This is a genomic window from Aureimonas ureilytica (assembly GCF_001475935.1).
Lineage (GTDB): Bacteria > Pseudomonadota > Alphaproteobacteria > Rhizobiales > Rhizobiaceae > Aureimonas > Aureimonas ureilytica_A.
On record NZ_LDQA01000028.1, the window covers coordinates 1 to 113,976 of the forward strand.

General features: G+C 64.7%; 101 protein-coding genes, 2 tRNA genes and 1 other RNA gene (1 of these 104 only partly in view). 54 read left to right on the forward strand and 50 right to left on the reverse strand.

The genetic code is table 11. The features are described 5' to 3' along the window. The 13 genes from NS365_RS12470 to NS365_RS12530 form a co-directional block, all read left to right on the forward strand. Positions 1-459 (forward strand): hypothetical protein (locus NS365_RS12470; protein WP_058600624.1); only part of this gene is annotated, 459 nt, incomplete at its 5' end. Beyond that, a complete protein-coding gene (locus NS365_RS12475) occupies positions 459-656 on the forward strand; it encodes a hypothetical protein (protein ID WP_058600625.1) in 198 nt (65 codons plus the stop codon). The genes NS365_RS12470 and NS365_RS12475, both read left to right, overlap by 1 nt. Beyond that, the gene (locus tag NS365_RS12480; protein WP_058600626.1) at positions 653-919 is read left to right on the forward strand and encodes a hypothetical protein; all 267 of its coding nucleotides are present in this window, start codon (positions 653-655) and stop codon (positions 917-919) included. The genes NS365_RS12475 and NS365_RS12480 overlap by 4 nt, the downstream gene beginning before the upstream one ends. Next, positions 919-1,107, forward strand: a complete 189-nt coding sequence (locus NS365_RS12485) for a hypothetical protein (protein ID WP_058600627.1) — start codon at positions 919-921, stop codon at positions 1,105-1,107. The genes NS365_RS12480 and NS365_RS12485 overlap by 1 nt, the downstream gene beginning before the upstream one ends. Positions 1,108-1,112: 5 nt before the next feature. Further along, on the forward strand, positions 1,113-1,394 hold the full coding sequence (locus tag NS365_RS12490) for a hypothetical protein (RefSeq protein WP_058600628.1): 282 nt from the start codon (positions 1,113-1,115) through the stop codon (positions 1,392-1,394). Next, positions 1,394-1,942, forward strand: coding sequence for a hypothetical protein (locus NS365_RS12495; RefSeq protein ID WP_058600629.1), 549 nt, complete (start codon positions 1,394-1,396; stop codon positions 1,940-1,942). The genes NS365_RS12490 and NS365_RS12495 overlap by 1 nt, the downstream gene beginning before the upstream one ends. Next, entirely contained in the window at positions 1,942-2,379 is a 438-nt protein-coding gene (locus NS365_RS12500) for a hypothetical protein (RefSeq protein WP_058600630.1), read from the forward strand. The genes NS365_RS12495 and NS365_RS12500 overlap by 1 nt, the downstream gene beginning before the upstream one ends. Beyond that, the gene (locus tag NS365_RS24775) at positions 2,376-3,053 is read left to right on the forward strand and encodes a hypothetical protein (RefSeq protein WP_058600631.1); all 678 of its coding nucleotides are present in this window, start codon (positions 2,376-2,378) and stop codon (positions 3,051-3,053) included. The genes NS365_RS12500 and NS365_RS24775 overlap by 4 nt, the downstream gene beginning before the upstream one ends. 12 nt (positions 3,054-3,065) lie before the next feature. After that, positions 3,066-3,755, forward strand: a complete 690-nt coding sequence (locus NS365_RS23580; protein ID WP_082684582.1) for a DUF2312 domain-containing protein — start codon at positions 3,066-3,068, stop codon at positions 3,753-3,755. Then, on the forward strand, positions 3,755-4,648 hold the full coding sequence (locus NS365_RS12515; RefSeq protein ID WP_058600632.1) for an AAA family ATPase: 894 nt from the start codon (positions 3,755-3,757) through the stop codon (positions 4,646-4,648). The genes NS365_RS23580 and NS365_RS12515 overlap by 1 nt, the downstream gene beginning before the upstream one ends. A 280-nt stretch (positions 4,649-4,928) precedes the next feature. After that, the gene (locus tag NS365_RS12520) at positions 4,929-5,201 is read left to right on the forward strand and encodes a pyocin activator PrtN family protein (RefSeq protein ID WP_058600925.1); all 273 of its coding nucleotides are present in this window, start codon (positions 4,929-4,931) and stop codon (positions 5,199-5,201) included. Positions 5,202-5,317: 116 nt separating this feature from the next. Continuing rightward, the gene (locus NS365_RS12525) at positions 5,318-5,998 is read left to right on the forward strand and encodes a 3'-5' exoribonuclease domain-containing protein (protein ID WP_153003752.1); all 681 of its coding nucleotides are present in this window, start codon (positions 5,318-5,320) and stop codon (positions 5,996-5,998) included. After that, positions 5,973-6,977, forward strand: coding sequence for a nucleotidyltransferase domain-containing protein (locus NS365_RS12530; protein WP_058600633.1), 1,005 nt, complete (start codon positions 5,973-5,975; stop codon positions 6,975-6,977). Before NS365_RS12525 ends, NS365_RS12530 begins: the two co-directional genes overlap by 26 nt. Positions 6,978-7,086: 109 nt before the next feature. Here the strand turns inward: NS365_RS12530 and NS365_RS12535 are convergent, their stop codons facing one another. Then, positions 7,087-7,890: a hypothetical protein gene (locus tag NS365_RS12535; RefSeq protein WP_153003754.1), complete on the reverse strand. Its 804-nt coding sequence runs from the start codon at positions 7,888-7,890 to the stop codon at positions 7,087-7,089. A gap of 133 nt (positions 7,891-8,023) precedes the next feature. Then, positions 8,024-8,803 carry a hypothetical protein gene (locus NS365_RS24105; RefSeq protein ID WP_153003755.1) on the reverse strand — a complete coding sequence of 260 codons (780 nt, stop codon included), beginning with the start codon at positions 8,801-8,803 and terminating at the stop codon, positions 8,024-8,026. A 546-nt stretch (positions 8,804-9,349) separates the two neighbouring features. Here NS365_RS24105 and NS365_RS12540 point away from each other — a divergent pair. From NS365_RS12540 to NS365_RS12570, 7 genes are all read left to right on the forward strand, one after another. Continuing rightward, a complete protein-coding gene (locus NS365_RS12540; RefSeq protein WP_193753432.1) occupies positions 9,350-9,664 on the forward strand; it encodes an acyl carrier protein in 315 nt (104 codons plus the stop codon). 130 nt (positions 9,665-9,794) lie between these two features. Then, entirely contained in the window at positions 9,795-10,991 is a 1,197-nt protein-coding gene (locus NS365_RS12545; protein ID WP_058600635.1) for a beta-ketoacyl-ACP synthase, read from the forward strand. Between the two features lie 65 nt (positions 10,992-11,056). Then, on the forward strand, positions 11,057-12,343 hold the full coding sequence (locus NS365_RS12550; protein WP_058600636.1) for a beta-ketoacyl-ACP synthase: 1,287 nt from the start codon (positions 11,057-11,059) through the stop codon (positions 12,341-12,343). An 18-nt stretch (positions 12,344-12,361) separates the two neighbouring features. Then, on the forward strand, positions 12,362-13,411 hold the full coding sequence (locus NS365_RS12555) for a zinc-binding dehydrogenase (RefSeq protein ID WP_058600637.1): 1,050 nt from the start codon (positions 12,362-12,364) through the stop codon (positions 13,409-13,411). Next, positions 13,408-14,328 (forward strand): lipid A biosynthesis lauroyl acyltransferase, encoded by a 921-nt coding sequence (locus NS365_RS12560; RefSeq protein ID WP_058600638.1) that lies wholly within the window; start codon positions 13,408-13,410, stop codon positions 14,326-14,328. Before NS365_RS12555 ends, NS365_RS12560 begins: the two co-directional genes overlap by 4 nt. 101 nt (positions 14,329-14,429) lie before the next feature. Then, positions 14,430-16,385: a putative bifunctional diguanylate cyclase/phosphodiesterase gene (locus NS365_RS12565; protein ID WP_082684583.1), complete on the forward strand. Its 1,956-nt coding sequence runs from the start codon at positions 14,430-14,432 to the stop codon at positions 16,383-16,385. A gap of 251 nt (positions 16,386-16,636) precedes the next feature. Continuing rightward, on the forward strand, positions 16,637-16,966 hold the full coding sequence (locus tag NS365_RS12570; protein ID WP_058600639.1) for a response regulator: 330 nt from the start codon (positions 16,637-16,639) through the stop codon (positions 16,964-16,966). A 229-nt stretch (positions 16,967-17,195) separates the two neighbouring features. On the opposite strand, the gene NS365_RS24505 is transcribed toward NS365_RS12570, so the two are convergent. Further along, positions 17,196-17,342: a hypothetical protein gene (locus NS365_RS24505; protein WP_192843391.1), complete on the reverse strand. Its 147-nt coding sequence runs from the start codon at positions 17,340-17,342 to the stop codon at positions 17,196-17,198. Positions 17,343-17,666: 324 nt separating this feature from the next. Here NS365_RS24505 and NS365_RS12575 point away from each other — a divergent pair, with 324 nt between their 5' ends. Beyond that, complete coding sequence (locus NS365_RS12575) at positions 17,667-18,617, forward strand: lysylphosphatidylglycerol synthase transmembrane domain-containing protein (RefSeq protein WP_058600640.1); 951 nt, start codon at positions 17,667-17,669, stop codon at positions 18,615-18,617. Positions 18,618-19,144: 527 nt separating this feature from the next. Then, positions 19,145-20,818, forward strand: a complete 1,674-nt coding sequence (locus tag NS365_RS12580; RefSeq protein WP_058600641.1) for a hypothetical protein — start codon at positions 19,145-19,147, stop codon at positions 20,816-20,818. A gap of 81 nt (positions 20,819-20,899) precedes the next feature. On the opposite strand, the gene NS365_RS12585 is transcribed toward NS365_RS12580, so the two are convergent. The 12 genes from NS365_RS12585 to NS365_RS12640 form a co-directional block, all read right to left on the reverse strand. Next, positions 20,900-22,348 carry an aspartate aminotransferase family protein gene (locus NS365_RS12585; protein WP_058600642.1) on the reverse strand — a complete coding sequence of 483 codons (1,449 nt, stop codon included), beginning with the start codon at positions 22,346-22,348 and terminating at the stop codon, positions 20,900-20,902. 29 nt (positions 22,349-22,377) lie between these two features. Then, a complete protein-coding gene (locus NS365_RS12590) occupies positions 22,378-23,391 on the reverse strand; it encodes an NAD-dependent epimerase/dehydratase family protein (protein WP_058600643.1) in 1,014 nt (337 codons plus the stop codon). Beyond that, positions 23,388-23,831 carry a transporter gene (locus tag NS365_RS12595; RefSeq protein WP_058600644.1) on the reverse strand — a complete coding sequence of 148 codons (444 nt, stop codon included), beginning with the start codon at positions 23,829-23,831 and terminating at the stop codon, positions 23,388-23,390. Before NS365_RS12595 ends, NS365_RS12590 begins: the two co-directional genes overlap by 4 nt. Positions 23,832-23,917: 86 nt before the next feature. Next, the gene (locus tag NS365_RS12600; RefSeq protein ID WP_058600645.1) at positions 23,918-25,273 is read right to left on the reverse strand and encodes an FAD-binding oxidoreductase; all 1,356 of its coding nucleotides are present in this window, start codon (positions 25,271-25,273) and stop codon (positions 23,918-23,920) included. Further along, positions 25,266-26,708 (reverse strand): UbiA family prenyltransferase, encoded by a 1,443-nt coding sequence (locus NS365_RS12605; protein ID WP_058600646.1) that lies wholly within the window; start codon positions 26,706-26,708, stop codon positions 25,266-25,268. The genes NS365_RS12600 and NS365_RS12605 overlap by 8 nt, the downstream gene beginning before the upstream one ends. Positions 26,709-26,944: 236 nt before the next feature. Further along, entirely contained in the window at positions 26,945-27,247 is a 303-nt protein-coding gene (locus tag NS365_RS12610) for a YkgJ family cysteine cluster protein (protein ID WP_153003756.1), read from the reverse strand. A 180-nt stretch (positions 27,248-27,427) separates the two neighbouring features. Beyond that, positions 27,428-27,503, reverse strand: a tRNA-Lys gene (locus tag NS365_RS12615). A gap of 139 nt (positions 27,504-27,642) precedes the next feature. Then, a tRNA-Lys gene (locus NS365_RS12620) sits at positions 27,643-27,718 on the reverse strand. Positions 27,719-27,845: 127 nt separating this feature from the next. After that, on the reverse strand, positions 27,846-28,265 hold the full coding sequence (locus NS365_RS12625) for a PilZ domain-containing protein (protein WP_058600648.1): 420 nt from the start codon (positions 28,263-28,265) through the stop codon (positions 27,846-27,848). Positions 28,266-28,455: 190 nt separating this feature from the next. After that, entirely contained in the window at positions 28,456-29,475 is a 1,020-nt protein-coding gene (gene ilvC / locus NS365_RS12630; RefSeq protein WP_019996385.1) for a ketol-acid reductoisomerase, read from the reverse strand. Further along, positions 29,459-30,154 carry a TetR/AcrR family transcriptional regulator gene (locus tag NS365_RS12635; protein ID WP_058600649.1) on the reverse strand — a complete coding sequence of 232 codons (696 nt, stop codon included), beginning with the start codon at positions 30,152-30,154 and terminating at the stop codon, positions 29,459-29,461. Before NS365_RS12635 ends, ilvC begins: the two co-directional genes overlap by 17 nt. Before the next feature lie 102 nt (positions 30,155-30,256). Then, positions 30,257-31,384, reverse strand: a complete 1,128-nt coding sequence (locus NS365_RS12640) for an ATP-dependent DNA helicase (RefSeq protein WP_058600650.1) — start codon at positions 31,382-31,384, stop codon at positions 30,257-30,259. 191 nt (positions 31,385-31,575) lie between these two features. Here NS365_RS12640 and NS365_RS12645 point away from each other — a divergent pair, with 191 nt between their 5' ends. After that, the gene (locus NS365_RS12645) at positions 31,576-32,493 is read left to right on the forward strand and encodes a TIM barrel protein (protein WP_058600651.1); all 918 of its coding nucleotides are present in this window, start codon (positions 31,576-31,578) and stop codon (positions 32,491-32,493) included. Between the two features lie 43 nt (positions 32,494-32,536). Here NS365_RS12645 and NS365_RS12650 read toward each other — a convergent pair whose 3' ends face one another. From NS365_RS12650 to miaA, 5 genes are all read right to left on the reverse strand, one after another. Next, complete coding sequence (locus NS365_RS12650; protein WP_058600652.1) at positions 32,537-33,130, reverse strand: LysE family translocator; 594 nt, start codon at positions 33,128-33,130, stop codon at positions 32,537-32,539. A gap of 78 nt (positions 33,131-33,208) precedes the next feature. After that, entirely contained in the window at positions 33,209-33,790 is a 582-nt protein-coding gene (gene ilvN, locus NS365_RS12655; protein WP_019996390.1) for an acetolactate synthase small subunit, read from the reverse strand. A 61-nt stretch (positions 33,791-33,851) separates the two neighbouring features. Next, positions 33,852-35,645, reverse strand: a complete 1,794-nt coding sequence (locus tag NS365_RS12660) for an acetolactate synthase 3 large subunit (protein WP_058600653.1) — start codon at positions 35,643-35,645, stop codon at positions 33,852-33,854. A gap of 204 nt (positions 35,646-35,849) precedes the next feature. Then, entirely contained in the window at positions 35,850-36,698 is an 849-nt protein-coding gene (locus NS365_RS12665; protein WP_058600654.1) for a DUF1206 domain-containing protein, read from the reverse strand. 71 nt (positions 36,699-36,769) lie between these two features. Next, a complete protein-coding gene (miaA, locus tag NS365_RS12670) occupies positions 36,770-37,699 on the reverse strand; it encodes a tRNA (adenosine(37)-N6)-dimethylallyltransferase MiaA (protein WP_058600655.1) in 930 nt (309 codons plus the stop codon). An 18-nt stretch (positions 37,700-37,717) separates the two neighbouring features. Between miaA and serB the strand changes: the two genes are divergently transcribed. Both serB and NS365_RS12680 read left to right on the forward strand, forming a co-directional pair. Continuing rightward, complete coding sequence (gene serB / locus NS365_RS12675; RefSeq protein WP_058600656.1) at positions 37,718-38,599, forward strand: phosphoserine phosphatase SerB; 882 nt, start codon at positions 37,718-37,720, stop codon at positions 38,597-38,599. Next, entirely contained in the window at positions 38,599-39,159 is a 561-nt protein-coding gene (locus tag NS365_RS12680) for a GNAT family N-acetyltransferase (RefSeq protein WP_058600657.1), read from the forward strand. The genes serB and NS365_RS12680 overlap by 1 nt, the downstream gene beginning before the upstream one ends. On the opposite strand, the gene NS365_RS12685 is transcribed toward NS365_RS12680, so the two are convergent. From NS365_RS12685 to NS365_RS12700, 4 genes are all read right to left on the reverse strand, one after another. Further along, entirely contained in the window at positions 39,160-40,833 is a 1,674-nt protein-coding gene (locus NS365_RS12685; protein WP_058600658.1) for a Do family serine endopeptidase, read from the reverse strand. 226 nt (positions 40,834-41,059) lie between these two features. Continuing rightward, positions 41,060-42,067 carry a protease modulator HflC gene (gene hflC / locus NS365_RS12690; RefSeq protein WP_058600659.1) on the reverse strand — a complete coding sequence of 336 codons (1,008 nt, stop codon included), beginning with the start codon at positions 42,065-42,067 and terminating at the stop codon, positions 41,060-41,062. Then, a complete protein-coding gene (gene hflK / locus NS365_RS12695; protein ID WP_058600660.1) occupies positions 42,064-43,263 on the reverse strand; it encodes an FtsH protease activity modulator HflK in 1,200 nt (399 codons plus the stop codon). Before hflK ends, hflC begins: the two co-directional genes overlap by 4 nt. A gap of 184 nt (positions 43,264-43,447) precedes the next feature. Continuing rightward, positions 43,448-43,987: a dihydrofolate reductase gene (locus NS365_RS12700; RefSeq protein ID WP_058600661.1), complete on the reverse strand. Its 540-nt coding sequence runs from the start codon at positions 43,985-43,987 to the stop codon at positions 43,448-43,450. Positions 43,988-44,199: 212 nt separating this feature from the next. Here NS365_RS12700 and thyX point away from each other — a divergent pair, with 212 nt between their 5' ends. From thyX to NS365_RS23590, 5 genes are all read left to right on the forward strand, one after another. Beyond that, complete coding sequence (thyX, locus tag NS365_RS12705) at positions 44,200-45,141, forward strand: FAD-dependent thymidylate synthase (protein WP_058600928.1); 942 nt, start codon at positions 44,200-44,202, stop codon at positions 45,139-45,141. Positions 45,142-45,410: 269 nt separating this feature from the next. Continuing rightward, positions 45,411-45,778: a transfer-messenger RNA gene (gene ssrA / locus NS365_RS23585) on the forward strand. A gap of 52 nt (positions 45,779-45,830) precedes the next feature. Further along, on the forward strand, positions 45,831-46,427 hold the full coding sequence (locus tag NS365_RS12710; protein WP_058600662.1) for an SspB family protein: 597 nt from the start codon (positions 45,831-45,833) through the stop codon (positions 46,425-46,427). A gap of 5 nt (positions 46,428-46,432) precedes the next feature. After that, entirely contained in the window at positions 46,433-46,618 is a 186-nt protein-coding gene (locus NS365_RS12715) for a DUF4169 family protein (protein WP_058600663.1), read from the forward strand. Beyond that, positions 46,615-47,268 (forward strand): ribbon-helix-helix domain-containing protein, encoded by a 654-nt coding sequence (locus tag NS365_RS23590; RefSeq protein ID WP_082655386.1) that lies wholly within the window; start codon positions 46,615-46,617, stop codon positions 47,266-47,268. The genes NS365_RS12715 and NS365_RS23590 overlap by 4 nt, the downstream gene beginning before the upstream one ends. Before the next feature lie 127 nt (positions 47,269-47,395). Here the strand turns inward: NS365_RS23590 and NS365_RS12725 are convergent, their stop codons facing one another. Further along, on the reverse strand, positions 47,396-51,088 hold the full coding sequence (locus NS365_RS12725) for an AsmA family protein (RefSeq protein WP_058600664.1): 3,693 nt from the start codon (positions 51,086-51,088) through the stop codon (positions 47,396-47,398). Positions 51,089-51,325: 237 nt separating this feature from the next. Here NS365_RS12725 and NS365_RS12730 point away from each other — a divergent pair, with 237 nt between their 5' ends. Beyond that, positions 51,326-53,950: an ATP-dependent helicase gene (locus NS365_RS12730; protein WP_058600665.1), complete on the forward strand. Its 2,625-nt coding sequence runs from the start codon at positions 51,326-51,328 to the stop codon at positions 53,948-53,950. A gap of 119 nt (positions 53,951-54,069) precedes the next feature. Here the strand turns inward: NS365_RS12730 and NS365_RS12735 are convergent, their stop codons facing one another. The 3 genes from NS365_RS12735 to NS365_RS12745 are packed head-to-tail and all read right to left on the reverse strand — an operon-like array spanning position 54,070 to position 56,572. Then, positions 54,070-54,666 (reverse strand): hypothetical protein, encoded by a 597-nt coding sequence (locus NS365_RS12735; RefSeq protein ID WP_058600666.1) that lies wholly within the window; start codon positions 54,664-54,666, stop codon positions 54,070-54,072. Next, on the reverse strand, positions 54,663-55,136 hold the full coding sequence (locus tag NS365_RS12740) for a hypothetical protein (protein ID WP_058600667.1): 474 nt from the start codon (positions 55,134-55,136) through the stop codon (positions 54,663-54,665). The genes NS365_RS12735 and NS365_RS12740 overlap by 4 nt, the downstream gene beginning before the upstream one ends. Before the next feature lie 50 nt (positions 55,137-55,186). After that, positions 55,187-56,572, reverse strand: a complete 1,386-nt coding sequence (locus tag NS365_RS12745; protein ID WP_153003757.1) for a chromosome partitioning protein ParA — start codon at positions 56,570-56,572, stop codon at positions 55,187-55,189. A gap of 422 nt (positions 56,573-56,994) precedes the next feature. Between NS365_RS12745 and NS365_RS12750 the strand changes: the two genes are divergently transcribed. Both NS365_RS12750 and NS365_RS12755 read left to right on the forward strand, forming a co-directional pair. Continuing rightward, complete coding sequence (locus tag NS365_RS12750; protein WP_153003758.1) at positions 56,995-57,501, forward strand: BA14K family protein; 507 nt, start codon at positions 56,995-56,997, stop codon at positions 57,499-57,501. Between the two features lie 132 nt (positions 57,502-57,633). Next, complete coding sequence (locus tag NS365_RS12755) at positions 57,634-58,113, forward strand: BA14K family protein (protein WP_058600670.1); 480 nt, start codon at positions 57,634-57,636, stop codon at positions 58,111-58,113. A 59-nt stretch (positions 58,114-58,172) separates the two neighbouring features. Here NS365_RS12755 and NS365_RS12760 read toward each other — a convergent pair whose 3' ends face one another. Beyond that, positions 58,173-59,999, reverse strand: coding sequence for an aminopeptidase P family protein (locus tag NS365_RS12760; protein ID WP_058600671.1), 1,827 nt, complete (start codon positions 59,997-59,999; stop codon positions 58,173-58,175). Between the two features lie 266 nt (positions 60,000-60,265). On the opposite strand from NS365_RS12760, the gene NS365_RS12765 reads away from it, so the two are divergent. Both NS365_RS12765 and NS365_RS12770 read left to right on the forward strand, forming a co-directional pair. Beyond that, positions 60,266-62,062: an acyl-CoA dehydrogenase C-terminal domain-containing protein gene (locus NS365_RS12765; protein ID WP_058600672.1), complete on the forward strand. Its 1,797-nt coding sequence runs from the start codon at positions 60,266-60,268 to the stop codon at positions 62,060-62,062. 30 nt (positions 62,063-62,092) lie between these two features. Further along, positions 62,093-63,301 carry an acetyl-CoA C-acetyltransferase gene (locus NS365_RS12770; protein WP_058600673.1) on the forward strand — a complete coding sequence of 403 codons (1,209 nt, stop codon included), beginning with the start codon at positions 62,093-62,095 and terminating at the stop codon, positions 63,299-63,301. Between the two features lie 48 nt (positions 63,302-63,349). Here the strand turns inward: NS365_RS12770 and NS365_RS12775 are convergent, their stop codons facing one another. Further along, positions 63,350-64,138 (reverse strand): EAL domain-containing protein, encoded by a 789-nt coding sequence (locus tag NS365_RS12775; RefSeq protein WP_058600674.1) that lies wholly within the window; start codon positions 64,136-64,138, stop codon positions 63,350-63,352. Between the two features lie 144 nt (positions 64,139-64,282). Between NS365_RS12775 and NS365_RS12780 the strand changes: the two genes are divergently transcribed. After that, positions 64,283-66,484, forward strand: a complete 2,202-nt coding sequence (locus NS365_RS12780; RefSeq protein WP_058600675.1) for an FAD-dependent oxidoreductase — start codon at positions 64,283-64,285, stop codon at positions 66,482-66,484. A gap of 61 nt (positions 66,485-66,545) precedes the next feature. On the opposite strand, the gene NS365_RS12785 is transcribed toward NS365_RS12780, so the two are convergent. Continuing rightward, the gene (locus NS365_RS12785) at positions 66,546-67,574 is read right to left on the reverse strand and encodes a YihY/virulence factor BrkB family protein (protein ID WP_058600676.1); all 1,029 of its coding nucleotides are present in this window, start codon (positions 67,572-67,574) and stop codon (positions 66,546-66,548) included. Positions 67,575-67,837: 263 nt separating this feature from the next. Between NS365_RS12785 and NS365_RS12790 the strand changes: the two genes are divergently transcribed. Both NS365_RS12790 and NS365_RS12795 read left to right on the forward strand, forming a co-directional pair. Continuing rightward, positions 67,838-68,482 (forward strand): S24 family peptidase, encoded by a 645-nt coding sequence (locus NS365_RS12790; protein WP_058600677.1) that lies wholly within the window; start codon positions 67,838-67,840, stop codon positions 68,480-68,482. Between the two features lie 70 nt (positions 68,483-68,552). Then, positions 68,553-69,341: a thermonuclease family protein gene (locus NS365_RS12795; RefSeq protein WP_153003759.1), complete on the forward strand. Its 789-nt coding sequence runs from the start codon at positions 68,553-68,555 to the stop codon at positions 69,339-69,341. Between the two features lie 37 nt (positions 69,342-69,378). On the opposite strand, the gene NS365_RS12800 is transcribed toward NS365_RS12795, so the two are convergent. After that, entirely contained in the window at positions 69,379-71,040 is a 1,662-nt protein-coding gene (locus NS365_RS12800; RefSeq protein ID WP_244498441.1) for a lysine--tRNA ligase, read from the reverse strand. A gap of 103 nt (positions 71,041-71,143) precedes the next feature. Then, complete coding sequence (locus NS365_RS12805) at positions 71,144-71,911, reverse strand: transporter substrate-binding domain-containing protein (RefSeq protein ID WP_244493406.1); 768 nt, start codon at positions 71,909-71,911, stop codon at positions 71,144-71,146. Between the two features lie 134 nt (positions 71,912-72,045). On the opposite strand from NS365_RS12805, the gene NS365_RS12810 reads away from it, so the two are divergent. Further along, entirely contained in the window at positions 72,046-74,106 is a 2,061-nt protein-coding gene (locus NS365_RS12810) for a glycosyltransferase family 2 protein (protein ID WP_193753433.1), read from the forward strand. Here NS365_RS12810 and NS365_RS12815 read toward each other — a convergent pair. Continuing rightward, a complete protein-coding gene (locus NS365_RS12815; RefSeq protein ID WP_058600681.1) occupies positions 74,079-74,324 on the reverse strand; it encodes a DUF2188 domain-containing protein in 246 nt (81 codons plus the stop codon). The two genes, NS365_RS12810 and NS365_RS12815, sit on opposite strands and share 28 nt — an antisense overlap. 486 nt (positions 74,325-74,810) lie before the next feature. Between NS365_RS12815 and NS365_RS12820 the strand changes: the two genes are divergently transcribed. Continuing rightward, on the forward strand, positions 74,811-75,266 hold the full coding sequence (locus NS365_RS12820; RefSeq protein WP_058600682.1) for an NUDIX hydrolase: 456 nt from the start codon (positions 74,811-74,813) through the stop codon (positions 75,264-75,266). Here the strand turns inward: NS365_RS12820 and fdhD are convergent. After that, positions 75,261-76,010, reverse strand: coding sequence for a formate dehydrogenase accessory sulfurtransferase FdhD (fdhD, locus tag NS365_RS12825; RefSeq protein ID WP_058600931.1), 750 nt, complete (start codon positions 76,008-76,010; stop codon positions 75,261-75,263). The two genes, NS365_RS12820 and fdhD, sit on opposite strands and share 6 nt — an antisense overlap. A 303-nt stretch (positions 76,011-76,313) precedes the next feature. On the opposite strand from fdhD, the gene NS365_RS12830 reads away from it, so the two are divergent. The 3 genes from NS365_RS12830 (at position 76,314) to ribB (ending at position 78,653) form a co-directional block, all read left to right on the forward strand. Further along, positions 76,314-76,976: a TerC family protein gene (locus NS365_RS12830; protein WP_058600683.1), complete on the forward strand. Its 663-nt coding sequence runs from the start codon at positions 76,314-76,316 to the stop codon at positions 76,974-76,976. Then, positions 76,973-77,428: a preQ(1) synthase gene (queF, locus tag NS365_RS12835; protein WP_058600684.1), complete on the forward strand. Its 456-nt coding sequence runs from the start codon at positions 76,973-76,975 to the stop codon at positions 77,426-77,428. The genes NS365_RS12830 and queF overlap by 4 nt, the downstream gene beginning before the upstream one ends. A 94-nt stretch (positions 77,429-77,522) precedes the next feature. Then, entirely contained in the window at positions 77,523-78,653 is a 1,131-nt protein-coding gene (ribB, locus tag NS365_RS12840; protein WP_058600685.1) for a 3,4-dihydroxy-2-butanone-4-phosphate synthase, read from the forward strand. A gap of 412 nt (positions 78,654-79,065) precedes the next feature. On the opposite strand, the gene NS365_RS12845 is transcribed toward ribB, so the two are convergent. Further along, positions 79,066-80,304, reverse strand: coding sequence for a porin (locus NS365_RS12845; RefSeq protein WP_058600686.1), 1,239 nt, complete (start codon positions 80,302-80,304; stop codon positions 79,066-79,068). 622 nt (positions 80,305-80,926) lie between these two features. Here NS365_RS12845 and NS365_RS12850 point away from each other — a divergent pair. Next, positions 80,927-82,021 (forward strand): pyridoxal phosphate-dependent aminotransferase, encoded by a 1,095-nt coding sequence (locus NS365_RS12850; protein ID WP_058600687.1) that lies wholly within the window; start codon positions 80,927-80,929, stop codon positions 82,019-82,021. 49 nt (positions 82,022-82,070) lie between these two features. Here NS365_RS12850 and NS365_RS12855 read toward each other — a convergent pair whose 3' ends face one another. After that, positions 82,071-82,334 (reverse strand): hypothetical protein, encoded by a 264-nt coding sequence (locus NS365_RS12855; protein ID WP_058600688.1) that lies wholly within the window; start codon positions 82,332-82,334, stop codon positions 82,071-82,073. A 776-nt stretch (positions 82,335-83,110) separates the two neighbouring features. On the opposite strand from NS365_RS12855, the gene NS365_RS12860 reads away from it, so the two are divergent. Both NS365_RS12860 and NS365_RS12865 read left to right on the forward strand, forming a co-directional pair. Beyond that, positions 83,111-84,358, forward strand: a complete 1,248-nt coding sequence (locus tag NS365_RS12860; RefSeq protein ID WP_058600689.1) for a porin — start codon at positions 83,111-83,113, stop codon at positions 84,356-84,358. Between the two features lie 293 nt (positions 84,359-84,651). After that, positions 84,652-84,999 (forward strand): DUF2147 domain-containing protein, encoded by a 348-nt coding sequence (locus tag NS365_RS12865; protein ID WP_058600690.1) that lies wholly within the window; start codon positions 84,652-84,654, stop codon positions 84,997-84,999. 367 nt (positions 85,000-85,366) lie between these two features. On the opposite strand, the gene NS365_RS12870 is transcribed toward NS365_RS12865, so the two are convergent. Beyond that, positions 85,367-86,074, reverse strand: coding sequence for a glutathione S-transferase family protein (locus tag NS365_RS12870; RefSeq protein WP_058600691.1), 708 nt, complete (start codon positions 86,072-86,074; stop codon positions 85,367-85,369). Between the two features lie 185 nt (positions 86,075-86,259). Between NS365_RS12870 and NS365_RS24510 the strand changes: the two genes are divergently transcribed. From NS365_RS24510 to sbmA, 4 genes are all read left to right on the forward strand, one after another. After that, on the forward strand, positions 86,260-86,418 hold the full coding sequence (locus NS365_RS24510) for a hypothetical protein (protein WP_193753434.1): 159 nt from the start codon (positions 86,260-86,262) through the stop codon (positions 86,416-86,418). Between the two features lie 76 nt (positions 86,419-86,494). Continuing rightward, entirely contained in the window at positions 86,495-87,997 is a 1,503-nt protein-coding gene (locus NS365_RS12875) for an AMP nucleosidase (RefSeq protein WP_058600692.1), read from the forward strand. 4 nt (positions 87,998-88,001) lie between these two features. Continuing rightward, complete coding sequence (locus NS365_RS12880; RefSeq protein ID WP_058600693.1) at positions 88,002-89,018, forward strand: endonuclease/exonuclease/phosphatase family protein; 1,017 nt, start codon at positions 88,002-88,004, stop codon at positions 89,016-89,018. A 106-nt stretch (positions 89,019-89,124) separates the two neighbouring features. Further along, complete coding sequence (gene sbmA / locus NS365_RS12885; protein ID WP_058600932.1) at positions 89,125-90,357, forward strand: peptide antibiotic transporter SbmA; 1,233 nt, start codon at positions 89,125-89,127, stop codon at positions 90,355-90,357. A gap of 18 nt (positions 90,358-90,375) precedes the next feature. On the opposite strand, the gene NS365_RS12890 is transcribed toward sbmA, so the two are convergent. Next, positions 90,376-92,040, reverse strand: a complete 1,665-nt coding sequence (locus NS365_RS12890) for an electron transfer flavoprotein-ubiquinone oxidoreductase (protein WP_058600694.1) — start codon at positions 92,038-92,040, stop codon at positions 90,376-90,378. A gap of 194 nt (positions 92,041-92,234) precedes the next feature. Between NS365_RS12890 and NS365_RS12895 the strand changes: the two genes are divergently transcribed. Further along, entirely contained in the window at positions 92,235-93,092 is an 858-nt protein-coding gene (locus NS365_RS12895) for a uracil-DNA glycosylase (protein WP_058600695.1), read from the forward strand. Positions 93,093-93,196: 104 nt separating this feature from the next. Next, positions 93,197-94,447 carry an MFS transporter gene (locus NS365_RS12900; protein ID WP_058600696.1) on the forward strand — a complete coding sequence of 417 codons (1,251 nt, stop codon included), beginning with the start codon at positions 93,197-93,199 and terminating at the stop codon, positions 94,445-94,447. A 61-nt stretch (positions 94,448-94,508) separates the two neighbouring features. Here NS365_RS12900 and NS365_RS12905 read toward each other — a convergent pair whose 3' ends face one another. Further along, a complete protein-coding gene (locus NS365_RS12905) occupies positions 94,509-95,456 on the reverse strand; it encodes a DMT family transporter (protein ID WP_058600697.1) in 948 nt (315 codons plus the stop codon). 313 nt (positions 95,457-95,769) lie between these two features. Here NS365_RS12905 and pepN point away from each other — a divergent pair, with 313 nt between their 5' ends. Beyond that, positions 95,770-98,418 (forward strand): aminopeptidase N, encoded by a 2,649-nt coding sequence (gene pepN / locus NS365_RS12910; RefSeq protein WP_058600698.1) that lies wholly within the window; start codon positions 95,770-95,772, stop codon positions 98,416-98,418. A gap of 370 nt (positions 98,419-98,788) precedes the next feature. Further along, positions 98,789-101,065, forward strand: a complete 2,277-nt coding sequence (locus NS365_RS12915) for a PAS domain-containing sensor histidine kinase (protein ID WP_058600699.1) — start codon at positions 98,789-98,791, stop codon at positions 101,063-101,065. Between the two features lie 181 nt (positions 101,066-101,246). Here NS365_RS12915 and NS365_RS12920 read toward each other — a convergent pair whose 3' ends face one another. The 10 genes from NS365_RS12920 to NS365_RS12965 all read right to left on the reverse strand — a co-directional run. Beyond that, complete coding sequence (locus NS365_RS12920) at positions 101,247-104,228, reverse strand: bifunctional [glutamine synthetase] adenylyltransferase/[glutamine synthetase]-adenylyl-L-tyrosine phosphorylase (protein ID WP_058600700.1); 2,982 nt, start codon at positions 104,226-104,228, stop codon at positions 101,247-101,249. Next, complete coding sequence (locus NS365_RS12925; protein WP_058600701.1) at positions 104,212-105,630, reverse strand: sensor histidine kinase; 1,419 nt, start codon at positions 105,628-105,630, stop codon at positions 104,212-104,214. The genes NS365_RS12920 and NS365_RS12925 overlap by 17 nt, the downstream gene beginning before the upstream one ends. A gap of 38 nt (positions 105,631-105,668) precedes the next feature. Continuing rightward, the gene (locus tag NS365_RS12930) at positions 105,669-106,385 is read right to left on the reverse strand and encodes a response regulator transcription factor (protein ID WP_058600702.1); all 717 of its coding nucleotides are present in this window, start codon (positions 106,383-106,385) and stop codon (positions 105,669-105,671) included. A 108-nt stretch (positions 106,386-106,493) separates the two neighbouring features. Further along, positions 106,494-108,017 (reverse strand): Do family serine endopeptidase, encoded by a 1,524-nt coding sequence (locus NS365_RS12935; RefSeq protein ID WP_058600703.1) that lies wholly within the window; start codon positions 108,015-108,017, stop codon positions 106,494-106,496. Between the two features lie 113 nt (positions 108,018-108,130). Further along, the gene (locus NS365_RS12940) at positions 108,131-108,649 is read right to left on the reverse strand and encodes a cytochrome c-type biogenesis protein (RefSeq protein WP_058600704.1); all 519 of its coding nucleotides are present in this window, start codon (positions 108,647-108,649) and stop codon (positions 108,131-108,133) included. A 2-nt stretch (positions 108,650-108,651) separates the two neighbouring features. Beyond that, positions 108,652-110,631: a heme lyase CcmF/NrfE family subunit gene (locus NS365_RS12945; protein ID WP_058600705.1), complete on the reverse strand. Its 1,980-nt coding sequence runs from the start codon at positions 110,629-110,631 to the stop codon at positions 108,652-108,654. Further along, positions 110,628-111,131 carry a cytochrome c maturation protein CcmE gene (gene ccmE / locus NS365_RS12950; protein WP_058600706.1) on the reverse strand — a complete coding sequence of 168 codons (504 nt, stop codon included), beginning with the start codon at positions 111,129-111,131 and terminating at the stop codon, positions 110,628-110,630. Before ccmE ends, NS365_RS12945 begins: the two co-directional genes overlap by 4 nt. Next, the gene (gene ccmI, locus NS365_RS12955) at positions 111,128-112,273 is read right to left on the reverse strand and encodes a c-type cytochrome biogenesis protein CcmI (protein ID WP_058600707.1); all 1,146 of its coding nucleotides are present in this window, start codon (positions 112,271-112,273) and stop codon (positions 111,128-111,130) included. Before ccmI ends, ccmE begins: the two co-directional genes overlap by 4 nt. A gap of 114 nt (positions 112,274-112,387) precedes the next feature. Then, a complete protein-coding gene (locus NS365_RS12960; RefSeq protein WP_058636485.1) occupies positions 112,388-112,795 on the reverse strand; it encodes a hypothetical protein in 408 nt (135 codons plus the stop codon). Between the two features lie 61 nt (positions 112,796-112,856). Continuing rightward, positions 112,857-113,976: the 3' portion of an ATP-binding protein gene (locus tag NS365_RS12965; protein WP_244498442.1), read on the reverse strand. The gene runs 284 nt beyond the window's last position; the window shows 1,120 of its 1,404 coding nt (coding positions 285-1,404); its start codon lies off the right edge, out of view — the gene reads right to left on this strand; its stop codon occupies positions 112,857-112,859.

The window sequence follows — 113,976 nt, forward strand, 5'->3', positions numbered from 1 at the left end:
GATGATGGCGATCGTCGGCGCTGCCGCGATCGTCTTCACCGCCCTGTTCGCCGCGCTGATCAAGGCCGCCCTCTGATGCGCGCCCCGGCCAACTCCAACACGAGCCCCGAGCCGACGCGCGAAGAGACGCGCGCCGAGATCGTCGCCACCTTCGCGCCGAGCCCCGAGGCGGTCGCGGTCGCGGTCGCCATGGCGCGCCGCGCCGCCGAGGCGCGCCGCGAGTACGAAGAGCACGGCAGGGCGGCCGACGACTTCAAAGCCCGGACGGACGCCTTCGTGCGGGACTTCCCCGACTTCGCTCCGGTCTACGCCGAACCCGGCGAGATGGAGCGCCGCGAGAAGGCCGAGACCGACGAGGCGGGCTTTCGCACCATCGCTGTCGCCATCGCCATCGGCTGTCTCGCCGCCTCCCCGATCCTCGCGATCCTGATCGCCACCTATATGCGGGGTGGCCTCTGATGCGCGACGCCCTCACCGCCGAGCTGCGCGAGACCGCGCGCATTATCAGTCACTTTCTGCCCCTCGCCCGCGTCCTGCGCACCACGGCCGAGTTCGCCGCCGTCGCCGGCATGGTCGGCGCGATCGGCGTCTATGCTATCGGCACCACGACGCCCGCCCCGCGCGGCGTCCTGATGATCGCGGAGGCGGGCGGATGAACGCCGAACAACGCGCCCTCGCGCGCCGCGCCCTTGGCCTGCCCAACAGCCTCGCCCGCTCCAGCCGCAACTATACAGCCGTCCATCCCGACGCGCTGGCCTTCGTGCCTTGGATGGAGATGGTCGAAGCCGGACTGGCGACCGTCGAGAAGGTCGGCCTGTCCGGCCGCGTCTGCCTCCTCACCCGCGCCGGCGCGGAAGCCGCGCTGGAGCCGCACGAGCGGCTGGACCCGGAAGACTTCCCGCCGATTCACGCCGACTGATGCCCGACTTCCGCGTCTTTTTCGCGGGAGCCGCCGACGCCCTCCTGTTCAACGCGCGCTCGCCCGGCGAGGCGCGAGCCAAGGCCCAAGGCGTCGGCCGCCCCATCCGCAAGATCAAACTGGACCGCGAAACGGTCGATCCCTGCCATCGCGCGCCCCGCCTCACGCGGCGCGAACTCAACGGATAGTCCCCATGCTGAACGCCGCCGACATCATCGCCCGTGCCGCCGCCTTCAAGGCCGCGCACGAAACCCCGCGCCTCACCCAGCCCGGCCGCCTGTCGCTGTCCGGTCCGACCGACACGCCCGAGGCCGTGCGCCGCAAAATGGCGGACGACATGCGCGATATCGCCGCCCTGAAAGAGAGCGTCGAGGCCGAAGACCTGATCGCGCGCGGCTGGACCCGCGAAGCCCTCACTCTCTACGGCGAAGACGCCCGCGCCCTCGCCAACGCCGCACGGGAGCGTCGGGTCTGATGCGCGCGGATTGGCCCTTTGCGCAACCCACCGGCTGGCTCCCCTCCGACATGCTGGACGAGGTTTCGCCCCCGCCGCGTCAGACGCCGGACGACTGGATCGCCGTGCGCCTCCTGACCGGCGTGGCCCTGTCGGGGCCGAACGAAGACGAGGGCGACGAGACGGGACGCCGCCGCGTCCTGCCCGGCACCATCGTTCCCTTCCGCGCCTATTTCGACCTCGGAAAAATCGAGATCGCGGTTCAACCGGACGGCTCCTGGCGGCCGTCCGACCCGCTCGTGATCGACGGCTCGATCGGCAAGGCCACGCTCTTCTGCGAGGAAGACGACGGCGACACCACCACGCACTCGCTGGACGAGATCGCCCGCCATTTCGTCACGAACTACGGCCCGTTGACGGACTCGCACATCGTCCCGGTGCTGGCATGGCACTGGACCAAGCCCATCCCCTTCGCCCTCACCCGACGCGACGATCAGTCCTACACCTTCCGCCAGCTCGCGGACGAGGCATCGACCCAGCCAGCGACTTCGCAGGGAGAACTGGTCTAATGGCGCGCATCTATCTCGCGTCCTCCTGGCGCAACCCTCATCAACCTTGGATGGTCGATCTTCTCCGGTACGCCGGTCACGAGGTTTACGACTTCCGAAATCCGTTTAACGGCGTCCCCGGCTTTCAATGGTCGGAGATCGATCCCGACTGGCAGTCGTGGAAGGCCAAGGACTATCGCCGCCTTCTCACGACACACCCGATCGCGGCGCGCGGCTTTGTCAGCGATCTTCGCGCGATGCAGTGGGCGGACACGTGCCTCTTGCTCCTGCCCTGCGGACGATCGGCGCATCTGGAGGCCGGCTGGTTCTGCGGTCAGGGTAAACGCTGCATCATCCTGACGCAGGACGGCGAAGAGCCCGAGCTGATGGCGCTGCTCGCGACAGATATTTGCGTGTCGCCCGAAGAGGTCATCGCGACCCTGCGAGGTGCAGCATGAAGCCCCCCGAACCTTGGATGCAGACGCTTCCAGGCGCGCCCTTCACCTTGCGCGCGCCCCACGTCACGCCCGCCATGCTCACCGGCGAGATCGCGACGGCCCTCGCGCGCATCCCGCGCTTTGCCGGCCACACGATCGAATTCTATTCGGTCGCCCAGCACAGCGTCTTGTGCGCCGAGGCGGCCGAGGCTGAGACGGACGATCGGGAGTTGGCCGCCTATTGCCTTCTCGACAGCGCCCATGTCGCCTACACGGGCGACACCCCGCGCCCGATGGTCGCCGCCGTGGCGCGCCAGATCGCCGACGACATCGATCCCTACACGGCTCACGTCATCGGCCCCCGGCGCGCCCGGAATTTCCTCGCTTCCCGCGAGCGCATCAAAGGCGGGATCGACACGGAAATCTTCCGCGCCGCCGGGCTGTCGCTCGAAAGGCATATCGAGCACCGCGAGGCCGTCAAGGCGATCGGCCTGCGCGCCCTGCGCACCGAGCGCGACGACCTCATGCACCCCGGCGCACGCTCATGGGACGCCGACATTGAAGCGGCCGAGCGCCTACCCGTCAGCACCGGCATCATTCGCCCGCTTCCCGAGCGCGAAGCCCGCGCCCTCTTCATCGCCACCCTCCGCCGCCTCTGCCCCGCCATCGCCGCCGCCGATCCCGCGCAGCTCTAACCCGAGGAACCTATGGCCCGAAAGAAGAAGACCGCCGGCACCGGGCACAACAGCGCCCCCGGCCCGAAGCTCTTGAGCCTGATCGAGCGCATCGAGCGGACGCGCGAGGAAAAGAAGTCCTATGCCGAGGACGAGGCGGCCATTTTCGCCGAGGCGAAGGCGGAAGGCTTCGACACGAAGGCCATGCGCCGCACACTGACCAAGCGTGCGATGAAGCCGCAAGACCTCCAGGAGATGGAGGCGATCGATGATGTCTACAGCCACGCGGTCGGCATGGCGAAGGAGCTGCCGCTGTTCAAGGCGGTCGGCACCATGAACGTGGACATTGCCGCGCGTGAAAGCGTGATCGCCGCCCTTCTCCAATTGGTTCCGACCAATGGCGAAATCCACCTGATCGGCGGCGGGCTCACGTTCCGCATGTGGCGCGACAAGGACGGCGAAGCGCAGTCCGAAGAGCTTCTGTTTCAGCCGGAAGGCCCGAAGCGGCCCGAGCGGAATGATCCCGCCCCGCCGCGCCGCCCGGCCGAACCCGCGCCGGAGGTTGATCAGGACGGGGCTCGCAAGCTCGGCCAGGAGGCCGCGCGCGAGAACACGCCCATCGTCAAGAACCCCTTCCCTTGGGACGACGATCGCCGCCGCGCCTGGGATGAAGGGTGGCGCGATGTCGCCGGCTCGGACGGCATGGGACCGGCGGAAGACTGATGCGCCAGCTCGAACGCCACCACCGAAACGCCTTGTCCGATATGGCCGAAATCCTCTACCCCGAGGACGCGGCCGAGCCGATCCTCAGTCGTCCCGTGCGCGGCGCGCTCACGGAATGGCTGACCGAGATTTGGGCCGCGAAGGAGCTGGAGGAAGTCAACCTCAAGCCCCGGAGCCGCGCCCTGTTCTACGGCCCGCCAGGCACCGGCAAGACCACGCTCGCCCATCATCTGGCGGCCCGCCTCGGCCTGCCGCTCGTGGTGGCCCGCGCCGATCAGCTCGTGGCCTCATACCTTGGCGAGACCGCCGCGAACATCGCAAGGCTCTTCGAAGCGGTGCGCGCAGGCGGCCAGCCCGTAGTACTCTTTCTGGACGAGTTCGATAGCTTGGGCTCGAAACGCGGCTCCACCGCGAGCGCGGCCGGGGCCGATCGCAACCACTCCATCAACACGATCCTTCAGCGCTTGGAGGCGCATGATGGAACGGTGATCGCCGCGACCAACCTTGCGGACGACATCGATCAAGCGATCTGGCGGCGGTTCGAAATCCAAATCGAGATTGCCCTACCCGGCCCCGGAGAGCGCAAGCGTATTCTGGAACGATACCTCGCGCCCTTCATCTTCGAAGCGGAAACGCTGTCATCCCTAGCGGAAGCGCTTCACGGCGCATCGCCCGCGCTGATTCGGCAATGGTGCGAGGGCATCAAGCGCAACCTAATCATCGGCCCGAAGGCCGGCTGGAACATGGAGCGAGACGCCGTGATCGAGCGCCAGCTCGCATCCGTCGCCCCGCATCCCGACTTGCAGCGCCCGCGCCTTTGGGAGCGCGGCGCGCGCGATCCCGCGATCCGCAATCTCGCGTGGCCTCCCCAGCGCGGCAAGGCGGGCGGCTGATGGCGGACCTCTTCGGCAACGGCCGACACGGCGGCCGACCCGGTCGCTCCCCGGCCCCCGCGCCCAGCTCGGCACCACCGGCCGAGCCGGAGCCCCCGGAGCCGCCCGCCGTCTTTGGCACCCCCTCTTGGGATCGCTGCCGCTGCGGGAAATCCGCCACCCTTCACTTCCCGAGAGCCGGCGGCATCCGGCTTTGCCTCAGATGCGCCGAGGCCCAAGGCCGCTGGACGCCATCCCCACTTACCTGGAACCGCTCCAAGACTTCGAGAAAGCTAGAAAAATGAACACTGTCTTTCTGCTCATGGCACAGTACGGCGGGAAGCCAGTGATCCCTGTCGAAGAAGTGTGCCGCGACTTTTTCACCCATCTAACCGCTGAAAAGCTCGTGAGAAAAATTAGCGCGGGAGAAATCTCGATGCCACTTGTGCGGATGGAGACGTCACAGAAGTGCGCTAAAGGCGTACATCTAGCCGATCTCGCAGCATACCTCGATGCACGACGTGAAGTCGCACTGAAGGAGTGCCGCCAGCTTCACAGAGGATTTCGTGCGTAGGCTGGACCACCGCGCGCACCAGTGCAGCCCAACGGCGAGGATTCGTGTAAACCGGCTATCGAGAGATAGCCCAGGCTTGGCTCCGACTCAGTTTGGGCTATCTGAGGAACTAGGACATGACCGTTATGAACAGCATTCTCACGCCAGACCGTCGCATCATAGCGACTGCAAACGGCGCGGATCAGAAACGGAAACCGTCTATGGACGTCTACTTTTCGGCCGACGTTGAAACCGATGGTCCCATTCCTGGACCCTTTTCAATGCTGTCATTCGCAATCGTCTTCGCAGGCACCTACGACGGACGGGAATTCAAGCGTGCCGACACACATGAGAAGCGTGTGTATCATGAGCTTAAGCCAATCTCTTCGCAGTACGAACAGGAAGCCCTAGACGTCAATGGCTTGGATCGCCAGCGCCTGCTCCTGGAAGGTGAAGACCCGAAGGAAGCGCTAACAAAGGCTGCGAATTGGATAAGAGAGATTGCGGGCGAAGGCTCGCCAGTTCTGGTGGCTTATCCACTTAGCTTTGATTGGACTTGGCTGTACTGGTACTTCGTGAATTACTGCGAGCAAGGCTCTCCGTTCGACTACTCAAAATGCTACGACATCAAGACTGCTTTGTCCGTTAAAACTGGAATGCCGATTGCCCAATCAGGTCGGTCGAGCGTTCCAAGCCACCTCCGTTCCCATCGACTCCACACGCATCACGCGATAGATGATGCAATCGAACAGGCGGAAATCTTCGCCAATCTGTTCGAATGGGAGCCGCCACATGGAAGAGATAAGCCGCAGACGTGAACACACGAACAGGACGGTCGAAGCCCTTTTAGCCAACATCGACCCGACAAAACCCTATTTCGCGAATGAAAAGGTGTGCGTTTATGCGACCGGCTCGACGGGTCGCGGGGAAGCATCAGAATTCAGCGATCTTGATCTGATCATGCTGACCCCGTCCAAACTGGACAGTGAGGGGAAAGAACTGACAGCCAGTGAGCTGACCAAGCTCGATGAAATCTGCGTCAAAGCAGATTTCATCAAAGCTCTCAGGTCGTGCGGCCTAAAAGACCTCGACGGCCACGGAAAGTATTTCGAGAATTTCACCGCAAAGGCACTGATTCAAGCGATCGGCTCGCCCAACGACGACGTGACCGGTGCATTCACAGCTCGCCTTCTTCTTTTGCTAGAAAGCCGTCCGCTGATTGGAAGCCGCATCCACACGTCCGCCATAGACGATATCTTGTCAGCGTACTGGACTGACTTTCCACCTCACAGCGACCATTTTATTCCCGCCTATTTCACAAATGATGTTCTTCGTCTTTGGCGCACATTCTGCGTGAACTATGAAGCGCGCACCAGATCGCTTACAGGCGACGATAAATTCAAAAAGCGCGTGAAAAACTTGAAGCTGAAATATAGTCGCATGCTTACATGCTACAGCGCCGTCCTTTATCTTCTCAATGAATTTTCTGTCCGGGGCACGGTTACACCCGAAGCAGCAAACGCGATGTGCATGCAAACACCAATCGAACGGCTGCAATCGATCTCATCAGCCACACAAATTGGCGTGTTACGCCAACATATCAGCGACATCTTAGAGCGTTACGATGGCTTCTTACAGACATCCAATTGCAGCGATGATGAGCTTGTTTCACATATGCGCAAATCGGATACATTTGAAAAACAGCGAATTGCGGCTTACGAGTTTGGACACGGGTTTTATAAGGCATTAGATGTTGTCGGAAATGACAACGATTTCCATCGGCTGATCGTAGTCTAAGCATCACGCCGAGCGCTTTACTCGCGTTCAGAGCAGCTTAGTGCGCGAGGCGAATAATACTTAGCGCTCGCCTCGCTTGCACAAGACGCGAGCGATACAATACTTTGAATTAAATATGCAATCTTTTCACTAGAGATACACTATTTGCATCCGCCCTTTTGTAAGAGCGAGACCCTCCGTAGATAGCTTGGAGATCATCATCGCTTAATCCTCGCCTCATGAGTTCGAGCACGGAGTCAAAACTTTGCGAGTCAATGTACCTTTTCAGGTCGACTGCAATGGAATACGCCATCTTGCGCGACTTGTAAGGTATGCTTTTAATTACTCTCTCAATATCATTGTAACTGTCAACGTAAAAAAACAATATGATTAAATTGACGTATCGTTGCCCAGACGGGAGCGCATTCAGCGCTGCTTCGGCCGCGTCGATACATTGCTTCATCTCTCCTGTCTCAAAAAGTAATCGAACGAGTCGATCAATTTTCGAAGCATCAGACGATTTAAATTTGATATTAATTGCGAGAAGATCGCGTGCTCGCTGGAAATCACCGAAGTCCAGCAAATGATCTACGAATAGCATCAAAAGCTGCGTATCTGTATCATACATGGATACCAAACGGTCGAACAAGTTTATGAGCTCATGATCTCTATGTATACCTCGCCTTATACTACTGAGGGCTCGCAACTTGCTGTAAATTGACTTAGGCAGTATGAACGAACCCTTTGTGCGATAGGCCTTATCAAAAGCTTCCGTGTAGATTTCGTTAAATATTATATCCCACATTGACTCCGCTTGCTGCAATTCCTGCAGGTCAACCATATTGCAATGCATTACAGGATCGAACTTTGTAGTTATATCAAAGATAATATTTGGTACATCAAAACCAAATATCTCGATACCGGTCAAATCCATTCCACGAATGTCTATGCTTGACAATGTAACGTGTTTGTAAAACGTTGTCGGATCTTCACCTACGATCTCGGCCAGCTGTCGAAGATCATCTGTTGACGCGGCATAGATTAACTCAATCTCTCGAGAGAACAAATCAGCTCTCCGCCAAGACACTAGCAACAATCAAAGTCGCAAAATCGTTGTCGATAGAGGTTACAGGCAGCAATTCTTCACCTAACCTTTTTCTAATAAGCGCTTCGGCAGCAGCAGTTTTTGCGCCGCCTTTAAGAGAGAATATATCTTTCCATTCTCCACCAGTTTCAATATGTATGTCAGAAATTATAAGGTCTTCTCGAACGCAGTGCACTTCCAGGACAACCGCACCTGTAGATGATCGTTTATTTTTCCGTTGGTCGATTAGCGTTAGCCGTGGATTTTTCACCGCATCCCAAGGGCGGCCGTGAAGCGGACCTCGGTTGAAGGCTTCCAAGTCCCACTGATAAGAGCCCTGATTGAAATGCCCAGTAGACACGATCAAAGATACAGCTCGCTGCAGCTCTACAGACGTTTTATCTTGCACACTTCCCGACGCTTCAGCTCCAAGATTTATCTTCGGCCGGAGTGCTGCAGTTGTAAAATCTAACACTGCCGCTCCCCTAGCTTTCCTTTCTCGAACTATTGTCCTTGTAACGGTGCCCGAGACCGGCTCGGAGTCCCGGGCAACAGTTTCTCGGTCAACGCCAATCGTATTATCCTCAGGCAAACGTAAAACGAGACTTGCTTTGCGGACGCTCATTCGGAATCTAACGTTCGAGTCCGCCTCCCCACCCATGCGGGCTTCACGGAAAAACAAATCTGCGTGGAGTGCGGCCGTATCCCCAGCCTCCTTCAGTTGCCCGTGCCACACATCTAAAGACACGAGTTCACCGAGCATTCTGTGTCGATTGCTGCGAGAAGGGATCATCTATCGCTTTCGGGATTTCTGAGGCAATTCTGGATTGTACCTTAACTCCTACCAGTTCCAAACTTTGAAGTGAAATCCATTGAGCCGAATAGTGGCTGCTACAAGGTACAAATTTAGCACCCTATCTATTTGTTATTGTTATATATATTTGAAGTACGGGTCCAATCGATCATCGGCGCGACGGCAAAGAGCGGGCCGGAGGCGTAGTGCGAAGGACGGGCGGATGCGGGCATGGCGGCGTTCGGCTCTTGGGTTCGTCGGCGGCCATCCGGCAGAAACGGGCATTCCGTCTCTCCCTATTATCGGGATCGCAGCACGGCTTTGTCTTTTGGCGTCTTTTCTATATGCGCAACAAGACACGCTTGCGCTACCCGTGCACCGCATTCAAACTTGGCATGGCTGTCGCAGAGGCGATGAACGGTCCGTGCGCAGCGCGAACGGGGTGCCCGCGCTTTGCAAAATCCTCCCGATTGCCTATAGGGTCGCGACTCGATCAGCTAGAGACCGCGCTTGACCATGGACTCTCAGCCCCTCTCGAAGGAAACCGTTTTGACTTCAACGTTTGACCGGGTTGCCGACATCATCGCCGAAACCAGCGAGATCGATCGGGACAGCATCACCCCGGAAAGCCACACGATCGACGATCTGGGCATCGATTCGCTCGACTTCCTCGACATCGTTTTCGCGATCGACAAGGAATTCGGCATCAAGATCCCGCTCGAGAAGTGGACGCAGCGCGTCAACGAGGGCGAGGCCAACACGGAGGAATACTTCGTCATGAAGAACCTCTGCGCCAAGATCGACGAGCTGCGCGCCGCCAAGGGCGCCTGAAACTCCGATACGAGGCGGGGCGCCCTCCAGCGGCGCATCCGCCCCGAAGACAGGACAAGACGACGGGCGCGGCCCTTCCGCGCTTCAGGTCCGGCGGCGCCCTGCCCCGGCTCGCGCTGAAAGACGACCCATGACACAAGCCGCCCGCGACGTACTGATCACCGGACTGGGACTGGTTTCCTCCCTCGGAGAAGGCGTCGAAGCTCATGTGTCCCGCCTGTCGGCGCCCGGCCCGCTCCAGCCGACTATCGAGGCCGAGCGCTTCGCGCCCTCCTTCGTCCATCCGCTGCCGCAGATCGACTGGAGCCGCCAGATCCCCAAAAAGGGCGACCAGCGGCAGATGGAGACCTGGCAGAAGATCGGCGTCTATGCCGCCGGTCTGGCGCTCGAAGACGCCGCCATTCCCGCTGACGAGGCGACCCGCGCCGGGATCGACATGATCGTGTCGGCTGGCGGCGGCGAGCGCGACCCGGAGGTGGATGCGCTGGTCATGTCGCGCGCGCGCGGGCTCGATGATCCGCAGCCGCTCCTGAACGAGCTTCTGTCGAGCGAGCTTCGCCCGACGCTCTTCTTGGCGCAGCTGTCCAATCTCCTGGCCGGCAATATCTCCATCGTCCATAAGGTGACGGGTTCGTCGCGCACCTTCATGGGCGAGGAAAGCGCCGGCATGTCGGCGGTTCAGATCGCGAGCGCGCGTATTCGCTCGGGCCAGAGCCGCGTCTGCCTCGTGGGTGGCGCCTTTTCTGCCGAACGTCTGGACCTTCTCACCAATTACGAGCTCGGCGGTTTCCTCCTGCGCGATCACTGGTTGCCGGTGTCCGGCCGCTCGGGCGAGACGGCGGGCCTCGCGCCGGGCAGCATGGGCGCGTTCCTGGTGCTGGAAGACGCAGAACACGCCGCCGAGCGCCACGCGACGGCCTATGCCAAACTTCGCTTCGTGGCAGGCGATCGCGGCTCGCGCGAGGATGGGGCCTTCCGCAAGCGTCTGTCGCGGCTTCTGGATGAGGCCGGCGCGCGCGACGAGGAGCTTCTGGTTCTGTCCGGCGCGACGGGCCTCGACGGTGTAACGCAATCCGAAGCCGAGCTTCTGCGACAGACCTATCCGCAGGCCGCGCACCGCGCCTATGGCACGGCAATCGGCCATGGATTTGAAGCGCACTTCCCCGCCGGCGTGGCGCTCGCCGCCGCGCTTCTGGCAGGCCGCAAGATTCCGGCCGAAGCGGGCGGGGGCGAGGAACGCCCGGCTGATTTCGAGCCCAAGCGCGCGCTGGTGACCGGCGTCGGCCATGTGCGCGGCGAAGGCGTCTGCCTGATGGAAGCGGTCTGAGGCGGTCTGCCGCCTTTTCTCGAACGATCGGCGCGCATGAGCCGCGCCTGAGACGGAAGACGATCATGGCTTCAATCGATCTGGATTTCCTCGGCCGCCCGGTGGTCGCCGTCACCGGCATCGGCGTCGTATCCTCGCTCGGCCGGGGCGTTGCCGACAATTGGTCGGCGCTGGTCTCCGGCCGCTCGGGCATCCACACGATCACACGTTTTGCGACCGACAATCTGCGCACGACCATCGCCGGCACGGTGGATTTCATGGGCGTCGAGCCCTGGAGCGGGATCGATCTGTCCTATGCGCTGGCGGAAGCGGCCGGCACCGAAGCCATCGCCATGGCCGGACTCGACACCTCCGCCTTCGACGCGCCGCTGTTTCTGGCCGCGCCCCCGATCGAACTCGAATGGTCGCAGCGTCTGGCGCTCGACAAGCTGACGGGCGAGGCGCGCGAGGACGCCGGTTATCTTCGGCTCATCGAGCTGGCGCGCACGCACCGCTCTCGCAGCATCTACGACCTGACGCTGTTTGGCGGCATTTCGGAGCGGCTCGCCGACAAGCTCGGCACGCGCGGCCTCCCAGTCACGCTCTCGACCGCCTGTGCGTCGGGGGCGAGCGCCATCCAGCTTGGCGTCGAAGCCATCCGTCGGGGCGACGCGGATCGCTGCATCGCCATCGGCACGGACGGGTCGGTCGGCGCGGAAGCGCTGATCCGCTTCTCGCTCCTTTCGGCGCTCTCCACGCAGAACGATCGCCCCGAAAAGGCCTCCAAGCCTTTCTCAAAGGATCGCGACGGCTTCGTCATGGCCGAGGGTGCAGGCGCGCTTGTCTTGGAATCCTTGAGCGCCGCGAAGGCGCGCGGAGCAACCGTACTCGGCGTCCTGCTCGGCGTCGGCGAAAAGGCGGATGATTTCCATCGCACCCGCTCCAAGCCCGATGGATCGCCCATCATCGCGACCATCCGCGCGGGGCTGGACGATGCGGGCCTTCAGCCCGGCGATATCGGCTATATCAACGCGCACGGTACCTCGACGCCCGAAAACGACCGGATGGAATATACCGGCCTGTCGGCCGTGTTCGGCGACGCGATCGGGAGGACGCCGATCTCCTCCAACAAGTCGATGATCGGACACACGCTGACGGCAGCCGGCGCGATCGAGGCGGTGTTCTCGGTGCTTGCCATGCGCGAGGGCACGCTGCCGCCCACCATCAATTACGACCAGCCCGACCCGGCCATTCCGCTGGACATGATCCCGAACGTCGCACGCCCGGCCGATGTGTCGGCGGTGCTTTCCAATTCCTTCGGCTTCGGCGGCCAGAACGTCTCGCTCGTCATCGGGCGCGAGCCGCGCGGCTAACCAGAAAAGTCATTTCCCATGCAGGCATTGCAGCTGGTCGGCGATAAGGATCTTCGCCGCGTCGAGATCGAGGAGCCGGGCGCGCCGGGTCCGGGCGAAGTCACCGTGCGCATCAAGGTCGTGGCGCTGAACCATATCGACGTCTGGGGCTGGCGCGGCATGGCCTTCGCCAAGCGCAAGATGCCGCTGACGATCGGCGCGGAAGCCTCCGGCGTGGTCGAGGCTCTGGGCGCGGGCACGTCCGGTCTCATTCCGGGCCAGCTCGTTTCGATCTACGGCGCGCGCACCTGCGGCCTCTGCAAGGCCTGCCGCGAGGGACGCGACAATCTCTGCGAGCATGTCTCGGGCGTCCACGGCTTCCATCTCGACGGCTTCGCTCAGGAGCGCGTCAACCTGCCGGCGCGGCTGCTCGTCCCCGCCCCTCCGGGCTGCGATGCGGTCGGTGCGGCGCTCGCCCCCGTCACTTTCGGCACGGTCGAACATATGCTCTTCGACAATGCCAAGCTTCAGCCGGGCGAGACGATCCTCGTCCATGCCGGCGGTTCGGGCATCGGCACGGCAGCGATCCAGCTCGCCAAGCGCCACGGCGCGACCGTCATCACGACGGTCGGCTCCGACGACAAGATCGAGCCGGCCAAGGCGCTGGGCGCTGATCACGTCATCAACTATCGCACCGATCGCTTCGAAGGCGTGGTGCGCAAGCTGACCAAGAAAAAGGGCGTCGATGTCGTGTTCGAGCATGTCGGCAAGGACACGTTCGCCGGCTCCATGCTCTGCATGAAGCGCGGGGGCCGGCTCGTCACCTGCGGCTCCACTTCGGGCGTCTCCACCGAGGTCAACCTGATGATGCTGTTCCAGCAACAGCTGAAGCTTCTCGGCTCCTTCGGCTGCCGCATGGAGAACATGGCGGATGCCATGCAGAAAATGGCGCGCGGCCTCGTGAAGCCCGTGATCGACACCGAAGTCGGACTGGACGACATCGCGGTGGCGCTCGACCGGATGGAAGGACGCCGCGTCTTCGGCAAGATCATCCTCCATATGGATCGCGGGACGCTTCCGACCGGATGAACCCGACGCTCGCCAAGGTCTGGAAAATCCAGAAGAAGACGCGCGACTATGTCGCCGCGAAGCTTCTCTTCGCCATTCTGCGTGTCCTGCGCCTCTTTCCCGCTCACAAGGGTCTGAAGGCGGCGGACAGGCTGGCCCGCCTGATCGGCCCCCTCACCTCGCGCCACAAGCTCGCCCTCGACAACCTGACTCTTGCCTATCCCGAGAAGGACAGAACCTGGATCGAGGCGACCGCGCGCGCCAATTGGGGCCAGATGGGGCGGATCGCAGCGGAATACGTCTTCCTCGACGAGATCTTCGATTTCGATCCCGCCCGGCCGCCGGGTGAGGGCCTGATCGAGGTCGAGGGCATCGATCTCTTTCTGGAACTGCGCGACAGCGACAAGCCGATCGTTTTTTTCACGGGGCATCTGGGTTGTTTCGAACTGCTGCCGATCTGCGCGGCAACCTTCGGCCTCGAAGTCACCGCCCTCTTCCGGCAGCCCAATAACCGCTATATCGCCCGCGAGGTGCAGACCGCTCGCAAGACACGCGGCGGCCACCTCGTGCCGTCCAAGGCAGGTGCCGCGTGGGCGTTGGCCAGCATCCTCGACCGCCGCGGCAATGTCGGCATGTTGGTGGATCAGAAATTCGCCAAGGGCGCACCGACGACCTTCTTCGGCCGCCCCTGCCGTACCAACCCGCTGCTGCCCAAGCTGGTGCGTCAGTTCAACTGCGACGTCTATCCCGCGCGCTCCATCCGTCTGCCCAATGGGCGCTACCGGCTCGAACTCGAGCCGCGCCTCGAACTGCCGAGAACCGAAACGGGCGAGATCGACATTCCCGCCAGCTGCCAGACGCTCAACGACGTCGTGGAAGGGTGGGTGCGCGAGCACCCGGAACAGTGGATGTGGTTCCACCGACGCTGGCAGCTATAGGGCAGACCCGAGCGCCCAAGTTCCCATACGTCAGCTCCGCATGAGGCGTTAGAGAATATTAAGCGTTCTCTGGCTAGAGCTTATGTCAGAGGGAACTGCGGATGCTTCTGAAACTTGGGCGCAGATATGCTTCGACCGTCGCAGGGGCTATCGGCCTCCTGACGGTGGTTGGCTGCGCGAGTTATTACGCAAGCCAGATCGCGCTTCGACATCTCGTGGAAGGCGAAGTCGGAGCGCGCGGGCAAGCCTTCGCACAGGTTCTTCTTCAGAACGAAACCGAACTCAACGCCTTGCTGACCGGTCTGTCGCGCACCGCCGATGCCGAGGTCAATGCGCGCATTGCCGGCAACGCAGCCAATCTCCTGAATTTCTCCATTTTCAACCGCGATGGCCAGGAAGTCTTCACGCCGCGCTCGACGCAGAACGAATGGCTGCTGCGGGAGCGGCCGGGGGGTACGGCGACCGGCGTCACGCTTTCGCAAAGCACTGTCGGCCGGCCCAGCCCATGGATTGCGACGGAAGGGCTGGACGGCCCGCAGCCGACGGCCATCGTCCCGCTCGACCGAGGGAATGAAAGGATCGGCTTCCTCTCCGTCAGCCCCGATATGGCGCAGTCGCGCCAGAACCTTTCGGACATGCTTCGCTGGATGGCCTGGATCGTCGCGAGCGCGGCGGTCGGGGCAGTGGGCGTTCCCGCCGGTCTCATCTGGGCGCGTCGGCATCGCACGCAACTCGCCAATGAGCGTATTCGGTTTCTGGCCGATTTCGATCCGCTGACGCAGCTTCTCAATCGGCAGCGGATGCAGAAGGACGTCGATCGCATCCTCGCGACCTCGCGCGCCACCCGCGAGCGCATGGCTCTGTGGGCGATCAATCTGGAAGGCCTGTCAGGCATCAACAGCAGCTTGGGCCAAGAGGTCGGCGACGAATTGCTGCGAGTGGTGGCCGACCGGATCGGTCAGGTCATGGCCAAGACCGATCTGTTCGGGCGCATGGGGGCGGGTGATTTCCGCCTCCTTCATCGCAGCATGACGGGGCCCAACGCGACGCTCGACCTCGTGCGCGCGATTCGCCAGCAGATGGAGCAGCCGGTGGAGATCGGTGGACACTCCATCGTTCCGCGCGTCTTCATCGGCATCGCACTGGCTCCTGAGCACGGCCGCAGCTTTTTCGAACTCGCGCGTCACAGCGATCTGGCGTTGACCGTCTGCAAGGACACCAAGACGGCCTTCCACACGATCTTCGAGCCTTGGATGGACACCGAGGCCACGCGCCGCCGCCAGATCGAGCAGGACATGCGCACGGCCTTGAAGACGGGCCGGTTCGAACTGTTCTACCAGCCCATCGTGGCGGCCTCCTCCGGCACGCCCAAGGGCTTCGAAGCGCTGATCCGCCTACCCGACAGCCAAGGCGGATATATCTCGCCGGCAGAGTTCCTGCCCATTGCCGAGGCGCGCGATCTCATCAAACCGATCAGCGACTGGGTGATCGACGAAAGCATTCGGCAGGTTGCGCTCTGGCCGGAGCATCTCTACGTCTCCATCAATCTCTCTCCGGCCCAGTTCCGCGACGACGATCTCTTCGAGATCGTGAAGGCGGCGCTCGATCGACATGGGGTCGACGGACATCGGCTTCAGATCGAAGTCGTGGAAACGCTGCTTCTGGAGCGCTCCGACGCGGTGCTGGGACAGTTGCGCCAGTTGAAGCAGCTCGGCGTGTCCATCGCGATGGACGATTTCGGCACGGGCTATTCCTCGCTGGGCTATCTCTGGCGCTTTCCCTTCGACACGGTGAAGATCGATCAATCCTTCATGGTCGCCTTCGACGCGGGCGAAGCGAATGTCCGGCAGATTCTGGAAACCATCGTCGCGCTCGCTCACAATCTGGGAATGCGCGTAACAACCGAAGGCGTCGAGACGCAGGAGCAGGCGCGCCTGCTGGCCGAACTAGACTGCGACACGTTGCAGGGCTTCTACTTCTCGCGCCCCAAACCGGCGCAGGCGATCGATTTCGGATCTCACTCCCCATCTGCGACGCCAGCGATTCGCGCGGCCTGAGGCTTTCGGGCCGACACCCCGAAGGGAGCCGCCCTCTCGAAGATTGCCGTCGTCTCACGCCGTCGATCAGGGCCTGTCGATAAAGCACATGCGGATCATTGGTCGCCCGCAAAACAATACCAACACTTGGATTATTGACGACTATTCATTCTGGTTAATACAGATTTACGATCGACTTGCATTATTTCTACATCCGGGCTGAACCAGATGGCCTATCGCGCATTCTTCTCTCGAGACAAGGGAGTTGTATCATGCGTATCCTGATTGTCGAAGACGAGCCGCTGATCGCGATGGATCTGGAAGACATTCTTCAAGAGAATGCCAATGCGGATTGCGTCTGGGCGCGGGATGTCGCGAGCGGTCTTCTCCACGTCGCGCAAGGCGTGGACTTCGCGCTGCTGGATTTCGACCTTGGAGGTCAGACCTCCCTCCCCGTCGCGCTGCGGCTTCAGGCGCAGTCCATCCCGTTCTGCTTCGTCTCGGGCAGCCTATCGGATGTCCCCCCGTCGTTGAGGCGCATCCCCAGCATTTCCAAGCCGTTTCGCCCAGCCGATATCAGACGGATTGTCGCGGCCGCTTGATGGTGCGCTCGCACCCTAGGCTTCGCATCCCGTCTGAACGACCCAACCGTCTGGTATCCGCTCACAGACGCGCGGATGCCGGACGGCTTTTTTTCAGGATTCGTGAGGATTGGAAGAGTGGGACGGCTCGAAGCAGCGAACGTCTTGGGCACACGCGAAAAAGCCGAAGCTCTCGAAGGAAAGCTTCGGCCCGGAAACAGACGTATGGAGCCCCTGAAGGATGATCCGCTTAGCGAGTGACATCCTTCACGGCCGCGCCAGTGGCATCGACCGTGTTGCCAACATCGCGTCCGACACCGCGAACAGTATTGGCACAGGCCGAGAGCGCCAGAACTGCAACAAGGGAGAGGGCGACGGAGGTGACGCGACGGGACATGCTGTGCTCCTTTGGAGGCTTTACGATGCTGCCAAAACGAAGAGCGCCTCGTATGGTTCCCACAATTTCGTCACTTTCGCGACATGGCGCGGTCATGCAGGGAAGATAGGCACATTTTGGGTGGTTGATCGTAACGCACTGCGGCTTCGCTTGGGGAGGCTATCCATCGGCGGGGACGTGCCACTCGGGGGCGGTTTTCATCAAACTGAAGTGTGCCGCGCCGCGTTTGCTTTGCCTTCACCATTTCAATGGCTTATGTGGCAGGGCGGAGGAAGGCATCAGCGCATCTTGCTGTGCTGAAGGCCTTGGCGGGAAGGGTATTTCATGAAGTTCAAGGATGCCATCTGGCCCCTGATCGGCATCGGTGCGGTGGTCTTTTCCTGCTGGCTCCTGTTCCGCGAAGTGCGAACGATCTCACTGGATCAGATCTGGGCGAGCTTCGTGGCCATCACGCCGCTGCAATGGGTCGGCTCCGTGGTATCCGCCGTCGTCGCATATATCTTCCTCGCCTATTACGATCGACTCGCGCTGCGCCATCTCGGCCGGTCCGTGCCCTTCCCCTTTGTTGCGGCCACGTCCTTTGCGACCTACGCCCTGTCGCACAATATCGGCGCGTCGGTTTTTTCGGGCGCCGTCGTGCGCTATCGCGCCTATCGCTCGCGCGGCTTGTCGGGCTCGGAAATCGCGCTTCTGATCGCCTTCTGCTCCTTCACCTTCGGCCTCGGCGTGCTGCTCGTCAGCGCAACCTCGCTTCTGATCAAGCCCGATATCATCGAGCGCTATTTCGACATCCATTCCTCGGTCCCGGTGATCATCGCGGGGCTGATCGTGGTGGCGATCGCCTTCTATGTGTTCGGCAGCTTCAAGGGGTTCAAGCCGCTATCCATCGGCAAGTTCCATCTGCACTATCCCCGCCGCGACGTGGTGGTCCGCCAGTTGATCGCCGCTCCGATGGAGATCGCCGCCGCTGCCAGCATCATCTATTTCGCGCTGCCGCCCGAGCATAATCCCGGCTTCATCGTGGTTCTCGCGATCTTCGTCGTGTCCTTCTCGCTGGCGCTCGTGTCCCATGCGCCCGGCGGCCTCGGCGTTCTGGAGGTAACCTTCCTCGCCGGCCTGTCCGATGTTCCCGAGACGGACGTTCTGGCCGCGCTTCTGGTCTTCCGCATCCTCTATCTTTTGATCCCCTTCGCGATCGCGATCGTTCTGGTTCTCCTGTTCGAACAAAGCGCCTTGTGGCGTCGACGCTCGGCGGACACGCCGCCATCTGTCTGAGACGCCGAAGCAAGTCTCAATCGAGAGGAATGGGGTGGACCCGACCCAACCCGTCGCTTTCGTTAGGGGACCTTAACCCTGCCGAGCGCAGAATGAGGATGAGCCGGTTGCATCGATCGGGGCTCACCGGATCTCTGGCCTGACACGTCCGCCGTGCCGTCACACATCCATCCTGTCGCCAGGAGTGATGAGCGCGGAACGTGACGAGTGGCGTGCCAACCGATCGTCGCCTTGTCCTGATCGACTGAGCCGGCTTCGAGGAAACGGACGTTCTACAAACTCCGGCGCTCGGTCTTTGCGCGGCAATCGATCGGCGCGAGGCCGAACACTGCCGTCCGTGTCTTGGTTCGCCCGCTCGAGACATGTCCGGCGCACCCATCGCACCGTGCCTGTCTCAGCTCCTTGTTTTGCCGCCGGGTTCGGTGCGGGAGCCATTCCGCATAGGCCGGCCCTGCCCAGCGCCTGAGCTCATGGATATGCCGACGCCGCCTCTCCCCCGCCCGATCGCCGGTCGACCGCATTCCGCGATGGGGTGGCTGTTTCAATGGGGCCAGCTTCCCCTTGTTCTAGGCGTTCTCGCTGCCTGCGCGCTCGGGCTTTGGCTGCCGCTCCACCTGCCGCTCGGGCCCTTCAATTGGGATACGGTGCTGTATCTCGACGGCGGCCAGCGTGTCCTCGACGGACAAATCCCCTCGGTGGATTTCTTCGCGCCAGTCGGACCGTTGGGCTACTGGCTCTTCGCAGGTGGGCTAGCGCTATTCCCCAGCCCGCAGCCGGTGCTTCTGGCGCAGTGGATGCTGTTTGCGGTCACGCTGCCTCCCTTTCTGCCGACCGTGCTGCGCCTGCGCCCGGCGCTCGGTTGGGCTCTGCTCCTACCCTTCCTCTTCTTCCAGCTCGTGCCGCTGAATGTCGAGCAATATGGGCTTTTCCCGAGCTTCGACGGCTATGGCTTCTACAACCGCCACGTCGCGCAGCTCCTCTATGTTCTCGTCACCGTCCTCCTGTTCGAACGGCGCGCGGGACTCATCGTCTTCACGGTTGCCTGGTGCTGCACGGCGCTGTTCCTCCTGAAGATCACCGGCTTCGTCACGGCGGGGCTGATCTGCCTTCTCGCGCTCGCGGCGGGCCGCATCAGCTTGCGCGCAGCGCTCGTCTCCGCCGCGCTCTTTGCGGCCGTCCTCGCCGGGCTGGAACTCACGACCGGCCTCGTCAGCCACTACATCGGCGACATCGTCTCGCTCGTGAAACTGAACGAGGGCGGTCTCGCGTCCCGGCTCCTTCAGGCGGCATCCCTGCATTTCGGAACGTTCGGTTCCGGCTGCGCGCTGCTTCTGGGTCTTGCGATCGTCGAGCACAATGCCTTGCGCCGGGGATTGTCGGAGCTCATGCGTCGGCGCGACTGGATGTCGCTTTCCGCCTTTTTCGATCAGCCGATCGTCTGGCTCGGCGTGCTTCTCGCCTGCGGCATTTTCTTCGAATCGCAAAACACGGGCGATCAGGCCTTCATCTTCCTCTGGCCGCTGCTCCTGCGCATTTTCGAAACGCCGGCCGCGCGCCGACTGCCGATCCTCGTTCTGATCGGGGCCGTGGCTCTGCCGCCCTTCGTCGGCATCGCGCATCGCCTGTCCCGCGCGCTGGTCGGGCAGATGCAATATGTCGATCTGGACCGGCCGCAGCTCAAGATCCTCGGCCAGGTCGACCAGCGGCCGGAGCTTCTGGACCGCGCCCGCGAGGGGCTCGACATCCTGCGCGGGAACAAGAGTCTCTATGAGGCCTATGCGAGCGTCGGCCTCCTGCCCTTCTACTCGCTCTATGCCGATATCGACTTCCAGATGACCTGGCTGCTGGCGACTGACGATGCCGTCAGCGCCATCAAAGCGTTCGAAGCGCGCGAAGGCGTCCGGTTCGACACGATCATGGCGCTCAACTTCGTCAATCCTTACCCTTACCTCCTAGGTCGACACGCGACGCGGCGCATTCCCATCGGCGCCGACCCGACGCGCGCCGTCCCGAACCCCGACGCGGACACGATCGAGGCCGTCCGGAACACCGATCTGATTCTTTATCCGACCTGTCCGGTGACGCTCGCCAATATGCGGCTGCGGGAAATTTATCAGGCCGGCCTCGCGAACCATCGCGAAGTGAAGCTGTCGGATTGCTGGATCGGCTATGTCAGTACCCCACACCAGCTTCGCCCCTGACGCGCCATAGAAAACGCCGACGACGAAAAAGGCCGGGTCTGCGAGGACCCGGCCTTTTTGCATGGGATCGGAGAAGCGCGATCAGCCGATCTGCGTCTTCACGAAATCCTTGACGATCGACACGATGCCCCGGCCGAGAAGCCCGTCCAGGGCGTCGCAGAACTGATCGACATTCTCGTGCGTGCAGATCAGCGGCGGCTCGAGCCGGATGACGTTGCGATTGTATTCGGTAAAGGCCACGAGGCAGTCGTAATCCTTCAGAAGGAGCGCGCCGACGAAGCCCGACAGCGAGCCTTTCAGCTTGTCATCGAGCAGGGCTACCATGGGCCGCAGCGCGAAGGGCAAGGTCTGCGAGAAGTCGTGGAACTCCAGCCCGACCATCAGCCCGCGACCGCGCACATCCTTGATGATGCTCGGATACTTGGCCTGCAGCGCGCTCAAGCGGTCCTTCAGATAGGTGCCGACGGCCGCCGCATTGCCGATCAGGTCTTCGTCGTAGAGCGTGTTCAGCGCTTCGATCGAGGTGGCGCAGCCCTCGCCGATGCCGCCGAAGGTCGCATGGGCGTGGATCATCGCCGTCTTCGGCGTGCCATAGGCCTTCATGTAGACGTCACGGCGCGCGACCATGGCCGCCATCGCCGCCTTGCCGCCGCCGAAGCTTTTGGCGAGCGCGGTCACGTCCGGGATGACGCCGTGATGCTCGAAGGCATAGAAGCGGCCGGTGCGCCCATAGCCGCACTGAACCTCGTCGGCCACCCAGATGACCTTGTGCTGGTCACACAGGGCGCGCACGCCCTGCCAGTATTCGGTCGGCGCCTCGATGATGCCGCCGCCGCCCTGCACGGTTTCCAGAACCACCACGCCGACATCGGGGTCGGAGCGCACCACGGCCGTCAGCGCCTTCAGGTCGCCGAAGGGAACGCGGTACGTGTTTTCGACCAGCTTGAAATCGCCGCGATAGAGCGGCGAATCGGTGAGCGAAAGGACGCCCTTGGTCTTCCCGTGGAACGAGTTCTCGGCATAGACGATCTTGCAATTGGTGCGGCCCGAGGCACGCTCGGCCACCTTGATGGCCGCTTCCATGGCTTCCGAGCCGGACGAGCCTAGGAACACCATATCGAGATCGCCGGGCGAGCAGCTGGCGACGTTCTTCGCCAAGGCCGCCGCATATTGCGACAGGAAGGCGATGGCAATCTCGTGGCGCTTCTCGTCTTGGAACCGCTGACGCGCAGCCAGAATGCGCGGATGATTATGCCCGAAGGCGAGCGAGCCGAAACCGCCGAAGAAGTCGAGAATCTTCCGGCCGTTCTGGTCGATATAATACATGCCCTCGGCACGCTCGACCTTCACCTTGTGAAAGCCGAGCAGCTTCATGAAATGAAACTGGCCGGGGTTGATATGCTCCTTGAACAGGTCCGCCATGGTCGCGACATCCATCGCCTTGGCCTGTTCGAGGGAGAGCATGGCGGGCTTGGGCGGCCCGCGGCGAATGGGAGGCTCCTCGGCCGCATCGAGACGGGGCATCGGCATAGTCGGGCGATCCAGCATCGAAAAGGTCCTTACTCAGCCGGATGAGGAAAGGCGGAGCCGGTGGCCGAGCGGCCGTCCTTCTTCGCGCGATATTCGGAATAGGCCGCGATCAGCATGTCCTCGTCGCGATATTGCGGCACCCAGCCGAGGTCACGCTTGCCCTTGGACACGTCGAGAACGCATTCCTCGTCGGCGATCAGATATTGCTCGGGGTCCATGAGTGGCATGTTCAGCCAATCGAGGAAATCGAGCGTGCGCTTCACCGCGAAGCCCGGCGTCGGAACGAGGATCGACTTCGAGCCGGCATGGCGCACGAGATCGCCCAAGAGCTTGCGCACCGGCGGCGGGTTGAGCGAGCCGAGATTGTAGGCCTCGTTCGGCACGCCCGCCTTCCAGGCCAGGCGCGCGGCCTCGGCGCAGTCGAACACCGAGATGAACTGATAGGGATTGCGCCCCGAGCCGATCATCGGCACCGGTAGGTTGGCGTCGATCAGCTTGAACAGCTTCTCCAGAATGCCGAGGCGCCCTGGGCCGATGATGAGGCGCGGGCGGAAGAGCGAGATGCGCATTCCGCGCTCGCGCCACTCGGCCGCCAGATGTTCGGTGTCCAGCTTGGACTGGCCGTATTCGCCGAGCGGAGCGACCGGGTGATCCTCGGTCATCGGCGTGGTCACCGTGTGGCCGTAGATCATGTCCGTGGTGAAATGGACGAGCCGGGAGGCGCCCGCCTTGTCCATCGCCTCGATGATGTGTTTCGTGCCGTCATAGTTGACGGGGTAGAAGAAGTCGTGCCGCTTGGCGCGCACCTGGATCGGCGAGAGCATCTTAGCCGACAGATTGTAGATCATGTCGCCCGGCGCGATGGGCGCCCGCATCACGGCCTGACGATCGGTCACGTCGAGAGACATATGCCGGGCCTGCGCATAATGCGGCAGGTCGCTCTTGGCGATGTCGAGAACGACCACCTCGGCGCCCTCGTCCACCAGCTTCTGCGCGAGATGACGGCCGACGAACCCGTCTCCACCAAAGATGACGTGTTTCATTTGCGGGCTCCTTCGATCGAATGGATCTTCGCTTCGGCGGTCAGCGGGGCGACATCCTCGCCCCCACGCGTGCCGGCCTTGGCGATGAAGACGGTGCCGAGGCAGATCAGCGCGATGCCGCCGACACGGGCAAAACTCATCTCCTCACCGAACAACGCCCAGGCCGCAAAGGCCACGACGACATAGGCGAGCGAGAGAAAGGGATAGGCGTAGGAGAGTTCGACCTTCGACAGGACGAAGAGATGCGAGGCCATCGACACGACAAAGGTCAGAAGACCGATGAAGACGAACGGGCTGAACACGATCTGGAGGATCTTCAGGATCGGGTTGACGCCCGCAAAGCTCAGAGGTCCCAGCTGCATCATTCCGTATTTCAGACAGATCTGCGCCGCGGCGTTGGTGAAAACCGTGAAGAGAATGAAGGGGATGTAGCGGCTCATGGGACTTCCATCCGTTCGGGTCGCCGCAACATGACGCAGCGTTACCCTTATCATCGTTAACCGAGGCGAGTTTTCTGCCGTCAGCCTCAACAAACCCTTTCCGAGGTGGGTGCGGGTTGGGCGAGTTGCGGCAGCGCAAGGGCCGTTCGCCGCCAGAAGTCGGAGACAACAGCGGGATCGCGCAGCGCCTCCAACTCTCGCCAGCGCGGAAAGGATGCCTCGAACGTCTCGGCAGACATGCGCGCATCCTTGTAGGGGTTGACCCGCCCGCCCGCACGGCGAACGATCGCATCCAGCGCCTCCAGAAGGCGCTCCGTGCGCTCGCCCAGATGCGGGAAATCGAGCGTCAGCGTGTATCCCTCGCGCGGGAAGGACAGGAGCCCCGGACTGATCGACGCTCCGAAGCGTTTCAGCACGGTCAGGAACGAGCCCTGTCCATGCGCGAGTGCGGTTTCCATCAGTTCACGGACATACTCATGCGCGCCATCAAGCGGCACGACGCTCTGGTGCTGGTGCAGACCCCGCGGGCCATAGAGCCGGTTCCACTGACCGACCCGGTCCAGCGGGTAGAAGAAGGCGTCGAAGGGCACGGTGCGCTGGCTGACGCCCGCCTTGGCCTTGCGGAAATAGGCTTCGTTGAAGGCGCGCAGGCCGAGGCCCCGCAAGGGGCTGATCGGCGGCGTGAAGGGAACATTGGCGATCGGCGCGCGGGCAATGCCCGTGCGGTCCCCCGCTGGCGCATGATCCCCGCAGATGAGATGCCCTCGCCCGAAGGATCCGCCGGCCGCCAGCGAGTCGATCCAGGCCACGGCATATTCATGACTCGTGTCGGCCTCTTCCGCCGCCTCGAAATAATCCGCCAGCCGGTCGAAGCGATGCGTGATCTCGGCGATCGACAGGGAGCCGACGCGCATCAGGCGAAGGCGCAGCCGCGTGACGAAGCCGGTCAGGCCGAGGCCGCCGATGGTCGCGCGGAAGAGACTTTCGTTCTCAGTTCCGGAGCAGTGAAGTTTTGCGCCGTCGGAGCGAACGAGGTCGAAGCTCTCGACCCAGGATCCGAACGTGCCGCGCCGATGGTGGTTCTTGCCATGAACATCGTTGGCAAGCGCGCCGCCCAGCGTCACGAACTGAGTGCCCGGCGTCACCGGCAGAAACCAGCCGGAGGGCGCGACCGCGCGCGTGACATCGCACAGGAGAACGCCCGCATCGGCGTCGAGCAACCCGGTCGAGACATCGAAACCGTGAATGCACGGGTGCGCCGCCGACGTCACCAGCCAGCCCGAATCGTTGAGGCAGGTGTCGCCATAGGAGCGGCCATTGCCATAGGGCAGCACGGTCTCCCCGGCTCTACCAGCGCCAAGCCGGCCCGCGAAGGGCATCCGCTCGCGCCCGCCGGCCGGGGCCGCAATCGTGCGCCCCCAAGTGTCGCCGGTCTCAGCCATAGGCAGCGGCCAGGAAGAGCAGCGCGCCGCAGCCGACCATGATCTGCGAGCGCCAATCGCGCAGGATGAAGACCACCGGATCGTCATGCATCTCGTTGCGCTTGGCCAGAACCCAGATGCGCACGATGATGTAGAGAACCAGCGGGCAGAGCGGCCAGATGAGATAGGGGTGGGTCTGCAACTGCCGAATGGCGGCGCTGTCGATATAGAGCGCGAGAACCACCACCGAGGCGAAGCCCGACGCCATGCCGGCTTGCGCCAGCGTGTCGAGATCGGCCGAGACATAGCCGCGTCCCGTCGTCTGGCGCGAGGCGCCCTCGCCGAACTCGGCGAGTTCCACATAGCGCTTCACCAGCGCCAGCGAGAAGAAGAAGAAGAGCGAGAAGGCCAGGAGCCAGAAGGAGCCGACCGTATCGGCCGCCGCCGCGCCCGCCAGAATGCGCAACGTATAGAGCCCGGCGAGGGTCAGGACGTCGATCAGCAGCATTCGCTTGAGGGCGAAGGAATAGGCCGTCGTCAGAACGAGATAGATGGCCAGGATCGCGGTGAACTCGATGGGCAGCGCGAGGCTGAGACCGAAGGCCGCCGCAAACAGCGCCAGCCCGGCCGCGACGCCAGTCGGGATCGGTACGAGGCCACTGGCGAAGGGACGCCGCCATTTGGTGCGATGGCGACGATCGGCCGTAAGGTCCAAGAGATCGTTGAAGATATAGACCGACGAGGCGGCCATGGAGAAGCAGACGAAGGCGAGGACGCCCTGCATCACCATCAACAGGTTGAGGAATTCGTGGTTGAGGCCGATCGGCACGAAGATCAGGACGTTCTTCATCCACTGATGTGGGCGCATGGCTTTCAGAAGCCCGCGCGCGACATGGCCCTCGTCCTGGATCAGGCGGCAGTCGCGCTCGGCCTCGCGGTGCCAGCGCGCGGCGGCGCGGTCCGGCTGCACGACCGTCACCGTCTCGGCCGCATCGAACAGGCAGAGATCGTCGCGCGAATTGCCGACATAGTCGAAGGCCCCGCCCTGCCGGTCGGCGCGGATGCGGTCGAGCTTGCGCTCGGCCGAGAGGTTCTCCTCGCGGCTGCTGGCGATCACCTCGTCGAAGAGGCCGAGATGATCGGCGACGCCCTGCGCCAGCCGCTCGTTCGAGGCGGTCGCCAGAACGATATGACGGCCAGCCTCGCGCTCGGCCTGAAGGGTCGCGACGACCTCTTGCCGGTAGGGCCAGATCGCGGGATCGACCTCGACGCGCTTCGCCAGTTCGTCTTTCAGGATCGCCTTGCCGGCGAGCGCCCAGCCGAAGACCTTCCACGCTTGCAGAGGATGCTGGCGCGCGAACAGGAACAGGCTTTCCCACAGCAGGTCGCTCTGGACCAGCGTCCCATCCAGATCGACATACAAAGGCCGATCGGCTCTCGCCAGAAGCGTATCCATCGCAGACAGCCATCACCCAAGGTGGAAATCGAGCTCTATCGTTCCACCCGCAGGGGTTTCAGTTACGTAAACGTACGGCTTACTTTCGCGTGGGCGAGACTTTCCGCCAAGGAAGACCTACTTAAAAAGCGAGAATACACGGATTACGCCGGGCAAGACCGGGGCTGTGTGGAGAGAGAGCCGTCTGCCAGACATGTTTGGCTCCGGCCCGCCTGCGGCCACCGCTCGTTACGGCCTCAGGCCAGCCCCCAGGCGGCGCGGGCCATCAGGCACTCCTCGTCGCCCGGCTGGCAGGTGTGGCAGACATGCGGGCGCAAGAGATAGATCCCGCAGGCCGTCCCCTCCCCCACTTTTCCCGTCAACGCACAGCAGCGGTCATTCTCGCAGCGCATTCCCGATAGGTCGGCGGCCACGAGCTCAGGCGGAATACGGTCGAGTTCCTCGTCGGTCTCGGTGGAAAAGCGCGGCCATTCGGCGGAATAGCTGCAACAGGCGCCGCAGCTCTGACAATCGAAACGACCAGGATCGATCGAACTCATGTTTCCTCGCGATCCTCTTAGACGGCCTGCCATGCAGCTTGGCATAGCCGTGCCGAAGGATGACAGCCGACTCACCGCCAGCCATGTGTCTAGGGCTGAGAGCAGCCGAGGCCGATACGGATGGGCCTACCCTGAAAAACGAAAGGCGCCCTATCAGGCGCCTTGCTCGGTGTCGTTAAATGGTGGGTGATGTAGGGATCGAACCTACGACCCGCTGATTAAGAGTCAGCTGCTCTACCAACTGAGCTAATCACCCGGACCAACTCGTTCTTCGCGTCATCGCGAGGCCTCGAAGAAACCTCACGCCAAGCTCGAACGAGACAAAACGTCGTCATTCCTACAGATCGCCTTATCCGACCCTGCAAGACACCATGGCATCCTGTCGTCCAAATAAGTGGTGGGTGATGTAGGGATCGAACCTACGACCCGCTGATTAAGAGTCAGCTGCTCTACCAACTGAGCTAATCACCCGAAGCAGATTGTGATCCGCTCTTCAGTGCCGGTCGGCGTCTGTGAGGCGGTGTATAGGCACGAGAGCCCAACCTGTCCAGCGCTTTTTTGCCGAAGACCTGCTTTTCTTCGAGGTCTCTCCCCTCTCCTATCGCGCACTCCAGGGCAGGCGCGAGACGATGGAATAGGGCAGCGGGCGGGCCTGAATGCGCAAGCTGGTTTCCTGCGACGCGCCGGCCTGCGCAGCGGCGCGGGCGGCCGAGGTGACGGCGATTTCGTCTTCGACATCCTGTTGCGCGTCGAGGAAGTGGATGCCAGCAAACAGCTCGCGGCGATACACCAGCTTGGCCGGACGAAGGTCCTCCTCCCCGATTCGGAACTCGAACTGACGGGGCAGCGGCACGGCCGTATCGATGGTCAGTAGCGCGCCCGTCGCCGATATGTTGCGAACGATGCAGTCGACCGTCGAGTAGCGATTGTTGAAGAGGATCTGCGCGCGCTTGAAGATGCGCGTGCGAGGCGCGACACGGCGCTCGCTTCCGTCCGAGTTCAGCTCTGCCACCGCCATGGTCGTGCCTCATGACCCAATCGTTGACATGTTCTAACAGCTGAATCGTTTTCGGACTCTGAATCCAGTAGTTCGACTTGCCGTGCTTAACGCAACGGAAAAGCCCGCCGGCGCGCTGAGGCATCCGGCGGGCTCATCACGACGAACCGCACCCCGACGAAACGGGGTGCGACCTCGGAGAAGACGAGGCTTAGTTGCGGGCCTTATCGACCAGCTGATTCTTGGCGATCCAGGGCATCATACCGCGCAGCTTGGCGCCGACTTCCTCGATCTGGTGCGAGTCGTTGACGCGGCGGATGCCCTTGAAGCGGGCGGCGCCGGAACGATACTCCTGCATCCAGTCGGAGGTGAACTTGCCGGTCTGGATGTCCTTGAGGACGCGCTTCATCTCGGCCTTGGTCTCGTCCGTGATGATGCGCGGGCCGGTCACGTACTCGCCCCACTCCGCCGTGTTCGAGATCGAGTAGTTCATGTTGGCGATGCCGCCCTCGTAGATGAGGTCGACGATGAGCTTCACTTCGTGGAGGCACTCGAAATAGGCCATCTCAGGGGCGTAGCCGCCCTCGACCAGCGTCTCGAAGCCGGCGCGGATCAGCTCGACCAGACCGCCGCAGAGAACGACCTGCTCGCCGAACAGATCGGTTTCGCACTCTTCCTTGAAATTGGTCTCGATGATGCCCGAGCGGCCGCCACCGACGCCGCAAGCATAGGAGAGCGCGAGGTCGAGCGCATTGCCCGAAGCGTCCTGATGGACGGCCACGAGGCAGGGCACGCCGCCGCCCTTCTGGTACTCGCCGCGCACCGTGTGGCCCGGGCCCTTGGGCGCGATCATGACGACGTCGACGCTCTTCTTGGGCTCGATCAGACCGAAATGAACGTTGAGGCCGTGAGCGAAGGCGATCGCCGCGCCGTCGCGGATATTGCCCTCGATGTCGGCCTTGTAGATGTCGGCCTGGAGTTCGTCCGGGGTCGCCATCATCAGGAGGTCGGCCCACTTGGCGGCCTCGGCCACCGTCATGACCTTGAATCCGTCGGCCTCGGCCTTCTTGATCGTGGGCGAGCCGGCCTTCAACGCGATCGCGACGTTCGTGGCGCCCGAGTCCTTCAGGTTCAGCGCGTGGGCGCGGCCCTGGCTGCCGTAGCCGACGATCGCGACGTTCTTGGACTTGATCAGGTTCAGATCGGCATCGCGATCATAATACACGCGCATGGACGTTTCCTCTCTCGTTGTTGGATGCGGCCGGGGCCGTTGCCGGAGCCGTTGAATGTGCTCCGTGCAGGGACAGAAACTGCTGCGTCGCGCGCCGGGCGTCCCGGTCGATCTCCGCGTCAGTGATGGGGGTGCGATCGCCCAAGAGAAGGCGAATCTGAAGATCGCGCACGACGAGGCCGAAGAACGTGCCGAAGGCTTCGTCCGCCGTCTCGAACTGAAGGAGGCCGGCTTCGCTGGCGAGTTCCAGGAAGGGGCGCAGCCGCGCGCGGAGCGCGACCGGTCCGTTCTCCAGAACGATCAGCCCGAGATCGTGCTTGTCGGTTCCCGCCTGCCCCACCGCCACGCGATTGAGCGCGATCGAGGTGCGGCTGGCGATGACCCGCAGCCAGTCCGAGGCGAACTGCTCCAGCCCCTGCACCAGCGATTCCGGGCAAAGGGTCTCGCGCCGGGCGGGCAGCGCCCTCACCTTCGCGGCCTGCCATTGCACCGTCGCGGTCAGGAGACCGTCGCGGCCGCCGAACCATTTGTAGAGCGTTTCCTTGGAGCAGCTGGCGCGCCGCGCGACGGCCGTCATGGTGAGCTTGTCGCCATCCTCCACGAGGAGCGACAGGGCCGCGTCGAGAACCGCCTTCTGGCGCTCGCTCAGGGCCTCATCCATGGGCAGGATCGCACTCATCGCCACTCGCTCTGGCCGGCCGCCGAACACGTACCGTACGTTACGGTTCGCACTACACAAGCCCGCCCGCGGAGGCAAGAGGGGCAGAGCCGCCCCTTCGCACTATTTCACGATGGTCAACCGCTCCGCCGCACGGGTGATGGCGGTGTAAAGCCAGCGCTCGCGCGAATCCTTGAAGGCCCAGCTCTCGTCGAAGAGCATGACATCGTCCCATTGCGAGCCCTGCGCCTTATGGACGGTCAGGGCATAGCCATAGTCGAAATCGTCGTAGCGCCGCTTCAAGGCCCAAGCGACCTCGGCGGTGGGATCTTCGAAGACCTGCTTCAACAGCTTGATCTTGGCCATGCCCTTGTCGATATCGTCATCGTCGGGCTTCACGAGAAGATTGGTGCCGGGCTTGGTGGTCTCGGGTGAGGCCGTCATCACCTGCCAGAGCGAGCCGTTGAGGAGCCCCTTGGCCGGGTCGTTGCGCAGACAAACGAGCTTGTCGCCCGATTGCGGCAGCGCGCCGGTAAAGCCTTTCAACTCGCGCAGTCGGTTGTTGTAGAGCCGCCGCGTCCGGTTGGTGCCGACCAGAACCTGATCGGCGCTAAGCACCTCGTCCCGGTCCACCTCGCGCTTGGTGATGACGCGAGCGGCGCCATAGTCGCCCCATTTCAGTTCGCGCCCCTCGCGCGCGTCGAGCGCCAGTTCCAGAATCGGGTTGTCGCGCGCTTGGCGGTGAATCTCGGTGAGCAGGAAGTCCGGCTCGGCCTCGGTGAAGAAGCCGCCGCCCGACACGGGCGGCAACTGGCCGGGATCGCCCAGCACCAGAATCGGCGTGCCGAAGGACAGGAGATCGCGCCCCAGCGCCTCGTCCACCATCGAGCATTCGTCCACCACCACGAGCTTGGCCTTGGCGACGGGGCTTTGGCGGTTCAGCGAGAAGGTCGGGGACACGCGGGCCGTGCCCGTCGATTCGTCTTCCAGCGCTTCCTCGCCGCGCGGGCGATAAATCAGCGAATGGAGCGTCTTGGCCGATTTCGCGCCCTTGGAGCGCAGCACCTGCGCCGCCTTGCCGGTGAAGGCGGCGAACTGCACCCCGCCCTCCACCCCTTCGGCGAAGTGACGCGCGAGCGTCGTCTTGCCCGTGCCGGCATAGCCGAACAGGCGGAAGATCGGCTGGTCGCCACGCTTGAGCCAGTCGGCCACCCGCGTCAGCGCTTCGTCCTGCTGCGGAGAAAACTTCATGGGCGGAGGGGTCGCAGAATTCGCGCCTTTTGCCAAGCGGTCTCGTTATGTTCCTTTGAAGATCGAAACGGATTGTAAAACCGTCACGCAAGCGAACTATGAGCACGAGCGCCGCCGGCGGGGTGGCGAGCCTCGATGATGGGGTTCATACCCGCCGGCCTCTCACAGCGTGCGACCCGAAGGATCATCCCATGTCCGGCATCATTTCCGCCGTCGGCTTCTGCAATCACACCGGACCGGGCGACCTGTCCACGCTCGACGCCTCCCTGCGCGCCGTTGCCGACACGGGCGCGGACGCTTGCGAGATCGGCATCTATGGCGAGGAGATCATCGCGGGCGGGCGCATCATCGAGGAGCGGCTTCAGCGCGTCTCCGCCATCGCCAGCCAATATTCCTTCCGCAAACTCTCGCTGCACGGGCAGATCGTGTCCAACTTCATGGACCGCGAGAACCTGCATCTGCAGAAGCACGTCGTACGCGCCATGCTCGAACTCTGCGACCGGCTGGGCGCGGGCGTGCTGGTGCACCATTGCGGCGCGGCCCAGCTGAGCGAGGGCGAAAGCGCCGGGGATCTCGACCAGATGGAGCGCGAGGCGCTGCACGAGATGGCCGAGGTCGCGAAGGGCTACGGCACGCGCATCGTTCTGGAAAACATCTTCACCACCCTGCCCGGTCAACATCGCCAGACACCCAGCGAAGTGGCGGCGACCGTGCGCGCGGTCGGACACAGCCATCTCGCCGCGCTGATCGATTTCAGCCACGCCTATATCGAATCGAGCTTCAAGGGCCTCGACTTCCGCCAGGAGCTTCGCGCCATGGCCGAGGTGGCGGGCCATCTTCATGTGCATGACAGTTTCGGCCTGCCCTACACGATGAAGACCTTCTACCACCGCGCCGAAGCGACGGCGCTCGGCATCGGCGATCTTCACCTGCCGCTCGGCTGGGGCGACATCGCCTGGGAGGACATCTTCTCCGAACTGACCTTCCTGCCCGACACGACGCTTATCATGGAGATCGGCGCCGAGCGCTTCGCCGCCGAGCAGCCCGCCTGCCTGGAGCGCGCCCGCAAGCTGGCCGATCTCGTCAACACCCGAGCGCAGGCGGCCTGACCAAGCGATGTTTCGGCCGAGCCCTCGGTGGGCTCGGCCAGGATCAGCGCAGCATGGGCCAGATCGAGGCGACAAGCGCGAGGCCCATGACGATGTTGAAGATGCGCAGACGCTTGGGCTCCGACAGGAAACCGCGCAGGGCCACGCCAAAGCCGGCCCAGACCGAAACGCTCGGCAGGTTCACCAGCGCGAAGGCCGTGCCGACGAGAAGCACCGACAGAACGGGCGTTTCGACCTGCGTATAGGCCCCCATGGCGACCAGAGCCATGGCCCAGGCTTTCGGATTGACCCATTGAAACGCCGCCGCCTGCCCGAAGGTCAAAGGCTGGCCGCTCGCCCGCGCCTCGCCCATCGCGCCCGAGGTCGCGATCTTCCAGGCCAGCCAGAGCATGTAGACGAGACTGACGACTTTCAGCACCGTCTGGAGCGCGGGGACGGCGTGAAGCAGCGCGCCAAGGCCAAAGCCCACCGACAGAAGCAGGACGAAAAAGCCGATGGCGATGCCCAGCATATGCGGGATCGTGCGGCGGAAGCCGAAATTCACGCCCGATGCCATCAGCATCATATTGTTCGGCCCCGGCGTGACCGAGGAAACGAAGGCGTAGACGAGAAGTCCGAGAAACAGATCGAACGGCATGGGAAGCTCCGGGCGCGCGCCATCGCGCCGCCCGGATGGGGCGGCGTCAGACGCCGAAAAGGGATCGGTCGAAAATCATCAGCTCTCGTGGGCCGCGTCGCGGCCGCGCGCCATGGCGGCGACGCCCGTGCGGCAGACCTCCACGAGGCCGAGCGGCGCCATGATCTGAATGAACTTCTCGATCTTCGAGCCCTTGCCGGTGATCTCGAAGACGAAATGATCGGTCGTGGAATCCACGACCTTGGCGCGGAACACGTCGGAGAGGCGCAGCGCCTCCACACGGTCGTCGCCCTTGCCGGCCACCTTCACCAGCGCCAGCTCGCGCTCGATCGGGCCGTCGTCGCCAAGGCCCATGGCGGTCTTGGTGAGGTCCACCACGCGGTGAACCGGAACGATGCGGTCGAGCTGGCTCTTGAGCTGCTCGATGACGGGCGGCGCGCCGCGCGTCACCACCGTGATGCGCGACAGATGCTTGTTGTGGTCGGTCTCGGAGACGGTCAGGCTCTCGATATTGTAGCCGCGCCCCGAAAACAGGCCGATGACGCGCGCGAGCACGCCCGGCTCGTTGTCGACCACGATCGAGAGGGTGCGCGATTCGACCGAGGGCTTCTCGTCGGTAATGAAATAGGCGGAGGCCGGCGGCTGGACGGGTAGGTTCATGACATCAGTCTTTCGATGAGGAAGCGGAGGACCTGGGCGGGTTATGCCCCGCCCGGCCGGGTCAGACCAGCGCCTTGCCCTTGGCGTCGATCGCGTTCGCCACCGCCTCGTCGCTTGCCTCGTCGGGAAGCAGGATTTCGTTATGCGCCTTGCCGCTCGGGATCATCGGGAAGCAGTTTTCCAGATTGGCGACGCAGCAGTCGAAGATGACGGGCCGATCGACCGCGATCATCTCGTCGATCGCCGCGTCCAGATCGCCCGCCTTCTCCGTGCGGATGCCGACGCCGCCATAGGCTTCGGCCAGCTTCACGAAGTCCGGCATCGCCTCCGAATAGGAATTGGACAGGCGGTTGCCATGCAGCAACTGCTGCCACTGGCGGACCATGCCCATATACTGGTTGTTCAGGATGAAGACCTTGACCGGCGCGCCGTGCTGAACCGCCGTCGAGAGCTCCTGCGTCATCATCTGGATCGAGGCGTCGCCCGCGATATCGATAACCAGCGCGTCCGGATGCGCGATCTGGACGCCGACCGCCGCCGGCAGGCCATAGCCCATCGTGCCGAGGCCACCCGACGTCATCCAGCGGTTCGGCTCCTCGAAGCCGTAGAACTGCGCGGCCCACATCTGATGCTGGCCGACCTCCGTGGTGATGAAGGTCTTGCGGTCCTTGGTCTTCTCGTAGAGGCGCTTGATCGCGTGCTGCGGCAGGATGATGTCGCCTTCCTGGCGATAGGCCAAGCAGTTGCGCGCCTTCCAGCGGGCGATCTTGGTGTTCCATTCCTCGAGCGCGGCCGGCTCCGACTTGGCGCCGCTGTCGCGCCAGATCGAGACCATGGCCTCCAGAACATTGGCGACATCGCCGATGATCGGCAGATCGACGCGCACGTTCTTGTTGATGGAGGACGGGTCGATATCGATATGGATCTTCTTGGAGCCCGGCGAGAAGGCGTCCAACCGGCCGGTGATGCGGTCGTCGAAGCGCGCGCCGACGCAGATCATGACATCGCACTCGTGCATCGCCAGATTGGCCTCGTAGGTGCCGTGCATGCCGAGCATGCCCAGCCACTTCTCGCCCGACGCCGGATAGGCGCCAAGGCCCATCAGCGTGGAGGTGATCGGGAAGCCGGTCAGGCCGACGATCTCGCGCAGGAGCTGCGAGGCGCGCGGGCCGGAATTGATGACGCCGCCGCCCGTGTAGAAGACCGGGCGCTTGGCCGAGCGCATCAGCTCGACCGCCGCTTGGATGCGGCCGCGCTCGGCCTCGCGCTTGGGCTGGTAGCGCTGCAGGGCGCGCGAGAGATTGGGCGGCGTGTAAGTGCCGGTCGCGAACTGGACGTCCTTCGGAATATCGACGACGACCGGGCCGGGCCGGCCGGAGGTCGCGACATGGAAGGCCTCGTGCAGGATCTCGGCCAGATCCTCGACATTCTTCACCAGCCAATTGTGCTTGGTGCAGGGGCGCGTGATGCCGACCGTGTCACACTCCTGAAAGGCGTCGGAGCCGATCAGCGTGGTCGGGACCTGACCGGTGATGCAGACCAGCGGGATGGAATCCATCAGCGCGTCCTGCAGCGGCGTGACGGCATTGGTCGCGCCCGGGCCGGAGGTGACGAGCATGACGCCCGGCTTGCCGGTGGAGCGGGCATAGCCTTCGGCCGCGTGGCCCGCGCCCTGCTCGTGCCGAACCAGGATATGCTTGACCGCGCTCTGCTGAAACAGAACGTCGTAGATCGGAAGAACCGCGCCGCCGGGATAGCCGAACAGATGCTCGACGCCATGATCCTTCATGGCTTGAACCACCATCTGAGCGCCCGTCATCTTGCGGGTGCCCGTCTCCATCATCAAGTCGTTCATGGTGCGGCCTTCGTCTTCTGGGTGCCGGTCGGCGCTAATGCTGCGAAATTTCGGGCAATAAAAAAGGCCCTCCGAGGGGCCTTGGGTTGCGCACACGTGGCATCAGCCGGACGGTTTCTAAACCGTCTCGCGTGTGCGCCTACTTACGAGGAGAATGATCTTCTTCGACATGGTGCGAGACGTTATCCCTCGATCCCCCTCCCGTCAAGCGCCCGAGCGCGCCTTTCGGATCACCTCGCTCGGATCGAGATCGGGTGAGCGGATGCGCCCGTAGAGCGAGAGCAGCAGCGCGTAGGCCCCGAAGGCGACAAGCCCGAGGCCCGTGGCCGACAGGAGCAACCAGCCATAGGGCCAGGAACCGATCTCACTCAGCGCATCTTCCAGCCCCGGCGTATGATCCGGTGTCCAGCGCGAGGCCCCCGTGAAGAACAGGACGGCGATCGCCGCGAACACCATCCCCCGCGCCGCAAGGCCGAAACGGCAGATCGCGATCATCCACCGCGCATGAGCCGGCGGCAGCGAGAGAAAGCGCAGAAAGCTGCCGTCCCAGGCCTTCTTCAGCTGCGAACCCGCCACACCCAGCATGACCAGACCGGCCGGCAGCGTGAACCAAGGCCCGAGGATCGCGCCCCAGCGGTTGAGAACATCCGATCCGCCCTGCCCACCGCCGACCGATACGCCGAACAGGAGCGAGGCGGCATAGAGCGCGAGAAACACATAGGCGAGGCCCGAAACGAACCGGCCGATGCGCACGAAAATGCCCTTGGCCCCCGTGCCATAGCCATCCGCATCGAACACGGCCTGCACGAAACGCCACAGCGCGAAGCATGGAAGGGCAACAACGAGAAGCACCAGCATCACCCCGCCGAAGGGCGAGCCGACGATCCGCGAGATCGCCTCTTCTTCGCTCAGCGTCGTGCCGCCGGCAAAGGCCGTGCGAAAGGCGAAATAGCCGATGGTGATGAAGACGGCGGCGCGCGCGAGATAGCCGAGCCGCGCGCCCTTTTCGATGGCGTCGCGATGATCGCTGATACCGATGGGCGTGGTCGACATGGCGCGCTCCCCCTGCAAGCCCAACGAAACGATAGGGAATGCTGACGGTTCCAGCCCTCGGCGCGTTGCCCTCAAGCGAGGCCAGGTAGTCTCGCCTCCAGCGCTGCCAGCGCCTCGGCGGGGTCGGCAAAGCGCAGCCAGGTCTCGTCGAATTGGTGCCGGAACCAGGTTTCCTGCCGTTTGGCATATTGGCGCGTGCGGGTGACCGACAGGTCGCGCGCTTCGCTCTGTGTCAACTCGCCCGCGCGCAGACGGGCGAGTTCCGCAACGCCGATGGCGTTGGCCGCCAGACCCGTCGCCGCGCCCGGCCGGGCGGAGAAGGCCTCGGCCTCTTCCGCCGCGCCCTCCGCCAACATGGCGTCGAAGCGCCGGGCGATGCGCTCGCGCAGGAGCGCGCGGTCCGGCGTCAGCACGAGTTTCAGCGCCTTCGCTCCCTCCACCAACCCAGCCCCCGCGCCGCGTTGCAGCTGAGCGAGCGGCGCGCCCGTCGTCTCGAACAGTTCCAGCGCGCGCAGGATGCGCTGCGGATCGCTCGGGCGAAGGCGCGCGGCGGCCTCGGGGTCGAGCCCCGTCAACACGCGGTGCAGAGCCGTTGGCCCCTCCTGCGCCATGCGCGCGCGCCAACGCTCGCGGATGGTGGAGGGAATTTCGGGTAGATCGTCGAAGCCCCCGAGCAAAGCCTTGAAATAAAGCCCCGTGCCGCCGCAGAAGACGGGAATCTGGCCGCGCAAGCGAAGCTCCGGCAGAAGCGCTTCCACCTCGCGCAGCCAGACCCCGGCCGAATAGGGCGCGTCCGGCGGCACATGGCCGTAGAGCCGGTGCTCGACGCCGCCCATCTCATCAACGGCCGGGCGCGCGCTCAGGATGCGCAAACCGTCATAGACCTGCATGGAATCGGCATTGACGACGGTGCCCCCGACGCGGCGCGCCACCGCCACCGCCAGCGCCGACTTGCCGCTCGCGGTCGGCCCCGCTATCAGGATCGCCTCCGGCTGTTCCATCGTCAGGCCCTGCTTCCCATGTATGTCGTCACCCTTCTGTCGTCGCGGCAAGACCCCCGCGTTTCGCGCACCCTCGTGAATGCCGCCGCCGACGAGATCGGCGAAGCGGAGATCACTTGGCTGGAGCCTGATATCGCCTGCGATCTCGTGACATCCGAAAAGCCCTCCGCTGCCACGATCGAGCGGCTGAAGCGGCTGGCGCTGGACGAGGCTGTGGACTGCGTGGTGCAGGAGGTCGCCGGGCGGCGCAAGCGGATTCTCCTGGCCGACATGGACTCCACCATGATCCAGCAGGAATGCATCGACGAACTCGCCGCCGCCATCGGTATCAAGGATCAGGTCGCCGCCATCACCGCGCGCGCCATGAACGGCGAGATCGCCTTCGAGCCGGCGCTGCGCGAGCGCGTCGGCCTCCTGCGCGACCTGCCGGTTTCCACAATCGGCGAGGTCATCGAGAGCCATATCACGCTGGCCCCTGGCGGGCGCGAACTCGTCGGCACGATGAACGCTCACGGCGCGCATACCGCGCTGGTCTCGGGCGGTTTCACCGCCTTCACGTCCGTCATCGCCGGCCGGTTGGGCTTTGCGGAGAACCGCGCCAATATCCTGAACATTGCGGATGATCGGCTGGACGGCACGGTGGCCGAGCCGATCCTCGGCGCCGAAGCCAAGGTCGAGGCCCTGCGCGCAATTTCCGCCGGGCTCGGCCTCACCCCGGCCGATGCGATCGCGGTCGGCGACGGGGCCAATGATCTGCCGATGATCCTGGCGGCCGGCACGGGCGTCGCCATCCACGCCAAGCCGAGCGTTGCGGCGCAAGCCCCCTTCCGCATCGACCATGGCGATCTCACCGCGCTTCTTTTCATCCAGGGCTACCGCGCGAGCGAATTCCGCGCCTGATGGACGGGCTGCGCACGGAGCGCCTGGTTCTTCGGCGTTGGATCGAAAGCGATCGGCCGGTCTTCCATCGCCTGAACAATGACCCCGCCGTCATGCGCTTCTTTCCGATGCGCATGACCGAGGCGGAGGCGGACGCGACCATGGACCGCTGGAATGCCGATCTGGAAGCGGACGGTATGGGTTTTCTGGCGGCGGTACGCCTGACGGATCGGCGCGTCGTCGGGGTGATCGGCCTGTCGCCCGTCACCGAACCCGTGTTCGATTTCGCGCCGAGCGTTCAGATCGGCTGGCGCCTTCTGCCGGAGGCGCAGGGTCAAGGCCTCGCTTCGGAAGGGGCGCGTGCCTGTCTCGCGTTCGGCTTCGATACGCTGGCGCTGCCGGAGATCGTGTCGCAATGCGTGGTGGAGAACCGCGCGTCCGAAGCGGTGATGCAGCGGATCGGCATGAGCTTCCGCCGCAGTTTCGACCATCCGCGCGTGCCGCGCAGCCACCCGCATCTCGTCCGCCACAGCCTCTACGGGCTGCGGCGAAGCGAGTGGCATATGATGACGAGCCGCTGATCAGTCGATCGGCACCACGACGAGGCGCAGATCGCCCGCCTTGTCGGCGACGAGCAGCAACGCGTTCTTGCGCCCGTCCGCCTTGGCCTTGGCGAGCTTTTCGCGCGCCTCCTCGCCATTGGCGACCTTCTCCTGGCCGATCTCGCGCACGGTCATGCCCGATTCCAGCCCCTTGTCAGCCGAGGCCGAGTTGGGCTCGACGGCCGAGATCACCGCGCCTTGCGCCTCGGCCGGCAGGTCGAACTGCTTGCGCGACTCGTCGCTGAGATCGGTGAAGGAGAGGCCCAGCAGTGGGCCTTCGGTCACGACGTCCTCATCGGGCGCGTCCTCGCCCTGATCGGTCTGGTTGTCGGCCGCCTCGCCGTCCTCAAGCCGGCCGAGCGTCACCTCGACCTCGACCGGCACGGCCGGCGCGTCGAGGCTTTGCTTGCGCAGGATTTCCAGCTTTACGACCTTGCCGACCGGTGATTCGGCCACCATTCGCGGCAGATCGCGCGAGGTCGCGACGGGCTTGCCGTCGAACTTGCGGATCACATCGCCGATCTCGATCTTGCCGGTGTCGGACGGCCCCTGTGGCACGACGCCCATCACCAGCGCACCCGCCGCGCTCGGCAGGCCGAGGCTTTCGGCGATCTCCTCGCTCACCTCCTGCAGGCGCAGGCCCAGCCAGCCTCGGCGCGTTTCGCCGAAATCGCGCAGCTGCGCCACGACATTCTGCGCCAGGACGGCGGGAATGGCGAAGCCGATGCCAATGGAGCCGCCGGTCGGCGAGATGATCGCCGTGTTGATGCCGATCACGCGGCCATACATGTCGAAGAGCGGGCCACCCGAATTGCCGCGATTGATGGCGGCGTCCGTCTGGATGAAATTGTCATAGGGGCCGGCATTGATGTTGCGCCCGCGGGCCGAAACGATGCCGACCGTCACCGATCCGCCGAGGCCGAACGGATTGCCGATCGCCATGACCCAGTCGCCGATGCGCACCTGCTCGCTGTCGCCGAAGGGCACGGCGGCGAGCGGCGCTTCCGGCTCCACCTTCAACACGGCGATGTCGGTCTTGGTATCCACGCCGACGATCTTGGCGTCGAGCTGTTTGCCATCCGCGAAATTGACGGTGATCTCGTCCGCATCGGCGATGACGTGATTGTTGGTGACGATGATGCCCGAGGGGTCGATGACGAAGCCCGAGCCGAGCGACTGGACCTTTCGCGTCCCGTCCTTGCTGTCGCCCTGCAGAAGATCGTCGAAGAACTTCTGAAGCGGCGATCCGTCCGGCGCGTTCAGCTTCGGCACCGCAGGCGCGGCCGGCGCGTCCTCACCATTGTTGCCATCGCCATCGCCGTCTTCGTCGTCTTCGTCATCCGCCGTGCCGCGATCGACGGTCTGAGACGTCGAGATATTGACGACCGCACCCAGAAGCCGCTCGGCGAGATCGGCGACGGAGGCCGGCCCCTGCGCGCGGGGCTGGGCGGCGTTCGGCGTCGGCGGCACGCCCGCCGCATCCGGGTTCAGCGTGCCGGCGGCCGGTGGCTGGGGCGCGATGGGCTGGCCTTCGGATGGCGGCGCGATCACCCCTTGCGCGAAGGCCGGCAGCGGCGAGATCGCGACCGTCGAGAGAAGGACGGCGAATGCGCGAAGGCGCCGATACGGGCGGCGGGGATGTGTTGCGGTCATCAAGCAATCCGGTGCCGTTGCAGCCAAACGCCCTCGCCGCGCATGGGCGAGGGATCAAAGGCCAAAGCACGCGGCATACGGGATTCGGCCGGAAACGAGTCCAGCGGATAAAAGCGACCGAATCAAGAAGGGGCGCGCGCCATCCCCCGGTCTCTGCCGGGTCCGATGCCCAAAACGAAACCGCCCGCGACCTTTCGGACGCGGGCGGCAGGGGGAACAGACCGGATCAGTTGGCCGGTGCGGCCGGGGCCGGCGGCGGCGCTGCGGGCGCGGGTGCGGCCGGTGCCGGGTTGGCCGGCGCACTCGGCGGAGGCGCCGCGTTGGTCGATGCCAGCGGCCGGGGTGGGAAATTGCCCTTCACGTCGCCCGAGTTGAAGTAACGGAAGAACTCGGTGTCGGGCGAAAGCACCATGGTCGTGCCGCCCTTGGCCATGGCCTCGCGATACGCCTGGAGCGAGCGGTAGAATTCGAAGAATTCCGGGTTCGCCTGATAGGCATTGGCCGAGATGGTGTTGCGCTCGGCCTCGCCCTCACCCTGAAGGATGGTGGCATCGCGCCGCGCGCCGGCCACCAGTTCCGTGACCTCACGATCGACGCCGGCGCGGATCTCCCGTGCCGAAACGCGGCCACGGGCGCGCACGCGCTCGGCCTCGGCCAGACGCTCGGCCCGCATACGGGCATAGGTCTGTTGCGAGACTTCCTGCGTCAGGTCGGTGCGGCGGATGCGCACATCCACCAGATCGAGGCCCAGCGAAGCCGCGTCGGGGCGAATCTGGTCGCGAACCTCGACCATCATCTGCAGACGCTCTTCCGACAGCGCGGACTGGAAGTCCCGCAAGCCGTAGACCCGACGGATGGCCGCGTCGAAGCGCGTGCTCAGCCGCTGCTCGGCCTGGGCGATCGAGCCCGACAGGGTGCGGCGGAACACGGCCGCATCCGAGATGCGGTACACGAGGAACGCATCCACCTGATAGAAGGCGCCGCCCGCGACCTGAACGCGCTTGTCGTTGAGGTCCAGCCGCAGAAGGCGGTTGGGCAGCATCTGGATCGTATCCGCCCCGGCGAAGCTGAACGGCATCTTGAAGTTCAGGCCGGGCTGCGTGACGACGCGCTGGATTTCACCGAAGCGCGTCACCACGGCCTGCTCGCCCTCGCGAACGATGAAGACCGAATTCCAGAGAACGAAGAGAACAAGGGCGATCGCAATGAGAACGCCGTAGAAACGGTTGCTCATCGGCTATTCCCCTGCGCAGGCGTGGACGCGGCGGTACCCGTCAATTGCGAACGGGTAACGTTGGACGCGGCGGGCGCGGCCGATGTCGGCTGCGGCGCGGCGCTAGGAGCGGGTCGCTGCTGCAACTCGCCGAGCGGCAGGTAGGGCACGACGCCCTGCCCGCCTGCGGTCTGACCATCCATGATCACCTTGTTGGAATTGGCCAGAACCGATTCCATCGTTTCCAGATACAGGCGCTCGCGGATGATTTCCGGCGCGCGCTCGTAGGCGGTCAGAATGGAGGTGAAGCGTTGCGCCTCGCCCTGCGCTTCCTGCACGACGCGGTTCTTGTAGGCGGCGGCGTCCTCGCGGATCTGCACGGCTTCGCCCTGGGCGCGGCCGAGCTGCTCGTTGCGATACAGGCGCGCTTCTTCGATGAACTGCGACTCGTTCTGCTCGGCGCGCTGCACTTCCTCGAACGCATCGGCGACTTCCGGCGGCGGCGCGGCTTCTTCGATGGAGATCGCGTTGACTGTCAGACCCGCATTGTAGCTATTGAGCGTCGCCTGCGTGATCTGGCGAACCTGCTCGGCAATGCCGGCGCGGTCGTTGCGGAACACGTCCTCGACCGGGCGACGGCCGACGACTTCGCGCATGGCGCTTTCGGCGACCTGCCGCAGAACGCCCTGCGGGTCCTGCACGTTGAACAGATAAGCGACAGGGTTCTCGACGGAATAGAGAACGGCGAACTGGACATCCACGATGTTCTGGTCGCCCGACAGCATGAGGCCGGAGGAATCGCCGCCCCGCTGGCCGCTGCCGATGGTGATCTGGTTTTCCACGATCGGAACGGTTTCGACCGTCTCGAAAGGCCACATCATCACATGCAGGCCGGGCTCGGAGAGTTCGGCGCGCGGCTTGCCGAACAGAAGCTCGACGCCGACCTCGTCCGGCTGCACGGTATAGACCGCGTTCAGAAGCCAGACCACGGCAAGGCCCGCGACCGCGAGGCCGCCCAGGGCCAGGCCACCGCCCGAACCACCGGACCCAGCCCCGCCGCCGGGCATCGCTCGGCGCAATCGGTCCTGCCCACGGCGCAGAATATCCTCGAGATCAGGCGAGTTGTTGCCGCCGGGCCGCGGTCCTTGCGGCCCCTGGCCCCACGGGCCACCGCCACCGCCACCGCCCCCTTTCCCCGTCTGATTGCTCCAGGGCATGTAGATCCTTCCACTCAGGTCCGGTCGCGGGCGATACGTCGCCGCGACGCGAGAAACTCGTCGAAATGCTTATAGGAACTCGAAAAACCGCTTTCAACGCGCGGGCCGCCGTTTCGGCCCGGCGAAGGCGCGCATGGTTAGCGCGCGGCAACGAGCCTTGCGGGCGCTTCGACGCGCCGTGGCGTCACCTCGGTGGCGCGCCCGTGCGCTCCCAGGTCTCGAAGCGCATGGGCGCGCTATCCCTCGGATTTTGCGGCGGAGTCCGCTCACTGCGCCGCTCGAACCCCTCGTTCTCGAAATCGGGAAAGAACGTGTCGCCCGCCGGGTCGGCCTCGACGCGCGTCAGCTCGATCCGGTCGATCTGCCCGAGAAAGTGATGATAGATCTCGCCTCCCCCCGCAATCACGATTTCGTTCGATCCGCGCGAGGCCGCCATCATGCGCGCCGCCTTCAAAGCCGTTTCGGCATCTGCCACCGTCAGGACATCGGCCCGCTCGATCTCAGGGCGACGCGACAGGACGATCGTGTCGCGCCCGTCCAGCGCCTTGCCGATCGCCTCGAAGGTCTTGCGACCCATGATCATCGGCCGGCCGAGCGTCAGTTCGCGAAAATGCCGGAGATCGCTCGGCAGCGTCCAGGGCATCGCCCCCCGCGCCCCGATCACACGGTTGCGCGCCATGGCGACGACGGCGACAAGGCGGGGCGGACGATCGGTTTCGGACATGGGTGATAAATGACTCGCTTCCAGAGCGCTCTCAGATAGAGAGAGCCCCCTGATAAGGAAGCGCAGGTCGACGAGTCGCTTCCTCATCGCGAGACGCTCGTAAGGCCACCTTAACCACGGCCACGAGATAAGACAGGGCTGGAGGCGCTGCGCAGGCAGGCGGCCGAATGGGGCTGATGCCAAGCCAGCCACCGCAACAGGAGACCGATCCCTTGAGCCAGTTCACCAGCGAGCAGATCGCGGAGATCGAGCTCCTGCGCTCGACGCGCTCCAGCACCATCCGCCCCGTGTCCGAGGGGCTCGAAGAGGTTCTCTATCAACCCATCCCGGTGCTCGACCACGGCTTCGTGCGCGTCATCGACTATATGGGCAATGACGATGCCGTGGTGCAGGCGGCCCGCGTGTCCTATGGGCGCGGCACCAAGCGCGTGTCGGAAGATCGCGGCCTGATCAACTATCTCCTGCGCCATTGGCACACGACGCCTTTCGAGATGGCCGAGATCAAGCTGCATGTGAAACTGCCGATCTTCGTCGCGCGCCAGTGGATTCGCCATCGCATGGCCAGCGTCAACGAATATTCGGCGCGCTATTCCGTGCTCGACCGCGAATTCTATATTCCCGCGCCCGAGCATCTGGCCGCACAATCGGCCTCCAACCGTCAGGGACGCGGCGAGGTTCTGGAGGGCGACGAAGCAGCAGCCGTTCTCGACATGCTGCGTCAGGACGCCGGCCGCGCCTATGACGATTACGCCTTCATGCTGAACGAAGGCGGCGAGGATGAAAGCCGCAAGGGTCTGGCGCGCGAGTTGGCCCGCATGAACCTTTCGCTCAACTTCTATACCCAGTGGTACTGGAAGGCGGACCTCCACAATTTCATGAGCTTCCTGCGCCTTCGAGCCGACCCGCACGCGCAATATGAAATCCGCGCCTATGCCGATGTGATGATCGACCTCCTGAAGCGTTGGGTGCCGATCACGCACGAAGCCTTCATGGAGCATCGCTTCGGCGCGGCGCAACTGTCCGCGACCGCAATCCAGGCCGTGCGCCGCATGATTGCGGGCGAGACGCTGGATCAGGTGTCGAGCGGGCTGACCAAGCGCGAATGGGGCGAGCTTTGCGCGGTGCTCGGCCTACCCGAGACCGCCACGAAGTAAGACGCATTGGAAAGGAGCCGAAGACCCTCGGCTCCTTTTCTGTTTGGGTCGGATCACTTCGCCGGCCAGGGCCGCCTCTTCGATTACCTTCGTGACGGCTGCGGCCCTGACCGATTCGCGAGGTCGGTTCCTCAATCGAGATGGACGGCCTCTTTCCCGATCTGGCGGAGCGGGTTCACGCGCTGCTTCGCGCGATGGGACGCGGATGAGCCCAGCCGGCCTCAGCGAAACGGCGCAATCTTACGCAGAGATTGCATGTTACGATTTCGGGCCTTTTCACCAATGCCGCGAGTGCCTATATTCGCGGAGCCGGACTTGATCCGGCTATGGCAATAAACGGCCGATGTAATAAACCTTTCGGACCCGGGGGCGGTACCCGGCGCCTCCACCTGAGCCCACCCCGGCGATCGTCGCGCCGTGGGTTGAGGCGGGGGCGAAATAGGATCGACGAGGGCGTAAAAATCGGACTTTTGCTCGGCATGGTACCACCGTCATCGGGCTGTAAAAGTAGTTGCCAACGACAACTATGCGGAAGTCCGTCTCGCCGCGTAATGCGGTGCGATAACTTCGAATCAAGCCCTAGTGGTTCGCACTTCTAGGCGGGGCTCGGAGGCGCCTGGCAACAGAAGCCTCCACCTTTTTATACGGCGCCAGCCCGGCTGCCATGTCTGCGAGTTCAGGACGACCGAATGGGTCAGGATCTTATCCGTTACGATGTTCTGGCGCAGGACGCTCTGCGCGGCGTCATCCGCAAGGTATTGGGCGAGGTCGTCAAGACCGGTCTGCCCGGCGATCATCATTTCTTCATCACCTTCCTCACCTCCGCTCCGGGTGTTCGCATCTCGTCCCGGCTGCGCGAGAAGTACCCCGAGCTGATAACCATCGTCATCCAGCATCAGTATTGGGACCTGTCGGTGACAGACACCTCCTTCGAGGTCGGCCTGTCCTTCTCCGATATCCCCGAGCGTCTGCTGATTCCCTTCAGCGCGATTCGCGGCTTCTACGACCCGGCTGTGAACTTCGAACTCGAATTCGACGTCCGCGATATGGACGCGGCCAACTCCCAGACCGAAGACAGCCCGGCTCCGACCGCGCTCGCCCCTGTCGCGACTTCCCCTGCCCCTGTGGCGGTTGCCGCTCCCGCTAAGCCCGCTGCGGCCGCGCGCAAGGAGACGGCGGCCAAGAGCGCCAGCGAGCCGAGCAAGGACGCCGAGAAGGCCGAGGACAAGCCGGCCGAGAAGAGCGCCGAGGTCGTGTCTCTGGACGCATTCCGCAAGAAGCCCTGAGCGCGATGGGCGAGGTCGTCAATCTTCGGATGGCCCGCAAACGGTCCGAGCGGGCGGCGGCAGAGTCCAAGGCCGCCGAGAACCGCACTCGCCACGGCCGCAGCAAGGCCGAGCGGGAACGCGAGGCGATCGAAAAAGAGCGCACAGAGCGTCAGCTTGACGGGGCGCTTCGCGATCCACCGGCCCCATGATCGAGAAGCATTCGCTTTCAATTCGAGGCCATCGCACATCGATCAGCGTCGAGGCCCCCTTTTGGGCCGAGTTGAACCGCCTTGCGAACATGGCGGGATGCGCCGTCGCCGAGCTTGTTGCGCGTATCGACAGCGAGCGCCTGCCCGAGACCAATCTCTCCTCCGCCATCCGCCTGCATGTTCTCCAGGAGTCGTTGCGAAAAGCGCAGACGCCCGCAGAGCGTGGCGACACATCCCATGTGATCCTGTCGCATGTCTATCTCGGCACGGATGATTTCGAACGCTCGCTTCGCTTCTGGGCCGCGATCGCGCGCGAGATGGGCCTGCGCTTCCGCTTCGAAGATGGCGAGCGCGGCTGGGCGGGATGGCAGCCGGCCGACGCCGATCGCCCGCTTTTCCTGATCGGCCGGCCGGAGAATGGCGCTCCCGCCTCCATTGGCAACGGAACGATGATCGCCTTCAACCTGGGCAGCCATGCTCTTGTGGACCGCGTTCACGCGCTGGCGTTGGCGCTTGGCGGCCGCGACGAAGGCGCGCCGGGCCTGCGGCCGCATTATCACCCGAACTATTACGGCGCGTATTTCCGCGACCGCGACGGCCACAAGATCGGCCTTGCCTGCCATCGGCCAGATGGTGGCTCGTCTCCGTAACGGGAGCGGCCTGCCGCTTTCGCGGGGGCTCTGCGGCGCTCACAGCGCCCGCGAGAACCATCCCTCACACGGCCGAAGCGGCTCCCAAGTTTTTGGTGCAAGCTCGTCCGACCATCCATGCGCGCCTTCAGAACCGCTGAAGCGGCCCGACGCCCGGCAGATCGCGGAAGCCTTCATTCGGCTGCGGCGGCGGCACGGCAACGGGCGGGGCTTCGAGTTCGAGCGCGGCCGGCGCGGGGACTGAGCGCTGCGGCGCAGGTTGAGGACGCGCGGCCGCCTCCTCGGCGCGCCGCCGTTCCGCCTCCGCCGCCTCGCGTTCGCGCTGTTCGACCTCGGCTCGGCGCGCGTCTTCTTCGGCTTTGATGCGCGCGTCGCGAAGGGTCTGACGGGTCTTTTCGCGCGCCTCGTAGAAACGTGTTTCCCGGCGCAGACGAACCGTTTCGCGCAGCGCCTCCTCCAAGGTCCGTACGCGTGCCTGCTCCAGCTGATAGGCGCGCGAGGCGAGATAGCTGGTCAGCGGCTCGACACCCATCGCCCGGCGCGGCGTGGCGAGCGTTCCCGACAGGTCGTAGATCAGGGCGGGATCGGGCGCGTCCACCACGTCCGCCTCCTCGGGCTTGGGCAGCGCCAGTTCGAATCGACCGGACAGAGCGCGATCGGCGAGGCCGATGCGGGCCTCCCCGGACAAGACCTCTCTGGCTGCGTCCAGACGGATCGGCCCGATCTGCAAGGCGCCATTGGCAAGGCGCAGCGGAGCCGTGATGGAACTCGCAGTCAGGCTCTGGCCGCGCTGAGCGGCGTCGACGAGACGCGCCACGGCGTCCGATGTCGCCGAGAAGCCCGGCTTGCCGGCTTCCTCCAGCACCGAACCCATGAGGCTCGGAGCAACCGCGGAAATCTCCGCATCCGTCAGAGTCGCCTCGCCGGTTCCGTCCACCGAGAGCCTCAGCGCATCGAAACTCTGGCCGCCCGCCTTGAAACTCAACCGACCGCCGAGAACACCTGAGAGGATGGCATTCTCGCCCTCCCCGAGCCGGACCGGACGGCCTTCGATATCGAGCGTCCACTCCGTACCGACCAGACCGCCGACATTGCTGAATCGGCCGCGCCCTTCCAGTCGCCCCTCGCCGATCTTGGCAGCGAAGGTCGGCACGGACAGCTCGGTCGCGGAACCGTTCAACTGCGCGCTGATATTGGTCATCTCAATCGGCGCCCCATCCAGCGCGCCGGCTTCCAGAGACAGGCGGAGGGGCCGCTGCGGCAGAAGCGGCGCGGCGAAGGCACGCGTCCCCACGCCCTCCCCCTCGGGAACGATGCCGGTGAGGATGGTCTGCAGCCAGTCCAGCGAGAGATGGTCGAGCTTCAGACGGCCGATCATGTCGCTGCCGCCGGCAGCGGACAATTGCCCCTCGACAGGCTGTCCGTTCACATGCCCTCGAACATCGCTCACCACCCAGTCACCGCCGAACCAGCGAAGCTGCGCTCCGCCTTCCACCGGCAGCGCCTCGAGCCCCTGGCCGGCTGCGATGCCGAGCGTCGTCAGCCAAAGCGCTGCGTCGTCGCTGCTGAGGGTCAGGCGTCCGTCGAGCGAGCGAAGCCCGGCCGGCGACAGCACCGCCATCCCCTCCAACGCCACGCGGCTGCCGGGCGCTTCGCCGCTCAGCGACACCGCCGCGCCCTCGCCAGGATTGCCGGAACTGGTGAGGCGCACCGACAAGGGACCGGGCGCACCGAGGTCGAGTGTGGAGAGACCGAGCTGGCCGAGAAGCTCCACCGGCTTCTCGTTGCGCAGCCCCATCTCCAATCCGAAGCGGCCGTCCTTCCAGGCGGCGGCGAGACCGTTTTCGAGCGCCAGCCGCACGGTGAGTTCGGTTCCAGCGGCCGTACCCGCAAGCTCGGCCACAAGATCGGTGCGGCCCGCGATTGCGGTGGGCGAGACCGTTCCGCTCAGAGCCAGAGGCCCGAGCGAAGCCGCTCGCGCATCGGCCACTTGCAGAAGCGGGCTGTCCGGCAGACGCGAGCGCAGGAAGGCGAGGAAGCGGGCCGGCTCATCGGCCGAAACATCGAGGCTGAGATCGGGCGCCGGCGCGCTGGAAAGGTTCGCGACTGTGCCTTCCACATGAAGATCGGCCCCGGCCAACCCGTCCGCGTCGAAGGAGCCGATATCGAGAGCGTCACCCGACAGCGCCATATCCGCCTCGACATGATCAGCCACCACGCCAGCATAGCGCAGCGGGCCGGCAGCCCATTGCAGCTCGATACGCTCGGGAACACCGCCCGCCGGCTGCGGGCGAAGCCGGGCCAGCGCCAGCAGCGGTTCGAGATCCACCGCACCGCCGCGCAGCTCCACATCGGTCGTGATGCCTTCCGGGCGCACCGCGCGGTCGATCTCGCCGCGCAGCGTCTGGCCGCCGAGATTGAGTTCCAAATCGTCGAGGCTCTGATCGCTCGCGCTGAGATTCACCTTGGCCTGTAGGCCGGCTTGATCGAGCTGCGCCAGCGCGGGGATGCCGCCCAGCCCGGCCCAGCCGAAGAAGCTCGCCGGCTGGCGCGCCGCCACCAGAAGCGAGCCGCGAAAGCCCGGCTTGGCGCTGAGATCGGCGAGGCCGGATGCTTCCACCAGGGTGCGGCCGGGAAACTCGCCGCTCAGCTTGTCGATCGACCAGCCCTCCTGCGAGGGCGAGCCGGCAAAGCTGACTTGGCGGATCGACGTGTCGCCGATCGTCACGATCGGCAGCGACAGGCGCAGCCGGCCGGGCAAGGGGCTGGCGGGAAGGCGCGACAGCGCTTCGCGAATGCCGGCGATCCGCTCCGGCAGGCTCGGGGCCGTGCCGCTCGTGCTCTCGGCAGGCGCGAGCCGGTCGAGATCGACTTCCTGCCCGGACAGGTCGACGTCGAAATGAGGAATGGGCCCGAAATTCAGGCTCGCCGCGCCGGTGACGAGATAGGGCGCTTCCGCAGCCCCGACCGAGGCGCGCAGATCGGACAGAGCGACGAGTTGCGGCGAGAGTGTGAAACCCGCCTGCATCTGGATCGGCGGCGTGGGCGCGTTCCCGGTCTCGCGCTGCCCGGCTGCCTGAGCCTTCTGCACGGCAAAAGGCGTGCGGAACGTCACCGTCCCGTCCAGCATCGGCTTGCCCGGCACGCGCGATGCCGTCCCCGACAGGCTGACCGAGAGGCTCGGCACGTCGGACTCGGCCGTGACGCGCAGAGGCAGCGTCCCGTCGCCGGGCGCAACCCCGGTGGAGAGGCTGACGCGCAGGAGCCGGCCGTCGAGACGCAGCGTGCCCGCGCCCGTGATCGGGCCGAGCAGCGAGCGGGCCGAGAGATCGGCGTCGATGTCGCTCAGTTGAATCCGTCGATCCACCCGTTGATCGGTCAGAGCAACGGAGCCGCCGGCGATCCGCACTTTTTCGAAGACCACCGGCAGATTGGCGGGAAGCTGCGAGGCGGCGACGGGCCAGCGAACCTGTCCGGCCTTGTCGATATCAAGCGACAAATTGGGCTGGTCCATCTCCGTGTTGAAGATGCGGACCTCGCCCGACAAGAAGGGCGCCAACTCGGCGTCCATTCGAAACGCACTCAGCGTCAGGATCGGATCGCCGGCATCCCCCACCACCACGTCGTTGAAGGCAATGGAGGGGAAGGGCAAAAGCCGCGCCGACACCGCGCCGCGCACCTCGACCGGCTGGCCGAGCAGGCGCGAGGTTTCCGTCTCGAAGGCCGAGCGATAGGTCGTCCAGTCCACGAAGCGCGGGCCGACCCAGAGCGCCAGAAGACATGCGATCAAGACGCCGCCAAGGATGATGAACAGCCGCAAGCCCGCAGGTCCCTTTACGTCGAATCATTCGGGCCGCTGGCCCTAGCTTTCAGAAATCCTAACAGTTTTGCCGCTCGCCGGTCATGCGGCTTGGCGCGCGGCGGTTAAGATCGCGCTTTAGAAGCCCCTCTCTCTCCACAAGGGCGGGGCGATGTGCCACCCGCTCCTCCCCTCTTTGCCGCAAGGCCGCCGACATGTTCCCCTAGTGTTCCCTGCAGAATCCATTAAGTAGTCGGCATGACCGAACTCTCCGATCCGTCCGCCCCCGGCCCGAAGAAGCCCTCCGGCATCGCCGCCCGAGCCCTTGCGGCGCGCGGCGGGCCCGTGGCTGCGCCCGCGCCCGACTATCTCGCAGGTCTCAATCCCGAGCAGCGCGCGGCCGTCGAGACGACGGAAGGCCCGGTTCTGGTGCTGGCCGGCGCGGGCACCGGCAAGACGCGGGTTCTGACGACGCGCATCGCCCATATTCTCAAGCTGCGCCTCGCCTATCCCTCGCAGATTCTGGCCGTGACCTTCACCAACAAGGCCGCGCGCGAGATGAAGCAGCGCATCGGCCTTCTGGTCGGCGGCGAGGTCGAGGGAATGCCCTGGCTCGGCACGTTCCACTCGATCGGCGTCAAGATCCTGCGCCGCCATGCCGAACTGGTGGGGCTGAAATCGAACTTCACGATCCTCGATACGGACGATCAGATCCGCCTGATCAAGCAGCTGCTCCAAGCCGAGAATCTGGACGACAAGCGCTGGCCGGCGCGCACCTTCGCCAATCTTCTGGATGGCTGGAAGAACAAGGGGCTGACGCCAGATACGATTCCGGAAGGCGATGCGCGCTCCTTCGGCAACGGCAAAGGGCGCGAACTCTACCGCGCCTATCAGGCTCGCCTCTCCACGCTGAACGCGACGGATTTCGGCGATCTCCTGCTCCATCCCATCGCGATCTTCCGCGACCACCCGGACATTCTAGCCGACTATCACAAGCGCTTTCGCTACATTCTGGTAGACGAGTATCAGGACACCAACGTCGCGCAATATCTCTGGCTGCGGCTTCTGGCTCAGATGTCGGATTCCCGCCGGGACGCCGGCCAAAGCGCCGTCAATGTCTGCTGCGTCGGCGACGACGACCAGTCCATCTATGGCTGGCGCGGCGCGGAGGTGGACAATATCCTGCGCTTCGAGAAGGATTTTCCGGGCGCGACCGTGATCCGGCTGGAGCGCAACTATCGCTCGACCGCCCATATTCTGGGCGCGGCCTCCGGCCTCATCTCCGTCAACGAAGATCGACTCGGCAAGACGCTCTTCACCGACCTGCACGATCCCGAGCACGAGAAGGTCTCGGTCAATGCGGGCTGGGACTCGGAGGAGGAAGCGCGCACGATCGGCGAGGAGATCGAGCAGCTTCAGCACAAGGGTCATAAGCTCAACGACATGGCGATCCTGGTGCGCGCCTCGTTCCAGATGCGCGAATTCGAAGATCGCTTCGTCACGCTCGGCCTGAATTACCGCGTCATCGGCGGTCCGCGCTTCTACGAGCGGCTGGAGATCCGCGATGCGCTCGCCTATTTCCGCTGCGTCTGCCAGCCGGCCGATGATCTAGCCTTCGAGCGCATCGTCAACACGCCCAAGCGTGGCCTCGGCGATGTGGCGATCAAGCTCCTGCATGAATATTCGCGCGCCAAGGGCCTGCCGCTTCTGGCCGGCGCGGCCGATCTGGTGCAGGGCGACGAGCTGAAGCCGCGCCCGCGCGCGGCGCTGGCTGAGGTCGTGCGCCATTTCGACCGCTGGTCCGGCCTTCTCTCGACCACGCGGCACACCGATCTCGCGGAAATGATTCTGGACGAATCCGGCTATACCGAGATGTGGCAGGCCGACCGCTCGGCCGAAGCGCCGGGGCGGCTCGAAAACCTGAAAGAGCTGATCCGCTCCATGGACGATTACGAGAGCCTGCCGGGCTTTCTCGAACATATCGCCCTGGTAATGGACGCCGAACAGAACGCCGAGACCGACGCCGTGTCGATCATGACGCTGCATTCGGCCAAGGGGTTGGAATTCGAGACCGTGTTCCTGCCCGGTTGGGAGGAAGGCCTGTTCCCGCATCAGCGCTCCCTCGACGAGGGCGGCCGCTCCGGCCTCGAAGAAGAGCGTCGTCTGGCCTATGTCGGCATCACGCGCGGCAAGCGTCGGGTGAAGATCACCTTCGTCTCGAACCGGCGCATTCATGGCATGTGGCAATCCACCATTCCCTCGCGCTTTCTGGACGAGCTGCCGGAGGATCATGTCGAGGTGATCGAGGCCTCCGCCTCCTATGGCGGCTACGGAGCCGGCGGCATGGGCGGCTATGGCGCGTCGCGCTGGGACGCGAACGCCTTTTCCGCCTCCTCCTATGGCACCCCCGGCTGGCGGCGCGCCCAGGCGGCGGGCGGCATGGGCGATACCTATCAGGGCGGGCGCGGGCGCAAGATCGAATATAACGAAGGCGGCGTATCGGGCTCCGGCGCACGCGCGGCCAGCACGGCCGACAAATATATTGCGCGGGATGGTGGGGCAGGCTCTCAGGGGCGCAGCGGCTTTGCAGGGCGCATGGACGACGCCTTCTCGGCGCAGCACTCGCGCGGCTCCAACCAGCCGCCGCGCAAGGGCGGCGGGCTCTACTCCTCGGCGCAAAGCGGCGGCCCGCGCGAAATCGAAGGAACGCTGGTCGCGAAATCGGTGTCCGACGAAGCCAACCCCTATGGTGTCGGCGACCGTGTGTTCCACAGCAAGTTCGGCAACGGAACGGTGTCGCTTGTGGAAGGCAACAAGCTGACCGTGGATTTCGACCGCGCTGGCCAGAAGCGCGTGCTGGACGGGTTCGTCAAGCCGGCCTGACGGCCTTCACGTCAGGCGGCCAAACGGATCTGCCGCGTCGTCCCGGGGGCGCATACAAAAAACCCGCCCTGCTCCCGAAGGCGCAGGGCGGGTTTCATCTGTTCAAAATAGCGTTGGGATCAGGACACGCCGGCCATCAGCTCATGCACGCGGCGCAGATAGGCTTCCGCCTGCCGCGCGCGGGCCTCGGCCTCTTCGGCGCGCTGCTCCGCGCGCTTGGCGCGAACGCTCGTTTCCCACTCGTTGTATTCGGAATTGCGCAAGGCAACTTCCGCACCGGCCAGCTTCTCGTCGGCCGCCTTCAAGCGCTCTTCGAGAACCTGTATCTGGGCCTGGGCGCGCTGGTGCTCCTCGGCCGCGCGATCGGCCAGGGCGCGGTTCTGCTTCTCCAATTGGGCGAAGCGCTTTTCGTAGCTGCGGATCGTGCCCGCTGCCTGCTCCACCATGGAAAGGGTCTGTGTCCAGTCCCCGCCCGGCGCATCGACCGGCATGGTTCCGGTCATGGGCTCGATCAGCTCGCTGGATGCCGCCACCGCGACCGCGCTGCCTTCATTGGCCGGCGCGGGGATTTCGCCCTCGCGCAGCGGCAGCGGCTCGGCGCCGCGGAACATGGCACTGAGCTCTTCGGCCGTGGTGTCGAACAGGGCCGAGGGCGCGTCCGGTTGGGCCACGTCGATCTCGATTTCGCCGGCCAACTCGTTGCGGATCGCGCTCATTCTTCGTCCCCTTCACGATTGCTGAGGAAAGCGGCGCGCAGATCGGCCTCGACCTGCGCATCGCTGTCCGATCCCATCACCTTGCTGAAGCTGCCGATGATGGCATCGTGCATCTTCGCCAACCAGGCTTCGGCCTCGCTGGCGCGGGCCTCGGCGCGCCGCGCGCGGGCCTCGGACTCGGCCAGCCGGACTTCGGTCTCGTCCAGCTGCTCCTGGAGCGCGCGGATTTCCTCGCTCGCACGCTCGGCGTCCAGCCGGTGCTCGATTTCCATCTCGGTCGCGCGTTCGTCGCGAATGCGAATGGCTTCGCTGGCTTCGCGCACGAGATCGAGCGCGGCCGACCAGTCGCGCTTGGGCTCCGCGCCGGCCGAAACCAGCGAGAAATTCGGCTCGCCGGTTCGCTCGTCCGCCGCGTCGGCCAGACTCTGGCGAAGGCTGAAGCCGATCTCCTCGTTCCCTCTGATGGTCATCCCTGCGTTTCCCCTCGTCCCTTACCGCATTTCGAAACGCCCGGAGGCGTTCAGTCGTTCTTGTCCAACGCCGAGAAGGGCCGCACGTTCGAACTCTTTCCTTCTCGCGGCGGCTCCGGCGGCAGTTCTCCCCCCAACTCACCATGCCGGCTTCTCGTGGCGCGCTTAAGGCTTTCGTTCTGGCGTTGCAGGGCCGAGCGGCTTTCCCGCGCGATATCGAGCGCGCCTTGAGCGAGTGTGCGTTCGGCGCGCTCGTTCTGCAACTCTTCGATCAGGCGACGGTTAGCGACCTCGAGTGCCATGCGCTCCTGCTCGAAGCGCAGCGTCAGCGTTTCCACGCGATCCGACAGGTTGGCGGCGCGCGAATTGGCGCTTTCCAAAGCCGCATCCTTGGCGGCCAGCGCCTTCACCAGCATGTCGCAGCGCGCTTCCATTTCGTTGCGGCCCTTGTCGGCCTCCTGCAGAAGCGTCGCCAGACGACCATTGTCCCCGCGCAGGCTTTCGACGCGGCGCTCCTGCGTCGTGCGTTCGGCCGAGGCTTCCTTCACGGCGCGGTCGGCCGAGCGAACCGTTTCCTCGCGTTCGCGCAACTGGTTGCGCACCTGCGCCAGGATCTGGTCGGTCGCGGCGAGACGCGCGTTCAGCGTCTCGATCTTCATGGTGGAATTGGCGCGCTCGGTCTTCAGCGCGCCGAGATCGACCTCGTGCTGCGCGACGGCCCGCTGGCGCGCGGCCTGCTCCGAAACCAGCTGGGCCTCCAGCATCGAGATCGACTGGAGGTTCTGGTCGATCTGCTGTTCCAGCTCATTGAGCCGGCCGGACAGGGACACGAGTTCGGCGGACTGCTCCTCCGCCAGATTCTGGAGACGGCGGTTCTCGCCATCCAGAATCTGCCGGCGCTCCTCCGTGTCGGAGAGCATCCGCTCGGCCTCGTTCAGAGCCTGCTCGGAAATCTGCGCTTCGGCGCGCAGCGTCTTCACTTCGAGGGACAGCGACTGGTTCTGCTCGACCTCGGCCAGAAGCTGGCGCTCCAGCGCGTTGGCATGGGAGGTGCGCTCGCGCAGCGACAGGCGCTGCTCGTCCAGCATCGTCTCGTTTTCGCGCAGCGTCGCTTCCAGGCGGCCGATCCGCGCGGTGGTGGAGGTCAGGTCCGCCATGGCCTGCGAATGGCGGCCAAGGAGATCGTCCACCTCGCGGCGCAGCGACTGGTTGGCGTCCATCTCCTGCGCCAGGAGGGCGTCGAGTTCGAGAACACGCGCCTTGGCATGCGACAATTCGCCGGCGATGGTCTCGACAGGTTCGATCAGTTCGGCGAAATCGTCGGTCAGCGTGCGCAGGTCGCCCAGGCGCTCGGCCATCTCGCCGATGCGCACACGCAGCATCTCGTTGCGCTGGCCGATTCCGTCGAGCGGCGGCATCGAAGGCTGAACGGGCATGCGCTGCTCCACAGGAGGCGCCCTCCTGGGCTGCTGCGGTTGCTGCGGCGGCTGCTGAAACGTCGGTTCCACGGCCTCGCTCTCAGGGGCACCCGGCCGCAGCGGGCCGCGCCGGAAGAGAAAGGTCAAAGGTGACGTCATGGAACGGGACCCCGAAGGCAACGGCTTCTGATCGTGTCTTGCCGCCGATGGCACGGCGGCGCAATTGGATTAGGAAACCGGTAACAACTTTTTCTTAATTTGTCGTTTTTTGATCTCACCGACGCGAGTTGACACGAGTTCAAGCGCCGGCACTCCCCCGCGTCGGCGCGGGCTAATTCACGACAATATGATCGACTGACTTCATAACCGGCGGTCGTTCAGGAACCGTTCAGGCGAAAAGCTGTTCCTTGAGCGAATTCATTGCTTTGCCGGAGTGAACCATGCGTATCGTAAGAATGCTAGGTGGCAAGGTGCTGGCTGCGGCCATCGCGCTGACCATGCTCCCTGCCGCCGTGCCGGCCCAAGTTCCTCTCGTTGGCGTTTCCACCGCCAAGGCCGATCCCTATTGGGGCGGTTATGGTCGCCATCATTACCGGGGCGGACCGGGCTACTACGGCGGCCCCCGCTATTACGGCGGGCAGGGATATTACGGCGGTCCCCGTTATTACGAGGGCGGCCCGCGCTATTATCGCCACCGTCACAACAATGGCGGCGCGGCCATCGCAGGCGCGATCCTGGGCCTCGGCGTCGGCGCAGCCATCGCGAGCGCCAACCAGCCGCGCTATGTTGCCCCACGTTATGCGGCGCCCCGCTACGCCGCGCCGGCTTATGGTCCGCGCCCGTGGAGCCGCGACTGGTATCGCTATTGCTCGTCCCGCTACCGCTCCTTCGATCCGGGCTCCGGCACGTTCCAGCCCTATAACGGGCCGCGCCAATTCTGCCGCTGACACCAGCCTGTTCAGCTCTTGCACGGCCGCATCCCGCGATGCGGCCGTTTCCGTTTGGAGCGGGAACCGGGCGGAGCCACGGCGCATTTCTCCAGCGACAGTTTGGCGCAAGTTATGCACGGAGGGCAGCGAATGTTCGGCTCGAAGGGAATGAACGCGGCGTGTCTGGCGCTTGGGCTCTGGGCCTTCGCCCCATCGGCAGCGTCCGCCGGGGAATTCGTCGGGATCGATCCCTATAATCGTCCCGTCTATGCGCGGGATGCGCAATACCCCATCGTTCCGAGCATTGTTACCGGACCCTATTATCGCAAGACGGTCGGCCAGTTCGGTGGGCCGGGCGTCGCGGGGCCGCTCTACTACGCGACCCCCGCCCCACCCGTTCCCGGCTTCTATCGCCTCGATCCGCTTGTGCAGGCGGGCGCGGTTCTCGGCTTCGACCAGAACGCCGCGCTCTACAAGGCCGAATACGGCGCGCAACCGAACGCGGCCAGCAGCCGTCCCGCGCCGTTCAGCGGCGCATGGTATCGCTATTGCGAAACGCGCTATCGCAGCTTCGACCGCGAAAGCGGCACGTTCCAGCCCAGCAACGGGCCACGTCGCTTGTGCCGATAAGGCAGTCATTCAACGCAAGGCAGCCGAAGCACTAGCGCCACGGCTGCCTTCTTGTTGGATCAGACAGGCAAGGGACGCGTCGCCAGTTCCAGCCAGCGGCGATCCTCCTCGTCGAGGCGCGGTGCGATGCGGGCCGCGACCTCGGCGTGATAGGCGTTGAGCCAATCGATTTCAGCTTCGCTCAAGAGCGAGCGAACCACGAGACGGCGATCGATCGGCGCGAAGGTCAGCGTCTCGAACCCATGCATGGGCAGATCGCCACCCTCGATCTCACTCGCCTCCAGCGTCAGGAGCAGGTTCTCGATGCGAATGCCGAAAGCGCCTTCGCGATAATAGCCCGGCTCGTTCGAGACGATCATGCCCGGCTCCAGAACCGCCGCGCCGCGCTTCGATATGGATTGCGGCCCCTCATGCACGGCCAGAAACGAGCCGATGCCGTGGCCCGTGCCATGGGCATAGTCGCAGCCCGCCTTCCACAGCGCGATGCGCGCCAGCGGATCGAGGTCCATGCCCCGCGTGCCCTTGGGAAAGCGCGCGGTGGAAATCGCGATCATGCCCTTGAGCACCAGCGTGAACTTCTGGCGCGCCTCGTCCGGCACCACGCCGATGGCGACCGTGCGCGTGATGTCGGTCGTGCCATCCTGATATTGCGCGCCGGAATCAATCAGAAAAATCTCGCCGTCGCCTAAGGTGCGGTTCGAGTCCCGATTGACGCGGTAATGCGGCAGGGCGGCGTTCGGGCCGGAGGCCGAGATCGTGTCGAAGGAGAGATCGCGCAGCGGCATTCCATCGGCCTCGCCGAAGCGCGTGCGGATCGCCTCCAGCTTCTGCGCGGCGTCGATCTCGGTGATCGAGCCGGCCGGCTGGCGATCGAGCCAGGACAGGAAGGAGGCGATAGCCGCCCCGTCGCGCAGATGGGCACGGCGCGAGCCCTCGATCTCGACCGCGTTCTTGCGCGCGCGCGGCAGGCGCGCCGGGTCTTCCTTCTCGATGACACGGCCGCCGGCCTTGGTGACGATGCGCGACAGACGATCGGCGGCAAGGGCCGGATCGAGCATCACGGCCTTCTCGTCCGCAAAACGGGCGAGTGCGCCTTCGAGCTGGTCGGGCGCTTCGAGATCGGCGAGGCCGGAGAGATAGGCGCTCGCCTCCCCGTCCAGCTTATCCGCGTCGATAAAGAGGGTCGGCCGCCCGTCCGCCGGGATCAGGGCGAAGGAAAGCGGCAAGGGTGTGTGCGAAACGTCACCGCCGCGAATGTTGAACACCCAGGCGACCGAGGAGGGATCGGTCAGCACCGTGGCATCGGCCCCGGCCTTGCGCAGCCCTTCGCGGATCGTCTCCAGCTTTTCGGCGCTCTCCAGGCCGGAATAGGCGACCGGCTGCAGCGTGACGCGCCCCTTGGGCGGCAACGGACGATCCTGCCAGATGCGATCGACCGGATTGTGCGGCAGAAGAACCAGAGCGCCGCCGGCCTCCTCCATCGCCTTTTCCAGCGACTTCACGTCGGCCAATGTATGCAGCCAAGGGTCGATACCGATGCGCAGCCCCTTGGCCTTGTCCTTCAGATAGGCCGCGAGCGGCGTCTCCACGGAGCTTTCGGGCGCAAAGACGGAAGCGTCGATCTGCGCGCGCACCTGCACGGTGTAGCGTCCGTCCACGAAGACGGCCGCGCTCGCAGGCAGAACCAGCGCGACGCCGGCCGAGCCGGTGAAGCCCGTGATCCAGCGCAACCGGTCGGAGGATGGCGGAATATATTCGCCCTGATGCTCGTCGGCTCGCGGGATGACGAACCCATCGACGCCCGCCTCGCGGAGCGCCGCGCGCAGGCGCTCGACCCGCGAAGCCGTTTGCGAGGCGTCGGACCTGTCGTCGAAATCCTGGAACATGGGCGTTTGTCCTCGAACGGGCGGGCTTCCTGTCGGCGTGGGTGCCCCACGCCCTGTCGCCCCGTGTGTTCCAAATCCGCAGGCTCCGCTCAAGCGAAAAGAACGCAGATGGAGGTGCGAGGGAGGCGCTTGTTCAAAGCGGAGCGCTTGCGTGAGCGAGGTGCTTGTCGGGGCAAGACGCTTGCGCGCTCACGCCAAGCTGGCTATGTTCAGACTTACGTTTACGCAAACGTCAAATATCGCCATATCCGGGGAGGAGAATTGCGATGCCGGTCTATCACGCGCCCGTGGCCGATACGCTGTTCGTCATGAACGATGTCTTGGGGTTGGAGCGCTACAACAATCTGCCGGCCTTCGCGGAGGTCTCCCCCGATGTGCTGGAGGCGGTGCTGGGCGAGGCCGGGCGCTTTGCCGAGGACGTGTTCTTTCCCTTGAACCAGTCGGGCGACCGCGAGGGCTGCCACCGCGCGGAGGACGGCTCCGTCACCACGCCGAAGGGCTACCGCGAGGCCTATGCGCGCTTTCGCGAAGCGGGCTGGGGCGGGCTTTCGGCGGAAGCGGCCTATGGCGGACAGGGCCTGCCGCATACGCTGGCGGCCGCCGTCAACGAGTTCCTGTCTTCGGCCAACATGGCCTTCGCCATGTATCCCGGCCTGACGCGTGGCGCCATCGCCGCGCTCCAGCTGCATGGCACGGACGAACAGAAGCAGCTCTACCTGCCCAAGATGGTGGACGGCATCTGGACCGGCACGATGAACCTGACGGAGCCCCATTGCGGCACCGATCTGGGGCTTCTGCGCACCAAGGCCGTGCCGGAGGGTGACGGATCCTATCGCATCACCGGGCAGAAGATCTTCATCTCGGCCGGCGAGCATGATCTCTCCGACAATATCATCCATCTCGTGCTCGCCCGCATCGAGGGCTCGCCCGAAGGCGTGAAGGGCATTTCGCTGTTCGTCGTGCCGAAGTTCCTGCCGGATGCTTCGGGCGAGGCCGGCGCGCGCAACTCTCTCTCCTGCGGCTCGATCGAGGAGAAGATGGGCATTCACGCCAATGCCACCTGCGTCATGAACTATGACGGGGCGACGGGCTGGCTCGTCGGGGAGGCCGACAAGGGCCTGCGCGCCATGTTCACGATGATGAACGAGGCGCGGCTCGGCGTCGGCGTGCAGGGTCTCGCCATCTCGGAAATCGCCTATCAGAACGCGGTCGCCTATGCCCGCGAGCGCATCCAGGGCCGCTCGCTGTCCGGCACCAAGGCGCCCGACAAAAAAGCCGATCCGATCATCGTGCATCCCGATGTCAGGCGGATGCTCATGACCATCCGCGCGATCAACGAGGCCGGCCGCGCGCTGATCCTCTGGACCGCCCTGAAAGGCGATCTGTTCCACCTCTCGGACGACGCCAAGGAGCGCGAGGCGGCCGACGACTGGATGGGCCTGATGACGCCTGTCATCAAGGGCGTCCTCACCGACAAGGGCTTCGACAACACGGTGATGGCGCAGCAGGTCTTCGGCGGCCATGGCTATATCGCCGAATGGGGCATGGAGCAGTATGTGCGCGACGCGCGCATCGCCCAGATCTACGAGGGCGCCAACGGCATCCAGGCGCTCGACCTCGTCGGCCGCAAGCTGGCTTTGAACAATGGCCGCGCCATCCAGGCTTTCTTCGCCGAGGTCGGGGCCTTCTGCGAGGCGCACCGCGCCGACGAGCGCATGGCGCCTTTCACCAAGGGCCTCAAGAAAGGGCTGAACGATCTGCAGGCGGCGACGCTCTGGCTCATGGGCAATGCCATGACCAAGCCCGACAATGCGGGCGCAGCCTCGACCGACTATATGCATCTCTTCGGGCTCGTGGCCCTCGGCTACATGTGGGGCCAGATGGCCAAGGCCGCGAACGACAAGCTCGCCGGCGGAGAGACGAGCGACACGGCTTTTCTCGAAGCCAAGCTTGCGACGGGCCGCTTCTTCATGGACCGTATCATGCCGGAATCGTCCGCCCATCTTGCCCGCATCTCTTCGGGCTCGACCTCGACCATGGCGCTCGACGCCGCCAGCTTCTGAACCTTCTGCCGCGATCGGAAAGAGCCCGACATGTCTGAAGCCTATATCTACGATCATGTTCGCACGCCGCGCGGCCGGGGCAAGAAGGACGGCTCGCTGCACGAGGTGCCGGCCGTGCGTCTCGCGGCCCGCGTTCTGGAATCGCTGCGCGATCGCAACGGGCTCGACACCGCCGAAGTGGACGACATCATCTTCGGCTGCGTCGATCCGGTGGGCGAAGCCGGCTCGGTGATCCCCAAGGCTGCCGCCTTCGAGGCGGGCTATGATTTCGCCGCGCCCGGCATGCAGATTTCGCGCTTCTGCGCCTCGGGTCTCGACGCGGTCAATCTCGGCGCGTCCAAGATCGCCTTCGGCTCGGACGACATCGTGATCGCGGGCGGCGTCGAGTCCATGTCGCGCGTCGGCATGGGCATGTCGGGTGGTGCCTGGATCATGGACCCGTCGGTCGGCATCCCCGCCTATTTCATGCCGCAGGGCATCTCGGCCGATCTGATCGCCACCAAATACGGCTTCACGCGAGACGACGTGGATGCCTATGCCGTGGAATCGCAGCGCCGCGCGGCGCAAGCCTGGGCTGATGGGCGCTTCGCCAAGTCCGTCATCCCCGTGCGCGATCAGAACGGACTCGTGATCCTCGATCGCGACGAGCATATGCGCCCGTCCACCGACATGCAGTCGCTGGGCAGCCTCAACGCCTCCTTCGCCGCGCATGGCGAAATGGGCGGGTATGACGCGGTCGCCATTCAGGCCCATCCCGAACTCGAAAGCGTCGATCATGTCCACCATGCCGGCAATTCGTCGGGCATCGTGGACGGCGCGGGCGCGGTGCTTCTCGGCTCCAAACGCGCGGGCGAAACGCTTGGGCTGAAGCCCCGTGCGCGCATCCGCACCTTCGCCAATATCGGCTCCGACCCCGCCTTGATGCTGACCGGGCCGGTGGACGTGACGAAGAAGCTCCTAGAGCGCTCCGGCATGGCGCTCTCCGACATCGACCTGTTCGAGTTGAACGAGGCCTTCGCGGCGGTCGTCCTGCGCTATTGCCAGGCCTTCGACATCGATCCGGCGATCATGAACGTGAATGGCGGAGCCATCGCCATGGGTCATCCGCTCGGTGCGACGGGCGCGATGATTCTGGGCACGGTGCTGGACGAGTTGGAGCGACAGGACAAGCAGACTGCGCTCGTCACGCTCTGCATCGGCGCGGGCATGGGCACGGCCACCGTCATCGAGCGCGTGTGAGGCAAGGAGGCCATGGACTCCCCTCGCCTTCCACTGACAGGCAAGTTCTCAGCAGACCTGCACGCCGAGTTGTGCGGCCATGTCATGGGCGCTGCGCAGGTTGAGCTGGGGCAGCGCTTCGAAAGCGGGGCGGGCGAAGTAATAGCCCTGGAAGAGATGGATGCCGGCCGTCTGGAGAATGGTGAACTCGGCCTCCGTCTCCACGCCCTCGGCCAGAACCTCGATGTTCAGGGCGCGGGCGGCAGCGGCGATGGTGGCCACGACCACCTGCCGGGGGTAGCTCGTATCGATGCCGCGCAGAAGCTTCATGTCGAGCTTGATCAGGTCCGGCTGGAAATCGACCAAAAGGCCGAGCCCTGCATAGCCGGCGCCGAAATCGTCCAGCGCGGTCACGAAGCCCTGCCGGCGATATTCGGCGAGGATGCGCTGGAGATGGCCGGTATCGACGATCTCCTCGCTCTCGGTGAACTCGAACATCAGCGCGTTCAGCGGGAAAGCGTGCCGACGGGCGGCCAGAAGCGTGGCGCGCAGGCAGGCGGCGGGCTCGTAGACGGCATTGGGCAGGAAGTTGATCGACAGGCGAAGGTTCTCGCCGTGAGGAAACAAGCGGGCCGCCAGTTCGATCGCCTTGGTACGGCAGAGTTGGTCGAAGCGGTATTTCTGCGTGTCGTTGACCTTGGACAGGATGCTGTAGGCCCCCTCGCCCGCGAGGCCTCGGATCAGCGCCTCATAGCCCCAGACGCGCGACTCGCGCACGTCGAAGATCGGCTGAAAAGCCATCGAGAAGTCGAAGTCCAGCGCTTCGCCCGAACGGCATCCCTCGCATCCGCCGCTCATTCGACGTCCCTTTACTGCTCGCTTCACGGCGACAACTTAACTGTCGCTCTCTTAGCAAAGTCTGAAGTTGTGCCGGTTTGCCCTTAGCCGGCCCCCAAAATTGAACCACGGTTTGTCTTGAATCATCCTTTTCGGGAAGCTGGTATGACCTACAAGAACTTCTCCCTCGGCCCGAACGAAGACGGTCTCGTCACCGTCATCTGGGACATGCCGGATCGCTCGATGAACGTCTTCACCGAAGAGGTGTTGGGCGAGATCGAGGCCATGGTGGATGCCTTCGCCACTGATGCAAGCGTGAAGGGCGTCGTCCTCACCTCCGGCAAGGCGGGCTCGTTCACCGGCGGCGCCGATCTCAAGATGCTGCGCGGCATGTTCGATACGTTCGAGGCCAAGCGCGGCGAGAACAGGGACGCGGCGGTCGCGGAACTGTTCGAGCGCTGCGGCGAGATGGGGCGCATCTGGCGCAAGCTGGAAACCTCCGGCAAGCCCTATGTCGCGGCGATCAACGGCACCTGCATGGGCGGCGGCTTCGAGCTGGCGCTCGCCTGCCATGGCCGCGTCGCCGCCGACAGCGCCAAGATGGGCTTGCCGGAGGTCAAGGTCGGCATCTTCCCCGGCGCGGGCGGCACGCAGCGCGTGCCTCGCCTCACCGACACGCAGTCCGCCCTCCAGATGCTCCTGAAAGGCGAGACCCTATCGGCCGCCAAGGCCAAGTCGATGAAGCTGATCGACGAGGTGGTGCCGGCAGACCAACTGGTCGAAAAGGCCAAGGACATGCTGCGCGCCGGGCTGAAGCCGGTGAAAGCCTGGGACGAAAAGGGCTTCAAGCTGCCCTCCGGCCCCGTCTACTCTCCAGCGGGCGCGCAGGTCTGGCCGGCGGTCGCCTCGCTTTATCGCAAGGAAACCGCCGACAATTACCCCGGCGCGCGCGCCATCGTGAAATGCGTCTATGAGGGCCTGCTCCTGCCCATCGACCAGGCGCTCAAGGTCGAGCAGCGCTATTTCGCGGAAGTGCTCCAGACCACCGAAGCGGCGATGATGATCCGCTCGCTCTTCGTTTCCATGCAGGCGCTGAACAAGGGCGCGCGCCGCCCGGCCGGCGTGCCGGATCGCACGCCCCGGCGCGTCGGCATTCTGGGCGCCGGCTTCATGGGCGCGGGCATTGCCTATGTCGCGGCGAAAGCCGGGCTCGATGTGGTGCTGATCGATCGGGATCAGGCCGCCGCCGACAAGGGCAAGGCCCATTCCGCCTCGCTGATGGACGGCCTCGTCAAGAAGGGCCGCGCCAAGCCGGCCGAGGCCGAAGCGGTTCTCTCGCGCATCAACGCAACGCCCGACTATGCGGCGCTGGCGGACGCCGATCTCGTGATCGAAGCGGTGTTCGAGGATCGCGCGGTCAAGGGCGAGGTGACGCGCAAGGCCGCCGAGGCCATGAAACCCGACGCGATCTTCGCCTCCAACACCTCCACCCTGCCCATCACCAGCCTTGCCGACGCCTTCCCCGAGGCGACACGTTTCATCGGCATCCATTTCTTCTCGCCCGTCGACAAGATGATGCTGACCGAGATCATTCTCGGCAAGGAAACGGGCGACGAGGCCCTGGCGACGGCGCTCGATTTCGTGCGCGCCATCAAGAAGACGCCCATCGTCGTCAACGACACGCGCGGCTTCTTCGCCAATCGCTGCGTCCTGCGCTACATGACGGAAGCCTACGACATGCTGGTGGAAGGCGTGCCGCCGGCCATGATCGAGAATGCCGCGAAATTCGCCGGGATGCCGGTCGGCCCGCTGGCGCTGAACGACGAAACCGCCGTCGATCTCAGCCATCGCATCATGAAGGCGACCATGCGCGACGAGGGCGAAGATGCCATCGACCCGCGCCATTTCCAGTTGATCGACGCGATGGTGACCGAAGACGGCCGCCTCGGCCGCAAGGCGGGCAAGGGCTTCTACGACTACCCCGAAAAGCCCGCCAAGAAGCATCTCTGGGCCGGACTGAAAGAGAAGTTCCCGCAGCAGGCCCCGGATGCGGTGGACTTCGCCGAGCTGAAGCAGCGCTTCCTCGTGACCATGGCGCTGGAAGCGGCCCGCACCATGGAAGAAGGCGTCGTGACCGACCCGCGCGAAGCCGATGTCGGCTCGATTCTGGGCTTCGGCTACGCGCCTTACACGGGCGGCACCATCTCCTATATCGACGGGATGGGCGTGAAGGCCTTCGTGGCGCTGTGCGAGAAGCTCGAAGCCAAGCATGGCGAGCGCTTCCGCCCGACGCCGCTTCTGCGGGAGATGGCCGAGCGAGGCGAGAGTTTCTATTCGCGCTTCGGCGGCGAGGCTCTGGCCGCCTGATCCATCAGAAAAGGGCGGCTCGCATCGGGCCGCCCCATTCCTTATCGAAACAGGCTGGAAATCATCCCGCGCGCTTTTCGCGCGCGAGGCTGCGGCCGATCGTATCGGCCACCCGCGCACCGCGCGCGCCGAGCGGCTTTTCGGGTTCGTCCGTCGTGTCGATCGCGGTTTGATGTTCCATCTCGGCATTGATCTCCGCGCCGATGATGAAGATGGTCGAAGAGAGCCAGACCCACATCATGAAACCGACCACCGCGCCGAGCGAACCATAGGTCGCGCCGTAATTGGCGAAGTTCTGGAGATACCAGGAGAAGCCCATGGAGGCGGCCAGCCAGATGGCGGCGGTGAGCGTCGCGCCGAAGAAGACCCATTTCCAGCGCGCCCGCGCCCGGCTCGGCCCATAGCGATAGACCATGCTGATGCCGCCGACCGCGAGGGCGAAGACGATTGGCCAGCGCGCGGCGGCCACGAGTTCGTCGGTCAGGCTTTCCGCGCCGATCAGGTTCATGATGATCGGCACCACGCCGACCGAGACGAACATGACGATGCCGATGAAGACCGCGCCCATGGTGAACAGAAAGGCGACCGCATTGAGCTTCAGGAAGGAGCGCATTTCCTGCTCGCCATAGGCGACGTTCATCGCCTCGAACAGAGTCTTCACGCCATTATTGGCGCTCCACAGCGAGAACAGAAGGCCCGAAACGAAGCCGATCGAGAGCGAGGCGGGATCGCGCGTCACGAGATATTCGAGCTGGGAGGTGAGGATTTCGGTGCCCGCGCGCGGCAGGAACTGGCCGATATAAGCGATATGATCGGCAATCGTCTTGGGGTCCGCCACGATGCCGTAGAAGGACACGAAGACAGCCAGCGCGGGAAACAGCGCGAGCAGGAGATAGAAGGTCGCGCCCGCGGCGATCAGCATCACCCGGTCCTCGAAGAACGAGTACCAGAGCCGCCAGGAAATGTCCTTCCAGCCCTTCCAGGGAATGCCGAGCGGCCCGCTCGCGTCACGCCCGCGCCCGGGCTCGCTGGCGCGGCGGCGTGTTTCCTCGCTCGTGTTGGGTGCAAAGCGCAAACCCGGCGCAGGCATTGTCGTCTCCCCGAAGCGCGGGCCTGACTTGCACCCGCCAACTCCCTAAAATGCCACATTTCGCCGGGCGGTTCCCGACAAGCCTGTGGGAAACTCGTGTCCGATGGATTGCGACGATCCGCGCGCAAAGCGCGTGGAAAAGCCCGCATACCATCACTTCTGGGTCTCGACACGCTCCACGGCGCCCCGTAAAGAAGGGAAATCTCAAGGATAATATTCCTCGCTTCTTTTCTCCAGCCGCACCGACCTTCGGGACGATCCGCATGTTTTCCCACGAGCGCATCTGGACGGCGATCGACCTTCTGGCCGCCAAGTACAAGCTGACCGCCTCGGGCCTCGCCCGCAAGGCCGGGCTCGACCCCACGACCTTCAACCGCTCCAAGCGCTTTGCCAGCGACGGACGGCCGCGCTGGCCCTCGACGGAATCGATCTCGAAGATCATCGAGGCGACGGGTGTGTCCTTTTCCGAGTTTTCGGCCTTTCTCGGCAGTGGCCTGTCGCCTGCGAGCGTGCCGGTGCGCGCGCCGCTGTCGGTTCCGCTGCTCGGCTTTGCGGAAGCGGGCGTCGGCGGCTTCTTCGACGATGCGGGCTTTCCGGTCGGTCAGGGCTGGGACGAGATCGAACTGCCGGGCCAGGACGGAACGCTCTACGCCTTGGAAGTGTCGGGCCAGTCGATGATGCCGCTTTACCGGGAGGGCGATGTGGTGATCGTCTCGCCCACCGCCTCGGTGCGCCGGGGCGACCGCGTCGTCGCCAAGACGCGCGATGGCGAAGTCATGGTCAAGATCCTGCAAAGGCGCACCGCCAAGACGGTGGAACTCGCCTCCGTGAACCCAGACTTCCCCGACCGCCAGTTCGCCGCCGCCGACATCGAATGGATCGCGCGTATTCTCTGGGCCAGCCAGTAAGCGGGACCTTGCTTATTCCAAAAGGGTGAAGGCACGCTAATTGAGGTCGTCGGCAAACCGGGGAATGGCCATGCAATCCTTTCGAATCGCGCTGGGGCTTTGCGCGCTTCTTCTGGCTTGGGTGCTGCTTCTGCCCAACCATGCGCTGGGTCCGGTGGAACGGCGGGAGGCCATCGCGGACATTCGGCCCGTCGCGCCCGTAACGAAGATCAGCGAGACGACGTCAGCCCACGAAGGCACGCCCGAAAGCATAGTCGGCCCCGTCCGAACGATCGGCCCCGTCGCGGTCGAACTGTCCGGCCCGCTCCAGCGCCTGCCAGCGGTCACATCCGGCGCGGCCGAGCCCGTGGTTGCCGAGGTGCCGGCAGCGGCTCCCGCGCCCAATGCGGTGGCGGAGGGAGAAACCGCAGCCGCCGAAGCCAGCGCTACGCCGGTTGCCGAGCAGAAAGCCGAAGCCGACACGGAGGGGACGCGTCACTACCCCTTCCCCATCGCGATCGACAGCGGCACGATCCGCTCCGGCGAAAACACGATCCATATTGCCGGGGTCGAGCCCATCGCGCCGGACGCGCGCTGCGCCGACGGACCGCGATCCTGGCCCTGCGGCGTTCGAGCCCGCACGGAGTTCCGTGCTTGGCTGCGGGGGCGCACACTCTCCTGCGACCCCGCCGAGGCCTCGTCTCCCGAGGGTCCGACCGCCTGCCGGCTAGGAGAAGAGGATGTGGGCGAGTGGCTGGTGCGCAATGGCTGGGCGAATGCCGAGCCCGGCAGCCGCTATGCGACCAGCGCCGATCAGGCGCGCAAGGCGGGGCGTGGCATCTGGCAGTTCGAGATCACCCAGCAGGGCGCGTTGCAATAACCGGCGTGAGCCGAAGCGCCCACGCCGATCAGCCCATTCAGGCGAGCGGCTGAAGCCGGCCTTCCAGCGCATCGCGGATCAGCTTGCGCGTTTCTTCGATGCCATAGAGCGCGACGAAGGAGCCGAAGCGCGGCCCGCGCTCCTGCCCGATCAGGATTTGGTAAAGCGCCGAGAACCATTCGAGCGAGACGCCGGGGCCGCCATCCGGGCCCTTCTTCTTGGCGTCCTGATAGCGCTCGATCGGGCGGGCGACGTCGAGCACCGCGTCCTGGATCGCGCCCGCATCGGCGTCGGGCGCCAGCGCCGCCAGCTTCTGCTCCAGCGTTTCGAGCGCGGCGCGCTCCACCTCGTCCGGTGCGCGGAAACGCTTGGTCGGCCGCACGAAGTCCTCGAAATATCGCAGCGCATAGGTCACGAGCCGGTCGAGCTCGGGATCGGTCTCGGCGGTGACGCCCGGCGCATAGCGCGAGATGAAGCCCCAAAGGGTCTTCGCGTCCGATGCGTTGGAAGCCGAGACGAGGTTCAGAAGCAGCGCGAAGGGCACCGCGATCCCCTTCACCGGAGGCTCGCCCGCGTGAATATGGAAGACCGGGTTCTGAAGGCGGGACTTCGCGTCCTGCCGATCGAAGGCGCTGGCGAAGGCGTAGTAATCCTCCACCGCCTTCGGGATCACGTCGAAATGCAGGCGCTTGGCCGCGCGCGGCTTGTTGAACATGTAGAGCCCAAGGCTCTCAGGCGAGGCATAGGTCAGCCATTCCTCGATCGACAGGCCATTGCCCTTGGACTTGGAAATCTTGGCGCCTTCGGCGTCGAGGAAGAGTTCGTAGACGAAATGCTCCGGCGCTTCGCCGCCGAGGATTTCGCAGATCTTGTCATAGACGCCGGCATTGGTCTGATGATCCTTGCCGAACATCTCGAAATCGACGCCGAGCGCGGCCCAGCGCATCCCGAAATCCGGCTTCCACTGAAGCTTCACCGCGCCGCCGGTCACCGGCAGGGTCGTCTCGCTGCCATCCTCGTCGAGGAAGGTGACAGTGCCCGCCTTGGCATCGACATGCTTCATCGGCACATAGAGCACCCGGCCGGTCTTGGGCGAGATCGGCAGGAACGGGCTGTAGGTCGCCTGACGCTCAGTCCCGAGCGTCGGCAGCATCACGCCCATAATGTCCTCGTAGCGCTCGGCCGCGCGCAAAAGAACCTCGTCGAAACGGCCCGAGCGATAGTAATCCGTCGCGCTGGCGAACTCGTATTCGAAGCCGAACGTATCGAGAAAGCGGCGGAGCATGGCATTGTTGTGCTCGGCAAAGCTTTCGCCCTCGCCCCCGAACGGATTCGGCACGTCGGTCAGCGGCCTCTGGAGATAGGGCTCCAAAGCGGCGCGGTCGGGCACGTTTTCCGGGATTTTGCGCATCCCGTCCATGTCGTCGGAAAAGCAGATGAGGCGCGTCGGCACCGCATCGTCGGTCAGAACACGGAAGGCGTTGCGCACCATGGTCGTGCGCGCCACTTCGCCGAACGTGCCGATATGGGGCAGGCCGGACGGGCCGTAGCCCGTTTCGAACAAGGCCTCGGACTTGCCCGTGCGCTCCAGGCGCTTCACGATCTTGCGCGCTTCCTCGAAGGGCCAGGCATTGGAGGTCAGGCCTTCCGTACGGATCGTGGCGTCGTGGAAGACGGAAGGCCGCGCGGCGTCGGACATTCGCTCAAGTTCCTTGGGGCTGGTGGGCGGCGCGTCCCGCGCGCCCGGCGTCTCGTAAGGTTCGGTCTATGGGGTGGCCGGGCGCTTCGTCAACAAAGAGGCATCAGAAGGCGCTGATCGGGAAGTAGCGCAGCAGGAGTTCGGACAGGCCGCCCTCCCTCACGATGCGCCCGATGGCGTAATCGAAGGCCGCGGCCAGTTGAGGGTCGTCGGCGCGCACGGCGATCGCCAGACCTTCGCCCAGAAACCGATCGGACAGATAGGGGCCACCCAGAAATTCGCAGCACCCCGCCGCGGCTTCGCTGCCGAGCCAGAAGGACAAAGCGACCCCATCCCCGAACAGCGCCTTCACGCGGCCCGCGCGCAAGGCCTCCTGCGCCTTCTCCGCCGATTCGAACGGGACGGCGCGGGCCTTCGGGAAAAAGGACTGCAGCATCGCCGCATGAGCGCCGTTCGCCACGACGCCGACCTCCACATCCGGCAATCCGAGAGCCAGGGGGCCGCCGAGGTCCGAGCCCTTCGGAACCGCAAGCCGCGCAGGGTAGCGGAAGAAGGGCTGGGTGAAGGCGAAGCGCGCGCGATTGTCGGCCGTGATGGCAAGGCCGGCGATCACCGCGTCTCCCTCCCCCGATTCCAGCGCGCCGGCCAGATCGGCAAAGGGACGCGCCTCGATCTGGCAGATCGCGGTGACGTTCAGTTCCTCGCAGATGGCGCGCGCCAGATCGACATGGAAGCCGGCGAGTTGCCCCCGGCCATCCAGGAAGTTGAACGGGGGATAGTCGACCGAGGTAAGGAATCGGATGCGCGTGCGGGCGGAGAGATCGGGCTCAGGCGCGCGCTGTGCCTGGTCGTGGAAGTTCGGCGTCTGCACGACTTGCGCCCATACCGGCGTCGAAGCGCCAAGCGATGCAACCAGAAGAAAGCATAGCCGACGCAGAAAAGCGGGCACTCTCCCGCAGGTTGGTTTCCTCGCGCGCATCATTGCGAAACCATGGGATGGTGTCCTTGTGGGGTTGGCGCGTGTCGGTTGTAGGGTCCGTGGATCGGGATCGTATCGAGTTCCAGATGCGCCGCCCCTTCTTCTATGGCGCATCCGGGGGCCTCGGCAAGCCGCGTGGTGTGATCCTCGACGAGGCGGGAGAGGAGGCCTCGCAGGAGGATCTCCAGAGGCAGCTGCTCGCCGCATTCCTCGCTCACGCCGGCATCGACGCCCCGACCTTCGAGGCTGCCGCCCTCGCCGCGCGCCGGATCGGATCGAGCATCGAGGAAGAGCTCGTCGCGCGCCGCACTCTGACGGAGGCGCAACTCGCCGAAGCGCTGTCGCGCACACTCGGCATTCCGATGGAGCCGATCGAGCCCGGCGTTACCGTGCTACGCGACGCGCATGGCGCATGGCTCAGCGGACCACGCCATCTCAAAGGTTGTGGCTCGGGCTTCGAAGCGCGCTTCCATATCTGCCCAGCTTTGGACGGACTCGGCTCCCTGGCCCGCAGCATCGCTGGGCTGGGGGCCGACCGCGCGCGGCTGCGCATCACGACGCGCAGCGACATGGCGCGAGCGCGGGCCGAGTTCACGCAGAAGGAGCGATCCGACCGCGCTCGTCTCAGCCTCTCGGCAGACCAGCGCCGCCTGTCCGCGCGCGAGGTGATGACAGGGGCGCAGGCGGCTGTCATGACGCTTCTCCTCATAGGCTTTGGTCTCGCCTGGGCCACCCTGCCTTGGTTCTGGTTCGGCACGCATCTTCTGTGCAGCCTCTGCGCGCTGGTGCTGACGACCTTCCGCATCGCCGTTCTGTCCGAGACGCTGCCGCTGGACATGCGAAGCGATGAGTGTGCCGCGCCGGTGGCTCCGCGCCCGTCGCAGGACAAGACCCTGCCGCTCTATTCGGTGCTGGTCGCGCTGCATCGGGAGGCCGCCATGGCACCGTCCGTCGTGCGCGCCATGGCCGCCCTCGACTGGCCGCGCTCACGTCTGGAAGTGTTCTTCGTCTGCGAGGCGTCGGACCCCGAGACGGTTCACGCCGTCGAGCGCGCCATCGAGAACGAGCCCAATTTCTTCGTGATCGCGACGCCGCGCAGCGATCCCCTGACCAAACCCAAGGCGCTGAACTTCACCCTCCCCCTCGCGCAGGGAGAATTTCTTGTGCTTTACGATGCCGAGGATCGCCCCGCGCCCCAGCAGCTGCGCGCTGCCTTCGAGAGCTTTCGCCGAAGCTCCGATGATCTCGCCTGTCTCCAGGCGCCGCTTTCGATCCGCAATGCGGGAGAAGGCTGGTTCGAGACCTTGTTTGCCATGGAATACGACGTCCTGTTCAAGGCGACGCTGCCTTGGCTGGCCGCCCACGATCTGCCGCTGCCTCTGGGTGGCACGTCCAACCATTTTCGGCGCGAGGTTCTTCTGGAACTCGGCGGTTGGGACAGTCACAATGTCGCGGAAGACGCCGATCTCGGCATCAGGCTCGCCCGCGCGGGCTATCGCACCGGCATCATCCATGCGCCGACTTCGGAGTCCGCGACCTCCTGCTGGCGCGACTGGCGCAACCAGCGCACCCGCTGGATCAAGGGCTGGATCCAGACGTGGCTGGTCCATATGCGCGAGCCACGCCGTCTGCTGCGCGAGATCGGCTGGCGCAATCTCCTGGCGTTCCAGCTCGTGTTCGGCGGCATGATCGCCTCGAGCCTTCTGCATCTCGTCTTCGGGCTGCACCTGACGAGCGCGGTCGTCACCGTCGCCATGGGCGGGGATTTCCCGCTCAGCTTCGGCACGCTGGTGTTTCTGGACGTCAGCAACCTGCTTCTGGCCTATGCCGCCTTCGGTGCCCTCGCCCATCGCGTCACGCCGCGCGGGCAGCGCCATCATCTCTCGCAGCTCTGGTCGCTCTGGTTCTACTGGGCGATGGTGAGCTTTGCCGGGATGCGGGCCATCGTGCAGCTCGTGCGAGCGCCCCATCGCTGGGAGAAGACGCCGCATCAGCCTTTTTCGATGCAGGGTAAGACCGAACCGGGTCCGGTCATACCGCATGTCCTCGACAACCCGTCTCAGTCGGCGTCGACCACTTCGGCGTGAGGCCGATCGTCACCGCGCGCGACCTCCTCGTGCCAAGCGCCTTCGCGGTCCTGATAGACGATGCCTTCCGTTTCGCCCGCCAGTTCCTGACGCGCAGAAGCGTCGCGCGCGGCGGCGAGCGCAGCGTCATGCGAGCGGAACGTTTCCGAGAATACATCGCCCACCTTGTAGGCCCAGCCGCCATCGTGCTCGACCACTTCATAGCGAATGTTTGACATCAGGCCTTCTCCTTCCATCGTCGAGCCAGCGAGCGGTGGATGCGTCCACGCGGCAAAGGGCCCATCACCTGTTGGAAGGAAAGTTGGGACAGCCCGTCGAGAAAGCCAGCCTGCCGGCATTGAATGGGCGTTCAACAGATGGCCAGCGAATGGGTCCAAAGGCCATAGATCGGCACTCGGCGTGAAGCTCGCTGATCCATGCGAATGTTGATTCACGCGCGATCGTTTGCAAAACGGCAGAACCTATCCTTATATAAGAGACCTCAAGCGCATCTCGATGCGCCGAGTCTTTTTCACAAAGACGGCAACGCCTTAGATGGGCGCCTTTGGCGTCATCCGTCGCGCTTCCCATTTTGGAGCACGACCCGGCAGCCTGTTTCATGTCACCCCGATTGGAGCGCGGCCAACATTATAATGGTCCGCCTTCCAGCTTCGGACAGTTAGAATATGCGTTCATTGAGCGTTAGAAGATCAGGACTGCCACATATGAAAGACCGCAAGCAGATCGGCGCCCTCGCCTATTCGAACGATGCTGAATCCGGCCTGCGCGTTCTTCTGGTCACCTCGCGCGAGACCGGCCGCTGGGTCATTCCCAAGGGCTGGCCGATGAAGTCGAAGCTGCCCCATCAGGCCGCCGCGCAGGAGGCTTTCGAAGAAGCCGGCGTGGAAGGGCATATCGCCAAAAAGGCAGCTGGCACCTATCGCTACCCCAAGACCCTGCGCAATGGCGACGTCGTGTCCTGCCGCGTGAAGGTCTATCCCATGGAGGTGAGCAAGCTCGCCTCGCGCTGGCCCGAGGCGCAAGAGCGTCGGCGGCAATGGTTCAGCACGGAAGACGCGGCCGCCGCCGTGGTGGAGCCCGAACTGGCTCGGCTTCTGCGCTCCATGACGGACCTGATCCGCCCCGCCCAACCCGGCGCACTGGCTGCCAAGGCGTCATAAAGACGGCGCCCCGGCGATCCGCTCCGGGCGGGTCGCGATTTCGAACGTTTCGCCCCGCACCACCACCACGAGCGTCAGCCCGGCCTCCGTCGCGCTTTGCAGGGCCAGCTCAGTCGGCGCCGAAACGGCGGCCAGAAGCTCGCATCGCATCGCGACGGCCTTCTGAATCAGCTCGACCGAGACGCGGCTGGTCATGACGAGAAAGCCGTCATCGGCGCGCCGCCCTTCGAGGGCAAGCCAACCGGCCACCTTGTCCAAGGCGTTGTGACGCCCGACATCCTCGCGCACCACCTGAACCTCGCCCTCCGCATTGGCGAAGGCCGCCGCGTGAACAGCACGGGTGCGCGCGCCCAGCACCTGCCCCGCGCTCATCTGCGCCATGGCGCGCACGATCGCGGCAGGCTCGATCCGCAATCGGTCGGCCAAGGGGACAAGCTCGGGTCGGGCCTGCTCCAGACTTTCCGCACCGCACAGGCCGCAGCCGACCGGCCCCGTCATCAGGCGGCGGCGCGCGACATAGCGGGCCGCAAGCGCTGGCGCCAGCCAGAGCCGGCAATCGTAGCCGCCCTCGACAGGTTCGATGTCGAGGCTTTCGACATCTTCTATGCGGGAGATGATCCGCTCGTTCAGCGCCAGTCCGAACGCGAACTCGCGAAGATCGGCCGGCGTCGCCATCATCACCGCATGGGTCGAGCCATTCACCGAGATCGCCACCGCGCTCTCGGCGGGGACCGCACGCTCCATGGGCACGAAGCCCCCATCCCGCCACGCCAGCAGGGAAATGGTTCGGAAACTTTCGGCCAAGATCAAACCTCCAGCGACAAGAGACAATGCAGGAGAACAAGCTCGTCTTCACGAGTTCGTTATCATGACAGGGGCTCGCCTTTGCGTGAGCGAAGTTATGCCCGTGCCCGTCCCGTCAGATCAACGTCATAACAGCTTGGTGGCAAAGCCGACGTCACGCGGGGCTGGCAAATTTGTCATCGACTTTCACGCAGAACTGAACGAAGACCCATGTAGATTCTTCCCAAACCATAAGCAGGTCTCGTGAGCGACTTTCTCTCCGCCGAACTGGCAGCACTTCTTCAGGTGCTCTTCATCGACATCGTGCTGGCGGGCGACAATGCCGTCGTGGTTGGCCTTGCGGCAGCGGGCGTCGATCCCGCCATCCGCAGGAAGGTGATCTTCCTCGGCATCGCCGGCGCGGTGGTTCTGCGCATTCTTTTCGCGCTGGTCGCCGTGCAGCTTCTGGCGATCATCGGCCTGACGCTCGCCGGCGGTATCCTGCTGCTGTGGGTCTGCTGGAAGATGTTCCGCGAAATTCGCGAGAGCGGGAGTGCGGAAGACGAGGCCAACGCCATCGCGGAAGCCGGCAAGACGCACAAGACCTTCGGTCAGGCCCTGTTCCAGATCATCATCGCCGACGTGTCCATGTCGCTCGACAATGTTCTGGCGGTCGCCGGCGCGGCGCGCGACCATCTGACCGTTCTGGTGATCGGCCTTCTGATTTCTGTCGTGCTCATGGGCGCGGCCGCCACATTGATCGCCAATCTTCTCCATAAGTACCGCTGGATCGCCTGGATCGGCTTGGCGGTCATCTTCTTCGTGGCGCTCCGCATGATCTACCACGGCTGGGAAGACGTCGCCTGCCATGTCCAATCGCTGTCGAGCTTCTGCTCCCATCTTCCTGTTGAAGGAACCACACCTTGACCACAGAGCTGACCCAGCTCGGCCGAGACACGCGCCCCGCCGCCAGCCCCGAAGAGGCCGTTCTCGAAACGGTGCCCTTCGCGAGGCGGACCGACCCGGCCGCCGTCGTGCGTTTCACCTGCCCTGAATTTACCTCGCTGTGCCCGGTCACGGGCCAGCCGGATTTCGCGCATATCGTGATCGACTATGTTCCCGATGCCCGACTGGTGGAATCCAAGTCGCTGAAGCTGTTTCTCACCAGCTTCCGCAACCATGGCGCCTTCCACGAGGACTGCACGGTCATGATCGGGCAGCGCATCGTGGAAGCGACCCAGCCGCTCTGGCTTCGAATCGGCGGCTATTGGTATCCGCGCGGCGGCATTCCGATCGACGTGTTCTGGCAGACGGGCGCTCCGCCCGCTGGCATATTCCTGCCCGACCAGGGCGCGCCAAGCTATCGGGGTCGCGGATAGCGGCCCTGTCGCTGTCACGGAGTATCGAACACACCGTTCCGGTTGATCGCGCCTCCGCCTCGGCTTAATGCCGAGGCAACAGGAGGATGTCGCCATGCAGCTGGATCGAATCGAAGACGCCATCAAGGCCATCGCGGCGGGCGAACTCGTCGTGGTGGTCGATGACACGGATCGCGAGAACGAAGGCGATTTGATCATGGCGGCCGCCAAGGCGACGCCCGAGAAGATGGCCTTCATGATCCGCCACACGAGCGGCATTCTCTGCGTTCCCATGACCGGCGAGCGCGCGGCCCAGCTCAACCTTCCGCCGATGGTCGCCAACAATCTCGATCCGATGCGCACGGCCTTCACCGTGTCGGTGGACTACAAGGTCGGCATGACGACGGGCATCTCGGGCGAGGAGCGCGCCAACACGGCCCGCGCCCTCGTCAATGACAACGCCGTCGGCGGCGACTTCATCCGCCCCGGCCACATGTTCCCGCTGATCGCGCGCGAAGGCGGTGTTCTCACGCGCTCGGGCCATACGGAAGCCGGCGTCGATCTCGCCAAGCTGGCCGGCCTTGCCCCGGCCGGCATTCTGGCCGAGGTCGTGAACGACGACGGCACGGTCAAGCGCCTGCCCGAGCTGCTGGTCTTCGCCAAGGAGCACAATCTTCGCATCGTCTCGATCGAGGATCTCATTTCCTACCGCATCCGGCGCGAAAGCTTCGTGACCAGCGTGCGTGAGGAGGACATGACGATCGGCGGGCTCAAGGGCCGCGTGAAGATCTATCAGACGCCGTTCGACACGATTCAACATGTCGTGGTGGTGTTCGGCGACGTGCGGGGTGAGCGGAACGTTCCGACCCGCATTCACCGCGAACAGCCCGTGGTCGATCTCTTTTCGCGTGGCACGGGTCGCAAATCCTGGGTCGACGCGGCGCTGGAGCCCATCCGCAGAGAAGGCCACGGCATTCTGATGCTCCTGCGCACCGCCAATGTGGACGAGTTCGAGACGGAATCGGACGCGCGGATCGAACCCAACGCGGCGGGCGTTGCCGACGGCGAGAAACATGCGAGCGCACGGGCCCGCACCCAGCGCTGGCGCGAAGTCGGCGTCGGCGCGCAGATCCTGCGCGATCTCGGCGTCCTCTCCATCGGCGTCATGTCGTCCAAGGAGCGAGACTATGTCGGCCTCACCGGCTTCGGCATCGAAGTCGGCGACACGATCCTGTTGGAAGACTAACTCTCCTCAAAAAGGCCGCTTCTCTTCGGCCGGGACGGGCGAAAGCTCGGACCCGGCTTTTTTGTGCCACGTCTGACGATCCAACGGTACGAGACCGTCCCTCGACCCGCAACGATCCTCTTCCGGCAAAGACCGAAGGGGCGGCGCGCTATCGCGACACCAGACGCATGGCTGCTCGGGTGCCCTCCCCCGCTTGGAACACGAGGCGGGCGCTCGTGTCGCAGGTCCGGCGGGCGCTGCCCATCTGCTGAAGAAGCCGATGGCGTGTCGCGCGCGAAGCAGACCGTATGGTTGGCTCTTAAAGGGGGACACCGCGGAGGCCTGCCGTTTCGCCCGATCCGTGATGGCTATGTCAGAACGCCAAAAGGCCCGGCTTTCGCCGGGCCTTTCGCCATCCCATCTTTCGATCGGATTAGAAGTCGCGCTGCAGGCGGATGAAGCCCGAGACCTGGTCGAGGTCGCCGACCGGACCGCCGAAATCGACGTTCTTGTAGGAGACTTCGCCGAGCGTCGCGAAGTTGTTGGTGATCTGGTAGCCGACGTTGGCCACAGCCGCCCAGTACTCGCCGTCACGAACCGTGGTCAGACCCGTGCGGGTGTTGAACAGCGTCGCGTCGAAGGTCTTGCCGTACTGGCCGGAGACCGCGATGCCGAGCTTGCCGAACGCCTGAGCGTAACCGGCGCCAGCGGCCCACTCGAGGATGAGCGGAATGCCAGCGTTGGTGAACTGCGAGTTCGACAGGGTGCTGACCGTGTCGATGCCCGTCAGCGCCGCGTAGATCGTGGGATCGAAGGCGTAGTGACCCTCGATCTTCAGCTGCGACTCGGGAGCGATCAGGTTCTTCAGGAGCACGCCGCCCTTCAGAGCGAAGGCGTCGTTGTTGCCGTCCTGCAGCAGCGTCGGGTAGACGCCGGCCAGCGTGACGTTCACGCCGTTGATCTGGACCGTGCCCGGAACGTCGTTGATGTTGAAGGTCTCGTCATAGACGGCCGAGAGGTAAGCACCGCCCCAGGCGCCCGAGTAGACCAGCTTGGCATGGACATCGGGAACGATGTCGCCGGTGCGGTCGTCTTCGAGGCCGAGCGAAGCCGAGAAGCCGTTCGCCGCGAAGGTGTACGAGATCTGGTTGGTGTTGATGTCACCGACGACGAGGTCGGTGTCGGTCAGCAGGCCGTCTTCCAGACCGCCGACGCCCGAGGTCCAGAGCGAGTCGCGGTAACCGACGAGCAGGCCGCCGAGCTGGATGTAGGCCTGGTCCATCACGTAGCTCGCGCCGAGCGCGGAGTCGGGCTGCGAAACGGTGTTGTTCTGGGCCTGGACGCGAGCGAAGGCGCGCAGCGTGCCGAGTTCGGTCTCTTCGCGAGCGTCGAAGTTCAGACGGGCGCGAACCGAGCTGCCGGCCTGGTAGTCGTCGCCTTCCAGGTTACGAGCCGGATCGCCCGCAACATTGTACTGAAAGCGGACGTAGCCGCCGACGCTGAGGCAGGTCTCGGTGCCGGGGATGTAGTAGAAGCCCTTGCCGTAGACGTCGCAAACGCGGACGTAATCGACCGGCTCAGGCTCAGCGACGACGACAGCGTCAGCCGCGCGAGCACCGGTAATGGCCACGAAGGCCGCTGCGGAGCCGAGAAGAAGGCTCTTGATGTTCATGTCCTGACCTCCAGTCAAGTTATGAGATAGGGTTGGGCTTGTGCTTCGAAGGACAGCCTTCCCTGCCCCATACCCTTCAGAAAACTCGGGTCGTCCCCCGCTCTTTCTGTCCCTAAGATGTTTCACGAGGCTGCGATGCGCAATTGCAGAAAGGACACAGTGAGGCTTGGGTGACACGTCCTCGTCATGCTTGTGGCGGGCGAGCAACGGTTTTGTGACGAGCCGCCTTCTTGCTCGCGTCCTTTTCGACACATAAAAACCAAGACCAACCTCATCGCCAACCCCCTATATTTATTGGATTTTTCGCCTTTCGATGCATCAAGGCAGCCAAAGCGGTTGACGCTCAAAAGGCTCCCTGGCGATGCCAGTACCATCTCGTGCTCAACTCGAAGTCCGACCGCAAAGAGGGGAGCCCTGCGAAAGGTTCATCCCCATTCGAGGATCGAGAGGACCCTGAGTCCCCCCGAATCGCAGTCGAGACACGCCGGCGCGCCTCGAAACGCCGTCCGAATCCTCTGCTTCCCATTCACCGAGTCTGGCCTTTAAGAAGGAGTCTCACCGCCTCCCCGAGGACGCCTCCCGCCCCCGTTGTGTCGTCGCCTATAAATAAGGACTCTCCTCTATGCCGTTCACACCGCGCACACAGGCCCTTCCCGCGACGGTTCCCTTTGTCGGCCCGGAAGCGCTCGAGCGCCGGCTCGGTGTGCGCTTTGCGGCGCGCCTTGGCGCCAATGAAAGTGTGTTCGGCCCTTCGCCTCGCGTCCTCGACGCCATCGGCGAGGCGGCACGGGAAAGCTGGGCCTATGGCGACCCCGAGCATTTCGAACTGAAAGCCGCGCTGGCGGCGCATCATGGGCTGGAAAGCGCTTGCTTCGTCGCGGGCGAAGGCATCGACGGGTTGTTCGGCCTTCTCGCCCAACTGACCCTCGACCCCGGCGATCAGGTCGTCACGTCGCTGGGCGCCTATCCGACCTTCAATTATCATGTGACGGGACATGGCGGGCATCTCGATTTCGTGCCCTATCGCGAAGACCGGGAAGACATCGACGCCTTGATCGAGCGGATGCGGCTGACGGTGCCCAAGCTCGTTTATTTCGCCAACCCGGACAATCCGACCGGGAGCTGGCACGATTCCGCCTCGGTCGAGCGCTTGATGGACGCGGTGCCGCACGGAACGCTTCTGGTTCTCGACGAAGCCTATAGTGATCTGGCCCCCGCCTCCGCGCTGCCCCCGCTCATGCCGCTGCGGCCGAACGTGTTGCGCTTTCGGACCTTTTCCAAGGCCTATGGCATGGCGGGCGTGCGCGTCGCCTATGCGATCGGCGCGCCGGATGTCGTCAAGCAGTTCGACAAGGTGCGCAATCATTTCGGCCTGTCGCGCATTGCGCAGGCCGGCGCGGTGGCGGCCTTGGCGGACCAAGCCTATCTTCGGCAAACCATTGCGCGCATCGAGGCGGCGCGTGAGCGGCTGGCCGCGATCGCGCGGGATGCGGGCCTTCGCCCCTTACCCTCGGCAACGAATTTCGTCGCGATCGATTGCGGGCGCGATGGCGCCTATGCACGGCGCATTCTGGAACTCGTGCTGGCGCAGAATGTCTTCATCCGCATGCCCGGCGTCGCTCCGCTGGATCGCATGATCCGCGTGACAGTCGGACGAGACGAAGACCTCGATTTGTTTGGCACGGCCCTCAGGCACGCGATCGCCCAAGCGGGTTGATCAAAGGCAACTCATGCGAGGGCCGTGCTCAACGCTTTCCAAGCTGGCCTCAATTGCGGGCCAGCCATTCGCGGGCGGCGCGTTGGGCACGCGAGACCTGCGCCTTGGTCATCTGGGCGGTCATATCCTGGCGGTGAAAGGCCGCGCCTTCGACGCCCATGCGGTCGGCCAGATTGAAGTACATATGCGCGGACACGACTTGCGCGGCATCGCCGGCCAGACGCAGGCCCATGGCAAACAACGTGTCACCCAAGGACAGGCTTTCGCCCATCGCCGTACCGAAATTCGCGTCGTGAAGTTCAAAGCGTGCCATCGATCTCTTCCTATGTTGATCGCCCGACCTCGTGGGTTCGTAGGGGAAGGATGGCAGCGGCGATTGAATGAGCCTCTAAAATACTTGGATAATTCGAATTAAGTTGCTTGGAAGAATCTGAAAACCCTAACGGGTTGCTAGGCGTCCGCTCACTGCGGCCTGCCGATGAAGCCACAGCGGCAGTTCGAGATCCGCGACTTCACCCCCTTTCAGCTGCAACTTCCCGGTCAGGGACGGGACATCTCCGACGGTCGATCCGGCATGCCGATATTGGCAATCGCAGCCCGGGCGAGATGTGCGACGCGATCGACGCGCTTACCCCCCTTTTCCTGATCGCAACAGCGTTCGGCATGGCTCGAAGAGCGCATCGTCGCTGACGTCTTGCGACATGGCCTCGAGGCAAGCGGAACCGCACCGAACGCGCTTCCCCGGCAACAGATTTTGTCAGTCAGTATTATAATATAGAATTACGATGCCGCATCGCCAGAACAAAGCTGATAAAGCCGACCCTTTTGCGCTTGCGACAGATGTATGACAAGCACCGACGATTTTTGACAATAGAACCATTGTCATTCAGCCTTATGTTGTGATGCAAAGCTACAACTCGTCTCTTCGGCTAGCTGTTTTTTGGCTGGATTGCGGTGAAATGAGTCTTCTCCGTAGAAACGTTCATGTTAAACGAATTCGCGAGGGCCTCGTCGCTGCCGCAGGCTTTCGCCAACGAACCGAACGAGCTCGCTAGAAGCTCGATCCGAATGTTGACTGGAGAAAAGAACATGAACATCAAGAGCCTTCTTCTTGGCTCCGCTGCGGCCTTCGTAGCTATCACTGGCGCTCGTGCTGCTGACGCTGTCGTCGTCGCCGAGCCTGAGCCGGTCGATTACGTCCGCGTTTGCGACGTCTACGGCAAGGGCTTCTACTACATCCCGGGCACCGAGACCTGCCTCAGCGTCGGCGGTTACGTCCGTTTCCAGTATAACGTTGCCGGCTCCCCCGCCCGCAACCTGGAAGGCGACAAGTACCAGGCCGGCAGCGCGGTTCGCGCCCGTCTGAACTTCGACGCTCGCGAAGAGACCGAACTCGGCACCCTGCGCGCCTTCGCTCGCGTCCAGGCCACCAACAACACGATCGCTCAGCCCGACTCCTCGCTCGGCGCCAGCTACGTGATGGACCAGGCCTACATCCAGCTCGGCGGCCTGCTCGTCGGTTACCGCGACTCGCTCTGGACCTCGGGCGTCGGCGGTCTGGAAGACGGCCTGCTGACCGACACCGATCTCGTCGTCGGCGATTTCGGCACCAACCAGATCTCGTACACCTTCGCGGCGAACGGCTTCTCGGCCACGCTCGGCCTCGAAGACGACCGCACCGGCGACATCGTTCCCGATGTCCATGCCAAGCTGGTCTACTCGGGCGCCTGGGGCGGTGCTTACCTCTCGGCCGTCTATGACGAGACCTTCAACGCGAACAACGTGAGCGGCATCACGAATACCGTCACGATCAACGGCGTTCCGATCGCTTTGGTCGGCAACTTCCCGACGCTGCTGCGCGACGGCAACAACGACGCCTTCGCTCTGAAGGGCGGCGTCCTCCTCAAGAACCTGATCGCAGCCGACTCGCAGCTGAAGATCGAGGGTCACTACGCCTTCGATCCCACGATCTACGCCGGCATCACCACGGTCAACACGGTCAGCACGCTGTCCAGCAACCAGCTGACCAACGCTGGCACGCCGATCATCCTTGAATGGGCTGCTGGTGCAGGCTACGCGCAGAAGTTCGGCAAGGTCGGCCTCGCGGTCTCCGGCCAGTACGGCAAGACCTTCGACATGCGCCTCGTGTCCCCGGTCAACGGCCGCACGTTTATCGGCGACGGCGAGTACTGGGCGGCGGTCGGCAACGTCGGCTACGCGATCACCAACAACTTCGCGGCTCTGGCCGAAGTCTCGTACAAGAACGTCGACTTCGCCGCTCCGGTCGGCGACGTCCACCAGACGTCGGGCTTCCTGCGCCTGCAGCGCAACTTCTAATCCGACCAAGTTCCTGCGGGCTCCGGCCCGCAGGTTTCGCCGGCCCGCCGGCACCTACATGACCTGCCCTCCAGCAAGTCGCATCAGGGCCGTTGGAGTTTCGTCCACCCATCGGCCAAGCATGGAGCCGTTCCGCGCGAGTGGAACGGCTTTCGTCGTTGGGATGCGCTTTGCACCGGCTGCGCCTCGCGATGCACCGATTCCCGTTATCGTTTCCTGCGAACGCGCTCCGTTCCCCTTGAAGCCTCACCACTCTGGCTCATCTGGACTCACTGCGTCCTGCAGGATTTTCGATGCCCAAGCTATTCTTCCTCGCCTGTCTCGCCTCGCCCTTCATGCCGCTTCCAGCCATGGCCGAGCCGATTCTCGGCACGTGGCGCCTATCGAATGGGGAAACGGTCACCTATTCACGATGCGGGGCAAGTTTCTGCTCGCGTGTCGAAACCGGACGCTATCAGGGCCGATCCGTGGGACGGATGGATGGCGGAGCACCGACCTATACCGGCACGGTAATCGACCCGCGCGACGGCAAGAGCTACGATGGCCGCGCCGAGGTGAAAGGCGACAAGCTGGTGCTCACGGGCTGCGTTGCTCGCATCTTTTGCCGATCCCAGACCTGGAGCCGCCATCGCGGGGGCTGATAGGCCCCTTTCTTTGGGATGGGGGGTGGGGGAGCTAGGCCCCATTTCCTTCGTCGCGCGATCAAGCCGTCGAAGGGAAAGCCAGATGGTCGTCCCTCTTCTTCCCATCTCGCGGAAGTCGAAAAGCAGGTGGGTCGCGGGGTGGAACCGGAGTTCGGAACGCCGGCTCGTCGATCAGCCAGCCACTCGAACTCATGCCGTTCCAACACGACCCTACTTCAACACGACCCTACGCGGTCGAGCGAAACAGGGACGGCGGCTCGCTCGCCTCGTCCATCGAAGCTATCACCGCGAATAGGTGTCGACTGGCCGTCATGCCGATTGGAAAAGCGAGGCAGGTTCGACACCTGCCTCGCGAGCGACGCGCCTATCGCGCCTTCTGACCGAACAGAACGCCTTGCGCTGCCTTGTCCTGCGCCAGGTTGAGCTTTTCGCGCTCCTCCTTACCGACCGCCAAGCCCCGCTCCACCGCAGGCCGCGCCTTCATCCGCTCGAACCACGCCTTCAGATGCGGGAAGTCGTCGAGCGATTGGCCCTGATTGGCATGGGGAACGATCCAGCCGATGCAGGCCATGTCCGCAATGGAATAGTCACCGGCCAGAAAGTCCCGCCCGGCGAGGCGCTTGTTCATGACGCCGTACAGGCGGTTGACCTCGTTCGTGTAGCGATCGATCCCATAGGCGATCTTTTCGGGCGCATATTGCCGGAAGTGATGGGCTTGTCCGGCCATGGGTCCGAGGCCGCCGACCTGCCAGAACAGCCATTCCTCCACCGCGACACGAGCGCGCTCGTCGCCCGGATAGAAGCGGCCGAACTTTCGACCGAGATATTGCAGGATCGCGCCCGACTCGAAAACCGAGATCGGCTCCCCGCCTGGCCCCTCGGGATCGACAATGGCCGGCATCCGATTGTTGGGCGAGATGGCGAGGAACTCGGGCTTGAACTGATCGCCCGCGCCGATGTTGACGAGCTTCAGCTCGTAGGGGACGCCCAGTTCCTCCAGCATGATGGAGATTTTCCAGCCATTGGGGGTCGGCCAGTAATGGAGTTCGATCGGCTTGGTCTGCTGCGTCATAGCGCTGGGGCTCCAACCATGTCTGAGGCCCTGATGTAAGAAGCTCAGGGCGTGGCCGACAAGACCTCTCCGTTTCGCGCCCTCGCCCCTACCGGAGGCCGAGTGTGAACGAAGTCTGAACTCCGCCGCCAGTTCGGGTTCAGCTTCGTCAGGCAGAATCGGCGTCTGATCCTGGGGAGACCACCATGCCCGTTCGTCTTGCCGTGCTATGCAGCCTTCTGGCGCTCTTTGCCTTCGGCTTTTCGGAGCTGGTGGAGTCCAAGCAGCACATTCCCGGCATTGGCGTGGCCAGCGCGGGCTGCCTCGACCGCGGCATGGTCTGCGGTAAACATACGGCCGATTGATCTCCCTCCCTGGCGGACGCCGATTTTCGGTGAGCGGGCTCATTCCCGTGCCTCGTCCGCTCGGCTATGAGAAGCCATGACCGAGCCACTCACGAGTTCGCCCATGTCGTCCTTCATCATGCCCCCTCGTGACGAGGCGCGCCCCTTTCTGGATGCCGAACAGGCGGTCGCCGAACTGACGCGCCTTTACCGCCTGTCGGTCGAGTTTCTGTGCGATCGGTTCGACGAGGTGCTTCAAACCGGCGACACCTCGCGCCGCTTCCGCGCCTTCTATCCCGAAGTCTCCCTGCAGACGGTCGGCCATGCCAGAATCGACTCGCGCATGTCCTTCGGCTTCGTGCCGGGACCCGGCACCTACGCCACGACCGTGACCCGGCCCGACCTGTTCGACCATTATCTGATCGAGCAGCTGGAACAGCTTCTGAAGAATCACGGCCAGCCGATCCTGGTCGGACCGTCGCAGACGCCCATTCCGATCCATTTCGCCCTGCCAGAAGGCACCTATGTCGACGGCGTTCTGGCGGAAAAACTCGACAAGCCGCTGCGCGATATTTTCGACGTGCCCGATCTTGCCGCGACCGACGACCGGATCGTCAACGGCAATTTCGAGCCGCAGCCGGGCGAGCCCCTCCCGCTCGCGCCTTTCACGGCGCAGCGCGTCGATTACTCGCTGATGCGTCTGGCGCACTATACCGCCACCAGTCCGCGACACTTCCAGAACTTCGTCCTGTTCACGAACTACCAGTTCTATGTGGACGAGTTCTGCATCATGGCGCGCCGGCTGATGGACGCGGGCGGGCGCGGCTATGACAGTTTCGTCGAACCGGGCAATATCGTGACCCGCTCGGGCACTGCGGAGCCCGAAAGCGGCGTCGCGCCGGTGCGGATGCCGCAGATGCCGGCCTACCACCTGACGCGGCCGGACGGCAGCGGCATCACCATGGTCAATATCGGCGTCGGCCCGAGCAACGCCAAGACGATCACCGACCACGTGGCCGTGTTGCGGCCCCATGCCTGGCTGATGCTCGGCCATTGCGCCGGCCTTCGCAACACGCAAGCGCTCGGCGACTATGTGCTCGCCCACGCCTATGTGCGCGAAGACCATGTGCTCGACGCGGATCTGCCGGTCTGGGTGCCGATCCCGCCGCTGGCGGAAGTGCAGGTGGCGCTCGAAAAGGCGGTGGCCGATGTCACGGGCCTCGAAGGCTACGATCTGAAGCGCATCATGCGCACGGGAACGGTCGCCACGATCGACAATCGCAACTGGGAGCTTCGCGACCAGACGGGGCCGGTGCAGCGCCTGTCGCAGTCTCGCGCCATCGCCCTCGACATGGAATCGGCCACGATCGCGGCCAACGGATACCGCTTCCGCGTGCCCTACGGCACGCTTCTCTGCGTCTCGGACAAGCCGTTGCATGGCGAATTGAAGCTGCCGGGCATGGCGACCGAGTTCTATAAGCGGCAGGTCTCGCAGCATCTGGAGATCGGCATCCGCACCATGCAGAGCCTCGCCGACATGCCGCACGAGGCGCTGCATTCGCGCAAGCTGCGCTCCTTCTTCGAGACGGCCTTCCAGTAAGATCATGGGGCTTCGACTCTGGGGCCGCAGGGCCCTCACCTTCGCGGCGCTCGCCGGCGGCGCCTGCATCGCTGCGGGCTTCTTCGGCGCGGCCTTTCATCCCTTCGACAGCGTCAGCCATTTCCGGCTGACGCTCGCGCTGGCGCTCGTCCTCGTGGCGCTTGTCGCCATTCCGGCGCGCGCGCATCTGGCCGGCGCCCTCGCGTTCGGCTTCGCCCTCCTGGGGCTGGCGACCACATTGCCCATGCTTCTGCCGCAGGATGAGGCGACGGCGCCGACGGGGCAGCCGAGCTACACGCTGCTTCAGATGAACCTTCTTTATGATGCTGGCGACAAGGCCGAGGCGATCCGGCGCATTGCCGAAACGCGGCCCGACGTCGTGACACTCGAAGAGGTGACGGACGAGTGGCGCGCGCTGTTCGAGGTGATTTCCGAGCGCTATCCATTCCAGACCTATTGCGGCCTCGAAAACGATCGCGACGGAGTGGCCATCCTGTCGCGCCGACCCTTTCTGGGTGAAGCTCTGTGCCAGCCCCGCCATGGGCGCGTGACGCAAGGCGTGGACCTCAACGGCCGGAACGTCGCCGTCACGGCGCTGCATCTCGATTGGCCTTGGCCGAAACACCATTGGACGCAGATCGCCGAGATGAGTCCCAGCCTGCCGGCGGGCGATCGTCCGGCGCTTCTGGGTGGCGATTTCAACGCCGCGCCCTGGAGCGCGGCGGTGCGCGCGGTGGCGAATGCCGCCGGACTTCGCATCGTGGACGGGATCGGGCCGACCTGGCTGACCATCCAGTTCCGCGCCTTCTGGCCGCGCTGGCTTGGCCTGCCGATCGACCAACTCATGGTTTCGCCCGATATCATGGTGGAAGCGGTCGAGACTCTGGCGCGCACGAGTTCGGACCATCTCCCGGTTCTCCTGCGCTTTTCCGTGCGCCCCAGCGAGCCGCCTCCCCCGCGGAGCGCCGCCGAGCCGACCACGGCCGCGCTCCGCCCCCCATCGCCGCGCGGCGGGGCCTGACTGGGCTCGCGCAAGCCAACATGAATTTCCTGTCATGACAGAAGCTTAACGAGCTCTCGAGCGCGTGATCTGCGAACAATCGGCGCGCCATGGGAGCTTCGCGTCGATGTTCGTATCCTTCTTTCCCCGCCCCCGCCTGTTCTTCGGCTCGGCCCTTCTTTGGACGCTGGCCTGCGCCGCCTTCTGGTATGCGGCCGCGCGCCCGTTCGGGCATCATCTGGGCTTTGGCGAAGGCGGGGAAACCGTCGGCATCTCGGCCTTCTGGTCACCCCTCTTTTTGTGGTTCTACCTTTATTTTGCGGCCTGCGTGTCGCTGTTCGCCAGCGTCTGGCAGCGCATCGCGCCGCATCCCTGGGCGCGCTGGTCGATTCTCGGCTCGGCGCTCATCCTCTTCCTAACCTACTTCCAGGTGCAGATCTCGGTCGCCGTCAACACGTGGTACGGGCCATTTTACGACCTCATTCAGGCCGCGCTCTCGCATGAGCATCCGGTCACGACGGGCGACATCTATCGTAGCTTCCTGACCTTCGGTGGGCTGGCGCTCGTCGCCGTCTCGGTCGGCGTTCTCACGAGCTTCTTCGTCAGCCATTACGTGTTCCGCTGGCGGCAGGCGATGAACGAATTCTATATGGCGCACTGGTCGGCGCTGCGCGGTGTGGAAGGCGCTTCGCAGCGCATCCAGGAAGACACGATGCGCTTTGCCACGACCGTGGAAGGGCTCGGCGTCAGCCTGATCCAGGCCGTGCTGACGCTGGTCGCGTTCCTGCCGATCCTGCTCGGTCTGTCCTCGGCGATCCGCTCCTTGCCTCTCGTCGGCGAAGTGCCTCACGCGCTCGTCATCGCGGCGCTGCTCTGGTCCGTGTTCGGGACGGGTTTCCTGGCGCTGGTCGGCATCAAGCTACCGGGTCTCGAATTCAGCAATCAGAAGGTCGAGGCCGCCTATCGCAAGGAACTGGTGATCGGCGAGGATCGCGCCGACCGCGCTCAGCCGCCGACGGTGCGGGCGCTGTTCGCCGATGTCCGGCAGAACTATTTCCGCCTCTACTTCCACTACATGTATTTCAACGTCGCTCGCATCTTCTACCTGCAGGCGGACGTGATCTTCCCCTATCTCGTTCTAGCCCCCACGATCGCGGCCGGGGCGATCACGCTCGGCGTCATGAATCAGATCCTCAACGCGTTCGAACAGGTGCGCAGCTCGTTCCAATATCTGGTGACGAGCTGGACCACGATCGTGGAGCTTCTCTCGATCTTCAAGCGTCTGCGCGCCTTCGAGGGCATGATCGGGACGGACACGCCCGTCCCGGCCTATGGCGAGGCCCTTCCCGCCGCCGAGTGAGGACGGCAGGCCGGCCGGTCACATCGTCCCGTAGACCGGCCCCTCGCCGCCTTGCGGCGGCACCCAGGTGATGTTGCCGTTCGGGTCCTTGATGTCGCAGGTCTTGCAGTGGACGCAGTTCTGCGCGTTGATGACGTAGCGCGGATCGGCCGGGTTGGTCTCGTCCCACTCATAGACCGCCGCCGGGCAGTAGCGCTGGCTGAGCCCGGCATAGCGATCGTGCTCCGAACTCTTCTGCAGGCCCATATCCTTCACCCGAAGATGGACCGGCTGGTCTTCCTCGTGATTGGTGTTGGACAGGAAGACCGAGGACGTTCGGTCGAACGTCAGAACGCCATCGGGCTTGGGGTAGACGAGCGGCTTGTGCTGATCCGCCGGCTCGGTGGACTCGGCGTCCGTCTTGCCATGCGGCATCGTGCCGAAGAAGGACAGGCCGAGAAGCTGGTTGGTCCACATGTCGAGCGCGCCGAGCGCCACACCCAGCCCCGTGCCGAAGCGGGACCAGAGCGGCTTGACGTTGCGCACGCGATAGAGGTCCTGCCCGATGGGCGAGGCGCGCCAGCCGTTCTCGTAGTCCTTGAGAAGATCGGCCGAGCGCCCTTCCGCGATCGCCTTGGCCGCAGCCTCGGCGGCCTGCATGCCCGAGGAGATGGCGTTGTGAACACCCTTGATGCGCGGGACGTTGACGAGGCCGGCAGAACAGCCGATCAGTGCGCCGCCGGGGAAGACCAGGTTCGGCACCGACTGATAGCCCCCTTCCGTGATCGCGCGCGCGCCATAGGCGAGGCGCTTGCCGCCCTGCAGCAGCTCGGCGATATCGGGGTGCGTCTTGAAGCGCTGGAATTCCTCGAACGGGCTAAGATAGGGGTTTTTGTAGTTTAGGTGCGTGACGAAGCCGACATAGACCTGATTGTTTTCGAGGTGATACAGGAACGAGCCGCCGCCCGTGGCCATATCCAGCGGCCAGCCGAAGGAATGCTGGATGAGGCCGGGCTTGGCCTTGGCCGGGTCGATCTGCCAGAGCTCCTTGATGCCGAGGCCGAATTTCTGCGGCTCGCGGTTCACGTCCAGCCCATGATGGCGGATCAGCTGCTTGGCGAGCGAGCCGCGCACGCCCTCGCCGATCAGCACATATTTGCCCATCAGGGCCATGCCGCGCTGGAAATTCGGCCCCGGCTCGCCCGAGCGCTCGATGCCCATGTCGCCGGTGGCGACGCCGATGACACGGTCCTGATCGTCGGTCAGGAGTTCGCCGGCCGCAAAGCCCGGATAGATTTCGACGCCGAGCCCTTCGGCCTTCTCGGCCAGCCATTTGCAGACGAGGCCGAGCGAGACGACGTAATTGCCGTGATTGCTCATGAGCTTGGGCATCAGGGCATTGGGCAGGCGCACCGCGCCGTGCGAGCCGTAGAGATAGAACCGATCCTCGGTGACGGGCTGGCGAATCGGCGTGTCTTCCTGCCGCCATTCGGGCAGGAGCTTGTCGAGCGAGGAGGGATCGAGCACGCAGCCGGACAGGATATGCGCGCCGACCTCGGAGCCCTTTTCGAGCACGACGACGGAGAGGTCGGGATTGACCTGCTTCAGCCGGATCGCCGCCGACAAACCGGCCGGACCCGCGCCCACGATCACGACGTCGAACTCCATCGATTCCCGCTCGGGCAGGGTTTCGCTCTCCGTCATCAGGACCTCCGCAGCATTTTCGACGTTTTCTGAAATGCTTCTAACGGAATGTTCATGGGTATGTCTTCCCGATGTAGCAAGACACACGGGTTTATGACGCAAGGCACGCCGGGGTCATCCAACGGTTTGCGGGTCGGGCCCGATCCGGTAAGACGAGGCACATGACGAGGGCTCAGCCAGACGCAGGTGAACGGATGGGAGAGGCGCTGAGCGCCCTTCTCGACTGGTACGCGCGCGCCGGCATTCAGAGTTTTGTGGGCGAAGCGCCGCGCGATCGGTTTGCGGAAACCGAAGCCGAGACCGAGCGGCGCAAAGGAAGCCGCCCGGCCTCCGGCCCTGCCGCCGCACAGACAGCCGCCTCGCCCGGCACCTTCCCCGAGCGACGCAGCACGGTTCTCGCGCCTCCTCCCCGCCCCGCGCCTGCCATCGCGCTGCGCTCCGACGAGGCGCTGGCGACCGAAGCGCGGGAGCAAGCGGCGCGCGCGGGCTCGCTCGCGGAGCTTCAAGTGCTTCTCGCCGATTTCACAGGCTGCGGCCTCAAGGCGACGGCCAAGAATCTCGTGTTTGGCAACGGCTCGGAAACGGCCGATCTGATGTTCGTGGGCGAAGCGCCGGGGCGCGACGAGGATCTGGCGGGCGAGCCCTTCGTGGGGCGCTCGGGCCAGTTGCTCGACCGGATGCTCGGCTCGATCGGGCTGAAGCGCGAGGACGTGCGCGTCACCAACACCGTGCCCTGGCGCCCGCCCGGCAACCGCACACCGACCCCGGCCGAGACCGAGACCTGCCTGCCCTTCACGCTGCGCCATATCGAGCTGGTGAATCCGCGCGTGCTCGTCTGTCTCGGCTCGCCCTCGGCCAAGGCGCTGCTGCGCACCGACGAAGGCATCATGCGGCTTCGCGGGCGCTGGTCCAGCGTGACGCTGCCGAACGGCGCGGCGCTGCCGACCATGGCCATGCTGCACCCCGCCTATCTCCTGCGCCAGCCCAGCCAGAAGCGTCTGGCCTGGCGCGATCTGCTGACGCTGAAACAGGCGCTCGACGCCAAGGGCTGAGGTCTCTATCGACCAGCCGACACGATCCGTCGTCAATTTGGGTGCGCCGCAGCGCGGACTGCGCTACTTCCAGAAAGCCCTACGCTTCAGCCCGGAATTGCCCCATGCGCGCCGACATCCTGCCGATCGTCTCGCTGCTTCTCTCCACCTTCTTCCTGATGGCGGGCGCGGGGCTTCAAGGCATCCTCCTGCCCGTGCGCGCGGCGATCGAAGGCTGGAGCCCTTATGAGATCGGCTTGATGGGGACGGGTTATGCCGTGCTCTTCACGATCGGCTGCGTCGTCATGCCGGCCATCGTGCGCTCGGCGGGGCATGTGCGCACCTTCTCCTCGCTCGCCGCGCTGCTGGCAATCTCGGTTTTGCTGAACGGGCTGATCGTGCATCCCGTCGCCTGGATTCTGGCGCGGGGTCTGGCCGGCTTCGCGCTGGCGGGCGCCTACATGGTCATCGAAAGCTGGCTGAACGAGCGTGTGACCAACGAAACGCGCGGGCGCATCTTCTCGCTCTACATGGTCATCTCCATGGCGGCGATGATCGGTGGGCAATTCGCCATGCCGATCGCCCGGCCAGAACTCGCGGCCGGCTTTATGATCTGCGCCATTCTCTATGCGCTGGCCGTGATCCCGACGGCGCTGTCGCGCGCCGAAAGCCCCAAGCCGCTGACGCAGGTGCGGCTTGATCTCGCCGCGATCTATCGCAACTCGCCGGCCGCCGTGATGGGCGTCTTCGCCTCTGGCATCCTGTCGGGTGCCTGGACCAACATGGCCCCCGTGTTCGGCCAGAAGATCGGCCTGTCCACCGCCGAAATCTCGACGCTTCTGGTTTCCACCATGGCCGGCGGGGCGGTTCTGCAGGTGCCGCTCGGCCGCCTGTCGGACCGGATCGACCGGCGCGCCGTGATGGTGTTGGCCGGGATGATCGGCATGGGCGCGGCCGCCTTCGCGCTTATCGGCTGGTCCGGCAACACGCTCGGCCTCTTCGCCATCGCCTTCGTGATCGGCGGCGTCATCTATCCCGCCTATTCGCTGGCGGTCGCTCATGCCAATGACTTCGCCGAGCCGGCCGATTTCGTGAAGATTTCGGGCGGGCTGCTCATTCTCTACGGGTTCGGCACGATGGGCGGGCCGATGCTGGCGGCCTGGCTGATGGAGCGCGGCGGCCCGACCGGCATCTTCGTGGCGACCGGTGGGGCGCATCTGGCGCTCGCCGCCTATGCGGCCTACCGCATGGCGCGCCGTCAGGCGGTGCCGGCCGAGGATCGCGACGACTTCCAGTCCGTCCCCTTCGCCCGCACGCAGACGCCGGCGTCCTTCGAACTCGACCCGCGCGCGGAAGCGAACGCAGCGGGAGAGTAAGAGGCGGTCCGGAAAGCGCCGCCGAGCTGACACGGTGGACTTTTCGGACGGGCTCTAAGATTCAACCCTGCGGCGAGGACACGCGGCGCGCCTTGCGCCGTTCGATCCCGAGCCGATGCTCGCGATAGATGATGAAGACGCCCGAGCCGATCACGATGGCCGCGCCGATGAGCGTCGTCGCCTGGATGGTCTCGCCGAAGAACTGGACGCCGATCGCGATAGCCAGAAGCATGGACGTGTATTCGAAGGGCGCGATGGTGGACGTGTCCGCATAGCGATAGCAGGCCGTCAGCAGAAGCTGCGCGACGCCGCCGCACAGGCCGGAAATCACCAGCGCGGCGAGCTGCGCCGGGTTCGGCCAGACCCAGCCGAAAACGATGGTCGACAGGGCGACGAGGCTGGATGTCAGCGAGAAATAGACGACGATGGTGGGCGTGCGCTCCTTTCGCACGAGACGGCGCACTTGGATCATCGCGATGGCCGCAAAAGCGGCGCCGCCGATCGAGGCCAGAATGCCATAGGCGCGATCGGGGTCGGCGTGCTCGGCCGTGAGCGTGAAATTGGGCGCGGCGACGACCAGAATGCCAAACAGCCCGACCAGCACCGCCGCCCAGCGATAGGCGCGCACGGTTTCCTTCAGGAACAGTGCCGCGAAGATCACCGTCAGCAAGGGCGAGGCATAGGAGATGGCGATCCATTCGGGATAGGGCAGCCGCGACAGGGCGAAGAAGCCGAGCCCCATGGACGTAACGCCGATGATGCCGCGCAGGAAATGGCCCCCGATATCGTCCGTGCGCAAAGCCGTTCGGAATTCGCCGAGATAGGCGAGATAGATCACGACTGGCACCAGCGCGAAGAACGAGCGGAAGAACACGAGCTGGCCCGCCGGAATGGTCTCGCCCAGCGTCTTCAGCGCGGTCTGCATCCCCACGAAGATGATGACGGACAGAACCTTCAGCCCAATGCCGATCATGGGCTGGTGGACGGGCGCGGCGGGGGGAGAACTCATCGGATCATGCTTCGGCTTGTCGCCCGCGAGCCTCAAGGCTCATCAGGCGGAGCGGCCGGCCGCCCGCGACGCAAACTGGGCGACGGCCCGGATAAAGGGGGTGATAGGCAAGTCGCCCCGGCGCGTCGAGGCGGGAACGTCATATCGCGAGGCAACTTGCGTTCGCCTTCGACATAGTGCGTGAACGCGCAAGCGCGATGCTGCCCAAGCGCGATGCTGCTCAAACGCGATGTCGGCCAAGCGCCAGGTTGGCAAAAAGGCCGATAGAGCGCTATCCCAGCGGGAACGACTCTTCCGAAAGGCGAGACCTCCCATGCTGCGGACCGACGACGGACATATCATTCGCCTCGAAGACTATCGGCCGACCGATTTCGCGATCCATCATGTCGAGATGCTGGTGCGGCTCATGGAAGGCGCGGCGGAGGTCGTCACCGACATCACGTTGGAACGCCGGCCCGAGACCTCCGAGACGGCGCCGCTTGTGCTGGATGGCGACGAGCTGGTGCTGACCGGCCTCCATCTGAACGGCGAGCCGGTCACGGCCGAGCAGTTCGACGCGAGCCCCGATCAGCTCACGGTGCGCGGCCTGCCGGCTCGCGGACGCTTCGTGCTGCGGGTCGAGACCCGGCTTTCGCCTGAAACCAACACGCAGCTGATGGGCCTCTACCGCTCCAACGGCGTCTGGTGCACGCAATGCGAGGCGGAGGGCTTTCGCCGCATCACCTATTTCTTGGACCGGCCGGACGTGCTCGCGACCTATCGCGTGCGGCTCGAGGCCGATCGCGCGAGCGCGCCGGTGCTCCTGGCCAATGGCAATCCGATGGAGTCGGGCGAACTGGACGGTAGCCGGCATTTCGCCGTCTGGGACGACCCGCATCCCAAGCCCTCCTATCTCTTCGCGCTGGTTGCGGGCGATCTTGACCCGCTGGAGGACCGCTTCACCACTGCGAGCGGCCGGAACGTCAAGCTCGTCATCTTCACAGAGAAGGGTCTGAGCCACCGGGCGACCTACGCGATGGACGCGCTGAAGCGCTCCATGGTCTGGGACGAGCGGCGCTTCGGGCGCGAATACGATCTCGACGTGTTCAACATCGTCGCCATTTCCGACTTCAACATGGGGGCGATGGAGAACAAGGGTCTTAACGTCTTCAACCATAAATACGTGCTGCTCGACCCAGACACCGCGACCGATAGCGACTATGCCGGTGTCGAAACGGTGATCGCGCACGAATATTTCCACAACTGGACGGGCAATCGCATCACCTGCCGCGACTGGTTCCAGCTCTGCCTGAAAGAGGGCCTGACCGTCTATCGCGACCAGGAATTCTCGGCCGACGAGCGCTCGCGCCCGGTCAAGCGCATCAGTTCCGTCCACGGCTTGAAAGCGCAGCAATTCCCCGAGGATCAGGGGCCGCTTCAGCATCCCGTGCGCCCGACGCGCTACCGTGAGATCAACAATTTCTACACGGCGACCGTCTACGAGAAGGGCGCAGAGTTGGTGCGCATGATCGAAACGATCCTCGGCGCCGAGAATTTCCGCTCCGGCATGGATCTCTATTTCGAGCGCCATGACGGCGAAGCGGCGACGATCGAGGATTTCCTGCGCTGCTTCGAGGAAGCCGGCGATACGGACCTCTCGCAATTCGCCCTTTGGTATCATCAGGCCGGCACGCCGACGCTGACGATCACCGAGCAATATGACGGCGGCCAACTGACGCTGATCTTGGAGCAGGACCTCGCCAAGGGCGCGGCGGGCACCGGCACGCACCCGTTCCATATGCCGATCCGCTTTGGACTGGTGAGCCGAGCGGGCGAGGATTTGGCGATCGAGCCGGTGGCCGGCGAAGCCGAGATCGAGGGCGACGTCATTCACCTGACGACGAGCCGGGCGGAACTCGTGTTCGAGGTCGGTGGCGAGCGCCCGCTGGTTTCGATCCTGCGTGACTTCTCGGCTCCCGTGACCCTGCGCCACGACCAGCCGCGCGAGGCCCGGTTGGCACTGGCCGCGCTCGACCCCAATCCGTTTGGTCGCTGGCGGGCGTTGACCGATCTCACGGGCGACATGCTGCGCAGCGCGTCGCTGAGCGAGACCGAAGGGCGCGGGGCCACTTATGATCCGGCGGTGATCGAGGCTCTGTGCCGCTCGGCGTCCGACGAAGCGCTGGAGCCCGCCTTGCGGGCGCTGATGGTGACCCTGCCGGGCGAGCCTGAAATCGCGCGCCTGATCGGCAGCGAGATCGACCCCGAAGCCATCCACCGCGCCCGGCGCGGGGCGCTGCGGGCTTTGGCGGAGGCCGGTGGGCCTGAGTTCGAGCGGTTGCGCGCGTCGCTATCGGATGGCTCCGCGCCCTTCAGCGCGGATGCGGCCAGCGCAGGCCGGCGCGCCCTTCGCGCCGCGCTCCTGCCGGCTGTCGCCATCGCGCAGACATCGGCTGCGCCTCTCTTTGCGGAGTTTGAACAGGCGAGCAACATGACCGACCGGCTGTCGGCCATCAGTGCGCTGGTGCAGCTATTCCCCGGCAGCGACGAGACGCGGTCCGCCCTCGACGCCTTTTATCGGCGCTTCGAGAGTGATGCGCTGGTGCTCGACAAGTGGTTCACCCTGCAGGCGACCGCACCGAGCGACGGCAGCGTCGAAGCGATGGAACGGCTGCGCCAGCATCCCAAGTTCACGCTCGGCAACCCGAACCGCGCGCGCGCTCTGATCGGGGGCTTTGCGAGCGGCAACCAGCGCGGGTTCAATCGCGCCGATGGCGCGGGCTATCGCTGGGTGGCCGAGCAACTGGGCGAGCTGGATCGGCTCAACCCACAGACGGCGGCCCGTCTTGCCACGGCCTTCCGCTCCTGGCGCTCCTTCGACGCGCCCCGCCGCGCGGCGGCCGAGGCCGCCTTGCGCGACCTCGCCAGCCGGAACGACCTGTCGCGCGACCTGTCGGACATTCTGACACGCACGCTCGGCTGATCACCGCAGCACTTTTTCAGAACGCCGCGCCGCCATTGTGCCGTGCGGCGTTTTGCCGTTTTCGTGAACAAAATCAGCGTTCCGGGCCTTGCCGTTTCGATGTTCACGATTTGTTAACTGCGTTTGAAGGAAATCTTGTGAAAACCCTGTGTGCGGGCCGCAACAGCAAGATTTGAGGCTTGCTTCGGCCTCTCTGTTTGAGCTCGCCGACGCTGGACAAGCGAGTCGCGCTCTGTTTGATTGACCCGTGAGTCGGGCTGGCGGAGCCCGGATTCAAGGTCGACGGACGAGGGGTCGTTGAATGATGTCGGACGCTTCCAGCGTACCGGCAGGAGCCGATTCGTCCCGAATTTCGGGGTGGATTCGGATCTTGTCGTTAAAGGTTGCAACCCCTTCTCTTCAGACCCTGCGCGAGCGGCTCGGCGAGTACGAGCCCGTCATGCGCACTCTCATTCCCTATTGCGTGGTCGCGTTTCTGGTCGCCGTCGCACTGGCGAGCATCCTGTCGCTGGTCGAGGCGCGGGATGCCATTCAAGCGCGCGCGGCCAACGAGCTGCGCGTCGTGGCCAGCCTGATGCGCGCCGAAGATGCCGGGCTGGAGTCGGAGACGACGGAACCGCGCCAGCGGGCGGTTCAGCTTCTGTCGGCCGCCTTGCCCCTGTTCCTCAAGGATGACGGGCTCGTCGCCCTGATCACCGACCGGCAGGGTCGCATCCTTGCGGCCACCTTCGGCCAAGAGGAGATGATCGGGCAGAGCCTCGACACCGTCCTGGACGGCAGTCAGCCGCTCAGCGTCTTTGGAGAGCGCGCGGGCGTGATGCCGGTGACGCTCGCGGGCACCAAGGGGCGTGCCACGGCGGCGCATCTGACGGACCAGCTCGGCAGCGCCGTGTTCATTCGCCTCGACAGCCAGCTCTACTCCGAATGGCGCCGCTCCGCTTCGCTGTCGGTCACGCTGTTCTGCCTGACCTGTCTCGTCTTCCTCGCCATCCTGCTCGCCTATTACCGCCAGGCCATGCGCGCGGGCGTGGCGGACCGTATGTTGTTCGACCAGCATCGGCGCGTGGAGACCGCCCTGTCGCGCGGCCGATGCGGCCTGTGGGACTGGGATCTGGCGCGTGGGCGCATGTATTGGTCCCGCTCCATGTATGAAATCCTCGGCATGACGCCGCGCGAGGACGTGCTGGCCTTTTCCGAGGTCGCCGAGCTCCTCCACCCCGAGGATGGCTCCTTTTTCGAATTCGCCCGGCAGATCGCGTCGGGCTCGGTCGGCCATTTCGAACGCTCGTTCCGAATGCGCCGCGCCGACGGGCAATTCCTCTGGCTGCGCGCGCGCGCCGAGGTGGTCCGCACGCCGGACAACGAGATTCATCTGATCGGCGTCGCGGTCGATGTCAGCGAGAATCAGCTGCTCGCGCGCATGACCGACGAGGCCAATACGCGCCTCCAGAACGCCATCGAGAATATTTCTGAGACCTTCGTTCTCTGGGATGCGGACGACCGTCTCGTCCTGTGCAACTCGAAATATCAGGAAGTCTTCGGCCTGACCGACGCCGACGTTCAGATCGGCGCGTCCTTCGAGGCGGTTCGCGCCAAGGGGCGCAAGCCGATCGCCGAGCGCAAGCTGACGAGTTCGACCTTCGTGCAGGGCGAGCGGGCCTCGGAAACGCTTCTGGCCGATGGGCGCTGGCTCCAGGTTTCGGAACGCACGATGCCCGACGGCAGCCATGTCGCCATCGGCACGGATGTGACGCAGCTCAAGGTTCATCAGGAGCGCCTCAGTGATTCCGAGCGCCGTCTCATGGCGACGATCAACGACCTCTCCGCTTCACGGCGCGACGCCGAGGCCAAGGCGCGCGAGCTGGCCGAGCTGAACCACAAATACATGATCGAGAAGGATCGCGCCGAAAGCGCCAACCAGGCGAAGACGACCTTCCTCGCCAATATGAGCCACGAGCTGCGCACGCCGCTCAACGCCATCATCGGCTTTTCCGAGATCATGCACGAGGAAAGCTTCGGGCCGATCGGCAACGCCAAATACACCGAATATGCGGCCGACATTCACCAGAGCGGTCATTACCTCCTGAAGCTGATCAACGACATTCTGGACATGTCGAAGATCGAAGCCGGGCGCATGGTCCTTTTGAAGGAGCAGGTGGACTTCCCCGCCATTCTCGCGGAAGCCACCAAGATCGTGGAAGTTCAGGCCGGCTCCAAGAATCTCAATCTCAAGGTGGAAAGCCCGGAGCATCTCGTTCTCACCGGGGACCGGCGCGCCACCAAGCAGATCCTTCTCAACCTGATCGCCAATGCCGTGAAGTTCACGGGCGCGGGCGGCGAGGTGCGGGTTCGCGCCAGGATGTACCGGGGCCACGTCACGGTGACGATCGCCGACAATGGCATTGGCATTCCCCGCGCGGCACTGCGCAGCCTGGGCCGACCGTTCGAGCAGGTGGAAAACGAGCTGACGCGCACCCACAAGGGCACCGGTCTCGGCCTTGCGATCGCGCGCTCGCTGGTCGAGATGCAGGGCGGCTCCATGCGCATCGTCTCGTCCGTCGGCGAGGGAACGGCCGTTTCGATCCGCCTTCCCTGCGATGACGGAAGCCTGGATCACAACTCGCACTCGGTTTCCGTCGCAGCCTGACGCGCACGCGCTCTTCACGAGGGCTTGGAGTCTTCTGCGTCCTATGGTGGCGTGCGTCCGCGTCGGAGCCTGCTGGAAAGCTCCAGCGCCTTGCTTCTGATCATTCGACCGAAGCGAAGGCGCGCTCGGTTGCAACCCGAGCGGATCCTCCGGCGAATTTGCGAGCCCGGCGCGCTCCGTTTCAGCTGCGTGGCAGCTTGTCGTCCCCCACCCCTTCGAAGGGGATCAACGCAGAGAACGCGGCTCGTACCCGCTCCGCCAGATCGGCGATATGGGGCTCGATCCCGCTTTGGTCGGCCAAATCGAGCGAGCGCGCCAGCCGGTCGGCCAGGCCAGCCGGCAGATCGGACACGTTGAAGGCCGTGCCGGGGCCAAGCCGGACCAATTGCACGATGCGCGTAAAATCCGCCATCGCGGCCGGCAAACCATCGGCATCCGCATGATCGGGAAGACGCCGGGCCAGTTCACGCAGAACTTGTTCCGTCGGCTGGCCGATCAGGTCGAGCGGCACGGTGCCGGTGAGGATCGCCCATTGGGCAATGAATTCGAGGTCGGTCAGACCGCCAGCCAGCCGCTTGAGATCGAGCGTGCCGCGGGGTGGCTTCTGCATATCCAGCCGCGCGCGCATATCGGCCACGTCGTAGCGTAGAAGCGGATCCTGGGCGTGGCTCTCGATCGCCTCGCGGATGGCTTGGCGGATTTCACCCGCGAAATCGGTCTCACCGGACAGAACGCGCGAGCGCGTCAGCGCCATGCGCTCCCAAGTCCAGGCTTCGCGCTGATACTTGCGGAAGGCGTCGATGTGGGTTGCGAGCGGGCCCTTGTTGCCGGAAGGGCGCAGACGGAAATCGACTTCGTAGAGCACGCCATCGGCCATGGGCGAGGTCAGCGCCGCGATGAGACGCTGCGTGAGGCGCGTATAATAGGTCGAGACCGGCAGAGGCCTGTCGCCGTCCGAGGTCTCGGCCGCTGGATCATGGTCATACAGCAGCATGAGATCGACATCGGAACTCGCGGTCAGCTCGCCGCTGCCGAGCCGGCCGAGTCCCAGCACCACGAGACGCCCGCCCGGCACGCGTCCATGGGCGCGGCGGAACTCCGCCTCCACCGCCTCCACCAAGACTTCGAGAACGACATCGGCCAAAGCCGTGAAGGCGGCCCCCGCCGCCTCGCCTTCGATCGCGCCGGCCAACAGGCGAATGCCGACGAGAAAGCGCTGTTCGGAGGCAAAGATGCGCAGCCGCGCCAAACGCTCTTCCAGGAACTGGGCATCGCGCAGAAAGGCCGACAGCCGCTGGCGCAGGAGTTCGCGCGTCGGGATCTCCCGGTAGAAGGCCGGATCCAGCAAGGCGTCGAAAACATGCGGGCGCAGCGAGATCGTATCGGCCAGACGCGGCGCGGCGGTGATCGCCAGTGCCAGAAGCTCCAGAAGGCGGGGATTGGACGCGATCAGCGAGAAGAACTGAAGGCCGGACGGCAGGCCTTGCAGGAACCGATCGAACCCGGCCAGCGCGTTATCGGGGTCCTGCCCCTTGCCGAAGGCTTCGAGCAGCGAGGGCAGAACACGCACCAACTGTTCGCGCGCCGCTTCCGAGCGCGTCGCGCGGTAGCGCCCGGCGCCCCAGCCCTGCACGATGCGCCCGACATCGGCCGGTCGGCGATAGCCGAGCTGGCTGAGCCAGTGGAGTGCCGCTTCGTCTTCGGCATCGCTGAGGAGCGCCGTCGCCCCTTCCTGCGAGCGAGCGGGCGCATGATCGGCGAAGAGCGACGAGAACCGCGCCTCGACGGTTTCAAGGCGGCGGGTCAGCGCCTGCGAGAAAGCCTCCAGCGTTTCGAAATTACAGAGCTTGGCGATGCGCGTGAGCTCTTCAGTCGTTTCGGGCAGCGTGTGGCTCTGCTCGTCCGCCACCATCTGGATCGCGTGTTCGACGCGGCGCAGGAACCAGTAGGCTTCCGTCAGCTCTTCGGCGGTCGTGCCTTCGATCCAGCCCTCCTGCCCCAGACGGGCCAAGGCTTCGTCGGTGCGGCGCAAGCGCAGGGCCGGGTTGCGCCCGCCCGCGATCAATTGCTGGGCCTGTGCGAAGAATTCGATCTCGCGGATGCCGCCGCGCCCGAGCTTCACGTTCTGCCCGGCAACCAGAATGCTTTCGAAGCCGCGATGGCGGTCGATCCGCATCTTCATGGCGTGGATGTCGCCGATGGCGACGAAATCGAGATAGCGCCGCCAGACGAAGGGCGCAATATCCCGCATGAAGGCGCTGGCCGCCGCCGCGTCGCCCGCGATGGGCCGCGCCTTGATCATGGCCGCGCGCTCCCAATCGCGACCCGAGCCTTCATAGTAAACCAGAGCGGTCGGCACGGGCACGGCCAGCGGCATGGCGGACGGGTCGGGGCGAAGGCGAAGATCGGTGCGGAAGACGTAGCCGTCCCTGGTACGCTCGCCGATCATCTTCACGAGGCGGCGCGCGAGGCGCGAGAACAGCTCGACGCTTTCGGGCGGATCGAGCACGGCTTCGGCTTCCGGCTCGAACAAGACGATCAGGTCGATGTCGCTGGAATAGTTCAGCTCTTCGCCGCCGAGCTTGCCCATGCCGAGCACGAAAAGCCCCGAGCCCTCTTCTGGCCGGGCCGGGTTCGGCAGGCGAAGACTGCCGCGACGATGGAGATCGGAAAGGCAAAAGCGCAAGGCGCGCGCGACGGCCGCTTCGGCCAGTTGCGACAGGTGGCGCGTCGTCTCCAGCGGCGTCGCCGCGCCGAAGAGATCGTCCAGCGCGATCAGGAACGAGGCTTCGTTACGCACCTGACGCAGCTCCGCCATCAGGCCGGCTTCGGTCGCGTCATCCGGGAGTGGGGCTTGCAGCGAGGCGATCAACGCCGCGATTCGAGCCTTCGGCTCCTCGTCGAACAGTTGCTCCAGCCAGCGCGGAGATCGCAGAGCCAGCCCTTCCAGATGCGGCGACAGGGACAGCGCCGCGCCCAGACGCTGGCGGTTTTTGTCCGGCGCAGCGGCCGATAGCCATGCCGACAAGCGCTCCAGCCCCTCGGCATCAGCTGCCGCCTTGAGATCGCCGAGGCAGGAGTGCGCCTTGTCCACGGACAAAGGCACCAGGGAAAGCGCGCCTTGGAAGCGCGGCGCGAGCTTTCCGTCATCCCTCGTCGGCAATCTGTCCTCCCTCAATCGGTATGTGCAGCCGAACGATAAGCCCTGGCGCGGCATCGTCCAACATCATCGTTCCGCCATGAATGCCGGCGATGGCCTGGACCAGCGAGAGACCGAGACCCGATCCGGGCTTGGTGCGGCTTTCATCCAGCCGATAGAATCGCTCCAGCACACGGGCCCGTTTGTCCGCCGGAATGCCCGCGCCATTGTCGGCCACCGATAAGGAGAAGCTTCGGTCCTCGGTCGTCAGCTCCACCCGGATGCGCAGGACCCCTTCAGCCGGCAGACCGTATTTCAAGGCATTGTCGATGAGATTGGACAGGGCTTGGGCAATCAGCTCGCGGCTGACCTCGGCCATGAGGCTGTCCGGCGCTTCGACCTCCAGCGCCCCGCCCTCGTCCTCTGCCGAAGGCTCGTAGAGTTCCGTCACGTCGCGCACGATGGCGGCAATGTCGACCTGCGTTTTCAAGGCCGGATGCGAACCCGCCTCGACGCGGCTGATCATCAACAGCGCGTCAAATGTGCGGATCATGCCGTCCGCCTCCGCCATCACGCCCTCCAACGCACCGCGCAGTTCGGGTTCGGACGCGGTGTGCGCCCCGCCAAGAGCCGATTCCACGCGGTTGCGAAGACGCGTCAGCGGCGTCTTCAGATCATGGGCAATATTGTCGGAGACCTGCCGCAGCCCTTCCTGCAGATGGGAGATGCGGGCCAGAAGCACGTTGAGGTTTTCTGAGAGGCGGTCGAACTCGTCGCCCGTTCCGGCCACCGGCAGACGCTCGTTCAGATCGCCCGCCATGATGCGGGCGGTAGAGACTGACATATTGTCGAGCCGGTGCAGCGCCGAGCGCCCTACGAGGAACCAGGCGATCAGCGCGCCGACACTCATCAGCCCGAGCGCCAGGATCAGGGCGTTGCGCACCACGAGGCGAATGCGGTCGAGTTCGGTCTGGTCGCGGCCGACCAGAACCCGAAGCCCGTTGGGCAGTTGGATGACCTGCGCGATGGCGGAATGGTAGCGATCATCCGGGTCTTCGGTGAAGCGCGCATAGCGAAAGGCATGGCCGACGAAGCCGGGATCGTCCAGCACGCCCGCTTCCAGGCTTTCGACGTTGCCGGCCAGGATGCGGCCCGTGGCATCCGTCATCAGATAGAGCGACGCGCCGGGCTGGCGCGACCGCCGATCGATGCTGCGCACCAGACCGACCAAACCGGAATTCTGATAGATCCGCCCGAGTTCGTCGATCTCTTCGTTGATCGTGTCGCGGTTCTGCGTCTGAAGGATCGAAGCCGCCGAACCCGTGACGTAAAAAAGCAGAATGGCGGCAAAAACCGCGAAGAGGCAGAGGTAGATCGCCGAAAGGCGGAAGGCCGTGACCCGCCAGAGGTCACGGATGCGGGTCATGGTTCGCATGGGCTGGCCGATACGTGGCTGGGCTGCGCTCACCCCTGCCCCGGCCGCAGGATATAGCCGGAGCCGCGCACCGTATGCAGCAAAGGCTCTCCGACGTCGCGCTCGATCTTGGAGCGAAGGCGCGAAATATGAACGTCGATCACGTTGGTCTGCGGGTCGAAATGGTAGTCCCAAACATTCTCCAGGAGCATGGTGCGCGTCACCACCTGCCCCGCATGTTTCATGAGATATTCGAGCAGACGAAACTCGCGCGGCTGGAGGATGATCGTCTTGCCGCCGCGCTTCACCTCATGGGACAGCCGGTCGAGTTCGAGGTCGCCGACCTTGTAGGCCGTTTCCACATCCTTGGTCGCCCGGCGACGACCCAGCACCTCGACCCGCGCCAAAAGCTCGGAAAAGGCATAGGGTTTGGAAAGATAATCGTCGCCGCCCGCGCGCAGGCCCGTGACGCGATCGTCCACCTGGCCCAACGCCGAGAGGATCAGCGCCGGCGTCATGTTGCCCTTGTCGCGCAGGGCCGAGATCACCGAAAGCCCGTCCCGCTGCGGCAGCATCCGATCCACGACCAGAACGTCGTAGGCCTGGGTCTCGGCCATATGCAGGCCCGTTTCCCCATCGGCCGCGTGATCGGGCACATGGCCCGATTCCCGGAAAGCCTTCTGAAGATAGGAGGCGGCTTCGTTGTCGTCTTCGATCAAGAGGATGCGCATGGCATCGGATGTAGGCGAAAGCGCCGGCAGCGTCATCTGTCCCCTCCGTCAGGATCGTGCGATTCAACAAAAAAGGGCGGCGCCTCGTTCGAAAGCGCCGCCCCGACAGCATGGGAGGGGAGGTCAGCGCCTCCCCTCACCGGCTCAGCTGCCGGAGATCGGCAGGGCGACGAAGCGGTTCTGGTCGCCATTGCGCAGCTGGAAGAGAGCCGCCTTGCGGCCGCTGGTCGAGGCGCTCTTGATCGCGGTTTCGACGTCGCGCTGCGACTTCACCTGCGTTCCGTTCACGGCGACGATCGTGTCGCCGGCCGATACACCGCGCGAGGCCGCCTCGGAGTCGGGATCGACTTCGGTGACCACCACGCCCTGCCCGTCGTCGGACGGGGTCAGCGTCAGGCCATAGCCGCGCAGCGAGGACGGGTTCACCGGCACACCGCTCGAGCCCGACGTGTTGGAGGCTTCATCCAACGAGGCGAGATTGCCGAGCTGAACCTTGATCTGCTTGGCGGCATTGTCGCGCCAGACGGTCACGTCGATCGATGCGCCCGGCTTGAACTCGGCCACGCGGCGGGCCAGTTCGCGGGGGCTAGCGACCGTCTCGCCGTTGACGGCGGTGATCACGTCGCCGGTGCGGATGCCGGCCTTGGTGGCGGGCGTCTCGTTATCCGGCAGGGTGACGATGGCGCCATGCGTGTTGGCAAGTCCCAGCGCCTCGGCGATATCCTTCGTCACCGGCGCGATCTGCACGCCGAGCCAGCCGCGCTGCACGTTGCCGTTTTCACGCAGCGACTGGATCACCGACTGCGCCGTGGAGGCGGGAATGGCGAAGCCAATGCCGACCGAACCGCCCGAGGGCGAGAAGATGGCCGTGTTGATGCCGATCACCTGCCCCTGAAGGTTGAAGGCCGGGCCGCCCGAATTGCCCCGATTCACCGGCGCGTCGATCTGGAGGAAGTCGTCGTAAGGGCCTGCGCCGATGTCGCGGCCACGGGCCGAGACGATGCCCGAGGTGACCGAACCGCCGAGGCCGAACGGGTTGCCAACGGCCACGACCCAGTCACCGACGCGGACCTTGGAATCATCGGCCCAGCCGACATAGGTGAACTTGGTGTTGGGGGCATCGACCTTCAGCAGCGCCAGATCGGTGCGCTTGTCCGCGCCGACGAGCTTGGCCTGATATTCCGTGCCGTCGTTCAGGACGATCGTGTAGTTCGTGCCACCTTCCACGACGTGGTTGTTGGTGACGATATAGCCGTCATCCGAGATGAAGAAGCCGGACCCTTGTGCCATGCCTTCGCGCGGCGCGCGGCGCGGCGCACGCTGGCCGGGTGCGCCCGGGCCGCCGTTCGGATTGCCGAATTCGAAGAAGCGGCGCAGCGGATGGCCTTCGGGCAGGTTCTCGAAAGGCGAGCCCTGCTGTGCGTCACCGCGATCGGCCGCGTCCTCAATCTTTTCCTTCACTCGAACCGAGACGACGGCCGGCGAGACCTTCTCGACCACATCGGCGAAACCCGCGCTCTGGCCCGCCGGATTCACCTGCACGGCCTGCGCATAGGACGGCGTGGTGTTGGCGATGACGCCGCCCGAGAAGGCGAGGCCGGCGACACCGGCAGCCAGCACGGCGGCGGACAGGCGGCGCTTCGTCTTGGTCGTGATCGTATGGGTCATGAACACTCTCGCTGGTTCCGATCTCGGCGGCAGCGGCCATTGCTCGCTGCTTCTATGTCCCGGAAGCTAGTGGATCGAAGATTACGGCAAGTTTTCGAAGGCATGAAAGCTTGTTAACCTCGGAGACTCACTGAGCTTTCGTTTTCGCGCGGCGGCTCGCGGGTGTCCATCCGGTCCAACGCCTCAGCCACCGCGCGCTCCTCCGCCGCACTGAGCGGCGCAGGCCCGGATGTTTCACGTCGGCGAGAGAAAACTAGAAAGGTGCCGCCGGCCAGCAAGAGCAGGACCGGCGTTCCCCAGAGGATCAGCGTTTGCGGCTCGAAACGCGGGCGCAGAAGCACGAACTGGCCGTAGCGCGCCACGAGATAATCCAGCACCTTCTCGTCGCTGTCACCCGCCAGAAGGCGCTGGCGCACGAGAACCCGCAGGTCCTTGGCGAGCGGCGCATCGGAATCGTCGATGGACTGGTTCTGGCAGACCATGCAGCGCAGCTCGGCCGAAAGGGCGCGGGCGCGCGCCTCCATTCGAGCGTCGGGAAGAACTTCATCCGGCTGCACCGCCGGGGCCGATGTGGCAGCGAGGCAGGACAAGACCGCCGCGACCATCAACGCCTTCGAGCGCGAAACGCTCATGCTCACGCCGCCTTCGGCCGCGCTGACGATCGGCGCGCCGGCGCACCGACGCGCAGGCGGCGGTCCGCGAGGGATACGAGGCCGCCGAGCGACATGGCCACGGCACCCAGCCAGATCAGCGTGACGAAGGGCTTGTACCAGACGCGCACGACCGTCGCTCCGCCGTTGGCCGCCGCATCGCCCAGCGCGATATAGATCTGGCTGAAACCGCGCGTGTGAATGCCCGCTTCCGTCGTCGGCATCTGCCGCGCAGGATAAAGACGCTTGGAGGATTCGATCACGCTGCCGGGCACACCGTCGCGGATCAAGGTGAAGCGGCCGACCTCCTCGTGATAGTTCGGCCCTTCGCGAGGGCTCAGACCATCGAAGCGCACGATCGCCCCGCCGGCCGTCAGCGTGTCCCCCGGCGCCATGGTGGTGATCGTCTCGGTGCTGAAAGCGCTGACGGACACGACGCCGAACAGCGTCACGCCGAGCCCGAAATGGGCGATCGCCGTGCCGAAAGCCGAACGCGGCAGGCCGGCAAGGCGGCGCAGAGCGAGGCGCGGCCCGGCCTTCGGTAAGCCAGCGCGCGCGGCGAGATCGCACAGGCTGCCGACCAGCAGCCAGACAGCGAGGCCGAAGCCCAACGCCGCCAGAATACGCGTCCCCTGCGTGACGGCCAGAACGATCACCATGGCGACCAGAGCAGCGCCGATGGCGACATAGAGCCGCTGCGCAGCCGCCCAAAGGTCTCCGCGCTTCCACGCGAGCAGCGGGCCGAAGGGAACCGCAAAGAGAAGCGGCACCATGAGCGGTCCGAACGTGGCGTTGAAGAAGGGCGCGCCAACGGAAATCTTGGTGCCGGTCGTGACCTCCAGCGCCAGCGGATAGAGCGTGCCGGTCAGAACCGTCGCCGTCGCCGTCGTCAGGAAGAGGTTGTTGAAGACCAGCGCGCCTTCGCGCGAGATCGGCGCGAACAGCCCGCCGCTTTCGAGCTCGCTCGACCGCCAGGCGAAGAGCGCCAGCGAGCCGCCGATGAAGATGCAGAGGATGGCGAGGATGAAGACACCGCGCTCCGGGTCCACCGCGAAGGCGTGAACCGAGGTCAGGACGCCCGAGCGAACCAGGAACGTGCCGAGCAGCGAGAGCGAGAAGGTCAGGATCGCCAGAAGCACCGTCCAGACCTTCAGCGCCGAGCGCTTTTCCATAACCAGCGCCGAATGGAGCAGCGCCGTGCCCGAGAGCCAGGGCATGAAGGAGGCGTTCTCGACCGGGTCCCAGAACCACCAGCCGCCCCAGCCGAGTTCGTAATAGGCCCAGTAGGAGCCCATGGCGATGCCGGCCGTCAGGAAGACCCAGGCGATCAGCGTCCAGGGCCGCACCCAGCGCGCCCAAGCCGCGTCGATCCGCCCGTCGATCAAGGCGGCGACCGCGAAGGAAAAGGCGATCGAGAAGCCGACATAGCCGAGATAGAGCAGCGGCGGATGAATCGCGAGGCCGATGTCCTGGAGGATCGGGTTGAGATCCTGCCCCTCGAAGGGTGCGGGCACTGCGCGGGTGAAGGGGTTGGACGTCAGGAGAATGAACAGAAGGAAGGCCACTAGAATCCAAGCCTGAACCGACAGGACATTGGCCTTGAGGCTCGCCGGCAGGTCCGCGCCGAACGAGGCGACCAGGGCTCCGAAAAAGGCCAGGATCAGCACCCAGAGGAGCATCGACCCTTCGTGATTCCCCCAGACGCCCGACACCTTGTAGAGCATGGGCTTCAGGGAATGGCTGTTCTCGACCACGTTCAGAACCGAGAAGTCCGACGTCACATAGGCGAAGGTCAGTGCGCCGAACGCGAAAGCCAAAAGCGCGAAACAGGCGAGCGACGTGATGCCCCCCGTTTCCATCAGCCGACTATCCCCCGTTCGGCTCCCGAGAAGCGGTAGGACGGACTGCACCAGCGCCAGCCCGAGAGCCAGGACCAGCGCGAAATGGCCGAGTTCGACGATCACAGGCCCGCTCCGGTCGAGGCCGGCGCACCGGCTTTGGGAGCGGTGGGTCGCTCACTCGCAACCACGGCGCCGTCCTTCCAGAGGCCGCGCGCCTTCATGTCGTCCACGACCTCCTTGGGCATATAGGTCTCGTCATGCTTGGCCAGCACCGTGTCCGCCACGAAGACATGATCGGGGCCGATCGTGCCTTCCGCGACGACGCCCTGCCCTTCCCGGAAGAGATCGGGCAGAAGACCGGAATAGCGCACGGGCACGCTTTCAACCGTATCGGTCACGCGAAAGCGCACGGCCTGACCGGCGCCCCGCTCCACCGTTCCGCTTTCCACCAGCCCGCCCAGGCGGATGCGCTGCCCCTCGACCGGAGGGCGCGTGGCAAGATCGGTCGGAGAATTGAAGAAGGCGACGCTGTCGGACAAGGCCGTCAGCACGAGAGCCAAGGCGGCTCCGACGACGAAGAGGATGCCGAAAATCGAAGTCAGGCGCTTTTGCTTGCGGGTCATCGCGTCGTCGCATCTCCCGAGAGGTTGAGGCCGAGCGACCCGGCAAGAGCGAGAATCAACTTACCGTCTGCGGTTTCGGGAGGAAAGACGCCGAGCGCCCTGCGACCAGCCGCCTCGGCCTTCGCCTTGTCTCCGAGCACGGCATAGGAGCGGATCAACCGCGTCCAGCCGTCCGCATCTTGGGGCGCAGCATCGAGACGGCTTGCGAGTTGCGCGACCATGCCCTGGATCATGGCTTGGCGATCGGCATCGCTGAGTTGCCCCGCCGCTTCGATGGCGGCGGCATCGGGACCGGGTGGCGGATTGTCGAGCTTGGCTTGCGCGTCCCTCAATGCGCCCTGCGCCAGCGCGAGCCAGGGCGCGCCCGCCGGCGAGACATCGATCAGCGCGTTCCACGCGTCCTTGGCTTCGGCGTATCGCCCCGTCTGCGACAAACCGAGAGCGAGATAGAATCGAGCGGAGGGAAGGTTGGGATCGAGCACCAGCGCGGCATCGAAGGCTTGGCGTGCGTCCGGCGTCACCTCGCCGCCGGCCTTCTGCACCAGAGCCTCGCCCAAGCCGGCCTGCGCGGCAGCGCTCGGCGGCCCCAGCCTCAGAATATTATGATACGCCGTCGCAGCCTTGTCCGCGTCTCCGAGCCGCAGGTACACCGGCGCCGCGACATTCCAGCCCGTCAGATCGTCCGGCCGCTCGGCCAGGCGTCGCTCCACAGCGGCCATCATGGCGGAGATGTCGGACGGCTGCGCGGGAGGTGCGCGGCCGGCCAAAGGCTGGTCGCTCATATCAGGCGAGCCGGCCCGATCATAAAACAGAAAGGTGCCGACCGGCAGCAGCAGGGCCACCGCGAGCCCGGCGAGGATCGCCAGCCGCCCGTTCCGGTCTCCGCCTTCCGATGCGGCTGCCTTCACCGCCTCTTCGGACTTCAAAAGCCGGCGCGCGATCTCGGCCCGTGCTGTTGTGACCTCGTCAGCGCCGATGGCGCCGCGAGACAGGTCCGCCTCGAGTTCGGCGAGTTGCGCGCGATAGACCTCGGCGTCATGCAGCGGGCGCGGCGAAACCGCCGATCCGTGTGTGCGTAGAAGCGGGCGGATCGTCGCGGCGGTCGCGAGCAGGGTCATGATGGCGGCGACAAACCAGAACAATGGGTCTCTTCCCTCCCCGCCGATCGAAAGAACGACGGACCATGCCGCAACTCGAGCGGACATAGCTGCTCTAGCAAGGGCCGCCGCCGATGCCTATTCACATCGCGCTCAAGATCAGCCGACGGGCGTCCAGCCCTCCGCGCCGGAGCGGCAGGCCGTGCCGACCTGACGCGTCGTCGCGCTACCCTTGGTGATCACATGCGTATAACCGCGACAATCCTGCGAGCCGATCCGATAGAGCTGCGTCGGCACCACCTCGCCGCGATACCCGTCGGCCGACCAGGGCACGGCCTGCCCGACCGCCCCAAACTGCAAGGCCTGATACTGCGCCGCCAGGGCTCCCTGCTCGGCGCGACCCGACAGCGCGACATTGCCAGTCTTGGGCAGGCTGGGGCGCAGCGCCAGCGCGCCGGGCGGCAGCGGCGCTACCGGGGCGCTCGTCAACGCCGCGCCGGACGAGAGGCAACCGCCCAGAAAGAGCGACGCGAGCAGGGCTGCGGAGGTCTGAAATGCACGGCGCATGAACCAGCCTGATACCGACCGGACCAAGCCTGAACGACCCGCTCCGGAAAATCCGAACATTTCAGGAGATCGGCGCATCCCCCGAGCGAGGCAAGGTCAGGCAGGCCCGCAATCCCCCGAATTCGGATCGCTCCAGTTGAAAACCGCCGCGGTATTGCAAAACGGTCTCAGCCACGATCGACAGGCCGAGCCCGCTGCCGGGCACCGTCTCGTCGAAGCGCCGGCCCCGCTTCGTGGCCTCCACGATCTCCTCGGGCGTCAAACCCGGACCATCGTCCGATACGGTGACGGCAAAACTCGCCGCGTCCGATACCGCCAGCGTCAGTTCGATGCGGCTGCGCCCATATTTCGCGGCATTCTCCAGGAGATTGCCGAGCATCTCCTCCAGATCCTGCTGCTCGCCGGCAAACACCAGCCGCTCCGCCGCCGGATCGATACGGGCATCGATGCGAAAGCCGGGGTTGAGCTTGACCATCACGCGCAGCAGCCGATCCACGATGGGGCGAACCGGCGTGCGGGCGATCGCGCTTTCGCCACCGGCCGCAATGCGCGCGCGGTCGAGATAGTGCTGGACATGGGCCTGCATCCGCTCGCCCTGCTCGCGCAGCACCCGCCCCCGCTCGCCGCCGATGGCGCCGGCTTCGTTCAGGAGCACGGCGACCGGCGTCTTCAGCGCATGGGCGAGATTGCCGACCTGCGTTCGGGCACGCTCAATGATGCGCCGGTTGCTGTCGATCAGCGCGTTCATCTCGGCGGCCAGCGGCTGAATTTCCGTTGGGAAGCTCCCCTCCAGCCGCTCCCGCTCGCCCGCGCGCACGGATGCCAGCGAGCGCTGAACGACGGAAAGCGGGCGCAGTCCATAAAGAATGGCAAGAGCATTGATCACGGTCGAACCCAGCCCGAAAAGGCCGAGATAAAGGGTCAGCGAGCGGTTGAAGGCCGCAATGTCGGCGTCGAGCGTGCTCGCATTGCCCATCACGCGAAAGCGCGCGGCGTGGTTCTCGCCATCCAGAACCACCTCGGCCTCTTCAACATAAAGCGTCTCGCCGTCGAGCCCGGGCACGCGGTAATCGCGGCGATATTGCATGTCGAAGGGCGCAGCCGTCTCCGGCACGTCGGCGATCCGCGCCCGCCCGAGCGAGAACGATGTGAGCCGTCCCGTCGTATTGGCGCTGGCTGGC

Excerpts from the sequence above, each read along its gene's own strand:
- NS365_RS12475 (WP_058600625.1), top strand. The coding sequence starts at position 459 with ATGCGCGACGCCCTCACCGCCGAGCTGCGCGAGACCGCGCGCATTATC.
- NS365_RS12480 (WP_058600626.1), top strand. The coding sequence starts at position 653 with ATGAACGCCGAACAACGCGCCCTCGCGCGCCGCGCCCTTGGCCTGCCC.
- NS365_RS12485 (WP_058600627.1), top strand. The coding sequence starts at position 919 with ATGCCCGACTTCCGCGTCTTTTTCGCGGGAGCCGCCGACGCCCTCCTG.
- NS365_RS12490 (WP_058600628.1), top strand. The coding sequence starts at position 1,113 with ATGCTGAACGCCGCCGACATCATCGCCCGTGCCGCCGCCTTCAAGGCC.
- NS365_RS12495 (WP_058600629.1), top strand. The coding sequence starts at position 1,394 with ATGCGCGCGGATTGGCCCTTTGCGCAACCCACCGGCTGGCTCCCCTCC.
- NS365_RS12500 (WP_058600630.1), top strand. The coding sequence starts at position 1,942 with ATGGCGCGCATCTATCTCGCGTCCTCCTGGCGCAACCCTCATCAACCT.
- NS365_RS24775 (WP_058600631.1), top strand. The coding sequence starts at position 2,376 with ATGAAGCCCCCCGAACCTTGGATGCAGACGCTTCCAGGCGCGCCCTTC.
- NS365_RS23580 (WP_082684582.1), top strand. The coding sequence starts at position 3,066 with ATGGCCCGAAAGAAGAAGACCGCCGGCACCGGGCACAACAGCGCCCCC.
- NS365_RS12515 (WP_058600632.1), top strand. The coding sequence starts at position 3,755 with ATGCGCCAGCTCGAACGCCACCACCGAAACGCCTTGTCCGATATGGCC.
- NS365_RS12520 (WP_058600925.1), top strand. The coding sequence starts at position 4,929 with ATGAACACTGTCTTTCTGCTCATGGCACAGTACGGCGGGAAGCCAGTG.
- NS365_RS12525 (WP_153003752.1), top strand. The coding sequence starts at position 5,318 with ATGACCGTTATGAACAGCATTCTCACGCCAGACCGTCGCATCATAGCG.
- NS365_RS12530 (WP_058600633.1), top strand. The coding sequence starts at position 5,973 with ATGGAAGAGATAAGCCGCAGACGTGAACACACGAACAGGACGGTCGAA.
- NS365_RS12535 (WP_153003754.1), bottom strand. The coding sequence starts at position 7,890 with ATGGATTTGACCGGTATCGAGATATTTGGTTTTGATGTACCAAATATT.
- NS365_RS24105 (WP_153003755.1), bottom strand. The coding sequence starts at position 8,803 with ATGCTCGGTGAACTCGTGTCTTTAGATGTGTGGCACGGGCAACTGAAG.
- NS365_RS12540 (WP_193753432.1), top strand. The coding sequence starts at position 9,350 with ATGGACTCTCAGCCCCTCTCGAAGGAAACCGTTTTGACTTCAACGTTT.
- NS365_RS12545 (WP_058600635.1), top strand. The coding sequence starts at position 9,795 with ATGACACAAGCCGCCCGCGACGTACTGATCACCGGACTGGGACTGGTT.
- NS365_RS12550 (WP_058600636.1), top strand. The coding sequence starts at position 11,057 with ATGGCTTCAATCGATCTGGATTTCCTCGGCCGCCCGGTGGTCGCCGTC.
- NS365_RS12555 (WP_058600637.1), top strand. The coding sequence starts at position 12,362 with ATGCAGGCATTGCAGCTGGTCGGCGATAAGGATCTTCGCCGCGTCGAG.
- NS365_RS12560 (WP_058600638.1), top strand. The coding sequence starts at position 13,408 with ATGAACCCGACGCTCGCCAAGGTCTGGAAAATCCAGAAGAAGACGCGC.
- NS365_RS12565 (WP_082684583.1), top strand. The coding sequence starts at position 14,430 with ATGCTTCTGAAACTTGGGCGCAGATATGCTTCGACCGTCGCAGGGGCT.
- NS365_RS12570 (WP_058600639.1), top strand. The coding sequence starts at position 16,637 with ATGCGTATCCTGATTGTCGAAGACGAGCCGCTGATCGCGATGGATCTG.
- NS365_RS24505 (WP_192843391.1), bottom strand. The coding sequence starts at position 17,342 with ATGTCCCGTCGCGTCACCTCCGTCGCCCTCTCCCTTGTTGCAGTTCTG.
- NS365_RS12575 (WP_058600640.1), top strand. The coding sequence starts at position 17,667 with ATGAAGTTCAAGGATGCCATCTGGCCCCTGATCGGCATCGGTGCGGTG.
- NS365_RS12580 (WP_058600641.1), top strand. The coding sequence starts at position 19,145 with ATGGGGTGGCTGTTTCAATGGGGCCAGCTTCCCCTTGTTCTAGGCGTT.
- NS365_RS12585 (WP_058600642.1), bottom strand. The coding sequence starts at position 22,348 with ATGCCGATGCCCCGTCTCGATGCGGCCGAGGAGCCTCCCATTCGCCGC.
- NS365_RS12590 (WP_058600643.1), bottom strand. The coding sequence starts at position 23,391 with ATGAAACACGTCATCTTTGGTGGAGACGGGTTCGTCGGCCGTCATCTC.
- NS365_RS12595 (WP_058600644.1), bottom strand. The coding sequence starts at position 23,831 with ATGAGCCGCTACATCCCCTTCATTCTCTTCACGGTTTTCACCAACGCC.
- NS365_RS12600 (WP_058600645.1), bottom strand. The coding sequence starts at position 25,273 with ATGGCTGAGACCGGCGACACTTGGGGGCGCACGATTGCGGCCCCGGCC.
- NS365_RS12605 (WP_058600646.1), bottom strand. The coding sequence starts at position 26,708 with ATGGATACGCTTCTGGCGAGAGCCGATCGGCCTTTGTATGTCGATCTG.
- NS365_RS12610 (WP_153003756.1), bottom strand. The coding sequence starts at position 27,247 with ATGAGTTCGATCGATCCTGGTCGTTTCGATTGTCAGAGCTGCGGCGCC.
- NS365_RS12625 (WP_058600648.1), bottom strand. The coding sequence starts at position 28,265 with ATGGCGGTGGCAGAGCTGAACTCGGACGGAAGCGAGCGCCGTGTCGCG.
- ilvC (WP_019996385.1), bottom strand. The coding sequence starts at position 29,475 with ATGCGCGTGTATTATGATCGCGATGCCGATCTGAACCTGATCAAGTCC.
- NS365_RS12635 (WP_058600649.1), bottom strand. The coding sequence starts at position 30,154 with ATGAGTGCGATCCTGCCCATGGATGAGGCCCTGAGCGAGCGCCAGAAG.
- NS365_RS12640 (WP_058600650.1), bottom strand. The coding sequence starts at position 31,384 with ATGAAGTTTTCTCCGCAGCAGGACGAAGCGCTGACGCGGGTGGCCGAC.
- NS365_RS12645 (WP_058600651.1), top strand. The coding sequence starts at position 31,576 with ATGTCCGGCATCATTTCCGCCGTCGGCTTCTGCAATCACACCGGACCG.
- NS365_RS12650 (WP_058600652.1), bottom strand. The coding sequence starts at position 33,130 with ATGCCGTTCGATCTGTTTCTCGGACTTCTCGTCTACGCCTTCGTTTCC.
- ilvN (WP_019996390.1), bottom strand. The coding sequence starts at position 33,790 with ATGAACCTACCCGTCCAGCCGCCGGCCTCCGCCTATTTCATTACCGAC.
- NS365_RS12660 (WP_058600653.1), bottom strand. The coding sequence starts at position 35,645 with ATGAACGACTTGATGATGGAGACGGGCACCCGCAAGATGACGGGCGCT.
- NS365_RS12665 (WP_058600654.1), bottom strand. The coding sequence starts at position 36,698 with ATGTCGACCACGCCCATCGGTATCAGCGATCATCGCGACGCCATCGAA.
- miaA (WP_058600655.1), bottom strand. The coding sequence starts at position 37,699 with ATGGAACAGCCGGAGGCGATCCTGATAGCGGGGCCGACCGCGAGCGGC.
- serB (WP_058600656.1), top strand. The coding sequence starts at position 37,718 with ATGTATGTCGTCACCCTTCTGTCGTCGCGGCAAGACCCCCGCGTTTCG.
- NS365_RS12680 (WP_058600657.1), top strand. The coding sequence starts at position 38,599 with ATGGACGGGCTGCGCACGGAGCGCCTGGTTCTTCGGCGTTGGATCGAA.
- NS365_RS12685 (WP_058600658.1), bottom strand. The coding sequence starts at position 40,833 with ATGACCGCAACACATCCCCGCCGCCCGTATCGGCGCCTTCGCGCATTC.
- hflC (WP_058600659.1), bottom strand. The coding sequence starts at position 42,067 with ATGAGCAACCGTTTCTACGGCGTTCTCATTGCGATCGCCCTTGTTCTC.
- hflK (WP_058600660.1), bottom strand. The coding sequence starts at position 43,263 with ATGCCCTGGAGCAATCAGACGGGGAAAGGGGGCGGTGGCGGTGGCGGT.
- NS365_RS12700 (WP_058600661.1), bottom strand. The coding sequence starts at position 43,987 with ATGTCCGAAACCGATCGTCCGCCCCGCCTTGTCGCCGTCGTCGCCATG.
- NS365_RS12710 (WP_058600662.1), top strand. The coding sequence starts at position 45,831 with ATGGGTCAGGATCTTATCCGTTACGATGTTCTGGCGCAGGACGCTCTG.
- NS365_RS12715 (WP_058600663.1), top strand. The coding sequence starts at position 46,433 with ATGGGCGAGGTCGTCAATCTTCGGATGGCCCGCAAACGGTCCGAGCGG.
- NS365_RS23590 (WP_082655386.1), top strand. The coding sequence starts at position 46,615 with ATGATCGAGAAGCATTCGCTTTCAATTCGAGGCCATCGCACATCGATC.
- NS365_RS12730 (WP_058600665.1), top strand. The coding sequence starts at position 51,326 with ATGACCGAACTCTCCGATCCGTCCGCCCCCGGCCCGAAGAAGCCCTCC.
- NS365_RS12735 (WP_058600666.1), bottom strand. The coding sequence starts at position 54,666 with ATGAGCGCGATCCGCAACGAGTTGGCCGGCGAAATCGAGATCGACGTG.
- NS365_RS12740 (WP_058600667.1), bottom strand. The coding sequence starts at position 55,136 with ATGACCATCAGAGGGAACGAGGAGATCGGCTTCAGCCTTCGCCAGAGT.
- NS365_RS12745 (WP_153003757.1), bottom strand. The coding sequence starts at position 56,572 with ATGCCCGTTCAGCCTTCGATGCCGCCGCTCGACGGAATCGGCCAGCGC.
- NS365_RS12750 (WP_153003758.1), top strand. The coding sequence starts at position 56,995 with ATGCGTATCGTAAGAATGCTAGGTGGCAAGGTGCTGGCTGCGGCCATC.
- NS365_RS12755 (WP_058600670.1), top strand. The coding sequence starts at position 57,634 with ATGTTCGGCTCGAAGGGAATGAACGCGGCGTGTCTGGCGCTTGGGCTC.
- NS365_RS12760 (WP_058600671.1), bottom strand. The coding sequence starts at position 59,999 with ATGTTCCAGGATTTCGACGACAGGTCCGACGCCTCGCAAACGGCTTCG.
- NS365_RS12765 (WP_058600672.1), top strand. The coding sequence starts at position 60,266 with ATGCCGGTCTATCACGCGCCCGTGGCCGATACGCTGTTCGTCATGAAC.
- NS365_RS12770 (WP_058600673.1), top strand. The coding sequence starts at position 62,093 with ATGTCTGAAGCCTATATCTACGATCATGTTCGCACGCCGCGCGGCCGG.
- NS365_RS12775 (WP_058600674.1), bottom strand. The coding sequence starts at position 64,138 with ATGAGCGGCGGATGCGAGGGATGCCGTTCGGGCGAAGCGCTGGACTTC.
- NS365_RS12780 (WP_058600675.1), top strand. The coding sequence starts at position 64,283 with ATGACCTACAAGAACTTCTCCCTCGGCCCGAACGAAGACGGTCTCGTC.
- NS365_RS12785 (WP_058600676.1), bottom strand. The coding sequence starts at position 67,574 with ATGCCTGCGCCGGGTTTGCGCTTTGCACCCAACACGAGCGAGGAAACA.
- NS365_RS12790 (WP_058600677.1), top strand. The coding sequence starts at position 67,838 with ATGTTTTCCCACGAGCGCATCTGGACGGCGATCGACCTTCTGGCCGCC.
- NS365_RS12795 (WP_153003759.1), top strand. The coding sequence starts at position 68,553 with ATGCAATCCTTTCGAATCGCGCTGGGGCTTTGCGCGCTTCTTCTGGCT.
- NS365_RS12800 (WP_244498441.1), bottom strand. The coding sequence starts at position 71,040 with ATGTCCGACGCCGCGCGGCCTTCCGTCTTCCACGACGCCACGATCCGT.
- NS365_RS12815 (WP_058600681.1), bottom strand. The coding sequence starts at position 74,324 with ATGTCAAACATTCGCTATGAAGTGGTCGAGCACGATGGCGGCTGGGCC.
- NS365_RS12820 (WP_058600682.1), top strand. The coding sequence starts at position 74,811 with ATGAAAGACCGCAAGCAGATCGGCGCCCTCGCCTATTCGAACGATGCT.
- fdhD (WP_058600931.1), bottom strand. The coding sequence starts at position 76,010 with ATGGAGCGTGCGGTCCCCGCCGAGAGCGCGGTGGCGATCTCGGTGAAT.
- ribB (WP_058600685.1), top strand. The coding sequence starts at position 77,523 with ATGCAGCTGGATCGAATCGAAGACGCCATCAAGGCCATCGCGGCGGGC.
- NS365_RS12845 (WP_058600686.1), bottom strand. The coding sequence starts at position 80,304 with ATGAACATCAAGAGCCTTCTTCTCGGCTCCGCAGCGGCCTTCGTGGCC.
- NS365_RS12850 (WP_058600687.1), top strand. The coding sequence starts at position 80,927 with ATGCCGTTCACACCGCGCACACAGGCCCTTCCCGCGACGGTTCCCTTT.
- NS365_RS12855 (WP_058600688.1), bottom strand. The coding sequence starts at position 82,334 with ATGGCACGCTTTGAACTTCACGACGCGAATTTCGGTACGGCGATGGGC.
- NS365_RS12860 (WP_058600689.1), top strand. The coding sequence starts at position 83,111 with ATGAACATCAAGAGCCTTCTTCTTGGCTCCGCTGCGGCCTTCGTAGCT.
- NS365_RS12865 (WP_058600690.1), top strand. The coding sequence starts at position 84,652 with ATGCCCAAGCTATTCTTCCTCGCCTGTCTCGCCTCGCCCTTCATGCCG.
- NS365_RS12870 (WP_058600691.1), bottom strand. The coding sequence starts at position 86,074 with ATGACGCAGCAGACCAAGCCGATCGAACTCCATTACTGGCCGACCCCC.
- NS365_RS24510 (WP_193753434.1), top strand. The coding sequence starts at position 86,260 with ATGCCCGTTCGTCTTGCCGTGCTATGCAGCCTTCTGGCGCTCTTTGCC.
- NS365_RS12875 (WP_058600692.1), top strand. The coding sequence starts at position 86,495 with ATGACCGAGCCACTCACGAGTTCGCCCATGTCGTCCTTCATCATGCCC.
- NS365_RS12880 (WP_058600693.1), top strand. The coding sequence starts at position 88,002 with ATGGGGCTTCGACTCTGGGGCCGCAGGGCCCTCACCTTCGCGGCGCTC.
- sbmA (WP_058600932.1), top strand. The coding sequence starts at position 89,125 with ATGTTCGTATCCTTCTTTCCCCGCCCCCGCCTGTTCTTCGGCTCGGCC.
- NS365_RS12890 (WP_058600694.1), bottom strand. The coding sequence starts at position 92,040 with ATGACGGAGAGCGAAACCCTGCCCGAGCGGGAATCGATGGAGTTCGAC.
- NS365_RS12895 (WP_058600695.1), top strand. The coding sequence starts at position 92,235 with ATGGGAGAGGCGCTGAGCGCCCTTCTCGACTGGTACGCGCGCGCCGGC.
- NS365_RS12900 (WP_058600696.1), top strand. The coding sequence starts at position 93,197 with ATGCGCGCCGACATCCTGCCGATCGTCTCGCTGCTTCTCTCCACCTTC.
- NS365_RS12905 (WP_058600697.1), bottom strand. The coding sequence starts at position 95,456 with ATGAGTTCTCCCCCCGCCGCGCCCGTCCACCAGCCCATGATCGGCATT.
- pepN (WP_058600698.1), top strand. The coding sequence starts at position 95,770 with ATGCTGCGGACCGACGACGGACATATCATTCGCCTCGAAGACTATCGG.
- NS365_RS12925 (WP_058600701.1), bottom strand. The coding sequence starts at position 105,630 with ATGACCCGCATCCGTGACCTCTGGCGGGTCACGGCCTTCCGCCTTTCG.
- NS365_RS12930 (WP_058600702.1), bottom strand. The coding sequence starts at position 106,385 with ATGACGCTGCCGGCGCTTTCGCCTACATCCGATGCCATGCGCATCCTC.
- NS365_RS12935 (WP_058600703.1), bottom strand. The coding sequence starts at position 108,017 with ATGACCCATACGATCACGACCAAGACGAAGCGCCGCCTGTCCGCCGCC.
- NS365_RS12940 (WP_058600704.1), bottom strand. The coding sequence starts at position 108,649 with ATGAGCGTTTCGCGCTCGAAGGCGTTGATGGTCGCGGCGGTCTTGTCC.
- ccmE (WP_058600706.1), bottom strand. The coding sequence starts at position 111,131 with ATGACCCGCAAGCAAAAGCGCCTGACTTCGATTTTCGGCATCCTCTTC.
- NS365_RS12960 (WP_058636485.1), bottom strand. The coding sequence starts at position 112,795 with ATGCGCCGTGCATTTCAGACCTCCGCAGCCCTGCTCGCGTCGCTCTTT.